Source organism: Mesorhizobium shonense (genome assembly GCF_040545255.1).
In the GTDB taxonomy this organism is placed as follows: domain Bacteria; phylum Pseudomonadota; class Alphaproteobacteria; order Rhizobiales; family Rhizobiaceae; genus Mesorhizobium; species Mesorhizobium shonense.
On the sequence record NZ_JBEPLM010000002.1, the window covers coordinates 1 to 115,343 of the forward strand.

A 115,343-nucleotide genomic window follows, 5' to 3' on the forward strand; every position below is an offset into this window, starting at 1 on the left:
ATCGCGTCCCCCCATCGAAAGCTTGACCCAAGCACGGCGGTGCTCAGGTGCTCACGGCCGGATACGCACTCCTGCGGTCTTCACCGGATGGGTACTGTCCTTCAAGGTTGTCAGCTGCTGCTGTTGACAATGCTAGCGCCGTTCTCAATGCATTGTGGCTAGCCGATGATCCGGTTTTCAGCATCGAACATCTGCATCAGGTAGATGCAGGGGGATTTTCATAGTCAGCCGGCCGAGTGTACGAATATGCTCGAAGGCGCATCCTGACCGAATAGTTTTTTCACGCGTTCTTTGCCGAGTTTTTCATGCCGCCGGTTCATAGGGTTGTTGAGGCTCGTGCCGAAAGCCGCGATTGGTGCGCCAGGCTGCGCAAAATCGTCTCTCCAAACAGAAAACCGGCCATCAACGCATTGTGCGAATAGAACGCCGGCTTGCCAGAACGTGGTGGGATCGTTGGTGTCGCACATGATCTTGTACCAGTGACGCGCCCAGCTATCGCTCCGATAGGCAGCGCTCGCCGCCGCGTATGCTTTACCGGGCAGACCCGCTGTATGCTTATAATTCTCCAGTATCCGGTCGTTGCGATGGCTCTGGTTGCAGAATCCGGCAACCATAATCCCGCGCGCTATTTCGGCTGGCTCGGGCCGCGTGAGCTTTTCATCGACGTAAGATTCAAGCAATGACACCTGACCGCATTGCAGAGCGGAGAATACTTCCACCGCCATGGCCTGATCGGTAGCGGCGCCGTCAAGCCGCTTCATACGCAATGCGTCGAGCACCGGCGAGTTGCCACCCGTCCAAGCACTCATTGACCCAAGATCGATGCCGCTCTTGCCGAACGTGAAACGAACCAACGGGCGGCTATGAGCTGTTCGCTCAAAGAGCGCCGCACTCTTCTTCGCGTCAGTATCGGCAATCGCGCCAGCGAGAAGCAGAATGAGATTGTGCACGGCAGGGAGCTTGGCGTCACTAAGGTCCATGAAGAGGTTATACCATCGGACTGCAACTGCAGGATCGGCAGCGACGATCGCCGCAAATTGCTCTTGAGTCAGGTGGTCGAGAATGATGTGCGCCTTTGCTGCTGTGAGATCTCCCCTGAAAGCCAGGAACGCATCGTAATTGCGGTTTTGCCGCTCGCGGAATTCGTCGTTACTCTCCGAAAACCGCCTGAAAAAATCTTTTGGAGATGCCGGAGTCAATTCCCGCTCCGAAACAGAAAAGCGTACCGGCTCCTCGGAAGTTGCATCCTCTGCTTCCACTTCGATTTCGGGGGCAATCAATTCGTCCGGCAGGCCGGCGGCAAAGCTGATTGAAGCATCAATGCGGCGTGCGATTTCCAGCAGCGCGGGACCCTTGAGCATCGACGCTGCGCGCCCATAAAGACGCGGGGAGATCCGGTTCAGAACTTTGCTTCCATCGGCCAAATTCGCTTCCGCAGCTTCCAGCAATGCAAAGGAGCCGTACCAGCTCTCGAAACTATCTTTGCCCTCCACGCGGCTGCTTTCCCAGTCGCTCTCTGCGACAGCTTTTAGGAGATCTGGATGCTTGGAACGGGCAGCCAGGCCGAGCGCGCTGCCACGAAGCTGCTCCGACTTCGATGAAATCAATGCTGAGGCGAAGTTGCATGCCTTGTCCGAGAGGTCAGCGCCGGTTGCAGCCGCAATCTCAAGCAGGAGATGCTGCTCATGTTCCGCACCACGGGACAAAACGTCATCTACGAAACGGTCGAAGGTCTGCGCATCCGCCGCCTTAGTCTCATTGATCAGCTCAACAAGAAGTGGCTCGTCGTTCGTCGTTGCCAATAGAATTGCGATCTGCTCCACGACGTCAAGGAAGGGAAAGGCGACGATCAGTTCGTACTGCAGCATGATGCCTTCTTCCTTTGGCAGCCCTTGTGCATCGCCTGTCGCCCGTGCGGTTCTCCATTTTTCGACCAGCGCGCGCGCCAGTTCTTCCGTGACGAGTGCGCCGTGTTCGCGCAGCTCCAGCAGCCCTTGCCGAAGTGGCATGCCCGTTCGTTTCGCAACATCCTCTGCAAACTCACGATGCTTCTCGGTGGCATTGTCCGATGCAAACCGCGCCATGACTGGCCGATCCTTGACAAACGCGTGATCCTGCGGCGTTTGGCCCATACCCTGCCGAAGGGCGGTCGCATCAAGACTCCGATAGCGCTGGATGGTTTCGCCCAGGTCAGCCGGGACGGTTGCCAACGGATCGCAGGGTTCGATTATTTCTCCCGCACGACGAAATTCTGGCGGCAGTGGGTGGTCTTTGGTCAGTTCCTCATAGAGCGCGCTTGCCGTTCGATCGTCTTCCGGATTGCCCGTTGCACGTAGAACGCGTAGCCGTGCCCACTTGCCTGTTTTTGATACGGTATCAGCGGAAAGATCCTTGCAGGCCTGCAGCAATGCGGTACGCGTCTTCGACCAATCCCGGCGATTCAGGCCGATAAGGGCGAGGAAGTCCTTGGTTGGCACCTGGTAGCCACCGTTGAGAGCGTTGGCGAAACTCCAGTCGGTCAGGGCATCCGCGAAAGGCTCAAGGTCCTTGCCTGCCAGTAGTACAAACGCGAGCCGTGATAGCGCATCCAGTTCACCGTCTGTCTCAATCAGGCGACTCCGACGGCTTTTTTCCGCAGGAGAGAGAGCGGAGAGATTGTCGTCAATTTCCCGCTGCCGCTTTGCACGCTCTTGTGCAACTTTATCCTTAGAGTCGTGACGTGCACTGGTGTACATCCGGCGTTCCGGCAAAAGCGAGTATGCGCGCAGCCATCGCCGCACTTCATCTTTGACCTTTGCCCAGACTGCGCTCGATTTCGCGGCCTCAACTAGCGCGGCCTGTATCCAGTCAAAGTTTGGCTGATGCCCGCCCTGCAAGCTGAGTTCGCGGGCCGTCGCGGCGAGCGCCAGCGGTCTTGCCCTGGCGAAGCTGACCAGCGCAGAAAGGGCATCTGACGGCGGATTCTGAAGCTCGGAAAATCCCTTGATGAGCGCGCGCGCAATCTCCGGCGAATACTCATCGTCGTCAGCCGCGCATACCGTGATTGCCGCTATGACGGCGCTGGCCGTTTTGTCCAGCGCTTCGATTGGCTCAAGAACTTCCTTCAGAGCGTCGTCGAGGCTGCGATCGTTGCGCTCGGCTTTGCGCAGATTTTCGAGAATGGATAGCCCAAGGGCCAATGTCAGCCCTTCATCTCTAAGTTCGTATTTTTTTGGCTCTCCAGGGACAGCGCGATAGAAACGGCCTTCGCTTACGGCTGAAACTTCAGAATCGAAGATACGCAGATCGTCTCTAACCTGAGCGGTGGCCCGCTCCGATAGCGTTTTTGCTTGTCCGCGCAGATGCGCAATGAAATCGACGGAATGTTCGCCAAAGTCATCTTTGACGCCTGCCATGATGTGCTCGAACAGCAGGCGGTCGACATTGAGCTCTTCGAAGGCAGCGATGTCATCGCCGAAAACCTCAAGCGCAATTGAAAGAAGGCGCGGATTCCGCAGGAACTCCGCAACAGACGGATTAAGCTTGTTCACCGGGACATTGCGCCGTTTGAGTATCTGATCCCGTTCGGCCGTGCTCCATTTGGAAACTGTGACCTCTTTGGCTGGAAAAGTCAGAGCTTTCTTGACGCGAGTGCCGAAGTAGTGCGAACGCACCGTGAATATGACGAGCCCGCCACGCCGGTTCAGATAGGTGGCGAAATTGCTGATGATCCTGCCCCATGCCCGACCCGGGCGCTGATTGATCCCGTCAATGACAAGAACTAGACGCGGCCGTGACGGCTTGTCGTCGGTCTTCCAAGCCTTCAGTCGGCGCCGCCAGCGGATTGCGCTCTCTTCGCTTTTTACATCGCCTGTCTGGGCGATGAGCTTTGCGATCAGCAGCGCCTCTATATCGTCCTGTGTAGCCGCGTCGGAAAAATCGTCCGGCGTTGCAAACACTAGAAGCGGTTTCTCTAGCTGTGCGAGCCACGACTGGATGACGATCCATGACTTTCCGCAGCCTTCCTCGCCATGTACGCAGACAACGTCATCGTTCGGCGCGTCCGAGAAGTATGGGCTGAGAATATTGACCAGATCGTCGCGGCCCAAAACCGTGACCGCCGTATCGTTTGGTGCGAGGGGCTGGCCGAGTTCGCTGCGCGCCGCCGCCTTAGTTGATAGTGTCTCTTCGAACCATTCCGCGTTGGCTGCTTTTGCCATCGCCGTGGCCATCGCCGGCGCATCCAGATTTCTGCGAATCGCTTCTTCGTGGCGCGAGTACTGACCATCGGCCCGAATAGCAGGCAGTGCAGCAGATGCCTTCTTTCGCGCATCGTCCGATTTGAGATTGGCTTTCAGAAAATCATCGACCTTGCCGCCGCCCATTGCGAGCGCCACGGCTAGGCGAGGAAAATCAGAAGGAACCCAGTCCAGGATCTGCACGCTAATGCCTTCTTTGGCGCCGTCGGCACGCAGATCATCTGCAAGCTGGCTCGGGACCGTGCAGGTTGCGCCAAGCACCCAGACAAGATCGGCGTGGTCGTTATGTCGGACGAGATCGGGGATTTTCGAGAGAACGTCTTTTCGCGGCAGGTCGTTCGTGTAGAGCTTCCCCTCAAACGCCACTGCGCCTTCAAAGGCAGACTTGCCGTCTATCCCGCGCTGATAACCGCTACTGGCGAGCCTGAACGGAATGCCGGTAATTGCATTGAGGGTGACGGCGATCAGACCCTCGAAACCATCGTCACCCGTCGCCTTTAGCTCTGCCAGGGCGGCACTCAGATTTTCGATGTGCGTCTCAAGAACTGATGGCATTTTACCTTCTTCTTCTGGCGTTCTTACGGCTTCGCCAGCGGCAGCCTAGCGATGTGCGCATCGATCGATCGGGTGACATTTTCGGCATGCGGCAGGTGATTTAGCTTAACGCATAACGGCGTCTTAATGATAAGTTTTTGCGCATAAAGTTCGAGCGGACCTCGGTTTGAACGGAGATCAAGCGGGGAAAAGGTCAGGCAGCGCTCCACCTAATCGGGCCGATCAAGCTTAGCTGAGGCCAATCAGGCCGAGCAGCCTTTTCCAGAGCCGGGCCCACCAGCGGGATCTACGATTCAGGTCGCGGTAGTAGGCCTCACGTCGACCGTGGTCGGATTTGAGTGCTGCCACGGTTTGTGCGGCACTCATGGCGCGAAGCCATTCCACCCGGCCGTCTGTGATAAAATAGTGCGAGCGGCATGGCAGTTGCCCGCTGCCGATCGAGGGCCGAATGGTAGGCTTGCCGTTTCGCTCCTTGATTGTCCACCCGGCCGGACCGAGCGAGACCGGCACCTTGCTCCCGCAGCCGCATGCGCAGAGGTGCATGGCGATCTTGTACTCCTCGGAGACGTAAAGGACGCCCGGCTCCAGCACCGCGGGAACATAGTGGACCTTTGCCAGCCGGAACTCCGTCACGCTTCAGGCTCCACAAAGAGGCGTGGTAGGGCGGTGTTCATCAGCAGATGGTATGCCGGCAGCGCCTGCGCGTAAAACCCGCAATGCTGCTTGTAAGCGAGCATCGCCATGCTCGCGTTCAGGGCGTTCAGCTCGGCGATCTGGATGTTGGTGCGGTATTCGTTGCCGGGCGGGTCGGTCAGGGGCACCAGGCCTTTGGCTCGGATTTCTGACGCATTCTCCGGCTTCAGCAGGGTAGTGCGGATCATCCCGGCGAGTGCGCCGTTCTGGCGAACGAGCCCCATACCGACATCAACGAAGGGAATGCCGAGACGAATGAGAAGGTCGAAGATCTCTGCACGCGCCGTTCCGCTGTCAACGCACACGAACGCGAAGGTCACGCCCGCGAAATCGACCTCGCAACCGCTGTCGATGGCTTTCGTTTCTAGGCGTAGCCCCTTGCGGAAGTTCTCGTAGCGGGCTTGGTAGACCTCGGCCTTCGATTTGCCGAGCTCCTCCGCCAGAAGGCGACCGGGTGAGCGGAATGCATTGTGAACGTGGAAGGGCTTCGGGTCATATCCCCTGATTTCGAGGACGTTAGTCTTCACGAGGTAGTCTAAGACATAGGCGCCGGTCCCCCCTAAGCCGATGATGGCGGTGATCTCCGTGGCGAACTTGGCGGCGAGGTCGCCTATCAGGGCCCGGCTCGTCAGCGTGTCACGAAAATGGAAGACGCTTTCAGGGCCGGCGTCCTCGTCGACGTTGAACGTGAAGGGGTTGGCGTCGGGGTATTTGTGGATGGCGGGCCCCGAAAGGATCGACAGGTAGTGCTCGAACTTAACGAAAAAGTCCGGGAGGCCGCCGGGAGGCTTGTTGGAGAACGACCGCTGCACCACAACGTCGTTCTTTGCGAGCGTCACGGTGGCAGCACCGCCGCCAAGCATCGGAATAGGTTTTCCGTCAAGGCCATGGGGCACGCCGCCCGCAAAAAAGACCTGATGGTCCTCGGGTCGAACCCGCGTTCCGTCGATATCTTTGATGATGCTAACAATCGCACCCCAACATAGACCGCCCTCGGCGTCGAGGTACGCGATGTCCCTGGCGACAAGGTAATTGCTGTCGAGCCGGAGCGCGTAGCCCCGGTCGATCAGCTTTTGGATGTCGGGATTATGACTCGCTAGTTGGAAGAACATGGAAGTCCATTCCGTCCTTTGCTTTGACCGAGCCGCCCGGCGACAGCGTACCCTCCTTGGGCTTGTCGCCGCGGGTGTAGGTCACCGAGTAGACCGTCTGCGGATGCTGCGGGTAGGTCGGGTCGAAGTAGGTCACCACCTCCGCGTACGTCAGATCATCATTCTTCGGCACGGTATGAGGGGTGCCGTTCACCACAATGGTGATGGTCTTGTCGTGACCATCCTTCTTGTCGTCGTTCGTCATCTTAGGGTTCCTTCTGTTAGCCCTTGGGAGGGTAGGGGTCGTTGCCGTAGGAGTTGGAATCGCGGATCTGCCCGTTGGGCCGATGGATCACCACCTCGCTCTGCTGGTTGATGGCGATGTCGCGGGCGGCATCGATAGCGCTGGCCTGGGTAGGATGCAGCGACGTGGCCCGCTCATTGCCGGCACCCAGAACGGCCCATTGGCCATTACGCGGTACCACATGTTGATTTTTGCCCATTTCGATCTCCATTTAGTTGAGCGAATTTACAACATCGTAAAGATAAATCTTACGGACGCTTGCGTCAACTCCCCCATTATGGTTTTGTGGTGTATTATCGGACGGCGCGTCACAAACGGGGCGCGCCGCCATGATTCATGGAGAATGGTTGATGGTAGAATTGGCGGTAAAGCTTAAGCAGCTCAGGATGCGGAGCGGAAAGTCCCTCCAGGACGTTGCCGACGCAGTCGGCGCCTCCAAGGCGCACATCTGGGATCTTGAACGGGGTGCGAGCAAAAACCCGTCCCTGACGCTGCTGAAGAGCCTTGCCGACTACTACAAGATCGGCATCGCCGACCTCGTTGGCGAAAATCCGTCGGCCGAGCAGGAAGAGCCGGAGCTGGTGGCACTCTATCGCAATCTTAGAGAGCTTTCGCCGGCCGACCGTGAGACCATCCAGATCCTAATGGAGCGGCTGAAGGCGAGCCGCAACAAGCCATGAATATAAACCGCATCGACCTCGCCGACGCGGCCAGTCCTGAACGCCTTGTCCTCGAGATTCTAAAGCACGAGCCGACGCTGGCAATCCCCATACCGATCAAAGAGCTTTGCCTGCGCCTCGATATTCTTGAAATTGTGCCGCTTACGACAGATGGCTACGAGGGTGGCCTGCTCACCTCCTCGGACAAGTTCAACGGCACAATTCTCTTTAATGAGGCAAGCCCCAGGCCGCGGCGTCGGTTCACCATCGCCCACGAACTTGGGCACTTCCTCATGCCGTCGCACCTCCCGTCTTCAGACGGCCGGTTTCTCTGCAAGCTCCAGGACATGATGGCGCTCAAGGGCGGGGAAACCGACAAGCGCCTCAAAATGGAGGTGGAGGCCAATCGGTTTGCGTCGCAGATACTGATGCCACCGCCGAAATTCCGGGTAGATGCAGCTGCCAGCAAAGATCCGGAGCTCGGGCATCTGTGTTCGATCGCCAAGAAGTACGACGTCAGCAGAGAGGCGGCAGGCCGTGCTTACGTGCGGTTTCGCGACGAGCCCGTCGCTCTGGTGGTGACGCAGAACGGGAAAGTGCTGCGCGATTATCGGGATCCACTGAAGTTCCCCAATCTCTCTGCGGCACGTGGAAGAATGGTCTCCGACCATTCGCTGCTGCGCCGTCGCAAGCACGAAATGGGCGTTCCCAGTGCTATTGACGAAACTGACGCCGGCGTTTGGACCACAGTCGAGAGAGGCCGCAAGCCGGCTCCCCTTTACGAGCAGGTCCTGCTCCAGCGAGACGGCTTTGCGCTCATCATGCTGTCACGGGACGCAGTCTCCGGCGATGACGAGGAGGCGGACGACGAAGCGGAAATGACCTCGGCAGAGCGGCTCAAGCGCCGCCTGCATTCCGATCGATAAGTCACGACTTAGAAGAGGCATGCCACATGCAATCGAGAGCATCCCCGAAGGGGAGCAGGCGACTTGGCGAGCGCCTGAGACCGAGACTTTCTTACACAAATCCTTGCACATGAACCAGAAAAATGCCAAATAGCGCTTTGTAACAAGATGATTCAAAATTCGGTTTCCAAAACCGCACGTCGTAGGTTCGATAACAGTAGTAGATGAGAAACTTAAGAATCTAGTTAGACGCGCAGACCGATCAGCCCTATTCTATGGCCTGTTCCGTCCGCGCCGACAGATCGTGCTGCAGTTTGCGGATCTGATTGGGACTGTAACCACGGTGGAGCAAGAGCGCGGTCAGATAAAGTTCGATCGCATGGATCGCGCCGACAACCTGAACGGCGCGGGTAAGGGGCTTGCGGGTCGGCCTTGCTGAAGCAGTAGGTTTGCCGCTTTGCGGTACTCTTCCGGCAGTTCGTCAATCTGCTGCGGGGATGCCAACTCCCCCGGATATTTGCGTTCTTCGATCGCCACTTCCGTCGCCCCTTACCGTCTGCGGTAGTAACAGTCCCATCTCGCGGTAACGATATGTTCAGCCAATACCTGGGTACAGCCGTGGGAACCAGCGCTCTACGACGGTGATGGGCAACCCCAGGCGCACGGGTCCCTTTTCAGTATCCGACACCAGCACGCCGGCAGCGAGCAACTTGGAAAGGACCGTCCGCGCTTGGCGGTCTTGATAGCCGGTGAGGGCAGCAGCCTGTCCGCGGGGGTATTCGCCTGCCATCACGGCCTCGCGCAGCAACGGCCAGCTGCCTTTTAAGAGACGGCCAGCCCGAATCTCCTCGTTGACCCAGACCTCGATTCTGCCGAGGAGTTCGGCAGGTTCGAACAGGCCTTCCATAAACGTCACCTGATCAATGCAGGTGCGGAGGAAAAACGCGCAGAATTCCTCAAGCCCGCTGAGGGTAAGCGAGCCGCGGCCGTCCAAATCGCCACGACGCGGTTCGTCGGCGGCCTGCAGTCTGGCTTTGTATTCGCCGACTTGGCGGGCGAGCCCCCGGGCTACTGACCAGAGACTGGAGCCGACGTTGAGTTCGCACAGCCATGCGTAGGAAAACAACCTGGCGACACGGCCGTTGCCATCAAGGAAGGGGTGTATCCATACCAGCCGGTGGTGTGCTGCAGCGCAGCCGATGATCCTGCGCAGCCGTGTCAGATGCTTGGATTGATAGGCTTCAACAAAGCGCTTCAGGAAGTTCTCGATATCGTCAGGGTCGGGCGGTATGTGGAGACCGACTTGGACGTGATTTTTCCGCAGTTCGCCCGGAACGACCGGCAGTTTTGCGCCAGTGGCGGGGTTTGTTACCCACAGGAGTTCTTCAGGAAGTCTGCTGCAGAACTCCCGGTGAACCCAAAGCAGGAATTCGATGGAGACAACGGGTGCTGGTCCGGCACCTTCGTCGACGAGGCGCTGCACGTCGATATGGGCCTGAGCTTCAATTTGCAGGTTGCGGCGTTTGGCATCGTTCGCATAATCACCCTTGAGAGCGCGGTCGATGTCGATTGGGTGGGTATCGTGGCCTTCGATGAGGTTCGAGTAGTAGCAGTTCATTGCCCGGACGAGATTGCCGAGGCTGTCCCGTAGGACGGGATGGATACGACCACCGAGGCGGCTTGCCCTGTCCACCAATTCGGTGGCCAGTTCCTCGAGAACATGCTTATAATCCTCAGGAAGCAGCGGTTCCATAAGTGCTGTAGATGCCATTTTTTGCCGATCCTTTTGCCGGTCGAATCGTAGTCGGAACATAGAGATAAGGCAAACGGATAGATCGAACATTGCCGATATTTTTGCCGATTTGGGAAGCAGATCTATGCAGCTCCGTCGTATCCACCTTGGCCTAGTGCGGCGCTCCCCCTCCAGGAGATATCGATAAAGGTCGTTTCGTGTGGGGCTAACGTCCGACAATCGACAGCCATGATCACGGTTTAGTAACCGGCAAAAAAAGAGATCGGCTGGTATACAACAAGCTCGTTCGCAGGATGACCAGCGCCGGGTCTGTTCACCAGGTATCAGATTCCACGAGGTGGACCTGGTCCCCGGGCACAGTGGCCTGGCACGAAGATGCAGGCCGTAGGATGAATGCAAGAGACTTTCATGACGAAATCGTCGAGCCGACCCTCAAGGAATTTGACGCCGATTTCGGTAGCAGGCGGCGCGCCTTTCTTGCCGTTGCTGTCGTTGATTCTCTGGTTGCGCATATCTATGCGGAAGCGACGCAGAACAACATCGACCCATTCGACTTCCTCGGGGGGCGCTACGTTAGACGAAGCCAGAACTCGAATGGCAAAGTCGTCGAAAAAGATATCGACATCACAGACTTCGATGAAACAAACGGTCAAGGCGTCGTGTTCACGACAGCAGTGTCATCCGATCAGCGAAATGACAGCTACTTCCGCCAGCGGATTGCAGATGGTTGCGACGCATTTCGGCTCATCCGAGACCTAGCGAAGGCGAACAAGCATGCCGAACTTGTCAAGCACAAGCCGCTGGTTTCATCGTCGGATCAGGCGATTTCAAAGCCGATGGGTTATGGACTGGGCAGGTACGGAAAGGGGCGTTTTGGCGGTGTCCCACAGATGATGATCCGGCTCAATGCCCCCAGCAAAAACCCGACGACCGGAAAGGAAGAACCCGAGGAGGTCTATTTTGAACACGTGCTGCACGAAGCCTATTGCGTGGTAACTGATCTTCTAGGCGTGTTGGACCGGCGGCGAGGGCGTGAGCCGCGCGAATACGCTTGGCAGCCGCCAACGAACAGGAACTTTAACACCCCCATGCCAATCAAGATTGTTCCTCCACACCGTAGTGGGGCCGACATGAATGCCTTGGCGGATCGCCTGCTACCGTTGGCGGTAGTATGCATTCCATGCAAGCCCGATGTCAGCAAATGACCATTCCCGCCGTTTGCCGTAGGCAGGACTTTGGCGGGTAGGGCATCCGGACAGTCCGGTTTCCCGCTGGAACTTCATGAACCACGCCGTGGAGTTCGGCTTGCCGCGTGCCGTGGGTTGGATCTGGCGGACGATGCCGCTGTGCGCCCAATAGCCTTGTGGTTGGCAAGCGATGCCGGGTCAGCCAGGTAGGCGCGGAGCTTTTGCAGCGATGCGTCCTCTGGGGTCTGGTGCACGTCGGCGCGGAGCTCCCTGACGGCGAGGGCGGCGCCTTGTTTGGCGGCTTCGGTAAACAGTTCGCGCAACTGCGCGTTCGTCAATACCAGCGCTTGCAGGGCTTCCATGAATCTAGCTTTCATTGATGGATTGTCGCGGCTGGAACTCGCCGCCGGTCGATTGCCTCACGGTCCTCAAATGACGTCAAGCCCTATATGCTAAGCAGGGCACCCAGCCTTTCAGTGACCGGTCGCAAGGGATGACGAGGCCAAGGTCGTAGATCATGGTCGTTTCAAGGTTGCCCTTGTGGTCGACGTAGTGGGAGATCGCTTCATTCGACACCCTTGGTCGGTCAGCATCAGCGAAATCGCAATCCGCTTCAGGTCGTAGAGCTGGAAGTACGCCGGCACACCGGGAGGGCCTTGAACCGGTCGAGCCCCTTGCGGAAGTTACCGCGGCTGGGTCTGGTCGGTATGAGACGGGAATAGCAGCTTGCCCTCGGGCCAGCGGAGGCGTTGGGCCTGCACCACGGCGCGGAGACGTCCGGCGCCTGGCTCAGATGACTCTTGGATTGAACGAATCCCGATAACGCACCTCAAAACTGGAGAGAGCTGATTGCATCGAGTGATACCACTTTGGGATTTGCGAGATTTGCGTGCTCGAGCGCAGACAGTATTCGCGTGCGGTTCTGGCCATCTCCTCGAAATCACTGTAACCGACCGCAAGGTGATGCATCATTTCTGCAGCTTTGTCCTCGATGTCCGGCTCGTCGAGGACAACGCCATTAAGCCCATTTACGATCTGCCTCTTCAGACCAAAGGCGGACGATACTACGACGGGTTTGCCTCGGAACAGAGCCTCTGTTGCTGTAAGGCCGAAGCCCTCTTCGCGAGATAGCGCAAATACTCCATGGGCGTTCTGTTGCAGCCGGCCGACGATTTCCGCATTTGCGTCGTGGTCCTTCATCGAGATACAGACCAGATACACGCGCCGCCGCACTTCCTTCGACAATTGAGTGCATAATAGGACGCATTTCTCGAAATACTCCCGTCCTTCAGGATCGTCGGCAACATCCAAAGGATCCGGTCCCGCGATCACCAGACGTGTATCGTAGGCTTCCGCGAGCGCCGTTTTCACAAAGCGATCGTAAGCGGCGATAATCCGGTCAATACCTTTCAGTCCATCCCATCGCGATACATGAAGGAAATACCGTGAGCCGAGAATGTCCTGAAGGGAGGGGGTGGGCTCGAATTCTTGGCTGTTGAACGAAACCGAATGCTCTAGCGTCTGGCCCGCTGGCCCTTCATAATTACGGTTCTTGCTTGAAAATGGGCTGATGGATGGCGGGATGATATCTATGGGCAGATCAGTATCAAAGGCATATTCCTTGGCGCTTAGGACAATGCGTTGGAATTGATGGAGGTATTCGCCCAAGAATTCCCAGATTTTGTCGACTGTCGGGGTGCGCTTCGGATATCCGATGTGGCATCGCCAGATAGCCGGGTGCGGGTGAGATTCAAGGAACTTCGCAGCTGCAACAAGAGGCTGCGGATCATGAATTACCAGAAAGCCATCAGGCCTGATGATCCTTTCCAGCTCCGCAGCGCCTTTCTGCGATGCCTCAAGATAATGCGGGAGCAGATCATTCAAGCCTGCCACGTTGACGTCGTGAAGAGAATTATGAAGCGCTTTGGTGAATTGAAAAAATTGTTCTTCCTTCGGTTTAAAGATGAGCCAACGCACATTAAAACCAAGCTCCCGAAGTAGGCAAATGTGGTGTGGAAGCATTTCGGCCACCCCGCCGCCGAATGCGGTGGAATTTATGTGCCAAATACACCGGCTGCCGATCATGTTACGAGCTTCTCCGGACGAACGAAATAGTTCGTCGAGGAGTTCCTCATAATGGTTTCGCTCCGCCACGTAATGGGCAAGTACCGAGCCTTCTACCAGCACCTCATCAAAAAGTGAGGTGCGGGGTTTCGTTGATACTTTCATTCGTGGCCCCTCCCTTAGGTCTGTGGAGCAGGTTCAACTCAGCTGGTTTGAAAGGAAGCCTCGCCAAAGTTCTCTATCCAGTCCCTTGTGTCAGGATGACCTCTGGCATTGGGGCCGACGCCGACGCAGTCGCAGCCTGCCGCGATCGCCGCTTCAATTCCGGTGGGGGAATCCTCAAAAACCAAGCATCTTTTGCCGGCGATGCCCAGCATTCTCAACAGCGTTTGATAGGGTTGCGGATACGGCTTTCCCTGACTGACGTCCTCGGCTGCAATCATGATCCGCGGCCAGGAGAGTCCAGCCGCCTCAAGGCGGGCAAGGGCCGAAACCCGTGCCGAAGAGGTGACAATAGATCGCCTTTCTGCTGGGATAGAGCTATAGAACTCTACGGCGCCCTCGATCGGTTGCAACAGTCCCATCGCTTGAACTTCGTAATCCGCAATGCGATTTGCCTCGCGTTCTGGCGAGAGACCGGGCGCGATCGCCGCCACCAAATCGACGTCGCGGCGGGCGGCCGACATTCGCACCGCGTTATCCGGAGAGATCCGTTCCTCCCGTGCCCATCGACGGAGTGCGCTTTCGACCACAGCCTCCGAATCTACAAGGGTTCCGTCCAGATCGAAGGCTACGTGATCATAGTCGTCGAGGTGAACATTAACGGTTGCGGTTTTCCTGCGATTTTTCAAGGCTTTCCACCCCATATCAGCCCCAATGATGCTTATTGGAAAGGCCGGCTCTCTCTGTGGTGTGAAATGCCTCCGCGCACTATTCGACCATGGGCTGCGTCAGTGACCTGTGCAGTCATGTCTTCGTCCCAACGGTGTGCCGGCCGCATAGCGGCAAAAAATGCACCGTCCATGGAGCCAGAACCGAGCATCTAAATTGCGCCTTCACCGAGTGACATCGCCATTCGCCTGGCGTTGGCCATGATTGTGTGGGTCGGATTGCTGTTCCCGGCGAAGTTCATAACGGAGCCATCCATCACATGGATGTTGGTCAACCCATGGACCCTGCCGCAGCTGTCCACGACCGAGTTCCTCGGATCACTACCGGCGCGCATCGTGCCGTGCAGGTGGGAGCTGCCTTTTCCCGGGAAATATGGCTCTCGCTCGATGCGGAATGCGCGAAGGTGGCGCAGAATGTCATCCGCGCGGTCGGCGAGAAAATTCCTTCGTGCACGGTCATTTTCCGAGCTTCGGTATTCGAAACGGATATAAGGGGTACCATACTGGTCAGCGGCCTCGTCAAGCGCGACGCGGTTATGCGACCATGGCTCTTCTCCGGCTATGTAGTGTAGGCGCACAACGCCTACGTTCTCATTCGGCAAAGGGAAATTCGCTTCATAAATGAGCCCGCCAAATTTGCATGGCGCGCCGTTATGTTCGTAGAACTCATCGGTATAAACGGTCGAATGCGGTCCCCAGTGCGGAGCAAATGCATCGGAGCCCCCATCGGCTCGCTCCATGTAGCCGACGGAGTAGCCGCCAATCTTGAACGAGAGGCCGCGTCCAACGAGGCCGGATTCGTTTCCTATTCCCTTCGGTGCATGGTCACTCTTCGACCGGAGCATCAATGCCGCTGTTTGTATCGCGTTTGCGCAGACGATGACCCTTTCAATTGGGATCCTGATCAGTTCCGATGAGAGCGGCACATAGCACTCAAGGGCTCCTGCCCGACCGTCGTTCTGCATTTGGATCCGGTTGACGAAACAGCCGTATAGAACCGAGATTGTCCCTGGCAGGGCGGAGTCATCCAAAATGTTTCTTGCAAGCACTGATGCTCTCGCATCCGTAGGGCACGCCAGTTCATCGCAAGCCGAACAATTGATGCATCCCTTATTGGTCCCTGGCGGCCTGATTGCCAGTGGGATGGTTTTTGATCTTATGCCGAGTTCCTGCATTGCATTGGATAACATCAGCCCACGCGGACTGGCTGGATACGATGGAAACCCATTCGCGCCACTGATCTCCAAGAGGTGCTCGATCTCCAAATAGTAGGGCTCGAGCTCCTCGACGGTAATCGGCCAGTCAATCGCCATGTCAGTCGTAAGATATTGGGAAGCTGACAGATCTGCTTGTCGGTATCTGAACGTTATCGCGTTGTAGAACCCCATCCCCCCGCCGACGCAGCACGCTGTCCAGGGGTTGCCATCGGCGTGGCCATTGGAAGTGAGTGCCTTGCTGTAGGCCGCTTGATGAGGCCCGAGCATGGCGCCAGGACAAGCCGGGCCTCCATATTCCAGGACGGCCACATGGCATCCCTTTTCCGCAAGTGTCCGGGCGACGATCGATCCAGATGGCCCGGAGCCGATAACAACCGCATCGAAGTTTGTGTAATTACACACGTGCGCTGCAATGTGTCTGATGTCCGTCACGGGTAATAGTCTCCTGTGAGGTTTGTGGTAGCGGGCCAGCGGGCGGTGTTCGCGATTGACATCAGGAGGTGCTTTATACGGGCCGCGTAGTGGGGGGCGGCGATGGCTGCCGGGCCATTGGCTGGGTGGCGGCAGTTGACGAAGAGGCCGTCGTAGGTGGATGCATCCGGAAGAGTAGCGGCGGCGGCATTGGCGGGGTGACCATGAAACGTCTTCTCCGTTTCAGTGACGTGGTGCGGATGACAGCGCATTTACTGTGCCAACGAGAAACCGTTTTAACTCAATCCGATGCTTGTACTCTGGTAGTCGCATTTCCAACATTGTCGGACATTGGACTGTGCCAAACGTCAAGCGCTTGCGGGCTCGACCCGCCGTCAGGAATCATGGACACCGCAGTCTCAGCCTTCGTTCCGATACTCGTGTTTCTCCCCTTTTAGCGTAACGTCTGCTGGATGGTGATCCGGCGGTCGCTGGCGCCCACCGAAGTACCAAAGGATCGCTTGATAATATTAGATTACGCTAATCGTTGCGTAGCTACCGGAACGCACAGAGAACAAAAACCCTGTGGGACCGCCAGCCCTGCCGGGCCTCAGTTTCAGTTCATTGGAGGGTGCTCGCGGCTTTTTCCAAGGCTTTCGGCGGCCAGATCATCATGATCGACTCCTGTGTCAGCGTTCGCCAACATGCGGCCAGGGCAAAAAGGGGATGACGACGATGTTGCATGTTGCCGCGGCGGGCTCACGACCAAGGTCACGCGCTCGTCGAGGCCAAAGGCCGACCAGTCGATCTCGTCTTGACTGCCTGGCAGGCACATGACAGGAAGCCTGCCATGTGCAGCGCGCTCATCCGTCAGCTTGTCGAAAGCCAAGCCGCTAGAATTCAGCCGCCAGGCCAGCTCTAGCGGCAACGCGCCGGAGATCGCGCGGTCGGAATAGCTGTCGACGACCGTCCAGCTTTGCTTCTCGGCATGGAGGCGGCAGAGCCCCAATTGATCCTCGATCGAGGCGTCTCGCTGATTGTCCGATGAGTAGCGGGCGTAGAACGCGACCTTCTTGCGGCCGCCAGGGTTCAAGAAAGCCGCCGTCGTTTGAGCGGCGGTGCCGGCGGCCGGGACTCCGGCCTCTGGCAGTTCACGCGTGAGTCGCGAAGCAGGGCCTGGACGTCGGTTTGAGAAGGGCTCGATTTGTGGCCTTTGGGTTTATAAATGCGGTAAGGTATGAACTTGACTATGGTTTAGAAAATTCTTATAGTGTAAACCATGAGTGAAGAATTCCCAGGAAAGCTAAACCGCCTGCAACGCGAACTTCCCGAAGGACTGGTCGTGGATTCAGCATGGTTGAAGGAGCGCGGCTACTCCGCCCAGCTTTGCCGAAAATACGTCACTAACGGCTGGCTGGAGCGCCTGGCTCACGGCGTCTATCGCAAGCCCGGCGGAAAACTCCTATGGGAGCATGTCGTCATATCGCTGCAGACCCTGCTGATGAAACCGCTCCTTGTTGGCGGGGGCACGGCGCTGTCACTCCACGGATTTTCCCACTATCTCAGGCGGGAAGAGAAGGAGGTTCACCTCTATAGCCCCGACGAGGCGCCAACTTGGCTGAAAAAGCTCCCGCTGCAAATCACGTTCGTTTATCACAACAGCGAGGCCCTGTTTCGCAATGAGCCTATACACTTCGGGCTTACCAGTCTGGCGTGGAACCTCAAAGACGGCAGCCATATCAGCGACGACAATATCCACGGCGGCTCTTTCCGGGTCATGCCATGGGGCCAGTGGGAATGGCCGCTGACGCTTTCAACGCCTGAGCGCGCCGTCCTCGAAATGCTGGACGGGCTGCCCGGCCATGAGAGTTTCGACCAGGCCGACAAAATCATAGAAGGGCTCACCACCCTCAGCCCCCGGCGGCTGCAGAAGCTGCTCCTTGATTGCAAGAGCATCAAGGTTAAACGCCTGTTCTTCTTCTTCGCCGACCGCCACAATCACCCGTGGCGCAAGCACCTCAACAAAGAGGCCGTCGATCTCGGAACCGGCAAGCGGATGCTCGTGCCGGGCGGTCGCCTTGACCCCACCTACCTGATCACCGTGCCGGAGGAATTATATGCCGGTCAGTGAACAGTACCGCCAGCAGGTCGCCTTGCTAATCCAGACGCTCCCGGCTGTGGCCCAGGAGAAGGATTTCGCCCTCAAGGGCGGTACCGCCATCAATCTGTTCGTCCGCGATATGCCGCGCCTGTCGGTCGATATCGACCTGACCTTCCTGCCGGTTATGCCGCGGGATGAATCGCTGGCCGCCATTGAGGCTGCGCTTCTGCGGATCAAGATACGGATTGAGGACTCAGTCGCAGGCTCGCGCGTCTTTGAAAGCCGCCAGAACGACGGTAGCCTGACCCGCCTCGTCGTTCAGGACAGGAACCGTACGCAGATCAAAATCGAAGTCACGCCCGTTCTGCGCGGCTGTGTTTTTGCCCCGGAAATAAGGTCGGTGTCGGCAACCGTGGAAGATGAGTTCGGCTTCGCGGAGATTCAGGTGGTCTCGTTCGCGGACTTATATGCGGGTAAGACCATGGCGGCCCTCGACCGGCAGCACCCCCGCGACCTTTTCGATATCAGGGATTTGCTGGCCAACGAGGGGATCACCGACGATTTGCGCCAAGGGTTTATCGTCTATCTCATCAGCCATGGCCGCCCCATCGCTGAAGTCATCGCCTCCGGTCAGAAAGACATTGCGGCCGAGTATGAGAAGAACTTTGCCGGGATGACCGAGGAGGATGTACCGCTCGCCGAACTTCACGCCACGCGGGCGCAGCTTGTTGAAATCTTGATCGGCAGTATGCCCCAGGCGCATCGTGAATTTCTGGTCGGTTTCAAGAAGGGCAAGCCTGACTGGGAAAAGCTCGGATTGGCCGGCGCTGCGGAGCTGCCGGCGGTGAGATTCAAGCAGCAGAACCTTGATAGGTTGAGCGCGGAGGCGAGGGCGGTCTTAACTGAACGTCTGGCAACAGTATTGGGAATCGGTGATAAGTAATCACGTGGTCGCACTGGCCTGCGCCGCCGTCTGATGTGAAGCGAGCCCGAAATGCGGGCTCGGACTACGGCTGGGATGCCGGGCTGCCTGCGTTTGAGCGCTTCACGTTTTAACCTAATTTGGCCTTCGAAAAGGGGGGCAGTATGGATGTTCGCCTTCGTTTCCCCCTCGGAAACCCTATTGTGCTGGCCGATAGCTGGCCGCTTGAAGGCTATGGTGCCGTCATCGAGTTCGACCGCACGGGAGAACAGGCAACGGCTATTATCGTGACCTTCCGGGATCAGCCAGTGTCCCTGGCTCCCAAATTACGGCGACGCCTGAAAAGACGGAGAAGGCGCACATTCATATCCGTGGAGATTTCGAGACCCGCGCGTCTGCCATTGTGCGACGCCTCAGCGAATACATCAGGCTCGACGTACCCCGACATTCCACCGCGTTTGATCTCTGCTCGGTTGCAATGGTCGCAGCAGGCCCGAAAGCGTCGAGCCTTACCCCGGCTGCTGAACGCCCAATCCAGCGACCGAAAGGCTTGGGCGCCGGGCGATCTTCGGCCCCTGAAAATATTCCGAGATCGCGGTGCGCATGCAGGACCGGGTCCTCATTAGCTCGCTGACCTGATCAATCTGATGGCGCTGCTCCAGCATCTGCTCCCCGTCGAGCGCGAGTACCTGTGCTGTCTCCACCGTTTTCTCCGCCATGAAACGCAGCCTTGAGATATCGCGGCCGAGGCTCGAACCACTATGGAACATAACCGCCACGGAAGGCTTCCCGTCCCTTCCGGCGCGGCCGAATTCCTGCAGCTGTTCTTCGACCGATGCCGACTGCTGCCAATGGATCACGAGGCGGACGTTCGGGACGTCGAGGCCCATGCCAAAGGCCTTGGTGTAGATGATCTGGTCGACGACCGGCCTGCTTTGCCCATCATAGATCTCCTCCAGCTCTGGCCCCACGATCATATCGCTGGGCGGAAGGAGAGCCGTCCACCGCATCAATTGCCGACCGACAGCTTACTGCGCTTCCGTTATCGTTAGCGGACATTCAGGAATGTAACTCTGATCGGCTTCTCGGGAAAATTGGAAGAGACAGCCTTCAATGTTCTGACTCAGATCTGATAACGGTTCGTATCCTCTCGGGCGCCGTTACACGAGATAAGAATGGGGCCAACATCCCGCACTCAACAAGCCATTTCTCAATCCACTGGATTTGGGCAGCGGCATCCGTCCCTTCCTACGACGTCCCGCGCCAAACGTCCCGATTTAGCCGGTGGCGGCGCCATCTGAACTCAGGTAGTGCGAGCGAAAAAGCTCTTTGCCAGACTTAGCATCGACCGCTACAGCCGAGATAGATTTTTGTCGCTCATTTCAACCTCCGCCCATTCCAGGAATTGCGCATGCACTGCCATCGCCATTGAATTCGTCGCGCGCGTGCCTGGCGTATTTATTCTCATGGTTCGGTTCTGCTCGAAGCCTGCCTCGTCTTTGAATTTCATCTCAACGTTGATCGTCATTATTGCTCCTTGCTTCCTTGCATTCTCGAAATAGCGAGAGGCAATTTCAGGTTTGAACATTTGGTCGGCAAAGCTGTGGGCTATCCCGCCGGCCAGACCGACGGCGATTTCAGCGAGTTCCTTTGCCTTGTTCTGATGGTCCGGGTGCCAGGCGTCCTTTCGCTCCAGATTGCCATGAAAATAGAACCCCCTTTGCGCTACGAGGTATTCGATCATGGTCAGAGCGGTGGGATGCTGGGCGATCAATTGTTTGGCATTCGACCGCCGATGGATGGGGTCGGTATTGAAGTCATTCATTGCGGCCTCGACGATGGCCCGGAATTGATCGTTGCTGTGCATCGCCTGAACAAGCTGAACAGTCTTGAACTTTCCGCCCCCATAGAGCGCTTCGCAAAGCAAGAACGCATAGCGGAAGGCATCAATATACTCTTCAGCGATAAGCGCCTCGCGGGCGAGGCCCGCCATATGGGATACGAAAGAGGGGTCGTCGCCGCTCTCTCCTGCAAAAAAACGCCTAGGCAAGCATGCTGAAGGCGAAGCGCCGTTTGCGTGCTGCTTTGGAGACGTTGAACTTGCTGAGCTTGATCTCGTCGCGTTCCTGCTCGGTCTTACCGAGGAAAGTAACCTCGACGTTGTCGAGGCGAATGTCGAGTCCCTGATAGCCCGCCTCATTGCTGGCTAGGTTTACGGAGCCGATGCGGGATCTGCAATTTTCGTGGGGCGAGGCGCTCTGCGGCCGAACAATTCAGAAAGGAAAAGAGATTCGCCATGGTGAGCTCGCCGCACACTTGGTCATAGATGTACCTTCACTCCGGAGAAAGTCACGTCCCCTCTGAGGATAGGAGTCTGGCGTTCCAAGCAGCTGGATTCCGTGTGCCTTACGCGCCGCCGGTCTAACGTACTCGCGTCGGTCATACCGTTCGCACGTCAGTTCAGCCGGCCTTTGTCCCTAGGCCAAAAGCAACAGTTTGCTCCGGCGGCTCTCAGATTCTGCTCAGCTCTCATAGCACGTCAGTTTGTCGTCAGGTCAGCCAAGCTACGTTCCGCTCAAGGGAGCAATGGTTGTTAGGTGATGCTGAAGGTGATTGCGACCTCCCGACTGCGAGCGAAAGGTATTCGAGCGTCGGCCCGGCCAAGGGCCTGCTCGATTTACCGATCGGACAAGGTGCTTGCTTCAGAGCTCCCGGGTTCGGTGCCCTAGGCGCGCTTTGGGGTGAGCGGCGACCATGTTGGCTCGCCTGTCGTTGCTCCACACACTTTAGGCGATGCGTTGTTGCCTGGATCGGAGACGAAACATGACCAACATCGGCCGGACGGGAAGATCGCGCAGCGGAGACACTCCAGCCGGTGGCGCCCCGGACGGCAGGTCCCGCGCCGCATCAGGTCACGCCGCGGCAGAAGGCGGAAACGCGTTCAACTCGATTGTCGAGGGGATGCACCGCGAGCCGCAGGCTAGCGAAGCTTCCTCCAGCCGCGTCGCAGGCCGCGGTGATGATACCCCGCAGGACCGGTCCGCGCGCCCCGTTGGTCAACCACGACTTTTCGCTTCCGCATTGCGCGGAACGGGCATGACGCGGCGCCGTTTTCTTTTGGCGCGAGAAGGTGAAGCAAGTCAGGAAGAAAGCGCTTTGCGTTCTGACGGTGAGCCGGAACGCGGTGATCATGCAAGCGAAAGTTCTTACGCTCCGGTCCTGTCGCATCGACAGACCACGTCCGATAGGAACGCCGGGCCAGGAGAGCGACGTGCCGACGATGGCGTAGAAACCAACATCCGTCTTGGAAGCGAGCAGCGGTCTCATGGGCAAGGACGGCAAGCGGGTCCTTCGCGTTCGGATGCCGGATCGCGGCGCAGAGATGGCGTCACCGAAAGCTCACACACCTCCGCCCCGTCGCATGGTCGAAACCCATCCGGCATGGAGGCCGGGCCGCCACGCCGTGACGATGTAGGCGCGCGCGATAGCCGCCGCATGAAGTCCCAACGACTTGAAGAGTCGCAGCAGCAATCAGGCGCTTTGCGGGCCGAGGGCGGGCCCTCGCGCCAGGCGCAGCGGTCCGGACGCGCGAACACAGCCGGATTGCCACCGCATAGACAACCTGCCGATTTGCAAGTGGGACGGCATTCCGAAGCAGCCCCGCAGCGCGCGTCTCGCGCAATGTCGAGCAATCTGTTCAACAAGGCTCTCGATGACATCGGCCGAGCTCGGGACATCGTTCAATTCTCCTGTGCGGTGGTGCGCCATAGCGGCTTGCTGCGGGACCAGGAAGAGCAGGCAGCATTCCTGCAAGGAGCCGCTGTTCAATTCACTCGCCAGTTTCTGCCAAACTGGGAGCGGGATATCCGTGAAGGAGAATCGTTTGGATATGCGACCGTGTCCAACGCAGTCAGCCGCGAGCCTGGAGGCGAGGCGGGCATGCAGGCCTGCAGGGCCATGGCAGCCAAGGTATCGAGGTCTACCAGCGCCTTAAGCGACCTGGATCCCAGCGCGTTGCCACTGTTTTCCTTGTCGTTCGGTCGATATCCCCAACTGGCGGAATGCCGCGACGGCACAATCAGGATCGCCAAGTTCTGCAGCAACAACCGCGCAATGCTTCGCAAGCTGGACGCTCGCAACATCGCGCTGCTGGTGAACGGCTTCAGCAAGTGGCCTGACCAGCCAGGGTGTGGCGACGGCACTTTCGCAGTTGCTGGTGAGGTTCTTCGCCGCGCTGAGACGGAGGGATTTTCCCAATTCAGTCCGCAGAACCTGACCAATCTGGTCAATGGCTTCAGCAAATGGCCGAAACAAGCGGAGTGTCGGGACGCCACCAGCGCTATCGGCACCGAGGTGACGTACCTCGCGGACCGGGCCAATCGGCTTTCCGATTTCGAACCGCAGGGCCTGGCGAACTTGGTGAACGGTTTCAGCAAATGGCCGAGCCAGGCGAAGTGTCGGAAAGCCACTAGCGCTATCGGCACCGAAGTGACGCGCCTTGCAGGCCGAGCCAAGCGGCTCTCCGATTTTAGCCCGCAGGGCCTGTCGAACCTGGTCAATGGCTTCGGCAAGTACCCGGAAGAACAGGATTTGCGCCAAGCTGTGGCGGACATCGCCGCCGAGATCGTTGGCCGCGCCGGCAAGCTCAATAGATTTCCACATCAAGAGTTGGCCAATCTGGTGAACGGGTTCGGCAAATGGCCCGAAGAAATCGACATGCGCCATGCTACTGTTGCCATCGCCGGCGAGATCGTTGCGCGTGCCAAAGAGCTCGGCGGATTCACTGATCAACATCTGGCGAACCTGGCGAACGGTTTCAGCAAGTGGCCCGAACAGACGCGCGAGGCGACGGTTTCCATTGCGGGCGAGATCGTTACCCGAGCCGGCTCGCTCAACAGATTTGGGTATCAAGAGTTGGCCAACCTGGTGAACGGTTTCAGCAAGTGGCCTGACCAGCAGAAGACGAGCGAGGCGACCATTGCCATCGCAAGCGAGGTCGTTGCCCGAGCCGGAAAGCTCAAGGGATTTGCGAATCAAGAGTTGGCCGATCTGGTGAACGGTTTCAGCAAATGGCCGGAACAGGCAAGCACGCGCGAGGCGATGATTGCCATCGCCTCTGAGCTCAGTCGCGCCGCCAACCGATTGCGCGGTTTTCCTGGTCAGGAGCTGGCCTATCTGATCAATGGCTTCAGCAAGTGGCCGCAAGAGCCAGGCATGCGCCAGGCGGCGGTCGCCGTCGCCGGGGAGATCGCCTCCCATGCCGACAAAATCAAGGGATTTACCCATCAGCAGCTGGCCATACTGGTGAACGGTTTCAGCAAGTGGCCGCAGGAGGAGCGAAATCGGCAGGCCACGGCCGCCATCGGCGGCGAGGTCCTTCGCCGCGCCTATCACACAAATGTCGGGCTCTCCGACTTTGCTCCGCTGAGCCTGGCCAATTTGGTGAATGGCTTCAGCAAATGGCCGCAAGAGCCAGGCATGCGCCAGGCTGCAGTCGCCATGGCTGGGGAGATCGCTTCCCGCGTCGGCAAAATCAAGGAATTTAGTCATCAGCATCTGGCGGTCCTGGTGAACGGTTTCAGCAAGTGGCCGCAAGAGGAGCGCAATCGGCAGGCCACGGTCGCCATTGGCGAGGAGGTCCTTGGCCGCGCCGATCGCCCGGATGTCGGGCTCTCCGAATTTACGGCGCAGGATTTGGCGCTCCTGGTGAACGGCTTCGCCAAGTGGACCCAAGAGCCGGTGTGTTATCAGGCTCTGGTGGAGATCGCCCGCGGTCTCGGCCCCAAGGGCCGTCGCTTCGGCGCGTTCGCGACGCCACGGCTTGCGATGGTCGCGAATGGTCTGGCGCGCGGTATCCTGCAGGGCGAGGAAGCCGGGGAGGTGGCCGAACCCGCTATGCTGAAGGAGCGGGTGCATCAGCTGGCGCATTATCTTCACTATGCCGAGGACCGGCTGCAGCAGGCCGATGTCCTGGCCATCGCCAACATCTTCAAGGCCCTGAGCAAGGCGCAGTTGTCCGACGATCTGGGTGTGCTGGCAAAGCCGGGGCTGGACCGGCTAGAGGCGCTGCGCGCAACGCCCGCCTTCGAGCGCGACAACAATCTGGAGACCATGGGCAATCTGTGCGCCGCCCTGCTGCCGCTGGCGCGCAGCCCGCGGCCGGCGTTGCGCTGGTACCGCAGGCCGGCGCTGAACCTTCTCAACGCCATCCAGCCGGTGGTGGAGCGCAAGATCGAGGCGCATCTCGAGGCAGGCCAGGCCGAGCGCGACAGCGGCGCCAATGCAAGCCGCTGCCCGGCGCTATCGATCTATCAGGTGCTCAAGACCCGCGCCGTGCTGGAGAAGCTCTACCGGCGGCCCTATGTCGAGGGCGACAAGCTCGCCTTGCGGCGCCGCCAGGAAGAGCTGCACGCCAAGACCAGCCAGATCCTGGACAGCGCCCGCGCCCTCATCGAGGCCGACCTTTCCAACATGAGCTGGAACCTGATCGCCGAGATCGAGGCGGAGGGGCCGCTCGACGCGCTCGACACCTTCATGGCCCAGAACGCGCCGAGCGTCCAGGCCCAGCATGCCGCCGCCGTCTTCGATGTCCATGGCGTGCTTGAGGCCATGGACCACGAGCCGCGGCCGCCGCAAGGCGATGCCGGACTGATGCGGCTGCCGGTGGTCGACATGCAGGGGCGGCCGCTGGCCGGCGAAGCGGAGCTGCGCTATTCCATCTTCCACCGCCTGACCTCGGGGGCTGTCAGGGTGGTTGCGGTGCAGCTGCCGGGCAAGCCGAGCGCCTTCATGCTGGCGCGCACGCTCAGCGTCGAGGGCGTGCCCTACCGCATGGACCTGTTCGGCGGCAGCAAGCTGAAGGCGCCGCAAAAGTCCCTGGCCCAGCTTGCCGCCCGCCTGCCCGGCGCGGCCGACGAGGCCACCGGCGGCAAGCTTTTGGCGATCCCCTATGCCGACACGGCGCCGGGGACGGCCTTCGAGCAGCTGGCGCGGGCCTGGGCGCCGTTCAAGGAAGCCTATTACTACACCCAGCGCCGCGGCTTTGCCGCGCCGCCGGACATCCCCGGGCTTGGTCCGCACGACTATGCGCTCGAAGGCGCCTTCAGGCTGTCGCTCCTGCCCGACCGCCCGGCAGGGGCGGCGCATCCCTTCAGGCTCGCCGGGCCGGACGGCCCGATCGCCCTGCGGCCGCATGACGGCTGCGGCTTCATCAGGGCCTCGCTGGCCGAGCGCATGCCGGCCATCGCCCGGGCCGTCCGCCCGGACGGCGCCGCGCCGGTGCGTGTCTTTGGCCAGGGCAAGCGAGCCTCGGTGCCGGCCTCGGCCCTGCAGCATTATCCGCGCAACGCAGCGGTGGCCGAGGAGACGCGCGAGAAGGCCGAGGCCTGGCTCGGCAGCCGTGAGCAGCCGAGGCTGACGGCCGAGGAGCTGTTTCGGACCGTTACCTCTGGCCACATCGATGGCCCGGGCGCCGTCGCCGTGCCGTCCGGCGACGGACGCCTTTATGTGCCGACGCTCAAGAGCGAGACCTTGACCGCCGATGGCGGCGTGCTTGTCGGGCGCTCGCCCTACGACAAGCCGAACCTGCGCCCGTTCGCCGCCGGCCAGGTCAGGTCGGCGCGCGACGGCGACGCGACCGCGGCGTTCCTGGACCGGTGCGTGGCCTTCCAGTACAGCTTCAACGTCGCGCATAAGTCGGGGGAAAGGCTTGCCGTCGACGATCCGACCTTGTTTGCCAAGGGCATCCTGATCGTGGTGCCCGACCGGATGTGGCCGGCCGCCTTCGCCGAGCGTTCGGTGGTGATGTCGGCCGAGGACGTCAAGTGCCATTCGCACTGGCTCGAGGGCAAGGACCGGGTCAAGGCCGACACCGGGCTCGACTGCGTCGGCATCCTGCAGGCGACGGAGGTGTTCGCGCCCGGCTCGCTGGTTGCGGTGCCGAGCGCCGAACAAAAGAAGCTCGACGGCGATTTCGACGGCGATACCGTTGTCATCGTCGGCGACCGGCCCAGGCTCTACGAGCATGTGCGCCAGTTCGATCAGAAGGAGCAGGCGCGCGGCCTGGCCTCGCTGAAGCCGCCGAAGTCGCACACGCCGGCCATCGAGAACGGCAGCTACCAGTTCAGCCGCTCCCGGCAGATCCTGTCGGCCACCCAGCAGGTGCTGGAGACCTACAGCTGCCTGCAGCGCAACGTCCTGGCGCAGCCGCTTGAAGCGCAACGCTGGTTTGCCGAGCGTGCCGTCTTCGGCACCTACGAGGGCATTCACCATGAGCTCAGGGCCGACATCCGCGTCCAACTGCACGCAGACCGGCCGGACGGCCAGACCATGCTGGGGCTCCTCGAGAGGGCCAGGCAGGACGGCGAGGCGGCCCGGCATCCGGTGGCCCGCGAACTGGCCGCCTTGCTGGTCAGCGAGCTCGAGACCTGGGCCCACCAGGGCAATGAGGAGCAGCCCAACGGGGAGCAGCCCAAGGGCGAGCCGTTGGCGCGAGCCACGGCCTCGACCAGCGCAACTGCTGGCGTCAGCGCCGCCGCCGGCGCGCTGTTTCCCGAGCTCGCCGAATCCTATCCAGCGGCCGCCGACGCCAGGGAGCGCGTCGAGCTCCTGCTCAACCACTGCCGGGCGCGCATCGATCCGCGGCCCGACGGCTACAACCCGCACGATCTGCATGAAAGCGCCATCAACCTGTTGAGCGTCGGCATTAAGGTCGGCACCGACGCCTACAAGTCCGACACCGGGGCGCGGCTGTTCATGAAGAAGAGCGCCGATCTGCAGCGGCTCCTGCAACAGGTCCCGGGCCTGAAGCCGGCGCCCTATGTCAAGGCGCTGGCGGCAACGCTGCACCAGGGCCGCTTCGACGTCGACGCCAGCCTGGCGGATCTGAAGGACAATCCGACACTGGCGGCCTCGGTCATGGAGGCCTCGATCAAGCTTGCCGCCGCGAACGGCATCCTGCCCAGCCCCTTGGGCGTCGCGGCCGCCGACGACCCCGCCGCCACGATCACGCTGAGCCGCGAGCAGGCCCTGGAGCGCGCCAGCCGCGCAGCCCAGTGCGCCGCGGCGGAGGAAGGCGCCATCACCGAGACCGCGCAGGCGGTCGCCGCGCTTTTGCGGCAGGCCGGCATCGAGGTGACCCTGCCGCATCTCGAGCAGCGCCTGCGCGGGCGCGATTCGATGGCCGACGAGCTTACCGGCCAGAGCGTGAGCGCCGCGCCCGAGGCCCAGCTGCTCACCAATGCGGTGCGTCATGTCTTCGAGATCCCGGACGCGGCCCTGACGCGCGCCTTCAAGACGGCCGTGCTGGCCTTCGAGGAGCGCGGCTGCAGCGAGGTCGAGACCACCAACTGGTTCAGGATGCGCACGCCGCGCTTCCTCGCCATCCGCGCCGTGTTTAGCACCCCGCAGGCCTATCGCTTCGAGGTCGAGTTCCATACGCCGGCCAGCTACCGGGCCAAGCTCGCCAACCACGACCTCTACAAGCAGATCGACTGGCTGCGGCGCCACCCCGGGCCGGACGCCGAGCAAAAGGCCTACGAGCTCGTGCAGCGCGTGCAGGACAGATGCCTCGAGGTCGCCATTCCCCCCGACGCCTCCAGCATCCCCCACTGGGGCTCGGCGGGCCACAGCCGGTCGCGGACGGCTGGGGCCTCCAGGTTGGCCACCGCCGACCGGGCAAGCCAGCCCGCGGCCGCCCGCTCGCCGCAGGCCGGCGCGATCATAGCCGCCCTCGGCATGCGCCCGGTCGTGCTGGTCGGCATGCCGAGCAGCGGCAAGTCGACCATCGGCCGCGAGCTTGCCGGCAAGCTGGGGGTGAAGTTTGTCGACACCGACAAGGAAATCGTGCGCAAGCACGGCAATCTGAGCGATCTGTTCGCGCGCCGGGGCGAGGCCCACTTCAGACAGCTGGAGGCCGAAGAGCTCGCCAAGCAGCTGGAGAAGGGGCCGATCGTCATCGCAACCGGCGGCGGCGGCTTCATCGAGCCCAACAATCGAGCCCTGATCCGCGAGAAGGCGGTATCGATCTGGCTCGACACCAACCCGCAAGTGATCCGCAGGCGCCTCAGGAACGACACCAGCCGGCCGCTGCTGCAAGGCCCCGACGGCGAGCAGAAGGTAAGCCGCATGTTCGACGAGCGCCGGCCGCTCTACCAACTGGCTGATATCACGGTGGTCCCGCCTTCCGCAAAGGACAAGGAGAACGCCGAGCCTTGCGTGAAGGCGCTCCACGCCTACCTGTGCGGCGGCGAGGACGCAGCCGCACAGACCCTTGCCAACGAGACCCCTGCTAACGAGACACATGCCAACGAGGCGCCTGCTCCTGAGCCGCCTGCCGCTGCCGAGACGCTCGCCGCTGCCGAGACCCTCCCCACTGCCGGGACATCAGCCATCTCCGACGCTCCCGGCATCGCAGTCGACGTGCCACCTGGCGTTCGGCCGACCGAGCGCCAGGCAGCCGGGCTTCCCCCGGCAGCCGCTGCAGCGCATCGGCTGGCGCTTGGCGCCACCCAATGGCTCCTGGACGACCATATCACGGCCGATTACGCCCTGCTTGGCGAGGCCTTGCACGGGGCCAGTCCCGACATCGCCGCCCGGATCCGATTGGTCGAGCCTTCGGTGACCCATCTGTTGCGCATGACCGAAGACGAGGCCGAAGCGGCCGCCATCTTCCACGGCATCGCCGGCGGCGGGGGCAATTTGGCGGACGCCAGGACCAACTTCGTGTTCCTTCCCCTCAACAATGCCGCGCTTGGCGAGCAGGGCACCCATTGGTCGCTGCTGTTTGTCGATCTGCGCGGCTCCCAGCCGCTCGCCTATCATTACGACTCCTCAGCCAGCCAAAACAGCGCGCTGGCACAAGAGCTCGCCGCAAAGCTGGGCGCCCGCTTGAAGCCGGTGCTGATGGCTCAGCAGGACAACAACTATGATTGCGGCGTCTTCGTCCTCGACGCCACCCGGGCGTTGACCGCACGCCTGGCTGAAGCCGAACCGCCCACCGGCCGGCCGCTCCACCTCGACACCCTCGTCGCCGACCGCCAGGCCTTGCTGGGCCGCCTCAGGCCGCTTATCGGCTCCGGTCCATGAAGCTTGCTGCAACGGTCGTGGCACCGCTTCAATCGCCATCATCCGCTGGTCAACCAGGCCGGAGTGTCGGCGAGACGGTTCGGTGTGGAAATCATGTCCGTTCTTGTTGCTCGCCGGCAACTCCCCGGTGAACACAAGATGACGACGTTGGCTGAACTGGCGACTCTAAACATTACAGCGCTGCGCTCCAGTCTGGAGCTCAATACCCCTGATACCGCAAGCGCTATGCCACCTTGGGATTTTGTCCCGGTCTCAGGCTCCCCGAGCTAAGGGGGTTGAACGAGAAAGCATCGTGCCCTGCTCGCAGAGTCGCCTCGACAGGCTGTGGATCTTGTAATCGAGCGCAGCGGTTTCCACCGACTTGCCGTGCTCTACTCTTTGCCGAAGGCCGGCACGCGGCCGAGCGATCTCATACGCATCGCATGTCCGCCCCACATGCTGGTTTCTGATGCCACACTGCCTTGCGATTTCGGTCATCGGTTTCGGCGGGACCAGATCGTAGAACTCGGCCCGCGTCATTCTCAGTACGTATCTTCCTCTCGTATAATCGCCAGCAACGTGAGCCAGCCTCTCGGCAAATTTAGACGCGCCTTGCCTTACCCACCTAAATGAAGATTTCGCGGATGCGCTCGGGTCGCGCCATCCATCAAAATGGAACGACACGGCGTAGAGGAATATCCGCCCTAATTTTTCTTACCCCAGGTAGCCTGGAAAGGACTTCCCGGTGGATCTCTTCGTAGCCCCGGATGTCCTTTACGCAGACGTATAGAAGGTAATCCGTCTTGCCGCTCACCGCATAGCATTCTTCGATTTCAGGATGCTTTCGCAGAGAATTTTCGAAGCGCTCGACCGTGTGTGAGCTAATGGCCTCCAACTCGATCCGGACCGGGATTTTGCTACCGGTTGTCAAATTTCTCTCTCCGGTTTTTCCAACTTAAACACCTCATGGAGTCAGCCGCGGTTTCAGTGGGATCGAGCCGCGGTGAGAAAACCGCCGTGCGGGGTTGACCCACGCTTTCTGTTCGAACCCAAACTGCCGACGACAGAATGTTCGCGCTTTCCAGCCGACCATCTCCCTTTGAAGTTGCGCGAAGACCCCCGTATAGCCAGGCCTACACCTGGCTTGCAAGTCGCCCGACGATTGCCCGCGCAAACACGTCGTACCTAGCACAAGTCACAATCCGCGAATTCACGTCGAATGAGGACGTTGTCGCGGGGGCGAATATTCCCTTTGGCCATCGGGGCGCACAGATGACGGCCCGGATTGCGGGAATGGGGGCGCAATTTCATCTCGCGCCTGGCTGCAACCTCCTCGGATCATGAATACAATCGCCCTATTGAGAACGAGGGGCCAAAAGCGTAGCGATGGATGACCAGCCAGGGGCAATTCCAAGAAAACTGAGCAAGGTTTTCCGTCCGCGGCGTTCCGCTGAAGGGGTGACGTGGTCATGAAATGACCTGCTGACCACCTCGACATCAGCGTGCCGCGGCTCCAGCGAGCCGATCGCCGATATCGCCAGAGGCGACCAGCGGTCCCGTCTGATCCGAGCTGCTCGCAGCGTCGGCGACGAAGGCCTTGGCACAGATTGCCAAAATGTTTGATTTGGCCAGCACTGTTGCCGCGTGTCTTGATGTCGCCATTGGCCGGGCTTCGGGGCGGTCGCGCTTCGCCAATCCTGTCGACGTCGGTAAGCCATCGCCCACATTCGCAGATCCTACTCGCGTTATCAGATCGCCCGCGATTGCCACCACGCCGCAGCGGCCCGGGCGGCGGCCTTGTTTCGTAAGCGGGCTTCGCCGCGCCGCGGTTCCTCCTTCAATCGCTCCACTCACACCGAACTCGATGCTGCCAGAGGCAAAATCCTGCGGCTCTGACGATGCCTGTTCATGATCGGGACCGGCTGCCGTCATCCTGCTGACCGACCTGGAACCGGCGCAGATCGTCCGCTGACGCCGTGTCCGGCGACCGGCCCAAGGAAGGTCGCGAACCCGGGCGTCTCCTGACGGGGCTGGCGCGGGGTCATCTCGTCGATCAACCGCTGCTGAAGCGGACCGGCCGCAAGGGGTCGGGCCTGCTACCTGTAAGCACCAGAGCAGCCCCGGTAGGAGGCAGCACCCGCTTGGTGATGCTCGCGCTTAGATCGAGGCTAACACGCCGATTTAGTCTAGCCAGCCGATGCGCGCAAAGGGTAGGGGACCTATCCGCCACCGCCGCCCAGATAATAGGCGATACCGCACCAGCTATGCTGGCCCCGGTTCGGGAGCGTGAACGGCAACGTGCCGAACCACCGCTCCCTTACAATCGCATCGGCCAACGCTGGGGATGAAACCCGACAATGTCCGACAACCGACATGGTCCGTTTGGGTGCTGATGCGTTGCCGGGAAGTCATTTCTGCTTGGCACGTTCCATGCTTACCCGATCTATCGAACGCGTGGCGTACCAAGGAGCAAAACAGATTCATGACGATGTTCGCTGCAAACCCCGGCGGCTGGGTTTCCAAGACCCTGTTGGTAACCATCCTAGCCTTCACCGGGATCAGGTCGCCAATGGCCGGCGAAAAGTCTCCATCCGATTTCCTGCTCCGCAATGGCATGGAAGTGGTGGTCATTCCTGACCATCGCGCGCCGATCGTCACCCACATGGTCTGGTACAAGGTCGGCAGTGCCGACGAGCCGCCCGGCAAATCCGGCATCGCCCATTTCTTCGAGCATCTGATGTTCAAGGCAACCGCCCATCACGCCGCCGGCGAGCTCGATCGCACGGTGTCCGAGATCGGCGGCTCCAAGAATGCCTTTACCTACTATGACTACACCGCTTTCCACGAGACGGTGCCGCCCTCGGCGCTCGAGCAGATGATGGGTTTTGAGGCCGACCGTATGCGCAACCTCATCCTCACCGATGACGTCGTCAAAACCGAGCGCGACGTGATCCTGGAGGAGCGCCGCTCGCGCATCGACAGTAATCCGCAGGCGGTGCTCGAAGAGGAGATCGATGCCACGCTCTGGCAGAATCAGCCCTACCGAATTTCGGTAATCGGCTGGATGCAGGAAATGGAACAGCTCAACCGAGAGGACGCTAAGGCGTTTTACGACGTCTACTACCACCCAAACAACGCGGTTCTGGTGGTGGCGGGCGACGTCGAACCGAATGCGGTGAAGGCGATGGCCGAACGCACCTTCGGCAAGATCGCGCGCGGGCCGGATCTGCCGCCGCGCATCCGCCCGGCGGAGCCCGAGCAGAATACCAGGCGCACGGTGACGCTCACCGACGCGCGCGTCTCGGTGCCGAGCTTTTCGACGCAATGGGTCGTGCCGTCCTATCGCACGGCCAAGGAAGGCGAAGCCGAGGCGCTCGACCTGCTGGCGGAGATCCTGGGCGGCGACAACCGCAGCCGCCTTTACCAGCAGCTTGTGGTCGAGCAGGGTATCGCTTCCACTGCCGGCGCCTATTTCCAGAGCACCATGCTCGACAACACCAACTTCACCGTCTATGGCGCGCCGCGCGGCGATGCCAAGCTCGCCGATGTCGAAGCGGCCGTCGACGCCGAGATCGCCCGCATCGTCAAGGATGGCGTGACCGGCGACGAGTTGGAGCGCGCCAAGACCCGCTATGTGCGCTCGATGATCTTTGCCCGCGACAAGCAGAAAGACATGGCCAATATGTATGGCTCGACGCTCGCCACCGGCGGCAATGTGAAGGACGTCGAGGAAAGGCCCGAGCGCATCCGCAAGGTCACCGCCGAGCAGGTGAAGCAAGTGGCCGCCCGCTACCTAATGCTCGACCATTCGACCACCGGCTATCTCTTGCCGCAGCAACAGGTGGGGAATTGATGATGACCCTTGCCCTTGAACGGATGAGCAGCGTTCCTTCCCCTGAAAAGCGAGAAGGAAAGGTCTGCCGCGCCATCGCCACCGTGTGCTTTGCCCTGTTCTTCCTGCAGCTGCCGGCGCTTGACGCGCGCGCCGAGATGAACATCCAGGAGGTCAAGTCGAAGAAGGGCGTCACCGCCTGGCTGGTTGAGGACCATTCGATCCCGCTGATAGCCATCCGCTTCGTTTTCGATAGCGGCAGCGCCCAGGACCCCGCCGGCAAGGAGGGTCTGGTCAATCTGATGACCGGCCTGTTTGACGAGGGCGCCGGCGGCCTCGACAGCGAAGCCTTCCAGCAGAAGCTCGACGATGCCGGCGCCGAGATGAGCTTCCAGGCGGCGCGCGATGGCACCTACGGCTCGATGCGCATGCTGTCGGAGGAGAAAGACGGGGCCTTCGAGCTGCTGAAGCTGGCGGTCAACAGCCCGCGCTTCGACCAGGCGCCGATCGACCGCATCCGCAGCCAGATTCTCTCCGGCATCCTCGCTAACGAGCGCGATCCCAACACGGTGGCGCAGCAGCGTTGGCTGCGCGCCATCTATGGCAAGCACCCCTATGCGCGGCCGGGCGAGGGCACCAAGGAGAGCTTGGCCACCATCACCGCCTCCGACATCAAGACTTTCCACAAGGCCAGTTTCGCCCGCCGCGGCCTGCATGTGGCTGTTGTCGGCGACATCGACGCCGCGACGCTGAGCGGCAAGCTGGACGAAGTATTCGGCGACCTGCCGCAGGCGGATACGCTCGCCCCCGTGGCCGACGTCACGCCCAGGCTCGGCCAGCAGTTGGAGGTGAATTACGACCTGCCGCAGACCACGCTGCAGCTCGCCTGGCCCGGGGTGAAGCGCAGCTCGCCCGACTTCTACGCCGCCGTGCTGATGAACGAGATCCTCGGCGGCTCGACGTTCACCTCGCGGCTCTTCGAAGAAGTGCGCGAGAAGCGCGGTCTCGCCTACGGCGTCAGCTCCCGTCTGATCGACCATGAGCATTCCAATGCGCTGGTGGTGGCGACCGCGACACGCTCCGACCGCGCCGCCGAGACGCTTGCCATCGTGCGCAAGGTGGTGAAGGAGATGGCCGGGAAGGGGCCGACCGAGGAGGAGCTCGCGGCGACTAAGAAATACCTGATCGGCTCGTTTGCGATTAACCACCTCAAGTCTTCAGATTCGATTGCGGCGACACTGGTCGGGCTGCAGCGCGACAATTTCGCCATGGACTATATCAAAAATCGCGCTGCGCTGATCGAAGCGGTATCTCTGGAGGATGTTAGGACGGAGGCTAGGAAGCTTCTGTCGGCCGATCCGACCGTCATGATCGTCGGGCCGCCGCTCACCGATATTAAAGGATGAGCGGCAGCTTCCATGCTGGTTAGCAAGGCACCCAATCGCTTGAGCTTGCATCGCCTATTTCCTCGCGCTAATGCCGCGTCTTTCTGTCTCGGCGTAGCTTACGAAAAAAATGCGGCGCACGCGACCCTCGAGGCCCGCAAAGATAAGTCAAGTTGTGGCGTCTGGAGTCACATCGTAGATCGGCCACTGATTGACAACGGATTGCTTACAACGGAGGCCATAGCCGTCCCGACGTCGCCTTGCCACGGAGCATTGACTGACTTTGAGCTTCTGAGCGCGCTGATTCCTTCCCAGGGAATTGATGCTTTGCCCGGCCGTTGCAATTGTCCGAAACTTGCCCTAGCACCTGGAGGCTCGGTCGTCTCAGTCATGAGACAGGCGGCCGGCGACGACCCTGCCGCCCATGACTCTGAGCCGTAATGAAGCCTTGGCGCGTGGCAGGCTCGAAGCCCGGCGCGCCGAAAGGGAAGATAGCGCGATCACCGGGGCTCCCCACCAGGTTGCCGAGCTTCTGCGGCAGGCCGGCAATCGAGGCGAAGATGCCGCATCTTGAGCAGCGGTTGCGCGGGCGCGATTCGATGGCCGACGGGCTCACCGGCCAAAGCGTGAGCGCAGCGTCCGGGATCTCGAAGAGATGGCGCACGGCATTGGTGACCAGCTGGGCCTCGCGGGCTCGGCATTGTCAACGGAACCGCCAAGTTCGTCTCCAGCGGCGCCGTCGGCGTGCTGTGGAGTGCCGTATCACCCACGTTTGGCTTTGGCGTCGCAGCCGCCATGATGGTTCTCGGCACGCTTGCCAGGTTTCGACTGTCCATTTCCGCAAGAGTCTCGGCGATGCCACATGGTTCATCATGGCCGGCGGAGTCATCAATTTTCTCGAGGGCCTGCATAACGCGGGGTTTCTGCCTACGCTCCTGCGCATTTATTGACTTTGCCAACACGTTCTTCAAAGCACAGCGCACAACGCTTGCTCGAGTTGAATTCTCCGTCGCCAAGGCCAAATTCTATGAGCGCCATCGGGGTCAGTTCAACGAGCGCCAAGAAAAAGGTCGTCGCTCGAATGTTCCGTAAAGGCATCGCCAGTTTCAAGGGCAGTCTTAGCGCCGAGAACTATATCGCCATCACCCAGGCGTCGCGCGCCACGGCGACAAGGGACCTGTAGGATCTGGTTGGCAAGGGGGCGCTGACAAGAACCGGTGAACTGCGACACACACGTTGCATGCTGAACATTCGTGACAATCGTGCGCAGATCCCATCAGCGAATGACTAAGTCTGTACCAGCGCGCGGCGGTCGAGCGCCAGCGACAGCACTGCTACGGCGACCGCCACGAGCGCCAACGCAGCGCCCACCAGCGGCAGGTTGGCATAGGACATGCCCCAGGAGATGGCCAGGCCGCCGATCCAGGCGCCGCTGGCGTTGCCGACATTGAAGGCGCCCTGGTTGAGCGTCGCGGCCAGGTTCGGTCCTTCGGACGCCGCTTCGACCACCCGGATCTGCAGCGGCGGCACGACGATAAAGATTAGCACACCCCACAGGAAGACGCTGGCGACGGCGACCGCGGCAATCGCACCGAGCTTGGCGAAAACGACGAACAGCAGAGCCATGGCGAGCAGCGTGGCGATCACTGTCGGCATCAGCTTCCAATCGGCCAGCCTGCCGCCGATGATGTTGCCGATGGTCATGCCGGCGCCGAACAGCAAAAGCACCCATGTGACGGTCGCCCTCGACAGGCCGGAGACGTCGGTGAGATATGGCTTGATGTAGGTGAAAAAGGCGAACAGGCTGGCGGAGGCGAGCGAGGCGATCAGCATCGCCAGCCAGACCTGCAGCTTGCCAAGGACACGGAGTTCGCCGAGCAGACCGCCGCCGCTCGGCTCCGCGACATCCGACGGCACCAGCCAGGCGATGGCCGCGACCGAGATCAGGCCAATGCCGACGACGGCGAGGAAGGTGGCGCGCCAGCCGAAGGCTTCGCCCAGCGCCGTGCCCGCGGGAACCCCCAGGATGTTGGCGAGCGTCAGGCCGGCGAACATCAGGGCGATGGCGCTCGCCCGCTTGTTGCGCGGTACGAGGCTCGCCGCAACCACGGATCCGATGCCGAAGAAGGCGCCGTGGCCGAAAGCGGTGAAGACCCGCGCCGCCATCAGCAGCCAGTAGTTCGGCGCGACGGCGCAGAAGAGATTGCCGATGACGAACAGCGTGGCGAGGCCGACCAGCACCGGCTTGCGCGGCAGGCGCGCGGTTGCCATGGCGACGATCGGCGCGCCGAGGACGACGCCCAGCGCATAGCCGGTGACCAGCAGGCCGGCCGACGGGATCGACACCCCGAGATCGGCGGCGACCTCCGGCAGCAGGCCCATGATGACGAATTCTGTGGTGCCGATGCAGAAGGATGCAATGGCAAGCGCTAGGATCGGCAGCGGCATGGGATGTCCCTGCTGAAACGGTCCAAGACCGAGATTGTCTGGACGGCCGCGATGCACGAACTCCACCATAACAACACTGGAATCAGAAGAAGGAGAGCGGCCCTTTTTCGAAGAGAGGCCGGGCTGTTGAGGCGGGCGGCGTCTGAGCGATGATCGTCAACAGGACTGTTCTGGCTCGGGCGACCTGACGTTTCTCTCTCATGGGCAACTGTGGAGGAGACGAAAACATGGTGAGCTGGCGATGCCAATTGCCTCTGCGCAAGCTGAGGAAATCTTGGCGAGAACTCCGGCGGCTTTTTTCCGATACCAGTTGGCCACGGCGTCACATGCCTGCGGCCGCGAGCACGGTTCGGTATGGAAATCATGTCTGTTCTTGCTGCTCGCCGGGAACCCGCCGGTGAACACAGGATGACGAGGTTGGCTGAACTGGCGACTTTAAACATAGCGCTGCGCTCCAGTCTGGAGCTCAATGCCCCTGATGCTGCGAGCAAGCGCTATGCCACTTTGGGATTTTGTCCGCGTCTCAGGCTCTCCGAGCCATAGGCGTTGAACGAGAAAAGTTCGTGCCCTGCTCGCCCAGTCGCCTCGACAGGCTTCGGTCAGGTCACGCTCGCTTTCCTTAACAAGGGAGCTGTTTGCCACGTCTATTGAGAGACTCTGTGCACCAGGGTATGAGGGTATGGGGCAATTCTAGTTTCGTAGAGACTGGGGGGCGCGTCTGGACCTCAAGGAACGAGATGGCGCCGTTGCACCGCTATGGTGTCACGAAGCAGCGGAATAATTGGCTGTCCCTTTGACGCGGCCACGCCGGCAAGGCATCAGCCATATTTTGCAGACCCCGCGCGTCATCACATTGCAATCGCCACCACGCCCCACCTGCCCACAGACGGCGAAGCCAGGCCTTCGCGTGCTGCGTTTCCTCGTTCAATCGCCACCTTCTGCCCCCGTCTGAAGCAAAATCGTGCGGCTCTGACATGGATCAGGGCAAACAGGCCGCGACTGCGTGATTAATGCGCTGCGGATTGACGTCCGCCGGAATTTCCAGATCGGGTTTTGCGATGAAATTTGGCACAGAGATCGTCCTTCTAGGCCTTTTTGCTTTTGGCGCCCTCGTAGCCGCCGGCTTCGGGGTGGATGAACCATTTCGCCAGCACATGTGGGTTTTGTTCTTCGCCGTGGCTGGCTTCAACGCGATGCTGATGCGCAACACCGACTTCAAGCCGGCAGTTCCAATCGACCCCGCAGCTTACATGGATGGACCAATCCGCTATGGGGCCATCGCCACGGTTTTCTGGGGTGTCATCGGCATGCTGGTCGGCGTAGTCATCGCGCTTCAGCTTGCATTCCCTCACCTCAACATCGAGCCCTGGTTCAATTTCGGCCGGCTGAGGCCGCTTCATACCTCCGGTGTGATCTTCGCTTTTGGCGGCAATGCGCTTCTGTGCACATCCATGTATGTCGTGCAGCGCACGTCCCGCGCCAGGCTGTTTGGCGGCAATCTCGCCTGGTTCGTTTTCTGGGGCTACCAACTGTTCATCGTCATGGCCGCGACCGGCTATCTGCTGGGCATCACCGAAGGCCGCGAATACGCCGAGCCTGAGTGGTACGTCGACATCTGGCTGACAATCGTGTGGGTCGCGTACCTGGTCCTTTTCCTCGGCACCATCCTGAAGCGCAAGGAACCGCATATCTACGTCGCCAACTGGTTCTACCTGTCCTTCATCATCACCATTGCGATGCTGCATGTGGTGAACAACCTGTCGATGCCCGTTTCTTTCCTGGGGTCCAAGAGCTACTCCGCCTTCTCGGGCGTTCAGGATGCTCTGACGCAATGGTGGTACGGCCACAATGCGGTCGGCTTCTTTCTAACGGCCGGCTTCCTCGGCATGATGTATTACTTCGTGCCCAAGCAGGCGAACCGGCCGGTCTACTCCTACCGCCTGTCGATCATCCATTTCTGGGCGCTGATCTTCCTCTATATTTGGGCCGGGCCGCACCATCTCCACTACACCGCCCTGCCAGACTGGGCACAGACGCTCGGCATGGTGTTCTCGATCATGCTGTGGATGCCTTCCTGGGGCGGCATGATCAACGGCCTGATGACGCTCTCCGGCGCTTGGGACAAGCTCCGCACCGATCCCATTATCCGCATGATGGTCGCGGCCGTCGCGTTCTACGGCATGTCGACCTTTGAAGGACCTATTATGTCGATCAAGACTGTCAATTCGCTCTCGCATTATACGGATTGGACAATCGGCCACGTGCACTCCGGCGCGCTCGGCTGGGTCGGCATGATCTCGTTCGGCGCGATCTACTACATGGTGCCGAAACTCTGGAATCGAGAGCGTCTCTACTCGCTGCGCCTCGTCACCTGGCACTTCTGGTTGGCGACCCTTGGCATCGTCGTCTACGCCGCCGCGATGTGGGTTTCCGGCATCATGCAGGGCCTGATGTGGCGCGAGTACGACGAGCAAGGGTTCCTCGTCTACACCTTCGCCGAAACGGTCGCCGCCATGCATCCTTACTACATCATGCGCGCCGCCGGCGGCGCCATGTACCTCTCCGGTGCACTGATCATGGCTTGGAACATCGCAATGACCATCTTTGGCTACCAACGTGAAGAGGACCCGATGCCGCGCTCTATCGCCGCCCTTCAGCCTGCGCGATCAGGAGCCAGAAAATGGGCTTGATGGACAAGCACGCGCTGATCGAGAAGAACGCCACGCTGCTTCTCGTCGGCTCCCTGCTGGTCGTGACAGTCGGCGGCATCGTCGAGATCGCGCCGCTGTTCTATCTCGACAACACGATCGAGAAGGTGGAGGGCATGCGCCCGTACTCGCCGCTCGAGCTCGCCGGCCGCAACATCTATGTGCGCGAGGGATGCTACCTCTGCCACAGCCAGATGATCAGGCCGTTCCGAGACGAGGTGGAGCGCTACGGGCATTACAGCCTGGCGGCCGAGTCGATGTACGACCATCCGTTCCAGTGGGGATCCAAGCGCACCGGGCCGGACCTCGCACGCGTCGGCGACCGCTACTCCAACAGCTGGCATGTCCAGCATCTCACGGACCCGCGTTCCGTGGTGCCGGAATCCATCATGCCGAGCTACGCTTTTCTGAAGGATAGGCCGATCGAGGTGAAGGACTTCTCCATGCACCTCGCCGCCAATCGGCGCGTCGGTGTCCCCTACACCCACGACCTGGTCGTGCAAGCCAACGCCGACCTGCTGGCGCAGGCCGACCCCAATGCCGACACGTCCGGCCTGGAGAAGCGCTATCCGAGGGCCAAAGTCGGCGACTTCGACGGTGATCCACAACAAGTCACCGAAATGGATGCTCTGGTCGCCTATCTACAGATGCTCGGCACCCTCGTCGATTTCAAGAACTACGACGAAGCCGTTGGCTACCGCTGAGGAGAGCAAACCGATGGAATACAACATGATGCGCGAGTTTGCCGACAGCTGTGGCCTGCTTGCCATGGTGCTCTTCTTTGCTGGATGCGTTGCCTTCGCGCTCCGACCGAACGGTCGCAGTCAGGCTCATGAAGCCGCACACATCCCCTTCAAAGACGACTGATCATGAGCACGCAGTATATCGATGATATGTCGGGCATCTCAACCACCGGTCATGAGTGGGACGGCATCAGGGAACTCAACAACCCCCTTCCGCGGTGGTGGGTGATCACCTTCTACGTCACCATCGCCTGGGCAATCGGCTACACCATAGCTTATCCGGCTTGGCCGATGCTGAGCTCCGCCACCAGGGGCGTTCTGGGCTTCTCCAGCCGCAACGATGTCAAGAACGAGATGGCTGCGGCCGAAGCCGCCAAGGCCAAATATGTCGCGGCCGTGGGATCGAAAACCATCTCCGAGATCGCTGCCGACGAGGCGTTGCGCGAGTTTGCTGTCGCCGCAGGCGGTGCTGCATTCAAGGTCAACTGCGTGCAATGCCACGGATCCGGCGCGCAAGGTTCGAAAGGATTTCCGAACCTCAACGATGACGATTGGCTGTGGGGAGGCAAGACGGAGCAGATCCAGCAGACGATCACGCATGGCATTCGTTTCACCGCGGATGGTGACACCCGCCAATCGGAGATGCCTGCCTTCGTCGATGTGCTCAAGCCCGTACAGATCGCCCAGGTTAGCGCTTTCGTTGCCAGCCTTTCGGGGGCCGTCAAGGACAAGAGCCTGATTGAGCCCGGCGCCAAGGTCTTCGCGGAAAACTGCGCTGTCTGCCATGGTGAGAACGCAAAGGGCAACCGGGACCTCGGAGCACCTAATCTGACGGATGCGATCTGGCTCTATGAACCAGGCGAGGCCGCGATTGCCGCCCAGGTGCGAGCTCCGAAACAAGGCGTGATGCCAGCGTGGATCGAGCGCCTCGGCGAGATCAAGGTCAAGGAACTTGCAGTCTATGTCCATTCGCTTGGCGGCGGAGAATAGGCGGCGGCCTATTCTCGGCCCTCCCCCCGCCAAGCGACGAGGCCCGGCGCGAGCCGGGCCTCGACCGCGTTGCGGCAGTCCGCGATTGAACTTCCTCAACGCGACGCTGCCCGCCATGCGGCAAGGGTCGCCCGACCATCGGCCAAAGCCCGTGGTCGAGTGTCGGCCGCGAATATCGTCGCTGGTCACCGGAGCTTCTCGTGCTTGATAACAAGCAGATAAAATGGCTTGAAGCCGAAGCGGTCAACTCCGCCACGACACGCCAGCCGCTCTACGCGGCGCGCAAGAAGATTTTCCCGAAACGCGCATCCGGCCGTTTCCGCCAGTTCAAATGGCTGGTGATGGCGATCACGCTCGGCATCTACTACCTGACGCCCTGGCTGCGCTGGGACCGCGGCCCCTTCGCTCCCGACCAGGCCGTTCTCCTCGATCTGGCGAACCGTCGTTTCTATTTCTTCTTCATCGAGATCTGGCCGCAGGAATTCTACTACGTCGCCGGCCTTCTCATGATGGCAGGCGTCGGTCTTTTCCTGATCACGTCGACCGTCGGGCGAGCCTGGTGCGGCTATACCTGCCCGCAGACCGTCTGGGTCGACTTGTTCCTTGTCGTGGAGCGCGCGATCGAAGGCGATCGCAATGCCCGCATGAAGCTGGATGCCGCTCCCTGGAGCGCGCGGAAGCTCTTCCTGCGCATATCCAAGCATGCCATATGGCTCGTCATCGCAGTTGCCACGGGCGGCGCCTGGATCTTCTACTTCGCCGACGCGCCGACGCTGCTCAGTGAAGTGGCCACCGGCACGGCCGCGCCCGTCGCCTATGTCACGATCGCCGTCCTGACCGGCACCACCTATGTGTTCGGCGGACTGATGCGCGAGCAGGTCTGCACCTACATGTGCCCGTGGCCGCGCATCCAGGCCGCCATGCTCGACGAGAATTCGTTGACCGTGACGTACAACGACTGGCGCGGCGAGCCGCGTTCGCGCCATGCCAAGAAGGCGTTAGCCGCCGGCCAGCCGGTCGGCGACTGCGTCGACTGCAAGGCCTGTGTCGCGGTCTGCCCGATGGGGGTCGACATTCGCGATGGCCAGCAGCTCGAATGCATCACCTGCGCGCTGTGCATAGACGCCTGCGACAACATCATGGACAAGCTCGGCCGCGAACACGGGCTGATCTCCTACGCGACGCTTTCCGACTACAACACTAACATAGCCATAGCGACGGCAGGGGGCACCCGCCCGATCGATCCCACTCTCATTCGGACCGCCGGCGGCGCTTTCTCCGAGAAACTGACGCATTTCCACCTTCGCAAGCTCTCTCGTCCGCGCACCTATGTCTACATGGGCTTGTTGTCACTGGTCGGCATCGGACTGCTCTTTTCACTGATGACCCGCAGCCGGCTCGGGGTGAACGTGCTTCACGACCGCAACCCACAATTCGTGACGCTGTCCGATGGATCAATCCGCAACGGTTACACTGTGAAGCTGCTAAACATGATCCCTGAGCCGCGAACCATAGTCGTCACGATGAAGGGACTGGAAGGCGCGCAAATGATCCTCGTTGGCTCTGACCAGCCCGCAGGCCGTTCATTCGCTATCCCGGTCGAACCCGACCGCCTCAAAACTTTGAAAATCTTCGTGCGCCAGCCCGCCAATCAGCTCCGGGGCCAGACACAGACCTTCACGTTCGTCGCAAACGACCAGGCCGGTTTGGAGTCGGACCGATACACCGCCACCTTCAACGCGCCGGAGACGACCAGGTGAGAACCAAAACAGAGCAACCTCGCGAATTCACCGGCCGGCACATGCTTCTCATCATCTCGGCCTTTTTCAGCGTGGTTGTCAGCGTTAATGCATTGATGGCGACGCTTGCCAGTACAAGCTGGACCGGGCTCATCGTCGAAAACGCCTATGTGGCGAGCCAGCAATTCAACAAGAACGCGGATGAAGGCCGCGCTCAAGCGGCACTTGGCTGGAAGAGCCAGTTGACGATTGTCGGTGGCGAGGTTCGCTACAGCCTCGCGGATGCGGCTGGCAAGCCTGTCGCATTGCATGGCGTCAAGGTGCTGTTTCGTCATCCCGCCTACGAAGCCGAGGACTACTCCATCACTTTAGCCCTTGCCTCCGGTCACGAATACGCGGCCCGGCATACGCCCCGCAATGGCGTCTGGATCGCTGAGGTGGACGCGGACGCAGGTCTTGCGAAGCCCTATCGGGAAGTCCGCCGAGTCATCGTTTCCAATGGGGCGTTGCAATGAGTTGCTGTGCACCTGGCGCCGAGATGGTTCCGGACCCAGGCAGGGTGACGCCGGACCTGCCCTCAAACCAGGAAATCAGGCTGGCAAGCCGCCGTCTTGGCGACGGCATCGTTCAGTCGGACTTGTCGGTCCCGACGGTCCACTGCGGAGCCTGCATCCAGGCGATCGAGGCAGCACTCGCAAAACTCGACCGCGTCGAGGGCGCGCGCGTCAACCTATCGACGAAACGGGTGTCGGTGCAATGGCGCGAAGGTGAGGTGCCGCCGATCATAGCCACGCTCGAAGGACTGGGTCATCCGGCGCACCTCTTCGAAACCGACGACGACGAGAAGGACGGGATACTTTCGGAGTTGGTCCGGGCAGTCGCCGTCGCAGGCTTCGCGGCGGGCAATATCATGCTGCTTTCAGTCTCTGTCTGGTCGGGCGCTGAAGGGCCGACCCGCGATCTGTTCCACTGGGTCTCGGCGCTGATCGCCATTCCCGCGCTTGCATTCGGCGGCGGCATCTTCTTCCGGTCGGCCTGGAATGCGCTGCGACATGGCCGCATGAACATGGACGTCCCGATCGCTGTCGGAGTTTCGCTCGGCTATGCGATGAGCCTCTACGAGACAGTCATTCATGGCGAGCATGCCTATTTCGACGCGTCGGTATCGCTGCTGTTCTTTCTGCTGATCGGCCGGACGCTGGACCACCTGCTACGCGAGCAGGCCCGAACCGCCGTCAAGGGCCTGTCCCGGCTGGCTGCCCGCGGTGCCATGGTCTTGCGCGGCAACGGCGCACGCGACTATCTGCCGGTCGGCGAGATCGAACCGGGCATGCGTGTGTTGATCGCCGCTGGCGAACGGATACCCGTCGACGGCAGGATCGTTCAAGGCGCGTCGGACATTGATTGCTCACTGGTCTCGGGCGAGAGCACGCCGCTAGCTGCCGAGGCGGGAGAACTGGTCCAGGCCGGCATGCTCAACCTGACCGGCCCGCTGACTGTCGAGGCGATCGCAGCCGCCAAGGATTCCTTCCTGGCGGAAACGGTCCGTCTGCTGGAGGCGGCCGAGGGCGGCCGCGCCCACTATCGCCGGATCGCAGACCGCGTTGCCGTGCTTTATGCGCCGGTGGTACACCTGACGGCGTTCGCGACGTTTCTTGGCTGGATGGCCGCCAGTGGAGACTGGCACAGGGCGATGACGATCGCCATCGCCGTCCTGATCATAACCTGCCCCTGCGCACTCGGCCTTGCCGTGCCCATCGTCCAGGTTGTCGCCGCGCGACGACTGTTCGACAACGGCATCATGGTCAAGGAGGGGTCGGCCTTGGAACGCCTGGCGGCGATCGACACGGCGGTCTTCGATAAGACGGGCACTCTGACGCTGGGAAAACCCCGGCTCGTCAACAGGTCGTCTATCGATCCGGCCATACTGGCCATCGCCGCCGCGATGGGCGCGCATTCCCGCCATCCGCTTTCGCAGGCGCTCGCCGGCCTCGCGAGCCCGGCCGGGCAGCCGACGTTCAATGAAATGAGAGAGCATCCGGGTTTTGGCATCGAAGCGACTGCCGCGGGCAGCACCTGGCGCTTGGGCAGGCGGGGATGGGCTGGCGGCAAGTGTCGGATCGGTGCCGAAAGAAAAACCGGTGTGACGGTGCTGACCCGAAACGGAAGGCTCGTCGCATCCTTCGAATTCGAGGACGCCTTGCGGGCGGATTCGGACACGGCGATTGCGCAGTTGAAACATGCCGGACTTACGGTGGAAATGTTGTCCGGCGATACGGTCGCCGCATGCGCCGTAGTCGCCGACGCGCTAAAGCTCGACCGTTTTACCCCCGCTCTCGTGCCCTCGGGAAAGGTCCAGCGGATCAGGCAGCTGACCAATGATGGTCACCGGGTCTTGATGGTCGGCGATGGCCTGAACGACACGCCCGCGCTGGGCGCGGCGCATGTCTCGATCGCTCCGGCCACCGCCGCCGACATTGGCCGCAACGCTGCGGATTTCGTATTCCTTCGCGAGAGCCTATGGGCAGTACCCCTTGCCTTGGACGTCTCGCGGAGGGCGGGTCGATTGGTCCGCCAGAACATCGCCATCGCGATCGTCTATAATGCGATTGCCGTGCCAATCGCTATTCTTGGACACGTCACTCCGCTGATCGCCGCCATCGCCATGTCCGCCTCGTCGCTGCTTGTCATTGGAAACGCGCTGCGCCTGCAAGGCTTTGCGCCTACCACGGTTGCTTCGGCAACGCGCGCGGGCATCCGCGCATGGGTGCAGCCCTCATGACGGCGCTCGTCTACCTCGTACCAGCAGCGCTGTTCCTTGGCGCGCTTGGGCTATCCGGCTTTCTATGGGCCTTGAGGAGTGGTCAATACGAGGATCTCCACGGGGCCGCTGAGCGCATCCTCATCGACTGGGACGACAAGCTGGAACGCTGACCAGATCACTGTGCCGGCAATTGTACGGATCGCGGTGGTCAGCCGGGTCGACTTGGTCGGGGCAAGACTACCAAGGCTCCCACAGCGAGCTCGCCAAGCGACGTTCGATTAGTCCTACCGCTCGAAAGCCTTGTCACACGTTCCTTCGTGCAGGCGGCTGACGTGACAAAGTACCTGGCATGGCAGACAGGAGCGTCCGATGTTTGGTTAGAAATGCTGCCGAGCCGATGCGACTGGCGCGAAAAACGGATCAGCCAAGATTAATTTTGCCGGACATACGCCGGAGGGGCGCCCGTCATTCCAGGATGACGTGACCACATGGCCGACATTTTCTTGGGCCGTTGACCAGTCGAGCATAAAACCCGCCGCTGTCGGCTTTGCCGCGTCTGGCTGATCCAGATCAAGGTTATCTTCTGACCGGCGTGGTTACGTCGACCAATCCTTCAAGGGAGAATGCATGTCTAACGGACAGTGTGGTCGTTACCTTCAACGAACCGCGGTGGTGAGAATCCCCCTTGCTGGCTGGCAATCTGCCTGGCTCGGCCCGCGGTCCCATCGGCTGCGTTTCTGGCTGCATCCTTCGTTGCAGATTTATGCGCATTCTTGTGTCCAGTGGCTTGAGGCAATGCGGCGCACACTCGCAGCCAGGGCAACCGGTTCACGGATTGCGGCTCAACGCAACCAGCATCCCACCCAGATAGCCGACGCGATGGCAGCGCGCTGATGGCCGGCTGCGACAACAGTTTCGACATCATCGTCGCCGGAGCCGGGCCGGTCGGACTTTCCTTCGCCGCATCGCTTGCAAAGAGCGATCTCAAAGTGGCGGTGGTTGAGCAGCAGGCCCTCGAAAGTTTGGCGAAGCCGCCTTTCGATGGTCGCGAGATCGCTTTGACCTTCGCCTCGATCAGCATCCTTCGCGAGCTCGGCGCCTGGGACGCCATCTCCGCTGGTCACAAGTCACCAGTGCAAGGCGCGCGCGTGCTCAACGGATCGAGCCCTTTCGCTCTGTGTTTCAATCCTCCAAGAGGATCTGCAGAACCACTCGGTTTTCTTGTCCCAAATTGTCGGATCCGCGATGCCCTGTTCAAGATCATCCGCTCGCCCCACCGTGTCCAGCTGCTATGCGGCCACTCGGTCGTTGGTGTAACCAACAGCCGCAAAGGGGCGGTCGTAAAGCTTTCCGACGGCAGGCGGTTAACCGCTCGGCTTTTCGTTGCAGCAGATTCGCGTCTGTCGCGAACGCGCGACCTGCTCGGCATCGCCGCCGACATCAATCGGCTTGGCAGCTCGATGGTGATTTGTCGGGTCAGGCACGAGCGCGCCCACCATCAGCTCGCAATCGAATGGTTCGATCACCATCAGACGATAGCGATCTTGCCGCTGATGGAGGGCGAGTCGTCATTGCTTCTCACATTGCGCGCAAACGAGGCCAATAAACTTCTTGCTTTAGACGACGATCTGTTCCTGATCGAATTGACGGACCGGTGTCGAGGGCGCCTCGGAAAAATGACCCTCGCAAGCAAACGCCATATCTATCCGCTGGTCACGACCTGGGCGCACAGCTTCTGGGCTCCCAGCGCCGCACTGGTCGGCGACGCTGCCGTCGGCATGCACCCGGTAACCGCCCATGGCTTCAACATCGGCCTGGGCGGCCAAAAGCGACTCGCCCACGGAATACTGACGGCTATTCGCAATGGTCACGACATTGCCGACCCCGACATGTTGCGCAGATACGAGAGCCGGCTGCGCTTGACGGCGGCACCTCTGTATCACGCTACCAATCTACTCGTCGGGATCTACTCAAACGAGCACCCGGCGGCCCGATTTGCAAGACATGCGGGGCTTCGCTTGGGTCAATATCTTCCGTTCGTCCGGCACGGCATTGCGAACGTGCTTGGGCGATGAAGAAGCTGCCAGTGGATTTCGGCTATCGCGGCAGATGGATTGCCAGGTGCGCTGCGACGTTCCCCCCGAGAAAGTTCCTGTCCCTGGCGCGCGATTCGGCGGGGATTTCCGGCTGGAGTCTTCGTTCCCGAGTTCGTGGGTGACATTTTCGTCGGCCCCGAGGTCGCGCTGGCTGAAGGAAACGGGGCCTCCGCCGGATCTTGCCCCAGCCTGCATCGCCGTATGCTGGCACAAATGCTCCCGTCCGCAGGATAGGCGAAGCGCTCTGGTCCACATCTCACCACTGGCACCGCCCCCATTGTCGGACTGCCGTGTCTTTTTTCTTGTCGGAACGCCAGTCAGCCCGCGAACAATTCCCTGTAGCCTGTCGTCACCATCCAGTTCGCCCGATCGAGATGGCTGCGGGCCGCATTGCGGGCGCGTTCCGGTTCGCGTTCGGGATCGATGCCGAGGATCAGCTGCGCCATTTCCTCGTAACTGGCACCGTCGGCGGCGGCGTCCAGGAACCGCATATAGGTCGTAAAATGCTCTTTGTCGTAAGCCGTGAGGCTATCTGACCAGGGAACTTCGTCTTGCATTTCGATGTCCAAGTGGCTTTGTGCGAGTTCGGCTTCCGGGCGCGTCTTCCACGATCCCAGATGTGTTTTGAGCGGCTCACTATAACGAATAGGAACGATCGTTCCTAGAACGATAGTTCCGGGTCTGGTCCGTATATCGCCATGGACCTCAAAGAGGTGATGGCGATCAACATGCGTCGCGTGCGCCATCATCAGGACCTGACGCAGGAGGAATTGGCGGCTCTCGCGCAGCTCAGCATGCGTTATGTGGGCTCAATCGAGCGCGGCCGCGTCTCCGCGAGCGTAAGTGTCCTGGGTCGGCTCGCAAAAGCTCTTAATGTTGATCCTTGCGAATTGATCAAGCCGCCCCGGTGATCAAGGAATCCATATTTCCCGTCGGCATGACTCGTTAGATGGCGGCGCTCAACCCCTTGAACTGAACGGCGCCTGCGCGCAGACGGCGCTCACCGGACGCTCGGGAAATCGAGCCTGCTCGGCGATGCGGTCGGCCCGATGGCCGCGTCAGGCGTTTTCCGGCGTGACAGCAAAAGGCCAATATCGTTGAGGGGTTCGACAGCCAGGAATGATCGTGGCCGATTGTTTATTGTCGCTTCGAAGTTCCGAAATCGTTAAACAATGATGTAACGAAAGTTTCACAAGACTAGCTTTTATTGTTAGTTCTATCGTGTAATGTGTTTGTGATCTGGAGGAAGATTGTAAAACATATTTGGCCGGCTACGTTATTGATCCCGGGTCGGCAACCGGATTCATAACTATGATAAGAGATGTGACCGTAACCGCGAACTCTAACAATGGAACTCGCCAAGCATCGACCGCATCGGCGTTGCGGACTCTGGTATGTTCGAATGAAATCGCTTTCCTTATGGAAGCCCACGACGCCCTGTCGGCGTCGGTCGCGGAGGCCGCCGGCTTTCGAGGTCTGTGGGCCTCAGGACTGTCGATCTCGTCCTGCCTGGGCTATCGCGATGCGAACGAAGCGTCGTGGACTGAGATCGTCGATGCTGTTCACAGAATCGTTGAGGCCACGCAAATACCTGTTCTTGTCGACGGCGACAGCGGATTCGGGAATTTCAACAACGCGCGCCTGTTCGCGCGCAAGCTGCACCAACGCGGGGCGGCCGGTGTCTGCGTCGAGGATAAGAGCTTCCCAAAAAAGAACTCGTTTGTCGCAGACCGGCACTCACTCGCTGAGATCGGTGAGTTCTGCGGACGTCTGCAGGCTATTCGGGACCACGTGCCGGATCCGGAATTTGTTGTGGTCGCGCGGATCGAGGCACTCATCGCGGGGCATGGTCAGGATGAGGCGCTGACGCGGGCACATGCTTATGCTGACGCGGGTGCCGACGCGATCTTGATCCATTCGCGCAAACCAGACGCAGCGGAAATTCTCGCCTTCAGCCGCGCCTGGAGGAACCGTCTTCCGGTAGTGATCGTCCCGACGAAATATTACCGCGCGCCGGTCGCGCAATACAGAGCGGCACAAATCTCAACCGTGATTTGGGCGAACCATAATATGCGTGCCGCGATCTCGGCCATGCGCCAGGTTTGCGACCGCATCATCCGCGAAGAGAGCACCGCCGGGATCGAGCGCGACGTTGCGACGCTCGAAGACCTCTTTGATCTGCTGAAATATCAAGAGCTGTCCGCGGCCGAACAAAAATATCTGCCGCAAATTGCGAGCGGTGCCCGATAAACGGGCCTGACTTCCCAAATCAAGGCAAGGAGGCGCCGATGCTTGCTCGACGCACAGGCTCGTTCGGTTCATCTGGAACCGCCGCGGCGCGGGCCGCCGCAAGACAGGCAGCCCACAGCCGCCAAGAGGTGATCGACCTGACCGCTGGCGAGATCTGGAGCGAGCTCGCTCCGACCATTCGCGAAGGCGCGATCAATGCTATCGACAACGGCGTCAATCGTTACACCGATACGATCGGCATGATGGAATTGCGCGAGGCGCTGGCGCGCAAGGTCTCCTTCGATACGGGTCAAACCTGGAAAGCCGACGAGATCGCGGTAACGACAGGCGCCAAGCAAGCGCTCTTCAATACGACCATGGTGCTACTGAATCCAGGTGACGAGGTCATTATCCCTTGTCCCTACTGGACGACGTTCTCGGCCCAGGTCCTAATTGCAGGTGGCAAGCCGGTTTTCGTCGACACGCGTTCCAACGCCTACGTCCCGCGGATCCAGGATATCGCTGCGGCATTGACCGAAAAGACCCGTGCCATCGTCGTCAATACGCCCGCCAACCCGTCGGGTGCGGTCTACGATTTCGATACGCTGACGGCGATCGCCCGACTGGCGATCAACCGTGACCTGTGGGTCATTTTCGATGAATGCTATGCCAACTTCGTCTACGGCCATCATGCCCATTACCCGATTGTCTCGGTTGTGCCCGAAGTCAGGTCTCGAACAATTGTCGTCAACGGATTCAGCAAGTCGCTGGCCCTGACGGGTTGGCGGATCGGCTATCTGGCGGCTCCCAAGGAAGTGGTTGATGCCGTCAGGGCCTTGCAGTCCCATACCACCTCAAATCCCAATGTGATCGCCCAACATGCGGTGCTGGCTCACCTCGAGCGGGGAGACGGCCGCCACGAGAGCAAGCTGGCCTTGCAGCTGGCAAGTTCCAGACAGATCGGTCTCAGCATCCTCTCCTCATTGAGGCGGATCCCCGCGCCTCGGGCGCAGGGCGGCATTTATTTTTATCTTGATCTTTCCAAGTTGCGACCCGCATCCAAGAATGGTCGGGCGAGCGCCGATGACGTTGTGACCTCGCTCCTTGCCGACGCCGGCGTCGCAGCTGTATCCGGCACCGCCTTCGGCGACCCCCTCGGTCTGCGCCTGTCCTATGGAATTCCTCCCGAAGAACTCGAAACCGGGCTAACCCGGCTGGTTGATGTCCTCAACAGCTGGAAATGACACCACGAAGAAAGGGGGATCGACATGCCTGTCGCCGCGCCCAAGAAAGCCGTCATTCTCGCCGCCGGAATGGGCTCACGTCTGCGCCCGCTGACCGATCTGCGGCCGAAGCCCCTGATCGAAGTCAACGGCACATCGATCCTGCACAATGCGCTGCGAAACCTCGCAGCAATCGGCGTGGAAGAGGTCATAGTCGTCGTCGGCTACCGCAAAGACGCTATTCAATACGCATGCGGCAACCGCTTCCACGGCGTCGAGATCACGTATGTGGAGTCAACGGTTTTCGACCGCACCGGCAGCGCCTATTCGCTTTGGCTAGCCCGCGATATACTGCTTTCGGGGGATTGCTATCTTCTCGAAGGCGACGTCTTCTTCGAAGAGGATGCACTCCATCGTCTTAATATTGTCGATGCCGCCGACGTTGCCGCCGTTGTAACGTTCGACGCTACGATGCAAGGGTCTGCGGCGGTGCTTTCGGCGAGCGGATTGATCTCGACTTTCCGCACAAAGCAGACCGCGGCAGATCTTGCCGAAAGCGGGCCCAAGCTCTTCAAGACAATGAATCTTCTGCGTTTGGCCGCGTCTACCCTCACGGACCTCATCGTTCCCGCGCTCGACGAGGTCATAGGCTCAGGTGCTACGCAGGCTCACATAGAGGAACTTCTTGCCTATCTCGTGGAAAGGCGCGGGCTCCAACTGGCCGCGGCCCGTTGCGATGGCGTGAAATGGTGCGAGATCGACAGTGCCGAGGATCTTAACAGCGCGCACAGCATCTTTGCTGATGCCGCGCAGCCGCTCCACCCCGCCTGGGCGTAGCACCTGCGATAATCAGCGAGGGAGGTCTCGATGATCCGCCTGCTTGTCGATCCAGCAAATGCAATGACCGCCATGGGCCTCGCACTCTCCTGGATCGGCATCGATCTCTCGATCGCCGGGTTTCCGGAGATCGGCGTGGCAATCGTTTTGTGGGCGCTCTTGGCTGATCATTTCGACGGCGTCGTCGCGCGGCGAATGCGCGGCAGCCGTTCGGCGGAAACGGCAGAGGTCGGCAAGAATTTGGACTCACTCGCCGATCTCGTCAGCGCTGGAATTTTTCCAGCCGTGACCCTGATCGTCGTCGGGCACGGATCGCCACTGTGCGTTGTTTCTGGAGCCGTTCTCGTCGTCGCCAGCGCCTTGCGGCTGAGTTTCTTCAACGTGGTCGGGTCTCCGGCAGGGCGGTTCGTCGGAGTGCCGACCAGCTGGGTCATGCCGGTGACGGCGATTGTGTTCTTGCTTCGTCCCACTCTCCCCGAAAGTATTTTCGCGAAGCTGTTCGCATTCCTCCTCATCCTGCTCGCCATTCTCCACGTCTCGCCGGTCCGTGTGCCTAAAACCGCGGGCTCCATGTATTTGGTCGTGACGGCGTTTTGCGTCGTTGCATCCGCGACGCTCGCATTTCGGGGCGCGTCTTGAGGCCGGCGGGAAGTGCCGCGAGCACGGCAGGCCGACATACCCTTTGTGTCCGGGCGACCGTGCTCAGCCGTTGCGGCAGGCCGACGAACGGCTGAACAATCGATAAGCCATGTCACATCGCGCTTTGTTTCTTCGTTCGTCCATCGCCAATGTTGCATGATGCAACTTCGCGTTTGGCGCTGTCGTTCCCGAGGTCGCTCGCCGGTACGTTCGCAAACCACGACAGCCACGACTTCAAGCTTCTTGCCCCTTGTCGGCACCCACGAAAACCAGGGAGCGCCTCATGAGCCGTCCGCGAACCAGCGCAATCGATCTTTCCACCGCGCTGCCGCCGTGCCCATCTTTTCTGGGAGAGGCTTTGTCTCGATCCCTCGTCGAACTGGCCTCGCAATCGCAGCTCCACTGGCGGATCCGGAAAAATCGGCCCGGTGGAGAGGAACGGGATCGCGAGATCGGCTCCATATGGATAAAGCCGCGCGTCGGTGAGATCCTCCCCGCGGATCGCATCCTGGTGACCAACGGCACCCAAAACGCGCTCGTCGTCATACTGCGGCACTTGTGCAAACCGGGTGACGTCATTGTGGCCGAAAAGCTGGCCTATCTCCTGATACGTCCGATAGCCTTGTCGCTCGGCCTTATCGTAATCGGTGTCGAAATGGACGAGGAAGGGGTCGAGCCGGCCGCGCTCGAGGCTCTATGTCGGCGAGCCAGCCCCAAACTTCTCTACTGCACCCCGACAGTCCAGAATCCCACCACGGCAGTCATGTCACAAAGTCGGCGAACCGAAATTGTCCGCGTGGCACGAGCGCACAACATTGCGATCATAGAAGACGATGTGCTCGGCCGTCTCCATCCAGAAGCACCGCCATCACTGTACGCCCACGCCCCGGATACCACCTGGTACATTATGAGCGTTTCCAAGTGCTTCGCGATGGGCCTCAGATTGGCCTATCTGGCGATACCCGAGGGCCGAGCGGCGGCAGATGTATTGAGGCCGCATCTAAGGTCGTCGTCGATGTTTGCCAACTCTTTGTCCTGCGAGCTCGTTGCGCATTGGGTCGAATGGGGCGACGCTGGGCAAATCGTCGACACCGCGCGTGTCGAAGTCACGGCAAGGCAACAATTGGCCCTGCAGCATCTTGGCCGATCCGGCGCCAAAACCGTGCCGGGGGCTTTGCACTTGTGGATAGAACTGCCTGCCAATGCGAGCTGTGACGCAGTCGTCGAAGCCGCTCTGGCGGCTGGCGTCCAGATTAGATCCGCCAGGGTCTTTTCGGTGGACGATCAGCCACCTCCCAATGCGATCCGCGTGGCGATTACAGGTCCCCAGGATCACGCGCAGCTTCATGCCGGTTTGTCGATCGTTGCGGAAATCCTTTCCGCCCATCTCTCACACGACCCACCATGAAGACGGATGCAGTGATCCATCAAGAAAAGGAATACCGGAAATGAGCACAACAGACCGTCAAATAATGAGCACCGCGCCTGCGGATCTGTTTGCGGGAGCCGCTTACTATTTTGCCCGCTACCAAGCAGAATATCCGGCCGCGATGTTCGATTTCTTGACACAAAATTACCTTTCTGGCCGAGAGCCGGCGATCTTGCTCGATCTTGGCTGTGGAACGGGCCAGATCAGCGTTCCGCTTGCTCGATTTGCCGATGAAGTCATCGCCGTGGACCCCGATCAAGGTATGATCGATGAGGCACGCCAATACGCCGCCAGGTCCGGCGCTCGGAACGTCTGCTTCGTGACCGCAAAATCCGAGGAGCTTGGCTTGGACATCGGCCCGTTTTCACTGGTCACGATAGCGGGCGCGTTCCATTGGATGGATCGGGAGCGGGTCCTGAAGCACCTTGAGAAGGTGGCGGCGCACGACTGTGCTATCGCTGTCATTTCGAGGCACCGTTCGAACTGCTCACCCGATGATTGGTGGTTGGAACAACTCGCCTATACCGAGGCTTTCTGGGGCGGCTTCTTTCCGGCGGGGAGGGAAGGTATCCGACCTGCCTTGAAGGAATCGAATGGTGTCATCCTTGCCCGTTCTGCCTTCAGCGACATTCAGGACAAAAGCTTTCCTTACGAGCATCATTGGGATCTGGATTCGCTCGTCGGCTATATCTTGTCCACATCCAAGGCTTGCCCTGGGGTACTCGGCGACCGACGGCCGGTATTCGAGGACGGCTTGCGGTCCCGACTCTCGGCGGTGTCGCCCACCGGGACGTTCATCGAGCGCGGCGTCGCTTCTTTGCTCTTCGCAGCGCGGCCATAACGAGCAGTGTCTCGCCGTATATGGCGCGCATCATCTCAACCTCGTTCAGCATGTCGCGCCGAGGCTTGGCGGGACATGCTGAAAGGCTGACATCATGCAGAAACCGCTTCCAGCTTATATGGCGACTGCTTCAAACGACCAAGGAACTCACGAGCGCCATAGCTCAACATATGGTTCGCATGATCATAAACGAGCCGAACGCCTTTATCCACGAAGGACCCCACGTCGCTGTGGTTGACGAGCGTGCCGCAGACCTTGCCTGCGTCCACTATCGTTTTGATCGCACGGTCGACGACTTCGGCAACGACTTGCGGCTTGTTGCCTTGCTGCCATTCGTAGGTGATGGGCTGAGCGCCGATCGTGAGGGCTAGGTCCCCAGGAGCAACCAGATAGGCGTCGACGCCTTCGACGGCCATGATTTGCGGCAAGTTGTTGACTGCCTCGATGGTCTCAATCATCAGGATAAGCAACCGGTCCTGGTGATCGAATGGCGCGGAGAACTTGAACCGGTCCACGATGCTCTGCGCTACTTTCGCGTCCGACACCAGCGGGATCATCAGACCATCGACGCCGCATTCGAGATACTTGGTCACCATCCATGGCGAGGGATCTTCCGGCCGCAGGATCGAAACGATTCCCGACAGACTCGAAGCGCGCGCCATCTCTTCCACCCGTTCCGGGCCGGCCGAACCGTGTTCACAGTCGATGAGGACGGCATCGAACCCGCATTCAGCCAATTTTTCAACTAGGCTGGGCGACGGATGACTGGAGTGTACCAGGGTGCCGAAGCCCCCGGAGCGGAGTTTTTCTTTTAGCGCGCGAGAGGCCGACAAGTCACGCTTTAGGAATGATGCCATTGGATATCACCTTTGATCGAGGAGTGGTTGGGGTCAGGGTCGGTCAATGCAGCGGCAGCAAATCGGAGACGTCACGTCCCATCTGCTCCAGTGCCTGCTTGGGCGCGGCTTTCAGCAAAACCACCGACGCCAAGTGGTTCTTTATCACGGTGGTGATCTTGACGGAGTTCTCGCCTGGGAACGCTTCCCAGGGTCCCATCACCGACAACGCCGGGATCAGCGCCTGGATGTTGGGACGCGATGCATAATATTGCCGGAGCGCTTCGGTGCTGAGCGCGAGATCGTTGGCCGGGAGATAAGCCGTGCGCGTCGCCACGATCGTCTGCCCCGCGACACCTGAAGCGAATTTCATGAACTCCCATGCCTTTTGTCGCTGCTCCGGATCCTTGGAGAACATGATGCTGATGGGTCCGGCGGCGGGCAGGTGACCGGCTTCATTCGCAACCGGGAACGGCCGCATCGCAATTTGAAACTGTCCTTCGGCGCGTTTGGCGATAGCCGCGTAACTGCTGCTTGACGTACACAGGATGCCGATCTGGCCCGCGGAAAATGCCTGTCGTGCCTGATCGCGTGACATGTCCGCTCGCGCTTGTCCGCATGCGCCGAAATCCCGCAAGATTCCAAGAGCGGCGAGCCCTTCGGGCCCGACAAATCCGACGTTGTGTTCGTCATCGGCCAAGATGCGGCCGCCAAACCCATTCAAGAGGCAATGGAACGTCCAGTTGCCGCCGTTGTCGTACTCCATAAACGCGCCCACGACCTGGCCTTTGCCCATGGCATCGAGTTTGCGGCCCAGCGCCGTGATTGCTTCCCAGGAGTCCGGCGGCTCGCTGACGCCAATTCGCTTCAAGAGGTCGAGATTATAGAGGATCACCGGCATCGAGACCGCAAAGCCAAGGCCATGCATGCTTGCTCCAAAGCGGCCGATTCGTGTCACGGCCGGTGAGAAACTTTGTCCCCAACCGGCTTCGTTGCGCTGGTAATCATCCAGGCTCTGCGCAAGCTTTCTGTCGGCGAATACACGAAGACAGTTCGGGCTGATGAACAGGACGTCCGGCAGTTCCCCAACCATTGCCGAGCGCAGCACGGTGGTGATGGCGGTCTCATCCTCTCGAATCGAGGTGTCTATGTTCAACGCAACGTCATGTCCCGCCTGATAGGCAGCTCCCAGCGCGGAATACATGTCGGCGAATATGGAGGGGAGCGCGACTACGCGCAGCGCATCCGAGGGCGCCGCGCGCGCGACAGACCCCGTGGTAAGGAAGATGGATGATGAACCGGCGAGAAAATGGCGCCGCGTGATTTCGAACATTGGTTGATCCTCATTGTATTTGTGAGCTGCGTTCATTTCACCGACCCACCAGTCATTCCCTCCACGAACCACTTCTGCGCGGCCAGGAATGCGATGAGCAAAGGGGCGACGACCAGTGTCGATGCGGCCATCAATGGGCCGTAGTCATTCCCGGCCTCTTCGTTCTTGAAGGCCATGATCCCGAGCGGCGCAGGCATCAGGTTGCCGTCGCGCACTGCAATCAGCGGCCAGAAAAGATCGTTCCAGTGAGCGACAACCGAGAAGATGGAAAACGCGATGACGGCAGGCAGCGCCATCGGCACCATGATTTTCCAGACGATGGCAAGTTCGCTCAGGCCATCAAGCCGAGCCGCGTGAACAATGTCGTTCGGGATCTTCTTGAAGAATTGGCGGAAGAGAAAAATACCGAACGGCGAGACGACGTATGGAATAACCAGGGCCAAGTACGTGTTCAGGATGTCGAGTTTGTAGCAGAGGATGAACAAGGGAAGCGACAGCACCTGGTGCGGCAGAAGCAGCCCGACCAGAACCATGGCGAAAATGAAATCGCGACCCCAGAACTTGAGCTTGGCCAGAGCGTAAGCCGCCGGCGCGCACACGAGAATTTGTGCTGCCAGGATCAGAGCGCAGACAAGGAGGCCGTTGCCCATGTACCGCGGCAGAGGCACCGAAGTGATCGCCTTGGCGTAATTGTCGACACCATAAAAATGTGCCGGAAGGACCGAGAAGGTCGCCCGAAAAATCTCATTAGGCGATTTGAGCGACAGGCTGACCATCCAAACGAAGGGTACGAGAATGAATGCGGACGTGAGAACCAGCACGCCGTGGCGCAGGATGGCGGCCGCAGGAGGAAGGCGGATCGCGCTCATTGATAGTGTACCCGTTTGTCCATGCGACCCGCCTGGAGCAGGGTCAGCGCCATGACGATTGCGAGAAAGACGATGGCGACCGCGGCGCCATAGCCCGCACGCAAATATTCAAAACTTTCCCGGTAGATCGTGTAGAGCAGCATTTCGGAGGAGTGGCCCGGGCCGCCTTGGGTCAGGATCTGGACCGTGTCGAAGGTTTCGAAAGCTCTAAGCGCCACAACGATGACGACGAACATTGACACCGGTCCAAGCATTGGAATGGTGACGGTCCGCAGGCGATCGAGCCAGTGATCGGCCCCGTCAACATCAGCGGCGTCGTATAAATCGAGCGGGATCGATTTCAGCCCCGCCATGAAGAGCACCATGGCGTAACCGAGATTCTGCCAGATGCCGATAACGGCGAGAACAGGCAGGGCCGTCGTTTCGTCGCGCAGCCAGTTGGCGACAGGTAAACCAAGGGCCGCGAAGCTGTGGTTAACCAGGCCAATGGTGGGATGGAGCAAGGCCTCCCACGAGATCGCCATTGCAGTTGCCGTGGCCATGAAGGGCAAAAAATGAACTGCTCGATAAAGAGCGCGGCACGAATGGCTGCTCTCTATGAGCAGCGCGATCAAAAGTCCTGCAAGGACGGTTCCCGGAACAACCATCACTGCATAGACGACAGTATTGATCAGCGACGCTCGAAAACCCTCGTCAAAGATGACTTCGCGGAAGTTTGCGAGGCCGACGAAGGAAAGCGAGCTGGCGCCGAACTGCCAGTCGCTGAACGCTATGACAAAGACGCCGATAACCGGCAGGAAGAACAGAACGACCAGAAAGACGAGAGCGGGCGCAATCAGTGCCCAACCCCACATTGCCTCATGCAACGAGTGTCTTCGTGGCAGCGAGACGCGCGACGATAGCTTCCGCGCGACCCCTTCCGCAGGCTGGGCAAGCCGACTGACAACAGGCAGGCTTGCGCTCATCAGGCCCATTCCCTGACTGGCGTGGACGAGTGAGCGCGCGAGACGTCTCGCGCACGAACCCGACGACCGTCGCGGTCGAAGACGAGCAGCTGGTCCGATCTGACTGAGACATGCAGCGTCTGTCCGGCGACAATATGGGGTGCGCGCTCGGCGGAGAGCCTGGCTATCAACGGTTGCCGGAGGCCGGACGGGTCGAAATAAACGAACAAATCGGAGCCCATATGCTCGACCATGCGTACCGAGCCGGTGATCACCCCCGGGCCGGAATGTTCAGCAAACTGGAAAGCCTCTGGGCGGATGCCGACAGTGAATTTGGACCCCGGCGCTATCTCGCAAGCAACCGGAAGGGCGCAGCCCGCAAGATCGACCAAGCCAGGTTCGCGCATTGTTGCGCCCACCATGTTGATCTTTGGCGATCCGAGGAACTCAGCCACGCGTATGTCGTTCGGGTTGGCATAGATCTCCTGGGGCGGAGCAACTTGCAACATCTCGCCGTCGCGCATCACAACGACACGATCGGACAGCGTCATCGCTTCCGCCTGGTCGTGCGTCACATAGACAAATGTCACCCCAAGGCGCCTGTGCAGGTCCTTGATCTCGGCACGCATTTGGACCCTCAGCTTGGCGTCGAGATTGCTGAGCGGCTCGTCCATCAAAAACACGGCAGGATGGCGCACCATGGCGCGACCGACCGCCACCCGCTGACGTTGTCCGCCGGACAGTTGTCCCGGTTTGCGATTGAGCAGATGCGCAATTCCCAGCGCTTCGGCGGTGCGAGAAACCTCCATCTCGATCCCGCTTATCACCGGCCCGGAGCCTGGTAGCCATCGGCCGATGAGTGGCAGGCGCTGCGCGCGGCTCAGTCGTCGCATTCGCAACGGCAGGGCGATGTTCGCGGCGACACTCATATGCGGGTAAAGCGCATAGGATTGGAACACCATCGCCACGTCGCGACGCTTCGGGCGTACTCCATCCACCACACGACCGCCAATCTCGATGCTGCCCATGTCCTGGACCTCGAGCCCGGCCAGTATGCGCAACAATGTCGATTTTCCGCATCCCGACGGGCCGAGCAGGGTCAGGAACTCGCCATCCGCAATCGAGAGCGAAACGTCATGCAGCACCCTTGTGGCCCCGAACGACTTGTGAATATTTCTTATGGTAATCCCACTCACGCGGCGGCCTCCTCATTCCTCACGGAAGCGACGACACGGCCAACTGACCTCGTCGCCGCGCACCTCGGATGGCAAAGGACGCAGCGCTCAAGCGGTCTGATAGACCAGCTGTCAAACGTGCCCAACGCAAGACGATTGGGTAACCTGCGCCAGATTTGATGGCGATATGCAATGCGAGCTGTTCGCTCACGTTGCACAAAGCAATAAGTAAGAAAGCCAAACTATTGAGCGGAAATGTCATGCACCCATCCTGGGCCGGAACTCATGGCGACGCGGTACCGCTGTGACACGACAGTCCGGTGACAAATATCGAATAATGTGATGGATGGTCCCAGTTTGGAGATGAATTGCCGTAACGGGATCTGCCCTCCAACTATTTTTCCGGAGCTACCGATGACGAGCGAAGACGAAGCAGTGCCTTTGAACGCAATCCGTGCTTTCGTAACGATCGTGCGCGAAGGAAGCCTGACGCGGGCAGCTAACGCATTAGGCACGACGCAGAGCTCGGTCAGCCGCTACCTAGCCGTTCTGGAAGGATATCTCGGGACAGACTTGATGGAACGGCGGGGCAGGCGAAGCGAACTAACCGAGTTTGGAAGATTATTCGCCAACACTGTCTCGGAGCCGCTCGATACAGTGTGCTTCACCGCTCAAAGAATGCGGCGGCGGACTCGGCCGAACGCCAACCGGATTGTCGTGCGCACATCGCTTTCGACTTTTGCCTATTCATTCTTGATCCCAAATCTTCAGGCATTCTCCACCGAAATGGGCGGCGTGATGGTTGACGTGATCAGTTCGCTTTCGCTGCCGACATCCACCGACGATTTCGACATCTTGATCACACGCGACCTTTCGGTCGTCGAACCTGCCGATCATTGGGAAATCTATAATGAGCAACTCGTGTGCGTGGGCTCTCCAAATCACATAGCAGGCAAGAGTCTTTCGGTCGTTCGCTCAATGCCGATGATCAACGTCACATCTCGTCCCGACATACTCCCCACCTGGCTGAGAGGGATGAATCTGACGTCAAGGGATATCAAGTCGGGCGCGCGATACGATCACAATTACCTTGCGCTGCCTGCCGTCATGACAGGAAAAAGCCTTCTGGTAGCGCCCGAGATCATCGTCAGTGACCTGGTGCGCACTGGCGCTTTGAATGTGGTGCCGGGATCGCTTACGCCAAGCGGAATGCAATACCGGGCCTATGCGGTCGACCGCTCCGACAATCCCGAACTCGCTCGCGCCTTTTGCCGGTGGTTGGCTCGACTGTGTAAGAAGGCGGCGATTTCGGAGGCTCGTTAACATCGCATTCGGCTATGGAAAGGTCTCAAAAATCGATCAATGCGTTTGATTGCGAATGACGTCGCCGAATAGAGGAGGCAGTCATTCGATCATTCGTCGATTCCAGAGGCGCGCAAGATGCTGCAAACTGGTCAAAGCCCCAAGCACATCTGCGGAGCCTCCATGCTGACGAGCAGGGCATCTCTGCGAGCCCATATCTGCGCCGGCCGTCTAGCCCACGTCATGGCGGCGCACAGTCCCTTGTCGGCAATCCTGGCCGAGGAAGCAGGCTTTGACGGCATCTGGGCCTCCGGTTTCGAACTTTCCGCTCTTTATGGACTGCCCGATGCAAGCCTTGTCTCCATGACGCGGCACCTCGACATGGTCCGTTCGATGGCCGAGCAGTCATCGCTGCCGATCATAGCTGATATCGACACCGGCTTCGGCAACGCCATCAACGTGATCTACGCCATCCAGCAATACGAGCGTGCGGGCGCCGCCGCGGTCGTCATTGAAGACAAGGCCTTTCCAAAGGTCACGAGCCTGCTGGCAGATGGTCGCCAGGAACTCATCCGGACCGAGGAATTCGCGGGAAAAATTCGGGCGGCCGTTGCCACGCGCGCAGACGCGGACTTCCTCGTCATTGCGCGCACCGAAGCGCTGATTGCCGAACTGGGTGAAGCCGAGGCCTTGAAGCGGGCCAAGTCGTATGAAGAAGCTGGCGCCGACATGATCTTGATCCACTCCAAGCGCAAGATGCCCGACGAGGTGGAAAGTTTTGTACGAGCATGGCGCGGCGAAGCTCCGATAGTCATCGTGCCGACGGCCTATCCGGAAATGAACGAGTCGCGCATCCGCGCGCTCGGCAAGATTGCGATGGTGATCTATGGCAATCATGCCATTCGGGCAGCGGTCACCGCCATGAAGGACGTCTTTGCCCGCATCCGCGCCGACGGCGGTATTCACCGCATCGACCCCGAAATCGTGCCCGTGGAGGAAATCTTCCGACTGCAGAAAATGGACGCTGTCAAAGCGAACGAGAATCGGTTTCTGTGGTGACCTCACCAGGGCTACCTTCAAAACGCGGACCATCGAAAACAGGTCTGAGGATGACCTCCTGATGCAGCCAGGTTCGTCCGTTTCTGCATCTTCGGTGTCGGGTTCGAGGTGCCGAGCTCATTTCGGTTTTCAGTTCGCAATGCGGGCGCTGGGCCTTAGGCGCCCGCGTGTCTCTCGCGGCAACGATTTTTCGATACCATGGCGTGCGGCCGAGTTTTGTTGTCTTTCCATCCATGGAGCTCAGGCTGCTGCATGGTTCGGGCGCCACCATCGTGCGAGCAGGCGCCGCTTGGCCAGCTGCTTTTCGCGCAAGGTATGCGTCGCAAGGCGCCCTATGGCAAATGAGGAAATGGAGGTTTCGCCGAATTGGAAATTTTCGAAAGGCTTGAAACGTTGATCGATGCGCCGGGCGCGGAAACGGTCAATGAGGCACGCTCAATGCTGCGTCAGTTCGAGTCGGTCGTGACTGCCGACGCGATCCACCAATTCTTGCTGGATCTGATGACCTTGGTGTTTGTGGTGGACGCTGCTCCTCAAAATTATCACGCGTCGGTGCGCAAGCTCGTCAAGGTCCGGCTGGCAATGCTCAAAATGCTTGGCGAAGCCTCGGCGTGAGCATCGGCCAAGCAAGCCTGTCTTGTGGCGCAAGCGCTGTCAGCCGGATGGCGAAACGGCTGAAAATCTGTCGCGGTTGCACGTTGAATGGCGCGTGCCGCGGATCCGGTGCTCATCGCCTGTCGGTTCGAATTGGATGCTGAAGAGACTCGAATCGCTGTTCTCGTTGGAATGCCAGCCGGAAGGTGACGGACTGGCGATCGCGTAACGCTCCGTGCCGGCGAACTTGGCCACGTCACCTTGGCAAGCTGCCCGCCGGCTTCCGCGACTCCGAATGCCGCGCGGCGGAAGGGTCTGGGGACGATTAGGCATGCAATTTGTCTTCGAGACCTTCCTGGAGCAGCTTTCGGAAAGCGTCGATGAGACGGATTTCCGCAACGCGATGGCGCGTGCTGCCGCGGCATTCGATCTCGTCAAATTCGCCTATCTGTGCCTGCCGCCACAGGCGCCGGGAAAGCCAAGGCTGATCTCGAACTATCCACCACGCTGGACCGCTCATTACCTGAGCAACCATTATCACGCCATCGATCCGGTGATCGCGCGGGCGCAGGGCGGCCAATGCCCGTTTCTGTGGGGACTTCACTACAGCCGAACCGGCCTGTCGGATTTCGAGCAGAAGCTCTTCGACGAGGCGGCCGCGTTCGGCATCCGCTGCGGTTTGACCATCCCGATCCTCGACAAGCGGGGCAACGTCGCCGCCATGAGCTTTGCCGCCGACGGGCTCAGTCCGGCCCTCCTGCGGGTGACCGAGCGCTACCAAGAGGCATTTCGCTTCATGGCGACTTGCTTTCATATCTGCGTCCGCCGCAAGCTCTCGGCCGATCGGGTGGTCAACGGCGTGCAGCTGACGCCGCGCGAATATGAATGCCTGGAATGGGCCGCGCAGGGCAAATCCGCACGCGACATCGCCTCGATTGTTGGCATCAGGCGCCGCACCGCCTCCTTTCACCTGGAGAACGCCAGGAAGAAGCTTGGGCTGCGCACCCGCGTGCAGGCCGTGGCACAATTCTCAGCCGCCAGAACGGGTCTCGGCTGACCAGGCACCTGTACTGCTGTACAGGCTGCTTCGGCCTGACGCTTGGCCTCCAATGGCAGGGTCAATCCTGCCAGGAGGCCGATAATCATGCTGCAGCTCATTGCTCCCGAATGGTACGGCGACTTCGCCGACGAGCTCCACGAAATGCACCGTCTGCGCCACCGTGTCTTCAAGGAGCGGCTGGACTGGGACGTCGACACCAGCGGCGGCTACGAGATCGATCGCTTCGACGAGCTGAAACCCCACTATCTGCTGCTGCGCGGCTCAATTGGCAGCGTCGACGGCTGCGTGCGCCTGCTTGCCTCGACCGGACCGACCATGCTTGGCGATATCTTTCCGGCCCTACTGGAGGGGCAGCCGACGCCGCAGGATCCAAGAATCTGGGAAAGCAGCCGTTTCGCGCTCGACCTGCCGCCCTCGGCCGCCAAGGGGGCAGGCGGCATCGCCGCCGGTACCTACGCGCTATTCGCAGGCATGATCGAGTTCGGCATGTGGCGAGGTCTGAGCCGCATCGTCACCGTCACCGACCTGCGCATGGAGCGCATCCTGCGCCGGGCCGATTGGCCGCTCGAGCGGCTCGGCGAGCCGCGCGCGATCGGCCCCACCAAAGCCCTGGCCGGCTACCTCGAGGTCTCAAGCGAGCGCCTCGATGCCGTTCGCCGCAATGGCGGTCTTGCCGGTCCGGTGCTGTGGGCGCCGGTCAACCCACGAGGCCGCATGACGGCTTCGCTTCATGCTTCGGGCGGAGATGCCTGATGAGCCTGCCAGAACCTGAAGCCGACCGGCCGGACTGGCGCGATGAGCGGTCCTATGACTACACCCTTGAGCTGACGCGGCGCGGCTGGGCCTGGGAATTCCTGCGGCGCAATCCGGCCTTCCGGCATGCTCTGTCCCACGCATTGGAACGGGCGAGGTCCGTCGATCAGCGGCCGTCGCTCGACGTCATTGCCTTCTCCGCCGACCTGTCGCGCTGGGGGCTTTTGTTTCGCGTCTTCGATGCACCGTGACGCAGCCACGTTCTGGTGTCCGAGCCGATGCGCTCAGGTGTTGCCGGTCGTCGCCGAACCGGTGTCGCCGGCGATGCCGGCGTTCGAACCGGCGCGTCTGCCCTGCCGTGCGAGTGTGCTCAGGCTGGTTGACGGCTCTGAGCATCTCCTGCTGCACAGCGCCGGCCGGCAGCTTCAGCTCGCCGTTTCGGGGCAGAGTATCCTCGGCCCCGTTCGGCTGCGCACCGATGCGGTCTGGCCGGCCGGTGAGTGGCGGCAACGCCTCTGGGCGCTTAAATGCCTCAATAGTCTCGTTGCAGGGGGACGGTTGCCGAAAAGACTGTTTCCGCCGGAAGCGCGCGGTCGTCGCCTGCGCTTTGTTCTGCGGGCTCTTGACGGCTCAGTTGCGGGCGCCTCGTACCGAGACATCGCCGAAGCGCTGATTGGTCAGACACGTGTCCGGGCCGACTGGACGGATCCTCGCGACCATTTGCGCGATCGCATCCGACGCGCCGTGACACGGGCTCGCGTGCTCATGAATGGCGGCTATCTCGACTTTCTTGCCTGACGTGTCTCGCGCCGTACAAATGCGTCAGCTGGTGAACAGCTCCCTGTAGCCCGTCGTCACCATCCAGTTCGCCCGGTCGAGATGGCTGTGGGCCGCATTGCGGGCGCGTTCTGGTTCGCGCTCCGGATCGATGCCGAGGATCAGAACGGCCATCTCCTCGTAGCTGGCGTCATCGTTGGCGGCATCCAGGAAGCGCATATAGATGGTGAAGTGCTCCTTGTCGTAAGCCGTGAGGCTGTCCGACCATGGCGCTTCGTCCGCTACCGAGCCTGATCCGCTGACTTCTCACGCATGGACATGCGTCAGTTGGTCGGTCGGAATGTGATAAGGATCAGGCTGAAGAAAGGTCTGACGCAGGAACAGCTCGCCGAAGTTTCCGGCTTCAGCAGCAGTATATCAGCGGTCTGGAGAGGGCCGCCGCAATCCGTCGATCGTCACCATCTATGAACTGGCGTTGGCGCTTGGCGTCAGCCACATGGATCTGGTTCGTCCCGACAAATAATCGGTCTCTGCGCGCCAATTGCTGGGCACCTGCGCGCCTGAAGGCGCGCATCGGGTGCTCGTGAACCGAGCCCGCTTGTCTTCGCGTCGCTCAGGCGGTCTCGGCCATTCGGCTTCGCCCCCTGGCGCGGGCAGCCCTTGCGGGCTGTGCCGGTCGCCGCCCCAGGGGCGGCGTTGTTTTTTGATTTGGCCTTCCCGGCGGCGCGGTGTGGGCGGCTCTCCCTTCTAGGCCCGCCGCGGCGGCCCGCAACCCTTCGCTCGCGCTCCGGGTCCTCCACTTGCGTTCCGGTCCTTCGGATGCAGGCCACCTCTGACGGCGGGCCTTTCCGGTCGTTTTTCGCCGCCCACCCCGCTTTGCGGGGAAGGGCGCGGCGAGATTGGCGAGCGGAGATTTGATCATGCGCAAGACCGGCAAACATAGCGCTAGCGGAGAAGTTGGCGGCAAGAGCAGCGAGCCGCTTAAGCGCAGCCTCTATTCCGAGATCACAGACCGCATCATCGCCGATCTGGAGCGGGGTTGCGTGCCGTGGGTGAAGCCTTGGGGCTGCGCCAAGGCCAGCCTTGGCCTGCCGAAGAATGCCGCCACCGGGCGCGGCTATTCCGGCATCAACATCCTGATCCTGTGGGGCGCGGTCATCGAACACGGCTATGCCGGCCAGAACTGGCTCACCTTCCGGCAGGCGCTTTCCCTTGGCGGCAATGTCCGCAAAGGCGAGCACGGCACGACCATCGTGCATGCCGATCGCTTCATCCCGAAAAACGAGAAGGAACGCGCCAAGGCGGAAGATACCGAGCCGCAGGCGGTGCCGTTTCTCAAGCGCTTCACCGTCTTCAATGTCGCGCAGTGCGAAGGCCTGCCCGACGAGCTTTACAGCCAGCCCGAGCCGCTGCCCGAACGCCACATCATCCCGCATGCCGAGGCGCTTGTTCGCAAAACCGGTGCCGATATCCGCATCGGCGGCGACCGCGCCTTTTACATGCCGTCAGCTGACTTTGTTCAACTGCCGCCGCAACCGGCCTTCTTCGAGCAGATCAACTATTACCGAACCTGCTTCCACGAGCTTGGCCACTGGACCGGGCACCCAACGCGGCTTGCGCGTGACTTTTCCGGCTCGTTCGGCACCAAGGCCTATGCGCGCGAGGAACTGGTCGCCGAGCTTACGGCTGCCTTTACCTGCTCGAGCCTCGGCATCGAGCCGACCGTGCGTCACGCCGACTATATCGCCTCATGGCTCGAGGTGCTGCGCGAGGACAACCGCGCAATTTTCCGCGCTGCCAGCCTTGCCTCGAAAGCCGCCGATTTCCTGCTGGCTTTCCAGACGGATGCCGAAACCAAGATGCGGGAAGGGATCGCGGCATGAGCGCTCCTGATCCCGTTGCGCCGCAGAGCGAGCCGACGCCGAAAGGCGAGCAGATGCTCGATTTCGGCCTCTTCGATGAAGCCAAACGAAACCAGCTCGACCTGTTCCGAGCCAGTTCGACCTGTTCTGACAAGGAAGCTCTGCCATGATCCTGATCACCGACGAATTGCGCGCCCGCCTGCTCACCAATGGTGCCGCCGAAATCGAAACCGACCATGTCCCGGTCGTCAAACTGTTCAATCCGGTCGGCGCCGCGACTTGGCTTCTGAGCGAACTCGACGCCGACGGCGACACGCTGTTCGGGCTTTGCGATCTCGGCTTCGGCTTGCCCGAACTGGGCAGCGTCAGCCTCGCCGAACTGAAAGCCGTCAAGGGACCGCTTGGCCTCGGCATCGAGCGCGATCTCTATTTTCGTGCGCGGTTTCCCCTCTCGGTCTATGCCGAAGCCGCCCGTATTGCCGGCCACATTACCGAGGCCGAGCCGCTTTTGCGGCAGGCCGCCGCCGCCCGCGAAATCCCCACTCCCGAGCTTCCGCCAGACCGGGCGGAATGATCGCGCCGCCAGGCGCAAACATCCCGCCGCTCGGCCTGCGGCCTCGCGGTGGGCTTTTAAAAGCCCAGACAAAGGAGAAAGACCCATGCAGCTTGCCCATGTTTCCATCGACCAGTTGAGCGTTTCCGCCATTAACATGCGTCATTCAAAGCGCGCGCCAGACATATCCGACATCCTGCCGTCGGTCAGGGCGCGCGGCGTGCTCGTGCCGCTTCTGATCCGGCCCAATGGCACGCCGGACAGCTTCGAAATCGTCGCCGGGCGGCGGCGCTATTTCGCAGCCAAGACGGTCGCTGACGAGCGCGGCGAGGCCGAACCGCTGCCCTGCGCCATCATGGAAGAAGGGGACGACGCCGATGCGCTGGAGGCTTCGCTCATCGAGAACATCGCCCGCCTCGACCCTGATGAAGTGGCGCAGTGGGAGACCTTTACGCGCCTGATCAAGGAGGGGAGGGGGATCGCCGACATTGCCGCCACCTTCGGCCTCACCGAGCCTCAGGTGAAGCGCATCCTGGCGCTCGGCGACCTGTTGCCGAAGATACGCGAAGCCTATCGCCGCGAGGAGATCGACACCGAAACCGTGCGGCATCTTACCATGGCTTCCAAGGCGCAGCAGAAGGACTGGCTCGCACTCTTTTGCGATCCCGACAGCCGAGCCCCGCGCGGCTGGCAATTGAAGCAATGGCTGTTCGGCGGCCAGTCGATTTCGACCAAGGTGGCGCTGTTTCCAATCGAGGACTATCCCGGCCTGATCGTCTCCGACCTGTTCGGCGAGGACAGCTATTTCGCCGATGCCGACCTGTTCTGGCAAAAGCAGAACGAGGCCATCGCAGCCAAGCGCGACGCCTATATCGAAGCCGGCTGGCCCGAGGTGGTCGCGCTCGAACCGGGCCAGTATTTCCATTCGTGGGACTACGAAAAGACGCCCAAGAAGAAGGGCGGCAAGGTGATCATCACCGTCTCGCAGCGCGGCGAGGTGGAATGTCATGAGGGCTACCTGTCGCGCAAGGAAGCCCGCCGCGCCCGCGCACAAGGCGAGGCTGATGAGGAAGTCGAACCGCCTGCCAACCCGTCGCGTCCCGAGTTGAGCGGCCCGATGCAGAACTATGTCGATCTGCACCGTCACGCCGCGGTGCGCACCGCCTTGCTCGATCATACGGGCGTCGCGCTGCGCCTGATGGTGGCGCATGCGATTGTCGGCTCCAGCCTGTGGACGGTACGTCCCGAGCCGCAGCGCGCGGCCAACGAAACGGTGGCCGCCAGCATCGCCGCTTGTAAGGCCGAAGCCGTCTTCGGTGAGAAGCAACGCGAGGTTCTGACCCTGCTCGGTTCTGTCGATGAGGATGGTCCGGTGACCGGTGGCAACGGCGACGACTTTGCGCTGGCCAGCGTCTTCGCCCGTCTGCTGGCACTCCCAGACGACGATGTCCTGCGCGTTCTGGCGCTGGTCATGGCCGAGACGCTTTGCACGGGCAGCGCGATTGTCGAAGCGCTCGGCAATCATCTTGGCCTCGACATGCGCGGCCATTGGCAGGCCGACGATGCCTTCTTCGAGCTGTTGCGCGACAGGCAAGTCGCCACCGAAATCCTCGCCGATGTCGGCGGCAGGCTCGTCGCCGATGGCAATGCTTCGCAGAAGGTGAAGACGCAAAAGAAGATCATTCGCGACTTCCTTTGCGGCGAGAACGGCAGGCAAAAAGTCGACGGCTGGCTGCCGCGCTGGATGGCATTCCCGGTGTCGAGCTATACGAACCGTGGCGGTTTGCGCACCGCCGATCAGTGGGCGAAGGTCCAGACGCTGTTCGTGTCACGATGATTCTCGCATGGCGGGCGGCGACGTTTTCTGGCGTCGCCGCTCGCGCCAACCGGGCAGCATCTATCGCTCGGCAAAGTCTCCTGTAGACCGCAGCGCCGGTCCGGTTTCAGCCGCGCGCACCGGCCGACACAATTTCGAAGACACCCGGCCCGGTGGTGGCAATCTGGCGCTTTCTGCCTGGCACGGTAGCGCTGGCACGGTGCTGGAGCGTCCGCAAACCTGTCCTCGGCTAACTCCTGCCTGGCTACCGCGACCGCGTCTTCGCGACATCTCCAATGCTTGGCACCCAGGACCATTCCCCTGCCGCTGGCTTGATGACCTATGGGCGGATCCGGCCCGCCCGAAACCCTCGGCCAGCAGCTTTTTTCCCCGCCGCCTGCGGCGGCTCCTCGCGCCCGCTTCGCTTCAAAAAAGCTGCCCGCTCGGGTCCTGCGCTGCCGCTGCGGCCCTGCGGGTTCAGCCGGCCCAGACGCGCCCATCACGGTCCGCCATCGCAGGGGAATGGTCCCAGGCGACAAGCAAAAGGAGACTTTCAAATGACCGCGATCGGATACGTTACCAAGCAGGACAATGGCAGCTACAAGGGCCAGCTCAAGACGCTCAGCGTCCGCGCCGAGATCGCCATCGTGCCCAACCAGTCAAAGAGCGTCGATACCCATCCCGACTTTAGGGTGCTCACGCAAGGCGTCGAGGTCGGTGCCGGCTGGATCAGGATCGGCGAGGCATCCGGCAAGGATTATGTGAGTCTGTCGATCGCAGCACCGGAGTTCGGCCCGAGAAAACTCTACGCCAATCTCGGCCGCGCCGCCGGCCAGGATGACGACGACACCTTCGCCATCATCTGGAACCCGGCCGACTGACGCAACAGGCCCCCCGCGCCACCGGCGCGGGGGCTCTTTCAGCCGAACTGAGCCAGCCCGCAGGGGCGGCGAAAACTCCCGACCGACTCTTCGCCCGTCCCGCAAGCGCTCTCGCTCGCCGATCCTCGCCGCAGTCTCCAATCGGCAAACGAGGATCATCATGGACGACGAAAACGAACGCGCCGCCCGCGCCAAGAAGGGCAGTCCGTTCCTCAACACCGCGCAGGCCGCCTTCTATATCGGGCTGTCGCAACGCACCTTGGAAAAGATGCGGCTCAAGGGCCACGGCCCAAAGTTCCGCAAGCACGGCCGCTTCGTCCGCTACCACATAGACGAGCTCGACGATTGGTCGAAAGGCCAGCCGAAGGCCTCCGACGCCGATGACAATCGCCGAGGCCGGCCATGAACGCGCGGCCTTCTCTTCATCTGATCGGCAGCCGTTTGCGGCGAGTTCGCGCGCGCAAGACGCTTGCCGCGGCAATCATCGGCCTTGGCCTGATCGGCTTCACCGCTTTCGTCAAGCCGACGCCCGTACTGGTCTGGAATGCATCGGCCAGCGCGCCAATCGGACTCTATGGCCTTGGCCTTGGTGCCGCTCGCGCCGGCGATTTCGTGCTTGTCCGCTTGCCCAAAATGGCCGCTCACCTCGCCGACCAGCGCGGCTATCTGCCTCGCAACGTGCCGCTGGTGAAGCGTATCGCCGCACTGCCGCACGAGCATGTCTGCGCCTTCAATGACGCCATCATCATTGGCGGCAAGATCGTGACACGCCGCGTTCCGGTCGACACGCAAGGCCGAACCTTGCCTTGGTGGAACGGATGCCGCGCGCTCTCGAGCAACGAGGTTTTCCTGATCAATGGCGAGGCTCCCGGCTCCTTCGACAGCCGGTATTTCGGGCCGGTACCGGCCGCCAATATCGTTGGGAGGCTCGTGCCGCTATGGACCGAGTGACCCTCCTGATCTTGGGCATGGTGTCGATTGCACCATGCGCCTGTTCCGCCGCGACCGGCGCACAGCCGGCCGTCATCTCCCAAGGTCCGCAGCTGACAAGATGGCAAGAGTTCGTTGCCGAGGCAAGCCAGCGCTTCAGTGTTCCACAGTCCTGGATCTATGCCGTCATGAATGCCGAAAGCCGTGGGCAGACCATGCTCAACGGTCGGCCGATCACTTCACGAGCCGGTGCGATTGGGCTGATGCAGGTGATGCCCGACACCTATGAGGAACTGCACGTCGAGCATGATCTCGGAGCCGATCCGCACGATCCGCGCGACAATATTCTGGCCGGTACAGCCTATCTGCGCGCCATGTATGATCGCTTCGGCTTCCCTGGGCTGTTCGCAGCCTACAACGGCGGACCGGTTCGATATGAGGCGCATCTGGAACGCGGGAAGCCGCTGCCGAGAGAGACAGTTTTGTATCTCGAACAGCTTAAGGCGGCGGGCGTTTCGGCGGCCGACATGGATCAGTTCAAGGGCAAATCTCGGCCGCCAAAAGCGCCGAAAATCTCGTTGGGGCGCGAATTGTTTTTCCTGAGGGATGGCGTTTCGGCGGGCGGTTCGAGGGGCGGAATTCTGGTGCCGCTCGGGTCTCAGCCAGGTGGGCCAGCGCGGCCGGACGGCAGATGAGGGCAAAGTGCCGCGGCGGGGCGGGGTTAGGGGCTGGGTTGAGGGAAGGCAAGATAAAGGTACCGCCTCCGAGAGGCGGTCAAGTCTTTGTCTGCACATCGTTTTCACCGGAGGCTGCCAGCGGCACCAAGAGGCTATGACGCGCAAGCCGCTGATTTTGTTGCAGTGTTTCGGGAGGCTTGTATGACGGATGAGGAGTTCAGGCCAAAGCTCGGAAAAATCGGATCGCGCGGCTCGAAGGCAGGAAAACGCTTCGCCGGGCAGGTCCGAGCTGCGATCAACAGAGCCGGGGGCCAGCATCGGCACGGCGGTCGCTTCACGGGAAGCCGAGCTGGGCGAGGCGGAGCGGCCGCCGCGCTGCTGAAATCACGCGATCGCTACGCGGCCTTTCGGCAGCGACGGATTGTGGTCAAGGCGCGAGTGGTCAAGCTGGCCGGCAAGGGTTCGGACGGAGCGCGTGCGCACCTGCGCTACCTCCAGCGCGACGGCGTCACGCGCGAAGGCGAGCCTGGCGAGCTTTACGGTGCCGACAATGATCGCGTCGACGGCAAGGAGTTTATCGATCGTGCCGATGGTGACCGGCATCAGTTTCGTTTCATTGTCGCAGCCGAAGACGGCATTGAGTACAGCGATCTCAAACCACTCACGCGGCGTCTGATGGCGCAGATGGAAGAAGACCTGGGCACGAAGCTCGACTGGGTTGCCGTCGACCATTTCAACACTGGCCATCCCCATACACACATCATTGTCCGCGGCAAGGATGATCGCGACGAGAATCTCGTCATCGCGCGCGACTACATCTCCTCTGGTTTGCGAGAGCGGGCGGCTGAGCTGGTTAGCCTCGATCTCGGCCCGCGCACCGATCTCGAGATCGAGCAGCGCCTGCGCCGGGAGATGGAGCAGGAACGCTTCACCAGCATTGACCGGCAGCTGCTGCGCATGCGCGATAGCGAAGGACTTGTTGCGCCGCACGGACGGGATGCTTTTCGCCAGACACTGTATCAGGGCAGGCTGCGCAAGCTTGAACGAATGGGTCTTGCAGCGGAGGTCGGCTACGGCCACTGGCTACTGGACGATGCGGTCGAAGCGACACTGCGTCGGCTGGCCGAGCGCGGCGATATCATCAAGACCATGCACTGCGAACTGACCGGCAAGGGACTCGCGCGCAGTGCCGCCGATTGTTTGGTCTACGATGCGGGACAGAATACCGAAGCTGTGGTCGGCCGCGTTGTCGCACGAGGGCTGAGCGACGAGATCAATGACAGGCACTATCTCATCGTCGACGGCGTGGACGGCAAAAGCCACTACATCGACGTCGGCAGAGGCGAGGCCACCGAGCCGACGCCTGACGGCTGCATCGTTCGTGTCACGCCGCGGAGCACGGAACCCAGACAAGTTGACCGGAGCATTGTCGGGATCGCTGCCGCCCATGACGGACGATACACGGTCGACATTCACTTGAAGCATGATCCATCGGCCACAGAGCGATTTGCGGAAGCGCATGTGCGGCGACTGGAGGCGATCCGACGAGCCACCGCCGGCGTTGAGCGCGAACCGGACGGCACCTGGATTATTGCACCCGATCATCTCCAGCGTGTCTCCGATTACGAGCGCCAGCGGGCGAGAGCGGAGCCCGTTGTTCTCGACAAGCTCTCGTCGCTTCCTCTGGAGAACCAAGTCGGTTTCGATGGCGCCACCTGGCTGGACAGCGAGGTGGTTTCCGAAACGCCGAAGACCTTGCGCAACGCCGGATTTGGCCGCGAGTTACGAGAGGCGCAGGCCCGCCGGCGGCAGTGGCTGATTGCGCAGGGGCTCGCGAACGAAGAGCAGGGCCGGATGGTCTACCGCGCTGGCATGATTTCGATTCTGCGACAACGTGAGCTGAACCGGATCGCCAGTCAGCTGTCGAGTGAACTGGGGCTCTCCTATTTCGAAGCGAAACCTGGAGATCGGTTGGAAGGTAAGATGCTCCGATCGGTCGAGCTCGCCAGCGGGAAATATGCAGTCATCGAGAAATCGCGTGAGTTCACGCTTGCGCCATGGCGACCGGTGCTGGATCGCCACATTGGGAAGGAGGTCTCCGGAGTCGTGGGTGGGGAGGGGATTTCTTGGTCCATCGGCCGGCAAAGGAGCGGGCCAAGCGTATCCTAGCACTGTGGCGACTGGGGCACATTGCGCTGAGCCGTTGCAAGGTTTTGGATCGCGTCGGGTGGACAGCCATGCCCCGATGCGCCCGGCCTTGTTTGCGTGACTTCGAGCCTCCCAGTCAGTAGCCTGTATTATCGTGTGAAGTCTCGGTCGTTGATGCTTGTTTTACATCTGCCGGGTGACATATCTCTGAGTGCAAACAGACCCATACGGCCGATTCGCCTTCTAAAACCATGGGAAGGCGTATCGGGGTTTTTCGTGGAAACATCTTGCCCGAATATGGGCGTGGTTGAAACGACAATGCGGCAGATCGACAAATCGCGGCCCAGAATAGAACTTGACTGAAACGTTGAACCTAGTGCATTGGGCATCGGAATTGCTCGGGGGGGCAAATGAGCGTAAGTTTTCACAATCCGGATCAGTACATGGCGTCCCTGCGTACCATCATTGCGCAAGGACGCAAACGCGTGGGACTACTCGTGGGAGCCGGCGCACCCGCGGGCATGGCGCGCGAAGACGGATCTAGGCCCTTGATCCCAGCCGTGGCTGGACTAACCGACAAAGTCCTGACAGCGATTGGACCCGTCTACGGCCAGCAGATTGCTGGACTGAAAAGCGGGTTGTTGAAGCACGACATTGAGACGATCCTATCGCGTGTCCGGGCGCTTGGCGATGTGATCGGCACCACCAAGGTCTATGATCTTGACGGTGATGGATATCGCCAGATGGCACAGGCCATCTGCATCGAAATTGGCAAGATCGTGCAAGTACGCCTGCCGAATACGACCACTCCCTATTCAGAATTGGTAAGCTGGATAACCGGCGCTCCTCGCAGTCACCCGGTGGAGATTTTTACCACAAACTATGACCTGCTGTTCGAGGAGGCGTTTGAAAGGGCGCGCGCGCCCTATTTCGACGGCTTCACTGGTGCACGTGAAGCCTTCTTCGATCCGGCCTCAGTCTCAGGCGATCAGCTTTCGAACCGGTGGACCAGGCTTTGGAAGATCCATGGTTCTCTGGGTTGGAAGGCCAACGCCCAAGGGGAAGTCGTGCGCACCGGCCAGACGGATGCTACCCACCTGATCTACCCCGAGCATTTGAAATACGACCAGACTCAGAAAGCTCCCTACTCATCTTTGCTCGACCGGTTGCGGGCTTTTCTCGCAACAGAGGATACTTTGCTCGTATCCATCGGTTTTTCCTACGCCGACGCACACATCTCGGCCCGCGTTGATGAGGCTTTGGCCGCCAATCCTTCCGCAAGCGTGTTCGCATTCCAATTTCAGACTCTGGACAAAGAAATCAACGCTGTTGAGCTTGCGTCGAGGCGATCCAATTTCAGCGTTTATGCTCGCGACAAAGCGGTAATAAGCGGGATTGCCGCCGAATGGCAGGCACCTGGCGAACTGCCAACAAAGGATTGGGGCCCAATCCGCGCCAGTTACTGGTCTGCTCCGGCAGCTGGTGGGTCCTCTGAATTTAGGCTAGGCGCTATCGAGGATTTCGCCCGCTTTTTTGCGAACTCGCGTTCACCGCAGGCTTTTGCCGCAGCCGCGATCCCAACTGCGCCGGTACTGGCACCATGACGGCTCCAACCTTCCTTGGGCGAGTCGGCAGCATTGCTGGTTCGACGGTAAGTGTTCGACAATCCGAATCTGTCGCCTCCGGAATAGCGATTATTGCGGGTCGCAGCTACCGCGTGGCCCAAGTCGGCAGCTTTGTTCGGATTCCACAAGGTTATCACGACCTTTACGGCGTGATTTCCGAGGTTGGCGCCCAGGCGACACCGGAAGCGTTTGCGGACGCTCGTCAGCGCGGGGAAAGTTGGATGACGGTCCAGCTCGTCGGCGAGATTGTTGAGACCAGTTTCGAGCGCGGCATCAGCCAATACCCAGGTGTGAACGACGAGGTGCACCTGGTCACCGAAGATGATCTCGGCCGCATCTATGGTGCTTTGGACGCAGGACAGATCACGATTGGTCGGTTGGCTGGGGCGGAAAGCATTCCGGTGCGCATCGATCTCGACCGGCTGGTGACGCGACACAGTGCGGTACTCGGTTCGACCGGCTCGGGCAAGTCGACAACCGTTTCGAGTTTGCTGCGCTCGATCTGCAAAGCTGCTGACGGAAAACTCAGCTTGAGCGCACGCATTCTTCTGCTCGACATACACGGCGAATACGGTGATGCGCTGAAATCCGTTGCGAGAGTGTTTCGTGTCAATCCCTCCAAGGACGAGCAGCCGCTGCACATTCCTTATTGGGCTTTGGACCCCGAAACGCTGCTCGACTTTTTGATGGGCCCGATGAGCGAGGCTGCTTACACCGGTGTCCTGGAAAAGATCCAAGCTGCTAAGCTCTCGGTTGCCTCCGGCGTGCCGGGCGTGGACGTCAACGCGTTGACAATCAATACGCCACTACCCTTCAGTCTGAAGCAGTTGTGGTACGAGCTTGTCGATCCAGAATATAAGACCTGGGCGGACAAGGAGCGCACGAAGCCCGCACTTGACGAAGCCGGCGACCCAACAACGCTTAAGCCTCCGAAATATCAAGTTCCAGGTGTCGGTAGTGCGGCGCCATTTATCAATCAGACAAATGTACTGGGGATTCGAAGGCAACTGACGCAACTGCGATCGCGTCTTCTCGATCGCCAGTACGACTTCATGTTGCATCCAGGTTCCTGGGAGCCTGGGCTGGATGGCAAGTCCGAGAAGGATCTGCCCGAACTTCTTGAGGCTTGGTTTGGCCACGACAAACCCATTACCGTTCTTGACCTGTCCGGCGTTCCGAGCCAAGTCCTGCTGAGGCTCATAGGGGGTATCCTCAATATTACCTACGAGGCTCTTTTTTGGGGTCGAAACCTCCCTGAGGGCGGGCGTAGTCGACCAGAGCTTGTCGTCATGGAGGAAGCCCATCGCTACCTCGGGAAAGATCTCGACAACCCCGCGCGCGCTATGGTTCAGCGCATTGTCAAGGAAGGCCGCAAGTTTGGGGTGGGGGCAATGATCGTGAGCCAGAGACCATCAGAGATCGACGAGACAATTCTTTCGCAGTGTGGGACGCTGATAGCGCTTCGTCTCTCCAACAGCGCCGATCAGACGAGAGTACGTGCAGCGCTGCCCGATAGCTTGGGCGGACTTGTGGAAACGCTGCCCGTACTTCGAACCGGAGAAGCAATAATCATGGGCGAAGCAGCACGCCTTCCAATACGATGCCGCATCAACTTGCCCCCAGATGGCGAACGGCCAAACAGCGAGGATCCCAAGGTGACCGAAGTTTGGGCGGCCACGCGCGTCGGCGAAGACTATGGACGGCTAGCGGCGGCATGGCGATCTCAAGACCCAAAATGGGGTCAAGTCAAAAAGCCGGAGAAAGTCTAGTGGATCGCCAGGCAGCAAATTCAACCACGATTGCCTCGTTCGGGTACGATCCGATAATCGAAGTGCTTGAAGTCGAATTCCATAAGAGTGGCGTGTATCAGTATTTCAATGTTCCAGCGTCCGTCTTTGAGCAATTCCTTGCAGCTCCTTCGCATGGCGTATTTCTAAATACATACATAAAAGGGCAATATCCGTTCGAGAAAGCCTAGCCTTGTAGATTTATTTTAGAAGTCGACGCGAACGGCGATACAGCAGCGAGATCCTCCCAGGACGTGACCTTCTTATGGTACTGACGTGGCATCGATTCCGCGGCAGGATTAAATAAAGTCTTCCGCTATGTCACGACGCCCGAGAAAGACGTGATGCATGAACGATCCCATCCTTCATTGCCCAAACTGCAATTGCGAAATCAAACTGACTGAGTCTCTCGCGGCACCGATTGTGGCGGCCACAAGAGCCCAATATGAAAAGCGTCTTTCCGACAAGGAAGCCGAGGTCGCTGCTCGTGAAAGGGCAGCAAGGGAGCAGCTGACGAAGGCCGAGCGCGCGAAGGCCGGACTGGAGGAGCAAGTAACCGCCAGGTTGGCGGCTGAACGCGAACGTATTGCAGCGGCCGAAGCCCACAGGGCACGACAATTGCTTGGTGTCGAACTCGCGGTCAAGGACAAGGAGCTGTCTGATGCACGAGAGGTTCTGAGGGAACGCGAAGCCAAGCTGGCAGTGGCGCAGGCTGCCCAAGCCGATGTGCTTAAAAAGCAGCGTGAACTCGACGACGCCCAGCGCGAGCTTGAGCTTACGGTCGAAAGGAAGGTGCAGGCCTCGCTTGCCGACGTGCGCTCGAAGGCCAAGCAGGATGCCGAAGAAGGCCTTAGACTAACGCTGATCGAGAAGGAGGAGCAGATCGCCGGCATGATGCGGCAGATCGAAGATCTGAAACGCAGGGGACAACAGGGATCTCAACAGCTGCAAGGCGAGGCCCTAGAGCTCGAGCTGGAGGCGTTGCTGCGGGCGCGCTTCCCGGCTGACAGCATCGAGCCCGTCGCCAAGGGGGAGTCCGGCGGCGACGTGATGCAAAGGGTTGCCGGACCTGGTGGGCTGGTTTCAGGTTCCATTTTGTGGGAGTCGAAACGTACCAAAAACTGGAGCGACGGCTGGTTGCCCAAGCTTCGGGAGGACCAGCGACGGGCCAAAGCAGAAATAGCGGTCCTGGTCTCCGACGTTCTGCCGAAACCTGTGGAAGCTTTCGATCAGCTCGACGGGGTTTGGGTCGTGGAACGTCGCTGCGCGGTTCCCATCGCCATTGCACTTCGACAGATGCTGATTGAGCTGCAGACTTCGAAACAGGTCCAGGAAGGTCAGCAAACCAAGATGGAGCTGCTTTACAGCTACCTGACGGGATCGCGCTTCAGGCACCGTATCGAGGCAATTGTCGAGAAGTTTGGCGACATGCAGGCGGATCTGTCTCGCGAGAAGAAAGCCACGATTCGCCTTTGGGCAAAGCGCGAAGCTCAAATCCAAAGCGTTATTGAAGCTACGGTCGGAATGTATGGCGATATGCAAGGGATTGCCGGGCGCGCAATGGCGGAAATTCCTACAATCGAGATTCCGTTGATAGACACGGCGCCTGCAGATCAGGGTGACTTAGGGGTCTAGCCCGGCGCTCTTCATGGCCTTGAACAACTTTGTGCCTCTGGCGTTAGGGGCGGATTAGCCGCGTATGTCCTGCCGCAAAGGCCAGCGACTTTCGGGCGATCTCATTTAGGGCCACGACATCGGGCCACGAGACGGCTGTGCCATCGTGCACAAGCCTGCTGCGCTTGTCGTAAAGAGCGACAGCATCGCGTCCCCGGGACTGCGGGTCGGCGTCTTCGAAGGCCTCGAATACGTTGAAAACAAAACGTCGGATCGAACTGCGAAACGATTCTTTGCGCCAATGCTGAGACGACTTACGCAAGTCTGCCAGCGCCTCGACTACGTCAGTTGTCGCTGTTGCGGCGTTCACTTGCAGGTTGATCTGTCTCACTACCATATCGATGATTGCAGTGCATTCTGCGCGCAACGAGGCCGGGTCCGCCAACATTTCGAGGATGGTGGTGAGCCCTATAAAACGGGCATTGGCGCTACTTTCGAAATTGATAGACGCGAAAATCTCCAGTGCACTCTGTAGGCGTCTTTCGAGATCCGGCTGCATCAATCTCTCGATTCGACTTCCCTCGTTGAGCGCTTGAACCAACAGCGTTTCGCTTTCTTGATGCTGAAAGCCAGCGGTTGCGCGGGTGAGATTCAAATTACTACCAGCAGGATAGAGGGTAGGAAACCGACCATCGACCAGCATTTCACCGCCATGCCGGAACCGTTTGTTCTCGCACATCACGCTGATGTTCATCTGGAGTGCCGCCCACAGGAGACATCTGGTCACCTTGTCGAAGATGACTTGGGCGCAGTGCTCTTCCAACGCCTTGACTACCAAATATGTCCCGGTGCCATCGATCCTGATCTCAATCGCATGGCCATCAAAGAGCTGCTGGCGGGGGGCGTCTTTGAAGAGCCCTTGTGCCGAGGGAAACGTGATTGGTATGAGAAGATCGTAAAGGGGCATCCGAAAAGCGCGGCGAAGTGCGACAGCAACGAAGATACTGACGTTACGCAACGTTTATCATCTGTCGAATATCCATGCCATAACGGTCGCTCGGCGGCAGCGTTGACGTGGTTGCAGGTTAAGCCATGGCGTTGAAGAGCAATTTTTCCACCGTCGAGCCTAGTGGGGTTCGATTGCATGCATGTAGTACATTTCGTGAACTTTCAAAATGATTAGAATTGGCGCCGAAATACAGTTGAGTGCATCCGATTTGGTCGGACATCTGAACTGCGGCCACCTCACCGCGCTCGATCGTCTCGTCGCCGATGGCGCGCTCAAGAAGCCTTATGTCGAGGACCCGTTTCTGGAAATTCTCCAACAGCGCGGCGCCCAGCACGAAGCGGCCTTCATCGATCATCTGCGCGCCTCCGGGTTCGCGGTGACCGTCATCGACGGAAAAGGGGTTGATGGGCATGCCGTTGCAGCAACGCTGGATGCCATGCGGGCCGGCGCCCCTTTCATTGTCCAGGCTGCCCTGCGGGCTGCGCCATTCGCGGGGCGCGCCGACATCCTGCGCCGCATCAAAGTGCCGAGCAAGCTCGGCGCCTGGTCCTACGAAGTGATCGACACCAAGCTCGCCCGCGAAACGAAAGGCGGAACGGTCCTGCAGCTATGCCTCTATTCCGATCTTCTCGCCGAGGCGCAGGGCCAGGCGCCGGAGTTCGCATATGTCGTGCCGCCAGTGACCGACTTTGCGCCGGAACGCTTTCGCCTCAGCGACTACGCGGCCTATTTCCGCTATGTCAGAGGCCGGCTCCAGGGCGCAGTCGGCGCCGATGACGATACCTATCCGGAGCCGGTGCCATATTGCGATATCTGCCGCTGGCGCGGGGACTGCGACAAGCGCCGGCGCGAGGATGATCATCTTTCGCTCGTCGCCGGCATCAGCGCGATCCAGCGAAGCGAACTAGAGCGCCGCGGCATCGCCACGATGGCGGCGCTCGGCGAGCTACCGTTGCCTTTGCCGTGGAAGCCGGACCGGGGCGCGGCATCCTCCTATGTACGGATCCGTGAGCAGGCACGAATTCAGGTCATGGGTCGCACAGCCCAGACCTTGTTGCATGAGAGGCTCCCGGTAGAGTCCGGGTTCGGCCTGTGCCGGCTGCCAGAGCCGGACGACGCGGACGTCTTCTTCGATCTGGAAGGTGACCCCTTTGTCGGCAAAAGCGGGCGGGAATATCTGTTCGGCTATGCCTTCAAGGCCGCTTCGGGCGAGATGAGCTATGTCGGTGACTGGTGTTTCACGCCGGCAGAAGAGAAGGCGGCGTTCGAACGTTTCGTCGACTTCGTGACCGAGCGCCGCAAACGTCATCCCAATCTGCACGTCTATCACTATGCGCCCTATGAACCGGGCGCTCTCAAGCGGCTCATGGGACGCTATGCCACCCGCGAAGAACAAGTCGATGGCTTGTTGCGCGGCCAGATCCTGGTCGATCTTTACGGGATAGTTCGCCATGCTGTGCGTGCAAGTGTCGAGAGCTATTCGATCAAGAAGCTGGAGCCCCTCTTCGGCTTTGTCCGGGCGGTCGCGCTCCAGGATGCAAATCGCGCGCTCAACAAGGTGCAGGCCTGCCTCGAGCTCGGCGATCCGGCCGGCATCGCGCAAGCCGATCGCGAGCTGGTGACTGGTTACAACAAGGACGATTGCCTCTCGACGGCCAGCCTCCGTGACTGGCTCGAGGCGCTTCGCGCGGACGCTGAAGGCGGGGGCGAGATCATTGCGCGTCCGATCCCCGTGCCCGAGGAGGCCACGCCTGAGATCACCGCGTGGCAGGCCCGAATTGAAGCCCTGGTGGCGCGTCTGATGAATGGCATCCCGGTCGATCCGGCTCAACGAACGGCGGTCGAGCACGCGCAATCTCTCCTTGCCAATATTCTCGATTGGCACCGTCGGGAGAAGAAAGCCACCTGGTGGGAGTATTTCCGGCTGGCCGGCCTTTCGGTCGAGGAGCTGTTCGACGAGCGGGTGGCAATCTCTGGCCTGACCTTCAGGCAGGCCGTCGGTGGGACCGCCAAGGCGCCGGTTCACCGCTATCACTTTCCCGCGCAGGAAGCAGAATTCCGGGGCGGAGAGGATTTGCGCAGCGTTGGCGGCGAAAAATTCGGCAAGGTGATGGCGGTCGATCTCGAGAACCGGCTGATCGACATCAAGAAGCGCGGCGACACCGCTGATGTTCATCCCGATGCGGTGTTCGAGCACGCCGATGTCGACAGCAAGGTGCTGGCGGAATCGCTGGTCAGGATCGGTGGGCATGTCGCAGAGCATGGCATGGCAGGCCCCGGACCATTCAAGGCGGCACGCGATCTTCTGCAACGCCTGCCGCCGGATGTCGGCGGCGCTCCGTTGCGGAGGCCCAATGAGACGATTGCGGCGGCCGCATGCCGCCTGGTGAAGGTGCTTGGCGGCGTATTGCCCATCCAGGGGCCGCCCGGCGCCGGCAAGACCTATACCGGCGCGCGGATGATCCTCGAGCTGGTCCGGGCAGGGCTGCGCGTGGGAGTCACCGCCAACAGCCACAAGGTCATTCGCAACCTGCTCGACGCTGCGATCGAAGAGGCACGGCAGCAAGGATTTGACCTTCGGTGCATGTACAAAGTGGCCGAGAAAACGGAAGATACCGCCCATATCTCGTTTTCGACCGACAATGCCGAAGTGCTGGGCGCCGTGGGGAAAGGTGCGCATGTCATCGCTGGGACCGGTTGGATGTGGTCGCGCCCGGATGCTATCGGCGCCGTCGACGTCCTGTTCATCGATGAGGCCGCGCAGATGTCGCTCGCCAATGTGCTTGCGATCTCGCCCGCCGCGACAAGTCTCGTCCTGCTTGGCGACCCACAACAGCTCGAGCAGCCGATGCAGGGCTCGCATCCGGAAGGCGCCGACGTCTCGGCCCTCGAGCATCTGTTGGCTGGACGCCAGACGATAGGCGAGGGGGAGGGGTTGTTCCTTGACCAGACCTGGCGTCTGCATCCTTCGGTCTGCGCCTATACCTCGGAGCTCTTCTACGAAGGCAGGCTGCATCCACGCCCCGGCCTGGAGAACCAGTCCATCCTGGTAGATGGTCCGTTCGGCGGTGCCGGCCTGCGCTACATTCCCGTGCCTCATGCCGGCAACCAGAGCGTAAGCCCCCAGGAAGCGGACCGCGTCGCCAAAGTCGTTGAGGAAATCCTGGACGCGGGCGCGCGCTGGAGGGACCGTGAAGGGGTGGAAGCTCCGCTCAAGCTGGAAGATATCCTCATCATCGCCCCCTACAACGCCCAGGTGTTCGAGATCCAGGACCGGCTGCCGGGCACCCGCGTCGGGACCGTGGATAAGTTCCAGGGGCAGGAAGCGCCCATCGTCATCTATTCGGTAACCACCTCGAGCTACGCCGATGCGCCACGGGGCATGGAATTCCTCTACAGCGCGAACAGGCTCAACGTGGCGACGTCGCGGGCGAAATGCCTTTGCATCGTCGTTGCAAGCCCGGACGTCTTCGAGCCCGACTGCCGGACGCCACGGCAGATGCAACTGGCCAACGCGTTCTGCCGGTACGTGGAAATGGCCACGGTGGTACAGAGCTAACTTGCACGAACCTCCATGCTGAGGGTTCAGAATTCGCGCAATATAGCCGGGTCCCTGCGGGCGTGCGAAGCGATTGCAGCAGTGAAGAGGTCGACAGGTTGGACCAGGGCGCCCCGCGGCCGAACGACAGCTTACCTGTGCCTGAACACGGAAGGCTGACCGCCCTGTTAGACATTCAGTCGGGACGGTTGACGCATGATAATCGTGGGAGCCTACGAATAGTCCTACACATTGGTACCCAAGCCTATGGGTCGGTTAAAACACGTCGTTCCATTCCTTACCTAATCCGTGCCGGTGCAGACCTATCTGCGGAGTTTATCTGGACCTGCGAGCCACTTTCCGACGAGTCTAGTGTCCTCATGGCTGAACCTCCCGAATGACGATTGTCCACTCGCAGGTATGGTGCTGGCGCTACTTTTGGATGGTGCCTGGTGAGATACGGAACTTAGAAGCACTTGCGTAAAAAGAACTTTTGCACGATCCTTCGCACGGATCAAAGGGAGGGGCTTATGGGCGTTGAAGAAAAATTGCGAGTGCTCGCAGATCGCATTAAGACGCATTCCAGTGCAATGCTTACCGAAGAAGCCTTAAAAACGGCCATAGTGCTGCCCTTTCTTGCGGCTTTGGATTATGACGTTTTCAATCCTGACGAGGTCATTCCAGAATTTTGTGCCGACGCCGTAGGCAAGAAGGGCGAGAAAGTGGACTATGCGATCAAGATTGACGGCGAAATCCGTATACTTGTTGAATGTAAACCTATCACCACGGTGCTTGATCGCGTTCATCTCGCTCAATTGTACAGGTATTTTTCAGTCACCAACGCAAAGTTCGCTATCCTAACAAATGGTCGTTCTTTTCATTTCCACACCGATTTGGTTGCGCCAAACAAGCTTGATGACCTCCCTTTTCTGACTTTTGATCTTTCCGATTTGCAAGGTCAGCTAACGTCGGAGTTGAAGAAATTCGCCAAAGCTGAGTTCAACGTTGATGGGATCCTTCAATCGGCACATCGATTGAAGTACACATCAGCGATTAAGAAGGAAATCGGAGGCATTATGGAGAACCCACCTGAGGACTTTGTGCGGATGGTGACCGGGGGACTCTATCAGGGACGGTTTACGGCCCAGGTGAAAGAACAGTTCACGCCGATGGTCAAGGCTGCTTTTCGTGAAATCGTGCGGGAATCGGTTCAGTCGCGCCTTTCTACAGCTTTGGCTGAGACGGCCGATTCGGAGATCGGCGACGGACCGAATGATGAAGATGAGGTTGTGACGACTGAGGAAGAGCGCGAAGGCTTTATGATCGTACGCGCGATTGTTCGTGATGTCTTGAAACCCGCTAGGATCGTTATGCGGGATCAGAAAAGTTATTGTGGCATCTTAGTCGATAACAATAACCGAAAGCCTCTCGCTAGGCTATGGTTCAACAGGTCAGTCAAATACCTTGGCCTTTTCGACGGCGAGAAGGAAGAGAAAGCCAAAATCGACACGCTCGACGAAATCTATGAATATGCCGATCGTTTGCGAAATACCGCCAAAGAATATCTTGACGGTGCGATCGCGTCGCCATCAACTTAGCGATGCGCGTCGAATGCGTCTAACCCAAAATCTGGACGAACTTGAGCGGCTCGTTTGCGAATTTTTTGACTTGCCGCGTGAAAACGGCACCGCTAGCAAAGGCCCTCGCAGGGGACTCCATCTTTATCGCGGTCGAGGTTGCTGCCCCACGAGCAATTGTCGAGGTACCATCGAGCCTCGTCGCAAGAGCTAATTTGGGAACAGTACTGCCGTGGCTCGCATGAATAGCCGTTTTGTGCGACTTGGCGAGGCAGTAGCATCAGCATGATCTGCCACATTCCCAAGGCCCCTGAAAGGCTCCGACCCACATGCCGATTTTTGCCGCCTCGCGCTCCGTCTGCTGCGCAGAAAATGTGCCTTTGCTGTAGCGCGGCCAATCCAGAGCCTGACCGTGCTCGACTATCCTGACGCTATCGGCGCGCCGGCAATCCTCGACAAATCGGTGATATCGATCCCACGTCACGAAGGTGCATTGCGCCGGCCTGGAGGCTGCCAGGAAGCCATCCAGAGCCTCCGCTGAGGGCCCGCCGCATGGATAGTCATAGTCATATCCTTTGGCGTCGCTGCAATATTGCTTGCTCTCCGGGGCGTCTATGCCATCGAAGCGAATCGGCTGGGCATGAATCTCGATTGTATCGCCATCTATAACTGAGGCGACACCAGTGATCGGACTCTGGCTTTGACCCGAACCAGTTCGAAGCTCAGACATCCGGAATTCGGTCGCTGTACTGCAATTGCCGATTGAGTGACTAAGGCGACAGCAGCAGCCACCGTCACGACCGCGGGCCGCAGCGGCACGCTTGCCCGACATCGAGCGCGCGTTCGCCCGGCAGCACTGAGCTTGCGCCACTGATGCGAGCGATTGTTGTGTCGAGATTTTTCCAAACCTTCCCCCATTAGGAGAATGCCACAAAATTTCGTCAGGGTCTAGTTTAGGCAATCCAAAGGTGTGCTGAGCCAGCGAGTCTGGTCCCAAATGCACTCATAAACAGAGACCAAAGACCGCGCCATTTTTTTCCCGCCGGCATAACGTCCCCCGCAATCTCACTTCGCATTGGACGCAGCAACGGAATAGAGAATGTTCGCTAGCCCGTATAGAGGTCATTAACAAACGGTGCCGAAATAACATTTGCGATATCCCCCTTCAAGCATTTACGTTTGTAGCGCATGAGCGCACGGGCAAGGCAGTTGGATCCCGCTTTTCCCAGCCCGGGTCCTCATGCCGATCCAGGTTTGGCCCGTCCAACTGGAAGTCGAATTTAGGGTGGCATTTTTTTACTTGGGGGCGTCGTTCGAAGACGCCAGCCTCGGGGGAGCGCGTGAATAATTCTTCCTATTCTAAGCCTCGTTGGCTTAGAGACCTGACACGGTTTCTGTCGCTAAAAAGCCAGTTCGTTCTTACTGGCAATATTAGGGACTTGCAGGCATCGGAGGTCGAGGCCGGCGTTGTCGCCGCCGTCCCTCTTTTGCATTGCCTAGAGCGCGAGCTGAAGGGCTGCGGCTATGAGGACGTCATCTCATTCCGGCCGTTCTCTGGGTTTAGCCTGCCAAACGGAGGAACCGGAGATGAGCTGCAGGCTGCAATGGCAAGGTCCGGACTAGGTTCGGAGAATCCGCCGGGCGCTGGAGTTGAGGTGCTTGCGGCGGCGCTTGACGGGTTTGTTAAGTCCAGGGAAAAGCCAAGCGCGCTGGTAATTGATTTTGCGTCGCGATTGGTGAACCGCAGTGATGTGCTGGCGCCAGCAGAGCATATGTTATTCTCACGCGCGCAGGTGGCGTCCCACACGGCCTCAACACGGCCTGCAGGCGACGAGCGAAAGCCATTTTTCAACACAGTCATCTGGATGGCAGATCGTGAATCGGATCTCCCTGACTTTCTGACGGTAGACAATCCGAGAATCCGGCATATCGTAGTCTCGCCGCCCGACAGCATGACCCGCAAGACTCTGGCCGGCACTCTTCTCCACAGCCTGCCCGGGGCCCGAGAGACGCCATCAAGCGAACTCGAAACAGCTGTCGATACATTCGTTGGTCTTACGGACGGCCTGCTGCTGATGGACATGAGCGCCATCGCGCAACTAAGCAGGATTGAAGGCTTGCGGGTATCTGAGATCGGTGACGCCGTTAGACGATATAAAGTCGGCGTGACTGAGGATCCGTGGCGCCGTCTCGACCGAAAGAAAATCGCGAGTGGCGACGAATTTATTGCTTCTCGCCTCAAAGGCCAGAACCACGCGGTCGTCCACATGCTCGATATCATCAAGCGAGCTGTCACCGGTATTGGGCGCACAGGATCCGGCAACCGACCACGCGGAGTGGCCTTCCTTGCTGGCCCCACTGGCGTGGGCAAGACGGAACTTGCGAAGACGGTGACCAGTCTGCTCTTTGGAGACGAATCCGCGTACATCCGCTTCGACATGTCAGAATTTAGTGCCGAGCACGCCGACCAGCGGCTGATCGGTGCGCCGCCCGGCTACGTCGGCTACGACGTCGGCGGAGAGCTAACGAATGCTATCCGCGAAAAGCCATTTAGTGTCGTGCTTTTCGACGAGATCGAGAAAGCTCATCCGCGAATCCTCGACAAGTTCCTCCAGGTTCTGGACGATGGTGTTCTGACTTCGGGCAGAGGCGATCGTGTCTACTTTTCAGAGTCAGTCATTCTCTTCACGTCAAATCTCGGCATTTACAAAACTGACGCGACCGGACAAAGGGTCGCCAGCGTATCGCTGGACGAACCTTACGAGACCGTTGCAGCGAAGGTTCGCGAAGAAATCGAACGACATTTCAAGCTGGTTCTAAATCGGCCAGAAATTCTAAACCGCATCGGCCGAAACATCATCGTTTTCGACTTCATCCGGCGTCCCGTTGCCGAGCAGATCTTTGATCAGATTGTTTCAGGGCTACTCGAGCATACCAAGTCATTGGGGTGCGCCGTCACCGTAAGCGAAGACGCCTATTCTGCGCTACGCGAGCTGTGTTTGCAGGACCTTACAAATGGCGGCCGTGGCATCAGAAACATGGTTGAAGCCCACTTGGCGAATCCTTTGTCACGGGCTCTTTTCGATGCCGATGTCGTAGGCGGCTCGTTTGAGATCACTGAAATAGAGCATGGCGCCGTCACATCGGTGAAGCTTAGTGAAAGCGGTAGCCAAGCATGACAACGCCCCTTGCTCTGTCACGGCTTCATTTCCCAGTCACAACGCTGGGGCCCGGATCTCGCATCGGCATCTGGTTTCAGGGCTGTTCGATCCGCTGTGCCGGCTGCATCTCTGCCGACACCTGGGCTCAAAAAAGGGGCATGACGACTGTCGAGGAGGTTGTGGAGACAGTCGCGCGATGGATTCCGCACGCAAACGGCATCACAATTTCGGGCGGGGAACCCTTCGAGCAGCCCGGCGCGTTGGAGACTCTGCTGCGGGCGATCCGAAAGGCCTCGCAATTGGATGTCCTGGTCTATTCAGGATTCCCCGTCGAGAATCTCGAACATCATCTCCGCAACATGGATGGGCTGATAGATGCCCTCATCTCCGACCCTTATGAGATCGGTTCAACCCAGACCCTTGCCCTGAGGGGGAGCGATAATCAGCGTCTTCATCTTTTGACAGAATTGGGGAAGGCACGCCTTGCCTCATATGAACGACCAGTCCGCCGAGACGAAAGAAGGCTCGATATGATGGTCGATCTATCCGGGGAGATCTGGATGGCAGGCATTCCCGGAAACGAAGATCTCAATCGCCTGGCCCGTCTAATGGCCAGCCAAGGGCACCATATCCAGACGAGCCAAGACCGTTCGAATAGAGCAAGCCATGATTAGATTTTGCCCCAACTGCAACACTGAGCGCCCGTTGAGCGAAATCTTCTGCCAGGGGCAGCTATCAGATGGCTCTACCTGCAACTGGGATCTTTCGTTGACACCGATCCGCGAACGCGGACACGGGCACGATGCTGCGCCGACCTTACCAACTGAGAAGTCCGTTTCGAGACGCTGCCCGAACGGGCACGAAGTGTCGGAGGGCGATCTAATTTGCGTAGTTTGCGGCGCCGAAGTCAGAGAGGCCGAAGCGGAGCAAAGGTCCTTGGAGGACACCGCGACCTCAGAAGCGGGGCCCGTTTCGATTCATGTCCCTACCGAGATCGCAGGCTGGACCATCGAGCGAAGGCTGCCGTCGCCTATGGCGGTGTGCGAACGGTTCTTCGTGTCACAAGCCCACAAAGGGCGATCAGGCATCTTGTCGTTATTTGTTGATGGCTCAGAGCCCGATGTTTCGGTGTACGACGCAATCAGGAGTATGCCGCACGATCACCTTCCCGAGATTTATGAGGTGGGCCGCTGGGAAGACAGGACCTATGAGATCAGCGAGGACATCAAAGGCGGAACACTGGAGGACACGAAGCCTGATCGGCGAGACCTTGAGGCTGTTCGGAGCGTCGTCTTTGAAATCGGCAAGGCGCTCGGGTCATTTTCACAATCTGGATTGCGACATCGCGACATAAGGCCAGCCAATATACTTGTGAGGAGTGCCGATCCGCTAGACCTGGTTGTGATAGGCTTCGGCTCGGCGAGGCTCTCCGATTACGATCTCGATGTGGTCGCGCCTCTAGAAACCACTCGCTATATGGCTCCGGAAACTATCGCCGGCGGCGTAGCTGCTGCGTCCGATTGGTGGAGCCTCGGGATTGTCGTGCTCGAGATTGTCACGGGCGGCGAATGCTTCCAAGGTGTCAACGAACAAGCGTTCCTGATCCATGTACTAACAAACGGTGTTGAGATACCCGACGACGTCGATTTAGCCATCGGCCAGCTACTCAGGGGGCTGCTCGCTCGGGACCACCGGACCAGATGGCAATGGCAAGAAGTTAGAGCCTGGCTTGACGGCAATCATGTCGAACTACCTCCTGAGGCTGTGCGTAGCATCGATACGGACGGCGATGCAGGGATCAACCTTGGCGGCAAGAGTTTTAGAAAAGCCTTCGCTTATGCCCTTGCCGCGGCGCAACCGACCAATTGGGACGAAGCACGGAACCAGGCGGCGCGAGGCATGATCGCCGCGTGGGCTGAAGACGCCGGCTTCGATCCGTCGATGCAGTCTGCGATCCGACGCCTCAGTCATGTCGAGGGACTTTCCGAGGACCTCAGGCTGTCTTTGGCGCTCAAGGTGCTCCACCCCGCGATGCCGCTCGTTGTCAAAGGTAACATCGTCACGCCCGGGTGGCTTCTCGATCACCCGCAGGAGGGAACGGAGCTCATATTTGGACCGGCTACCGACTTTCTCGGACGCCTTGGTGCAGAAGAATGGCTTCGGCGTCTAAGACTGAGAGGTGAATCGGTTCGGTCAAAGGCACAGCAGTTCGGGATCGCGCTCGATGAGGAAGAGCTGCAGATTCATCTGCTGTCCACGTCTAAAGCGCGGCTGGGTGCCCTGTTGGAGGACCGACGGCGAATCCTACCTGACACGGAACATCCAGGCCTCGTTTCTCTGATTGAGCGGCGCCAGACCACGGAAGAGGATCTCATCCTGCTCCTGTCCGCGGAAGTTTCCCAATTCAGGTCGGTCGACGAGATTGTGGGTCGGGCTCAGGAAGAAGCGCGTCGAGTAGGCGTGGCAGCGCTTGATGAAGGCGAACTGCGTCAACTGTTAGGCAATACCCGGCGCGATCTCCACAGGATGATAGACGAACGTCTCGAAGGCTTCGCAAGATGCGGCATTGAGCGTGTCGACGAATGGGCAGACCGCTTCCGACTCGACCGCCGAATAGCAATTGAGAGGGCGATAGTGCTGCTCTCGATTCCCACGCAAAACTGGAGAGAACCGCCAAAGCAGGCGTACGTGGCGACGTTGCTGGATTATTTCTCGAAGAAAGTGACGGGCAGCATTCTTCGAGGGCCACTAACGCGTATGGTCATCGGGAAGACGACTCCACGTGTGGACCTCGTCGAGCTCGGGACCGAGAGAAGGTCGGCGGCAGCGCTTCTCGACCATCTCCTGGCCAGAACCGAGAGAACTGAGGAGCTAGATCCGGCTGCCTTCGCGGCATCAGAGACTCTGGAGCGCAGACTGCGCGCTCTGCATGCGCATGCGACGCTATACAAGCGAGACACGGGCATAGATGGGCTTTACCTTGGCTTCCCCTTCCTGCTTCACCGAGATGACCGAACCAGGACGAAGATAGCGCCAATCCTTTTGTGGCCTGTCAAAGTCATTCCGGAGGTCGGTAATCGCGGGCATGCATCGGTCGTCTTCGACCGGGACCGTGAGGAGGTTCGCCTGAACCCTGCCTTCGAAGGAATGATTGGCATCGAGGCTGCGCGCCGTTGGCAAGACGCCGCCAAGGATCTCCTCGGTCGCGCCACTCTCACCGCGGCCGACGTTGTTGATGGCTTTGGCAGCCTGGCTGAACCCATAGGCCGAACGCTAGATCGCCTGCCCGGTAAGGACGCCCAAGCCGATTTCGGCAGACCACTTATCTCTTGCTCTGCCGTTTTTTTCCATCTCGCCTACATGGGCCAAGCCATTGCCGAAGACCTGCGGCAGTTGAAGAGCAAAGAGTTGACAGGTTGTGGACTGGAAACAGCTCTGAAGGTCACTGAAACGGAACTCAATCTGGCATCCAGAGCCAATGTTCCAGAAGCGGACCGGTACTTCACTGTTGACAGTGATCCCTCGCAGGAGGCTGCAGTTCTTGAAGCCCGCAATGCTCCTGGCCTCCTTATCGAGGGTCCGCCAGGAACGGGGAAAAGTCAGACCATCGTTAACATGGTCGCAGACGCCATTGGCAGGAAGAAGAGCTTGTTGGTGATCTGCCAGAAGCAGGCTGCTCTTGAGGTCGTCAAGAAAAGACTCGTGGCTGAGGGGCTTGATGACCGCCTCGTTATGGTTACCGACATGAACGGCGATCGAGAGCCAATGCTTAGGGCAATTCGAGACCAGCTAGAAAGCCGGCGGGGCACATTTTCCACCCAGGCGTGGCGTCGCGATCGTCAGATCTTGGCCCAGCGGATTGAGTCCATTGAAGGTGAGCTCGACAAGCATCACGTTGCGTTGCATGCGGAAGATGCACAAACCGGACTGACCTACCGCACTATCCTCGGGGAGCTGATAAAAATAGAGAGAGGACACCCTCCGTTGAATGTCCCTGCGCTGCGTAGGTCTCTCGCAGCGCTGGTGCCGGCGGAGACCTCTGCGATCGAAGAGACGTGTGGCCCGCATGTGCGTTACTGGCTTCCCAGTGACTTCGAAGACAGTCCCCTCGGGGTGCTGAAGATCTTCAACCCAGATCCCGCCAATGTTGAGGCGTTTAGAGAAGATCTGGTTGCGTTCGTGAGGAGTGAGGCAGAGCGGATCAATGTTCTAGGTCGGACTGGTAAGGCGTGCCCCCTGATCGATCCGGAGCCATACCGCAGTTGGCACGCGGGGCACGACGCCGACTTTCTCGGGCTCACAGAAGAGCGACGCAGTGAACTCGTTCGTTGGTATAAGCTTTTCAACCGGGATCCCGATGCGTCGAGCCCAGCTTCACAACTGGTCAAGCGGCTCGAGCAGCTGGCTAGAAAGCTCCATGCGATTGCAGGGCCGCCCCCACCTCTTGGATATGTCAAACGGGCAATCGCTCTTTCCGACGCAGAACTTTCTGATTCGATCGACCTAGCCACCGCCGTTACCGCGGAGCCGTCTTCCCTCGGCCGGATAAATCCTTTCCGCTGGATGCGAGCTAGAAAGCTGCGAGCGCTTCTCACGACGCTCGGCGTCAACCCCGACGAACCGCGGATATTCCTCGAAGCGGTTCTTTGGGAGCGCAACCTGCGACCAGTTAGGCGAGAACTTGCTTCCGCGCTTACCGAGATTCAAGAACAAAGCTCCGTGCAACCGGAGCTGGATCCTGCTCATCTCGGTCGACTTGCGAGCGATCGGGCGTTGTCCGTTTCCAATGCACAGAAACTTGCTGATGTTGCCCGGACGTATCCCGAACCGACCAGGATGGAAGCCACTCTCAAGGCCGGAACTTTGTCAGCCTTCGAGAGCCTCAGGGATAGCATCGAGCAGGCATTCGAACGGTACGAGGCAAAGCAGTTCAGCCGGGCGGCCGTTGGCAATCTGGCGCAGTGGTTTGAGGAGAAATGGATTGCAGATAGGGGCCACGCAATCGATATCGATCAAACAAATGCATCTGCAATCGAGCCAATAATCCGGACATTGGCGAAATTGGAGCCCTACCAACGCTTCAGGCTGCGCCTGAGTGCATTGTCCTCGGAGGCGCTCGAAATCTTCCGGCTGCTGCGACCGAAGTCGCAAGAGCTAGCAGCGCTGGCTCCCGAGCAGCTTGAGGAACAGGTGCGTAGGATCATAAGGCGCGAGGCACTGTTAGCCTGGAAGTCACGCCTCGAGGCTGACCATCCGGTGCTTCTATACGAAGCGGCAGAATTGAAGAGCAAGGTTCGCTCTCTCGCTGATGCTGAACAGTCAATGCGTCGCGCCAACCGACAGATGTTGATCAACGGCATAGACTTCGCGCGGGTTGCGCCTGACCGGGAATGGGAGCCGATTACAAGGTTGCGAGGCCAGCGAGCTCAGCGGCTGCGAGAGTTCCTGGAGAAAGGGGCGGATCTCGGCCTCATGGAACTGCGGCCCGTGTGGCTCATGAATCCGGACGTCGCGAGTAGGGTCTTGCCGCTTCGTAGGGGCATGTTCGATATCGTCATTTATGACGAAGCCTCGCAGATGCCTGTTGAATATGCACTCCCGACGCTGTTCCGGGGGCAAGTGGTTATCGTCAGCGGTGACGAGAAGCAGATGCCGCCGACAGCGTTCTTCTCTAGTAAGGTCGAGAATGATGAGGCTGACGTGTTCGACGGCGAGGAGCCGGAGGAGAACGCCACTGAAGCCGAACGCGAGACCTACGAAGAGACATGGAACCGCCGAGAGATTAAAGATTGTCCTGACCTGCTGCAGCTCGCTAAGGCAGTGCTACCCACTACCACCCTGCAGATCCACTACCGATCCGAGTACCGTGAACTAATAGGCTTCTCGAATGCGTCTTTCTACGCAAACCGGCTCAACGTACCAGTAAGGCATCCAGATGAAGAAATACGCAGAGCCCGTCCGATCGAAGTAATAAGAGTCGATGGCCAGTATCACGAGCAGACGAATAGAACTGAGGCGCAGAAAGTCGTCGAAGTTCTTGCGGCGGTCTGGAAGACCGGCGAACGCCTTCCGACGACGGGCGTTGTCACCTTCAATCGAAAACAGGCCGACCTAATCGAGGAGGTGCTCGACGATGCGGCCGAGAATGATGAATGGTTCCGTGGCATCCTCGCCAAGGAGAGAGATCGCGTTGAGAAGGGTGAGGACGTCGGATTCTTCGTGAAGAACGTGGAAAATGTTCAGGGCGATGAACGTGACTACATAATCTTCTCGTCAACCTTCGGGCGAAACGCCCAGGGCAGCTTCCGTAGAAATTTTGGCGTGCTTGGGCAGAAGGGTGGGGAGCGGCGTCTCAATGTGGCCGTTACCCGCGCAAAATCCAAGGTGATGATGATAACTTCGATGCCTATTCCCGAGGTATCGGATATGTTGGCGAGCCGGAGGCGCCCCTCTATTCCGCGTGACTATCTCCAAGGTTACATGGAATATGCGCGGGTGGTCTCGAGCGGCGAGTTCGAAGCTGGGCGGACACTTCTCGGACGTATGGTTTCAGAACGAAGTGGGTTTCAAGATAGAAGCGAAGGTGATCTCGATGGTTTTGCAGAGTCTGTCTTTGAATACGTTTCCAGTCTCGGTGTCACCGCTCACGCCGTAGGCGATGGAAGCGCCTTCGGCATAGACATTGCAATCGAGAACCCGCGAACTGGGCTCTATGGCATCGGAATTGAGTGCGATGCCCCTCGACACCGAATTCTTGCAAGCGCCCGTGCAAGGGAGATTTGGCGCCCAGCCGTCTTGCGGCGGGCAATCCCTCAGATCCATCGCGTGTCTTCCCATGGCTGGTATCACACAGGGGAAGAAGAGCGGTTACGGCTCAAGGCGGCAATTGAAGGTGCGTTGTATAGGGAGGCGGCGGAATGAGCGGCCCGAAGGTGGTACGAATTGTCACTCGCGAGGAACTGGTTGCCATCTGCGAAGGTCAGATCGCAGCTCTAGAGGCGATGGTTGGCTACTGGGAAAGTTTCGGCGAGAGAAACAACTGCCTCGACAACCCGGAGGTCGAGCTCACTCGCGATCGCGTGAGGGCGATGCGAATGCTGCTCGCTGGCGACAACTTTGGGGAGGTCCAGAAGCGCGTTCCGGCTGAGATGTCCTTCCTGAAGTCTGACATGGACCGGCGCATGCAGGCAGCCGCCGACGCGGCCGCAGCCGCTCGGAAAAGAGCGGTCCAATTAAGGCGCTCAGCAGAGACACTCGCGAGAGTACTACGGGACAAAGGGTTGCCGGTCCCTGACGAGCTTTCAACTCCGTCTCGGCACTCGGACGAGGTCCTTCATAGAGCGATAAGCGCTGCCTTTGCCGAATTGGCCCCCGCTAATGCAGATGCCGGCATATCCGATCGACAGCGCGCGCTCGCCGGTTCACTTGGAGTTGGGGAAGAACGCACGACCCTCTCCGCCTGGCTCGAAGCGCAAAGCGGGGATTTTATGGACGACCCCCTCCTTGCCGCACTCGATCGGAAGCTAGACGAGTTGCGCATTTTCGATCCGGAAGCTGTTACCAGCTTCGCTGCACGCTTAGACGCGGTCGCTGCAGAAAGTGGCACTCGCCGCGGCCTGTTGGCTGACAGCCTCATGATAGATCTCGCGGCAGCGCGGCGCGAAGCCGTGCAGAAGATTGAGATCAGGAGCGAGCTGGAGGGAGTTCGTGCCGAATTCGCTGCAATTGGAGGTCAGGTCGCGAGGGACCAAATTCATGCGATTGAGCAAGCGCTAGTTCCAGGGAAAGCGACAGATGAGCTAATGACCGCATTGGACGAAGCGACGTCAACCCTTGAAGCTCTCAGGACTGAACAAGCCATCGCTCTTCGCAGGCAAGCGATGCTGGAGGGATTGGCGGAGCTGGGCTATGAAGTGAAGCAAGGAATGGAGACTGCTTGGGTGGAGCACGGTCGGGTGGTGCTGCGAAACTCGAAGTCGCCAGCCTACGGCGTCGAACTCGGGGGAAATCCTGAAAGCCTTCTGCAGATCAGGACCGTAGCGTTCGACGAACCTCATCGAGTGAGTGATAGAAAGGGCGACGCTGACGCCGAGACGGCGTTTTGCGCGGACTTCGAAAGTCTTCAAAAACGCTTAGCCACGAGCGGTGGAAAGCTGTCATTAATTAAGGCCCTGGGAATTGGCGCGACGCCTGTGAAGACGGTAGCAGCTATGGACTCTGCGTCTCAACCGGCATCCATAGGTATCCTCCACAGTTCGGGACTCGCAAGAAGGTGACTGCCCTTGAAAGGAGCGTACCTCCAGGGATGCTTTCACTTGCACCTCGATAAACGGGCGGTGTTGTAGAGGCCTAATTGCGCCCTCAGCGTAGTTCGTCGTAGCTCCCGTGTCTTCGAGTTTGCATCGCTTGGCGCGATGATTGATCCGTCTGTTGGAACAGCGGAGCAGCGGAGCAAACCAATGACTCCTACAAAACTACTCATTGGACAGATCGCCATCGTGTTTGCAATCGCGATTCTTGGGGTCTGGGCGGCAACGCAATGGTGCGCCCATATGCTCGGCTATCAGCCGCGTCTTGGCGTGCCATGGTTCGTCGTGGCCGACTGGCCGATCTACAAGCCGTGGAAACTGTTTGAATGGTGGTTCCATTTCGATGCCTACGCGCCCGAGATATTTGATCAGGCAGGCGCGCTGGCCGGCGCCAGCGGGTTCGTGGGCTGCGCAGCCGCGATCGCTGGCTCGCTTTGGCGCGCGCGGCAAATAGGGCTGGTCACCACCTACGGCTCCTCGCGATGGGCCACGACGCTAGAGATCGAGAAGGCAAGTATGTTTCTGCCGGCCGGCGTTTTCCTCGGCAAGTTGAAGGATCGCTATCTTCGTCACGACGGACCGGAGCATGTGATGGCGTTTGCGCCGACACGTTCGGGCAAAGGCGTCGGGCTGGTCGTTCCAACGCTCCTTTCCTGGACCGGCTCGGCCGTCATTCACGACATCAAGGGCGAGAACTGGCAGCTGACCTCTGGCTGGCGATCGAAATTTTCGCATTGTCTTCTGTTCAATCCGACCGAAGGGCGATCGGCGCGCTACAATCCGCTGCTGGAAGTGCGCAAGGGCCCGAATGAGGTCCGCGATGTCCAGAACATCGCCGACATTCTTGTCGACCCGGAAGGTGCACTGGAGCGACGAAGCCATTGGGAGAAGACGAGTCATTCTCTGTTAGTCGGCGCCATCTTGCATGTGCTTTACGCCGAAGAGGAAAAGACGCTCGCTCGCGTCGCCACCTTCCTGTCGGACCCGCAACGCTCATTTGCCGCGACACTGCAGCGCATGATGGCGACGAACCACCTCGGCACAGCGGACATGCCTTACGTCCATCCCGTCGTGGCCTCGGCTGCCCGTGAGGTGCTGAATAAGTCCGAGAACGAGCGTTCAGGCGTTCTGTCGACTGCCATGTCGTTTCTCGGTCTCTATCGCGATCCGACGGTGGCTGCGGCAACATCGGCGTGCGACTGGCGCATTGCCGACCTTATGGATGGCGAGCGGCCAATGTCGCTTTATTTGGTCGTGCCGCCATCCGACATTTCTCGCACCAAGCCGCTGGTTAGGCTGGTGCTCAATCAGATCGGCCGCCGGTTGACCGAGCGCCTCGAGGGCGATCCAAAGAAGAGCCGCAAACATCAGCTGCTGATGATGCTGGACGAGTTTCCGGCCCTTGGCCGCCTCGACTTCTTCGAGACCGCACTCGCCTTCATGGCCGGTTACGGCATTCGCGCCTATCTGATCGCACAATCCTTGAACCAGATTTCCAAGGCTTATGGCGAGAACAACGCCATTCTCGACAATTGCCATGTTCGCATTGCTTTTTCCTCCAACGACGAGCGTACCGCTAAGCGCATCTCGGACGCGCTCGGCACTGCGACAGAATTGAGGTCCATGCGCAACTATGCCGGTCATCGGCTGGCGCCCTGGCTTTCGCACGTCATGGTCAGCCGACAGGAGACCGCCAGACCGCTGTTGACTCCCGGTGAAGTGATGCAGTTGCCCCAAACCGATGAGTTGGTACTGGTTTCGGGGTTGCCTCCGATCCGCGCCAAGAAACTACGCTATTATCAGGATCAGAATTTCACCGAACGGGTGCTGCCTGCGCCGGTGTTGTGCGACGGTCCTTACGCTGACTGTCCTGCGCCACGCCCGGACGATTGGACTGGACAGGTACGTGCTGTCGATCGCCGTCTTGCTGCCGACGACGAAAGCGCCGGCGTGACAATCGAAGACGAAGGAGGCGTCGAGCAGCAGCGCCATCCCGGTTTGCCCGAAGAACAAACCGTCGTCGCCACCGAGCCGGATCAGAGCGATCTGTTCGACTCCACTGACGATGATAGCGGGGCGGTCGCCGACAAGCGCGTCATGGACCGTATTTCTACCGCGGCGCGTGCCTACGGCATCAACGAGGGCAGGGGCAACGATAAGGACATCGTGCCCGGCTTCTGAATGCCCCCTAAAGCCAAAGCGTATCTCAGCGTAGATAACGACCATAAGCGATTTCGAGCGTCTGGCCGATGCTTGTTCCCGTCGCCGGCGCAACGCCGGCCTGTCGAGAACAAGCCGCATGAAGCCCCACCGCATTCGTCATCAGTTTCTGCTCGAGCCCGAGTTGAGCGAGAAGCTGGACAACCTCAGTCGCGATCCCTCGACCACCAAATCGGCGGTCGTTGCGAAGGCCGTCGAAGCCTTCATCGAGCGGCGTGGCGAGAACGAGCTCGACCGGCGCTATGGTGTGAGGCTTGACCGTCTTTCCCGTGACCTCGGTCATGTCAGGCGCGATGCAGAGATGATCCTTGAGAGCCTGGCGCTCTTCATCCGCTTTTCGATCACGCTCCATGCTCATACGCCGGTCCCGGACAAGGCAACGCAGGCGATTGCCCAGGAGCGTTTCGACAAATTCGTCGAGCAGGTCGGCCGGCAGATCGCTTCTGGGAAAAGCTCGCTTGGCAAAGATCATGGCGTGGGAGGCGAAGGATGAGCTCTCATCCCGAGGCCGACCATCGCCGTCGCGCGATGCTGCGCACCGCCATGGGCCCAGCGATCACCGAGGCGCTCGCCGATCCTTTGGTCATCGAGGTGATGGTCAATCCCGATGGCGCGCTGCGTCTCGACCGGCTGGGAGAAGGCCGCGTCGATACCGGCCTGCATATGCATCCATCAGAGGCGGAACGCATCATCCGTCTGGTCGCCTCCTATGTGCGCGCAGAGGCGCATGCCGATAATCCGATTGTCAGCGCCGAACTGCCATCGGGCGAACGCTTCGAGGGTTTGCTACCGCCGGTCGTTTTGGCGCCGTGCTTTGCGATCCGCAAGCCGGCGGCAAAGCTCTACACGCTGACCAACTATGTCGCCGACCGGATCATGCAGCCGCTGCAAGCCGATGCGCTCAGGAAAGCGGTGCGCGAGCGGCGCAACATTCTAGTCGCCGGCGGCACCTCGTCGGGCAAGACGACGCTTGCCAATGCGCTGCTGGCGGAAGTCGCCGAATGCGACGAGCGGGTGATCCTGATTGAGGACACGCGCGAACTGCAATGCGCGGCGAAGGACTGCGTTGCCTTGCGGACGAGGCGAGGCTCGGTCACGCTTGCCGATCTAGTGCGTTCGACCCTGCGTCTCAGGCCCGACCGGATCATTGTCGGAGAGGTGAGGGGCTCGGAAGCACTCGACATGCTGAAGGCCTGGAACACCGGGCACCCCGGCGGCATCGCCACGGTTCACGCCAACTCGGCACGCTCTGCCCTCTATCGGATTGAGCAACTCGCTCAGGAAGCGGTCGTCACTGTTCCGCGCCGGCTCATCGCCGATGCAGTCGACCTGATCGTCTTCATCGTCGGGCGCGGATCATCGCGCCGCATCGACGCGATCGCCGAGGTCACCGGCCTCGACGGCACCGGCGATTACGCCGTCACCCCGCTCACGCTCCCAAAACTCCAGCAGCTCTGAAAGGTCACTTCATGCGCAAGAAGCTTCGCTTTCTTTCGTCTACCGCGCTCGCGTTTCTTCTCACGGCCCCGGCTTACGCGGCGGGCTCCGGCATGCCCTGGGAACAGCCGCTGCAGCAGATTCTGGAGTCGGTGCAGGGACCGGTCGCCAAGATCGTCGCGGTGATCATCATCATCACGACCGGGTTGACCCTTGCCTTTGGTGACACGGCAGGCGGCTTCCGCCGGCTGATCCAGATCGTCTTTGGCCTCTCGATCGCCTTCGCGGCGTCGAGCTTCTTCCTGTCCTTCTTCTCCTTCGGCGGCGGGGCGCTCGTCTGATGGCCACCGGAGAACAGCATATCGAAGGCTTCGAGGTGCCGGTCCACCGGGCATTGACGGAGCCGATCCTGCTGGGCGGCGCGCCGCGAGCGGTGGCGATCCTCAATGGCACGGTCGCCGCGGCGATAGGCCTTGGCCTGCAGCAGTGGATTGCAGGGCTGGTGCTCTGGATCGCAGGTCACACGCTCGCGGTCTTTGCCGCCCGCCGCGATCCGGACTTCGCCAGCGTGCTTGTCCGCCACCTTCGGCTGAGGGGGTGGCTTGCATGCTGAACCTTTCGGAATACCGAAGCAAAACCGACCGGCTTGCCGACCATCTGCCTTGGGCTGCACTCGTCGCGCCGGGCATCGTGCTCAACAAGGACGGCAGCTTTCAGCGGACGCTGCGGTTCCGTGGCCCCGATCTCGAAAGCGCGACGGAAGCCGAGCTCATCGGCATTTGCGCACGAGCCAATAATGCGCTCAGACGCATTGGCTCCGGCTGGGCATTGTTCTTCGAGGCTGAGCGCATTGAAGCGTTAGGCTATCCGAACTCGCATTTTCCCGACGCAGCCTCATGGCTGGTCGATGAAGAACGGCGCGCGGCTTTCGAGGGCAAGGTAGCGCACTATGAGAGCCGCTATCATCTGACCTTGCTCTTCATGCCGCCGCCTGACAGCCAGGCGAGGGCGGAAAGCGCGCTCGTCGACTCCCTCCCTTCAGAAGGCGAAAGAGACTGGAACTCCGAACTGGCGCGGTTTCGCAACGAGACCGACCGCGTTCTAGATCTCCTGTCGGGCTTCATGCCCGAAGTGCGTGGGCTCGACGATGCCGAAACGCTGACCTACCTGCATGGCACAATCTCGACCAGTCGCCATCCGGTCGCCGTGCCGGAAACGCCGATCTATCTCGACGGCGTCTTGGTCGACGCGCCGCTCACCGGCGGGCTGGAGCCGATGCTGGGCGACCAGCATCTGCGAACCCTCACCATCCTCGGATTCCCGAACCTCACCCGGCCCGGAATGCTAGACGCGCTCAACCATCAGGATTTCGCCTATCGCTGGATGACGCGCTTCATTCCGCTCGACAAGACGGAAGCGACGAAGACGCTGACGCGACTGCGCCGGCAGTGGTTTGCCAAGCGCAAGTCGATCGTGGCCATCCTGCGCGAGGTTATCACCAACGAACCCGTTCCGCTCGTCGACAGCGATGCCGACAACAAGGCGCTCGATGCCGACGAAGCCCTTCAGGCGTTGGGCTGCGATCATGTCGGCTTCGGCTATCTCACCACGACCGTGACGATATGGGACGGTGATCGCCAAGCCGCCGGAGAGAAACTTCGCGCGCTCGAGCGCATCGTCAACGGGCTCGGCTTCATCACGATTCGTGAAAGCGTCAACGCGGTCGAGGCTTGGCTAGGCTCGTTGCCTGGTCATGTCTATGCCAATGTTCGCCAGCCGCTCGTTCACACACTGAACCTTGCACACCTCATGCCGCTTTCGTCGGCGTGGGCCGGTCCGGCGTCGAACCAGCATCTCGCAAAGATCACCCTCACAGAGGCCCCACCGCTTCTCTTCGCCGAGACCAGCGGGTCGACTCCGTTCCGACTTTCCACCCATGTCGACGATGTCGGCCACATGCTGATCGTCGGTCCGACCGGCGCCGGCAAGTCGGTTCTGCTTGCCCTGATTGCTCTGCAGTTTCGACGCTACGCCGGCGCGCAGATCTATGTCTTCGACAAAGGCAATTCGGCTCGCGCAGCAACCCTTGCCATGGGTGGCGAACACCATGCGCTGGGGGCTGCAGGCGCGCTTGCCTTTCAGCCGCTGCGCAGTATCGGCGATGAGACCACCCGCAGCTGGGCGGCCAAATGGATCGCCGGCCTCATTGCTCATGAGAACGTCACCGTCACGCCTGAGGTGAAGGAGGCGATCTGGTCGGCGCTTACCAGCCTGGCAACCGCGCCGGCACAGGAACGCACGCTGACAGGTCTGTCGGTCCTGCTTCAGTCCAATGCGCTGAAGTCTGCCTTGATGCCCTACACGCTCGACGGCCCATTCGGCCGGCTGCTCGATGCCGATGACGATCGCCTGGCCTTGTCGGATGTCCAGTGTTTCGAGACTGAGGAGCTGATGCATCAGGGCAGCGCCGTGCTGCCGGTGCTCACCTATCTCTTCCATCGTCTCGAGGAGCGGTTCGACGGACGGCCGACGCTGCTCATTCTCGACGAGGCTTGGGTCTACCTCGACAACGCGCTTTTTGCTGCCCGAATAAGGGAATGGTTGAAGGTGCTCCGAAAGCGGAATGTCTCGGTGATCTTTGCCACGCAATCGCTTGCCGACATCGCAGGCTCAACAATTGCGCCCGCAATCATCGAGAGCTGCCCGCAGCGCATCCTTCTTCCCAATGATCGTGCCGTGGAGCCGCAGGCGCGGGCAGCGTATGAGCGCTTTGGCCTGAACGAGCGGCAGATCGAACTGGTCGCCCGCGCCACACCGAAGCGGCAGTACTATCTGCAATCGCGCCGCGGCAATCGCCTCTTCGAGCTGGGCTTGGGCCCCATCACACTCGCGCTTTGCGGCGCCTCCGATCCAGCCAGCCAGACCCTGATCGACAGGATCCTGTCCGAGCACGGGCAGCACGGCTTTGCTTCTCACTTTCTGAATGCGCGCGGCCTCGATTGGGCCGCCGAGCTTCTCCGCCAATTCCCCCAACCAGACATGGAGCAATCGTCATGATGCGGCGCCGTCTTCTCTCCGGCCTGATCACTCTTTCCCTGATCGCCAAGCCGCTGGCCGACTATGTGCAGCCAGCCTACGCCCTGATCGTCTTCGATCCCTCGAACTATGCGCAGAACGTTCTGACTGCAGCGCGGTCGCTGGAGCAGATCAACAACCAGATCCAGTCGCTTCAGAACCAGGCGACCATGCTGCAAAACATGGCGCGCAACCTTCAGAGCCTGGATTTTTCCTCGGTCGGCCAACTCACCGGTGCGCTCCATCGCATCGATGGGCTGATGGACCAGGCGAGCGGCCTGAGTCTTGATCTCGATAAGCTTCAAGACCAGTGGCGCCAGCAATATCCGGAAAGCTACGACGCCACGATCAAGGTCAGCGATGTGGCGGGCGCCGCTCGCGAGCGGTGGCAGAGCGCCATGCAAGCATTCCGCCAGACCATGGGTGTCCAGTCTCAAATCGTCGCGAATGTCCGCGGTGACGGCGACCTGCTTGCCGATCTCGTCACCCGCAGCCAAGGCGCGGCCGGTGCGCTTCAGGCAAGCCAGGCCACCAATCAGCTGATCGCGCTTTCGACTAAGCAGCAGATGCAAATCCAGACGCTGCTCGCGACGCAGTTTCGGGCTGAGGCCGAGGATGCAGCCCGCAAGGCGCAGTCCGAGGAAGCCGCCCGCCAGACGACGAAGCGCTTCCTGGGTAGCGCCATGGCCTATCCCGGCAACTGATCACTAGCTCTTCAACATGAGGGAGGTGGCGGCGTGAACGACCTGGGGGTCATCGACCGTTTTATGGAGACCTTCATCCGCTATATCGACAGCGGGTTTGGTCTGCTCTCCGGCGACGTCGCCTTCCTCACCACCACCCTGATCGGCATCGACATCACGCTTGCCGGCCTGGCGTGGGCGCTAGGCGGCGAAGCCAACATTTTCGGTCGGCTCATCCGCAAGGTGCTCTATGTCGGCGTCTTCGCCTTCATCCTGAACAATTTCAAGAACCTCGCCGACATCATCTATCGGTCGTTTGCCGGCCTTGGCATCAACGCGTCTTCCGGCAATCTCTCCGCCGACAATCTCCTACATCCAGGCCGCATTGCCTCCACGGGTTTCGAGGGCGCCTGGCCGCTGCTCGATCAGGCGAGCCAGCTGCTCGGCTTCCCCGAAATCTTCGGAAATGCGCTCACCATCTTCGTGCTGCTCGTGGCCTGGTTCCTGGTCATCATCGCCTTCTTCATTCTCTCCATCCAGCTCTTCATCACCATCCTCGAGTTTAAGCTTACCACGTTGGCGGGCTTCGTTCTGGTTCCCTTCGCGCTCTGGAATCGCTCGTCGTTTCTGGCCGAGCGCGTGCTCGGCAATGTGATCTCCTCCGGTATCAAGGTGATGGTGCTCGCCGTCATCGTGGGCATCGGTTCCACACTCTTCGGCGAGTTCGCATCCGCGCTGCAAGGCAAGGAGCCGGATCTGGCCGCCGCCATGTCTCAGGTGCTCGGCGCGCTGGCGCTGCTTGGTCTCGGCATCTTCGGACCAGGGATCGCTTCGGGCCTGGTTTCTGGCGCGCCGCAGCTTGGCGCCGGCGCGGCGCTAGGAACGACCGTAGCAGCGGCCGGCGCATCGCTTGTCGCCGGGGGCGCGGCGTTTGCTGGCGCGCGCATGGCAAGGGGCGGCGGGCTCGCCGCCATCAGAGCCGGCACGACCATGGGGTCGGCAGCTTCCTCGGCGTGGCAGTTGGGACGTGCAACGTCGCCTGACTCCGGTCTGTCCGGTGTGGCTGCTGGAATGCAGGGTGTGGCGGGCGCCGCCGGCGGCGCTGCGATGCGAGCAGCACGATCGGCCGCGGGAAACTTCAGGCGCAGCGTCGATGCCGGGCGCGAAGCTGCATGGACAGCGACCGGCGGTGCGCCGACCGCGTCAATGACCGGAACTCCAGCCGGTACGGTCCCTAATACCGCGCCCAATTGGGCAAGGCGGTTGCGTTCCGAACAGACCGCTCGTGCTCATCGCCACGCCGCGGTGCAGGCAGTCCGTGACGGTGACAGGCCGGGCGGCAGCGCCAATCCATCTCTGACCGACAAGGAAGACTAGATGCTCTTCAAACGACCCGTTCAACGCTACGGAAAAATACCCGAGCCAATCACGCCGTATCAGAGGGCCGGCCAGCTCTGGGACGAGCGCATCGGTTCATCTCGAGTGCAGGCCAGGAACTGGCGGCTCATGGCTATCGGCTGCCTGGTTTTAGCGACCGGGCTGTCCGGCGCACTCGTATGGCAGTCGATGCAAAGTCGCGTCGTGCCTTACGTTGTGGAGGTCGATCGCTTCGGTGAGGCGCGCGCCGTAGCCCCGGCGACCCAGGACTACGAGCCCTCGGATGCCCAGATCGCCTGGCATCTCGGCCGTTTCGTCCAAAATGTCCGTTCTGTCTCAACCGATCCGGTGTTGGTGCGGCAGAACTGGCTGGCGGCATACGACTTTGCCACCGACCGCGCGGCGCTGTTCCTCAATGAGTTCGCAAAGGCCAACGACCCTTTCGGCCAGATCGGCACGCGCAGTGTGTCGGTGCAGGTAACCAGCGTGGTCAGGGCTTCCGAGAGTTCGTTCCAGATCAAATGGACCGAGCAGGTTTTTGAGCGCGGCAGCCTGGCCAGCACGACGCGCTGGACGGCGATCCTAACCATCGTGATCCGCCCGCCAAGCAATACAGACCAACTGCGCAACAACCCGCTCGGCGTCTTCGTCAACGCCATCGACTGGTCGCGTGAGCTCGATAGCGCCGCGCCAACATCCCTTTCCCCGAAGGAGCCCGATAATGACAAATAGAGCCCCATCGTACCGTGCCATCCTGGTCTTGTCCGCGTCAGCAGCCGTCCTTCCCGCTTGTGCGTCTAAGCCGGTGCCGGCGCCGGATATTTCCTATGACGCCGCCGAATTCGAACCGGCTGTGATCGAGAAGGCGCCGGAGAAGCCGGTCAAGATCGTCGAGGTGCCAAAGCCGTTGCCGCTCCCGGGCCAGTTGCAGGCTGAGCCTGGCAAGGCCGCCGAAGACAAGCGCTCTCCCGAAGACCGTGTCGCCGATGCCAATAAGGCAGCGACGCAGCAACCCACCAGGTATGGCTATGTCAACGCGGTTCAGGTTTACCCCTTCAGCGATGGCGCGCTTTATCAGCTCTATGCCGCGCCAGAGCGCGTCACCGATATCGCTCTACAGCCGGGCGAGAAACTGACAGCCGTGTCGGCCGGCGACACGGTGCGCTGGGTCATTGGCGATACCGTGAGCGGCACCGGTGACAATCAGCGCACCCATGTGCTGGTCAAACCCTTCGCGCCGGGGCTTACCACCAACCTGGTGATCACTACGGAACGACGGACCTATCATCTACAGCTTCAAAGCACCGAGAAGACCGCCATGGCGGCGATCTCCTGGACATACAGCGAAGACCAGATCATCGCGCTGCGCCAGCGTAACATTCGGGCCGAGGCTACCATGCCGGTGGCATCGAACGTCGCACTCGAGAATATTCGCTTCCGCTATTCGATCACCGGCGACACACCGCCCTGGAGGCCGACGCGTGCCTTCGACGACGGCAGCAAAGTCTATATCGAATTCCCGCGCCGCATCGATCAGGGCGAGGCGCCCCCACTCTTCATCGTCGGTCCCGACGGCGACAGTCAGCTCGTCAACTATCGGATGCGCGGCAACTACTACATCGTCGACCGTCTCTTCGCCGCTGCCGAATTGCGCCTGGGCAGCAAACAGCAGCAGGTTGTGCGCATCACCAGGACCGACGGCCGGCAACCGCCGCGGCGGATCTCGCTGTTTTCTCGTTTCGGCAGGTGAGGGCAGCGCTCATGACTGACACGTCCCATTCCACCGCTCCGCCTAAGCTCGATCCCGAGCAGCTGCAACTGCGAGCCTCGCCGCGCCGCGCTGTGCGATTCAGGCGCGGCGTGATCGTCGCGATCGCGGCGCTCGGTTCCGGCGCCATATTCGGCGTCAGCATGATGGCACTTCAAGGACCGGCATGGCGCATTAAAGGCCAGGTGGAAGACCGTTATAATACCGAGCGCAAGCCAGCCGCCGACGGGCTCGATAGCCTGCCCAAGGACTATTCTAGAATCAAGCCGAAGGCTCCCGTGCTTGGGCCACCACTGCCGGGCGATCTCGGCCGCCCAATCCTCGAGCGGCAGCGCCAGCTCGGCATTGCGTCGGGGCAGGAGGTTTCCGCCGAGGAGCAACGGCTCGCCCAACAGGCAATTTCGGCACGCGAATCGCAAGTCTTCTTCCGCATCGACAACCGACCCAAACAAAAGGAGTTGGCCGACGCTGGACAAGGTGCACAGCAGCCATTCGAGGCACTTCCACAATCCGATGCCAGACATGCGCTGGCTTCAATTGCGCCAGCCGAGGGAGACCAGAACAACCAACAGCGCAAGCTCGATTTTGTCAGCCAGCGTGACACAAACGGGATCTACAATCCGCATACGTTGCAGACGCCGGTTTCGCCCTATCAGCTGATGGCCGGCAGCGTAATCGCGGCAAGCCTCATCACCGGCATCAATTCCGATTTGCCTGGTCTAGTCGTCGCGCAGATCACCGAGAATGTGCACGACACAGTCACCGGCAGCACCTTGCTGATACCGCAGGGCTCACGGTTGATCGGAACCTATGACAGCGTCGTCGCCTTTGGGCAAAAGCGTGCGCTGCTGGTCTGGCAGCGCATTATGTTGCCCGACGGCTCGTCAGTCGAAATCGACAATCTGCCGGCGACCGACGCTGCTGGCTATGCGGGCCTTGAGGATAAGGTGGATTTCCACACCTGGCAGTTGATCAAGGGTGTTGCGTTAGCCACGCTGCTGGGTGTCGGCACCGAGCTGAGCTTCGGGGAAAACGAAAGCGACCTGGTAAAAGCGATTCGGCAATCCACTCAGCAGAACGTCAGCCAAGCCGGCCAACGCATCACCGAAAAGAACCTTAACATTCAACCGACCATCACCGTGCGCCCCGGCTGGCCGCTGCGTGTCATTGTGCACAAGGATCTCGTGCTCCGGCCGTACGCGAATTGAATTGGGGGCTCATGGCAAACCTGAAATTAGGAAAGCTTCCGGACCGGACGCCTTCCAAGATCACCATCACCGTTAGCGCTGACTTGAGCCAAGCGCTCAACGACTATGCCGCGCTTTACCGTCAGACCTATGGCGAGTCGGAAACGGTGGCTGAACTCATCCCATTCATACTGTCGGAGTTCCTAGAAAGTGACCGAGCATTTGCCAAGGCCAGAAAGGAAGGCCTGCCGCGCGTCGGCGCATCGGAGAAGCCGCGACGGCAATCAGCTTCAACGCTGGACGACACATAGCGCGGGGTACTCGGGCTAGTCCGGCTAAAGATACAGCAGAGGATTGCAGCACTAGGAACTCTGCTGAAGATAACGACGCCGATAGCGAGCCGCTCTAATGGCCCCTCGCGGAGTGACTCAGCGGAGACGCGTGTTTGAGTTGCGAGAAAACCGCAAACCAAAAGCGATAGTCGCGGTCGCGCCCATCAAAATGAGCCGTCAATGCGCAATGAGCTGCGGCAGTCGTCGCGTCCGGCCCATAGACATCGAGAGCTGCTTTGGCCGCCTCATCCGGGTCCGAAAAATCCCAAAGCGACAGACTGCCACGATCTGCTGGATCGGCGCTGTCACGATCACGCTGATTCCCTGGCACACCAAGACCTCCGGTTGGCCACCACTCAGGCTTTCGCCTTGCGTTTCGCAGCAGGTTTTTTGGCAGGAGCAGACTTTCTTCCCAAACCTAACGATTTCGCCAGCGCTGATCGGGTGGCCGAATAGTTTGGAGCGACCATGGGGTAGTCCTTCGCCAGTCCCCACTTCGCCCGGTATTCATCGGGCGTCATTCCATGCCGAGTTGCTAGATGGCGCTTAAGCGACTTATATTTCTGACCGTCTTCGAGGCTGATGATGTAGTCCGGGTACACGGACCTCTTGGGATTAACTGCTGGCTTTGGGGAAGGTGCTTCTACTGGAGTTGCCTGGCCAATATTAGACAATGCCGAATTAACGCTGGCGATCAAATCCGGAAGTCCAGACACGGGGACTGCATTCTTTTGGACATAAGCGGAAACGATATCTGCGGTAAGTTCGATCAGATTATTGCCGGCTTCTTCGGGCATGTCAGGCTCCAGAGTCACAATCTATACTCTCATAGCCCTCAATCCAGCGACGTGCAACGCACCGGCAGGCTAGATCTGTGTCTGATCAAATAGAGCTAGGCGGCAGCCGATAAAAGCGCATCGTAATAGCGTCGGCTCTCGTTTCAACCATGACGTCATGCACAAACTTCCGTTTTGCAACACGCCGGACGCACGGCAGGCCCGACTCGTCGTAGGTCTCCAGCTTGATCAGGAAGTCTTCCCCGAAGTCAACATAGACAGGGCACGCGGCATCAAGCCAAGTTCGTGTGGGCCTCACCCAGCCGGACTGATGATGGCCGCGATACGTGCGGTGCACCTCGTCCTCAATCTCCATAATGGAATGAATCCAACCGGATTTAACTTCGGCCTTCCGTCGCGCCTGGACAGTCTACCAGATATTCGCTCCACCGGAAGAACATGCCAGCGTTCGCCCCGTTTATGTGGCGCTGGGCCTTGGACCATATGACGTCCTGTGCGACGTCTGAGGTGGGTTCCGGGCGGAAGAACAAGCAGGACGATCGCTAAAAGGGCCTGCGGAACTCCCTTGGTAAGGGAGTATGCTACCACTGCATGGCGCCGATTTTCTCCGCAGCGCCAACGGATTGCTCATTTGCCACTATTGTGATTGGTGTAAGCTTCTAGGTGTTTAGTCTCCTGTCGGAACCCACGATGCGACGTCACGATCATATCGCCAGGTCGGCATCGGGCCGCCCGGAGCTGCAGGATAGCCATCGATGCAAATCTCAGCATGGGAGCGCTCCGCCGCGATCCCTTCCGCATGGCGCTTCGCATCAGAAAAATCGGCGAAGAAGCCGCCCGTTAGATCCGGCTGGCTATCGATGGTTACGACGTAGCGCATCTCCGACCCCTTTCACTCCTGACGCCGCGGGGTCCAGCCCCGGATGTGGCCAAGCAGCTTCTGAACCTCGGCTGTAGTCATGCCAGCACGGGACCAATTGTCGGAATCCTTCCATCTGGCGTACGAAACCGGCCGATGCGTTTTGCCGCTGTAGGCCTCCATTGGCACGGGCTGCCCCGGATCTGGATCCTCATGGTCTTTGAAGAATTCGTCCAGGATATAATCGGGCCGCTCGATGCATGACCGTACGCCAATCCGCACCTGGTCGAACTTGCCATTGCGCATGCGTTCGAAAATGCGCCGGACATATTCTTCCGCGTCGACTAGGCCGGACAGCACTGTGGCGACAGTAGCGTCACGAGGCAATGTAAGGGGATTGTTTGCCATCATGCCGATAACGATGTCCGCTGCACAATGACGGGCAAGAGCAGTCTATCTCTGCTTTATGAGCATGCCGCCGGCGGCTTTGATGCCTGCCTCGATGCCCTGCAGGAATGGAGTAGTGTTGCCAGGGTTGCCCGGTTCTCCGGGTGTTCCTGGCATGCCAACGTGAATGCCTTTGACCAGTCGATATCCGACTTCGAAACCTTGGCTAAACGTACCGTTGATCGCCGACATGCTGCCCTTCCATTTGCAAAGAGATGACTGAGGCTTAGCCCTCGAAATGCACGCATCCGCCGCCGAACGAAGCGATCCTGATGAGGTCGTTTGTCGGCCTGCCGTTCATACCTCGCAAGACAATCCTGCACCCCTTATCTTTGGCAAATGACGCCATCTTCACGAGATCGTCAGTGCTCCGGCCTGCCGCGTCCAGCGTGAAGCCACCCCCAAACGAAGCGATCTGGACCAAGTCATTGGTAGGGCGCCCTGTGAAATTCGACATGAAAATTCTCTCCCTTTGGCCGACTCACATGTATCGTCGCAGGATGGATATGCAGGGCGAATGGTTCGCGCCAGCCGCGCGATTAGTCGCTCCACCGAATCTTACTGCCGCTCAGGTGCCTTGTGTCGGGGGCGAACTGCAGTTTTGCTAGGATAAACGTCATGCAGCCAAAGAGCGACATTCATCTCCGAAATTTCATTCAGCAATTGAAGCATGACGGACGCTATCTTCTGGCACCGGCGCACTTGCCCTCACTGGATGCGGAACCCAAGCCCCTGCTGGAGCTGGGAATCGGAAAATATGACGTTGAGATAAAGGAAGCTTGGCAGATCGGAGCATCCCGATGTCGTCGTTCTTGATCTCGACGATCCGCCGATCATTCCTCTTGAACAACCTGACGCTCCGGTAATCGAGACGTTGCAAAAAAAGGCTGAGCAGCAAAACAGCAGGGATAGAAAGGCTTAGACCTTCGGATAATTTCCAAGAGCAGGAGAGTTGGGCAGTTGCCCTAAACGACTTTCTAGCGATGCGACGTATCTTCCCGTTTCTACCGACCAGTTGAAAAACACCGCTGTGTCGGGCGTGATGTCATCGCCGAAAGCACCCTCCGGAATTTGCAGAGGTACGGGTGAGAATCCCTGACAGGGTGAAGCGGTGACGGCTGGGCCGTCGGTTTGTCTGCCGCGCGCGAAGGTCGCGCGCTTGAACCCTTCTAGTCCAGCTTACACCGACACCGGGGCCGTTTCCCAATAGCCTCAGTTCCTCCGGCGCGCTCCATTTGGGCTGACGCCTCCGAGCGCTGCCCCGCAACGGTGAGGCTTTGGCGGCCCCACCGTTCGGTCGATTATGACTTGAAAGATTCCATGCGGCGAATCTGATAAAAGAAAAAATCAGGGGGCTATAAAATGAAGATCGATACAACCGACACGTTGCGTATGGTTCAGAACAAAGAACGCCGAAAGTGAAGCCTACAGACGGCAGCTTCACATATGGCTCGGAGCCGGTTCAGCAGGTGGCGCAATATCCATGGCTTCGCTAGCCGCCAGCTTACGTGACCCGGCCTATGTGTTTCACTTTCTCACGCCCTCCTTTTGGTCATTTCTGATTGGTGTCGTCGCGGCGGGCTCCAGCCTATTCTTCCTTGCTCTTCGCGCGGATGAACAGGGCGAGCATTTCGCTACATCGCACAACCGAGATCAGATTAACGAAGCGATCAGAGCGATGCCCGAAGTGGTCGCCTCTCCCAAGCGGCTCGCCGATGAAGCAAACCAAGGGCGCAATGAGCTGATTAGACAGTCGCACGAAAAGCATGCAAGAGCGCAACGCGCTTGGGCGCGGAGCCAGCGGTACAAGGTCGGTTGGGCGGCAAGCCTTACAATATCCGCCCTTGCTTTCGTTCTGGGGTACGCCTGGCCACTTGCTCAACTCAGCTTTTTTGGAGCAAAGCTTTTGCCTTAAAGGCTGGCTGAGGCCGAAAAAAGATAGCTTTTATATACGCTTAGTGTGAAGGGCGCAGCCGAGCAATGTCCTAGGCTGCGTGCAACAAGCGGCGCTTAAGGCGTGTCCCCGCAACCAACCTACTTGCAACCTTATACCCTCCGCGTCGTTCTGCGGCGGACGTAGTAGCGGCTTTTGGCTAAGGCGGTAATCTCCGTTAGAAGAATTGCTCATTTACGCTTGGCTGCGCCAACACCGACTAGCGCCAACATTTTCAAGCCGTTTCTACGATGCTGCCGAACCTCGTCACTCGGGCCATTTTATTCTCTTCAATCCAGTCGATCCTATCTCCAAGTGAGCTCGAGAGGATCGCGATATGGTCAACACTCAGAGCGAGATTGAGAGCCGCCGGCCTTTGCACTGTCCGAGCTTGGTGATCCCTGCAGGGCATGGATCAGGTATAGGCTCTGGGCAGACGGTGCTGCGCGCTGACCGATCGCATGGTTCGCCTACGGGAGAGGGACCTTGCGCACCTCGCGAGGGCGTAGCTGCTTTCTTCCATCCATCGGTTGCGGAACTCGAACGCTGTCTAGCCGTGGCCGCCTATTTGGTTGTCCGCCATGGGGATGTCTACGTCCCAACGTTCGAGCGTCTCGAGTACGAGGTCGAACAAGCGCGGCGGCAGTTCGGAAACCGGGAACGGGCGCAGCGCGTGCTAGCCAAGCTGATGAAAGATGGGGTTAGACACGCCGGGGGCGCTAAGACAGCCTTCGAGATAGCCGAAAAATGACAGAGTCGAGCTCGCAACGTCCATCAGATAAGTGCGGGTGGGGTAAACGCGATCTTCTGCAGCCATTCGCGCTTCTGCGCCAGGGACGGTCCGGCTCCGTATTTCGGCCGCATCCATTTGTGGCCCATCAAGGTGGCGACTACTTTCTCGGGCGCCTCAACTGCCGTTAGCCGATCTTCGAAGGTGTGCCGCAGGCTATAAAGACTATGCTCCGATGTAGGCAGGAGTTTCTTGTTGGTGAGCATCTTATTGACGAGCGCGGAAAGCGAGGCTGCCTTGTCGCGATATCGAGGGAAACCCTCTGGATGGAGCTTCATCGCCTCCAGCGCGC

At 60.0% G+C, this 115,343-nt stretch carries 94 protein-coding genes and 4 pseudogenes (1 of these 98 running past the window's edge); 65 read left to right on the forward strand and 33 right to left on the reverse strand.

Features of this window, described 5'->3' with window-relative positions; translation table 11 throughout:
- Positions 1-224: 224 nt before the first annotated feature.
- The 5 genes from ABID26_RS05505 to ABID26_RS05525 form a co-directional block, all read right to left on the reverse strand.
- On the reverse strand, positions 225-4,793 hold the full coding sequence (locus ABID26_RS05505; RefSeq protein WP_354414263.1) for an NACHT domain-containing protein: 4,569 nt from the start codon (positions 4,791-4,793) through the stop codon (positions 225-227).
- Positions 4,794-5,021: 228 nt separating this feature from the next.
- A complete protein-coding gene (locus ABID26_RS05510) occupies positions 5,022-5,426 on the reverse strand; it encodes a DUF6527 family protein (RefSeq protein WP_354414265.1) in 405 nt (134 codons plus the stop codon).
- Positions 5,423-6,598, reverse strand: coding sequence for a ThiF family adenylyltransferase (locus tag ABID26_RS05515; RefSeq protein ID WP_354414268.1), 1,176 nt, complete (start codon positions 6,596-6,598; stop codon positions 5,423-5,425). Before ABID26_RS05515 ends, ABID26_RS05510 begins: the two co-directional genes overlap by 4 nt.
- Entirely contained in the window at positions 6,573-6,842 is a 270-nt protein-coding gene (locus ABID26_RS05520) for a multiubiquitin domain-containing protein (protein WP_354414270.1), read from the reverse strand. Before ABID26_RS05520 ends, ABID26_RS05515 begins: the two co-directional genes overlap by 26 nt.
- A gap of 16 nt (positions 6,843-6,858) precedes the next feature.
- Positions 6,859-7,080, reverse strand: a complete 222-nt coding sequence (locus ABID26_RS05525) for a DUF2188 domain-containing protein (protein WP_041010649.1) — start codon at positions 7,078-7,080, stop codon at positions 6,859-6,861.
- A gap of 151 nt (positions 7,081-7,231) precedes the next feature.
- On the opposite strand from ABID26_RS05525, the gene ABID26_RS05530 reads away from it, so the two are divergent.
- Both ABID26_RS05530 and ABID26_RS05535 read left to right on the forward strand, forming a co-directional pair.
- A complete protein-coding gene (locus tag ABID26_RS05530; protein ID WP_354414274.1) occupies positions 7,232-7,561 on the forward strand; it encodes a helix-turn-helix domain-containing protein in 330 nt (109 codons plus the stop codon).
- The gene (locus ABID26_RS05535; protein WP_354414276.1) at positions 7,558-8,466 is read left to right on the forward strand and encodes an ImmA/IrrE family metallo-endopeptidase; all 909 of its coding nucleotides are present in this window, start codon (positions 7,558-7,560) and stop codon (positions 8,464-8,466) included. Before ABID26_RS05530 ends, ABID26_RS05535 begins: the two co-directional genes overlap by 4 nt.
- A 574-nt stretch (positions 8,467-9,040) precedes the next feature.
- On the opposite strand, the gene ABID26_RS05540 is transcribed toward ABID26_RS05535, so the two are convergent.
- Positions 9,041-10,216: a Fic family protein gene (locus ABID26_RS05540; RefSeq protein WP_354414278.1), complete on the reverse strand. Its 1,176-nt coding sequence runs from the start codon at positions 10,214-10,216 to the stop codon at positions 9,041-9,043.
- Positions 10,217-10,587: 371 nt separating this feature from the next.
- Here ABID26_RS05540 and ABID26_RS05545 point away from each other — a divergent pair, with 371 nt between their 5' ends.
- Positions 10,588-11,403 carry a hypothetical protein gene (locus ABID26_RS05545; RefSeq protein ID WP_354414280.1) on the forward strand — a complete coding sequence of 272 codons (816 nt, stop codon included), beginning with the start codon at positions 10,588-10,590 and terminating at the stop codon, positions 11,401-11,403.
- Positions 11,404-11,477: 74 nt separating this feature from the next.
- On the opposite strand, the gene ABID26_RS05550 is transcribed toward ABID26_RS05545, so the two are convergent.
- The 5 genes and pseudogenes from ABID26_RS05550 to ABID26_RS05570 all read right to left on the reverse strand — a co-directional run.
- Entirely contained in the window at positions 11,478-11,747 is a 270-nt protein-coding gene (locus ABID26_RS05550) for a hypothetical protein (RefSeq protein WP_354414283.1), read from the reverse strand.
- A 427-nt stretch (positions 11,748-12,174) separates the two neighbouring features.
- Positions 12,175-13,614 carry a glycosyltransferase gene (locus tag ABID26_RS05555; RefSeq protein WP_354414286.1) on the reverse strand — a complete coding sequence of 480 codons (1,440 nt, stop codon included), beginning with the start codon at positions 13,612-13,614 and terminating at the stop codon, positions 12,175-12,177.
- Positions 13,615-13,652: 38 nt separating this feature from the next.
- Positions 13,653-14,300 carry an HAD-IA family hydrolase gene (locus ABID26_RS05560; RefSeq protein WP_354414288.1) on the reverse strand — a complete coding sequence of 216 codons (648 nt, stop codon included), beginning with the start codon at positions 14,298-14,300 and terminating at the stop codon, positions 13,653-13,655.
- Between the two features lie 191 nt (positions 14,301-14,491).
- Complete coding sequence (locus ABID26_RS05565) at positions 14,492-15,988, reverse strand: GMC family oxidoreductase (protein ID WP_354414289.1); 1,497 nt, start codon at positions 15,986-15,988, stop codon at positions 14,492-14,494.
- Positions 15,989-16,895: 907 nt separating this feature from the next.
- Positions 16,896-17,060, reverse strand: a pseudogene (locus tag ABID26_RS05570) (recombinase family protein); the annotation flags it as partial.
- Between the two features lie 186 nt (positions 17,061-17,246).
- On the opposite strand from ABID26_RS05570, the gene ABID26_RS05575 reads away from it, so the two are divergent.
- Positions 17,247-18,098, forward strand: coding sequence for a type IV toxin-antitoxin system AbiEi family antitoxin domain-containing protein (locus ABID26_RS05575; protein ID WP_354414292.1), 852 nt, complete (start codon positions 17,247-17,249; stop codon positions 18,096-18,098).
- On the forward strand, positions 18,085-19,011 hold the full coding sequence (locus ABID26_RS05580; protein ID WP_354414295.1) for a nucleotidyl transferase AbiEii/AbiGii toxin family protein: 927 nt from the start codon (positions 18,085-18,087) through the stop codon (positions 19,009-19,011). The genes ABID26_RS05575 and ABID26_RS05580 overlap by 14 nt, the downstream gene beginning before the upstream one ends.
- 488 nt (positions 19,012-19,499) lie before the next feature.
- On the opposite strand, the gene ABID26_RS05585 is transcribed toward ABID26_RS05580, so the two are convergent.
- From ABID26_RS05585 to ABID26_RS05595, 3 genes are all read right to left on the reverse strand, one after another.
- Positions 19,500-19,961 carry a helicase-related protein gene (locus tag ABID26_RS05585; protein WP_354414298.1) on the reverse strand — a complete coding sequence of 154 codons (462 nt, stop codon included), beginning with the start codon at positions 19,959-19,961 and terminating at the stop codon, positions 19,500-19,502.
- A 380-nt stretch (positions 19,962-20,341) separates the two neighbouring features.
- Positions 20,342-20,983, reverse strand: a complete 642-nt coding sequence (locus tag ABID26_RS05590) for a hypothetical protein (protein WP_354414300.1) — start codon at positions 20,981-20,983, stop codon at positions 20,342-20,344.
- 914 nt (positions 20,984-21,897) lie between these two features.
- Positions 21,898-22,317 (reverse strand): hypothetical protein, encoded by a 420-nt coding sequence (locus ABID26_RS05595; RefSeq protein ID WP_354414303.1) that lies wholly within the window; start codon positions 22,315-22,317, stop codon positions 21,898-21,900.
- Positions 22,318-22,671: 354 nt separating this feature from the next.
- On the opposite strand from ABID26_RS05595, the gene xopAD reads away from it, so the two are divergent.
- Positions 22,672-30,075: a XopAD/skwp family type III secretion system effector gene (xopAD, locus tag ABID26_RS05600; RefSeq protein WP_435528546.1), complete on the forward strand. Its 7,404-nt coding sequence runs from the start codon at positions 22,672-22,674 to the stop codon at positions 30,073-30,075.
- A gap of 646 nt (positions 30,076-30,721) precedes the next feature.
- On the opposite strand, the gene ABID26_RS05605 is transcribed toward xopAD, so the two are convergent.
- Positions 30,722-30,985, reverse strand: coding sequence for an Lrp/AsnC ligand binding domain-containing protein (locus tag ABID26_RS05605; RefSeq protein ID WP_082044423.1), 264 nt, complete (start codon positions 30,983-30,985; stop codon positions 30,722-30,724).
- Positions 30,986-32,536: 1,551 nt separating this feature from the next.
- Here ABID26_RS05605 and ABID26_RS05610 point away from each other — a divergent pair.
- The 3 genes and pseudogenes from ABID26_RS05610 to ABID26_RS05620 all read left to right on the forward strand — a co-directional run.
- A complete protein-coding gene (locus ABID26_RS05610) occupies positions 32,537-33,907 on the forward strand; it encodes a M16 family metallopeptidase (protein WP_435528547.1) in 1,371 nt (456 codons plus the stop codon).
- Entirely contained in the window at positions 33,907-35,292 is a 1,386-nt protein-coding gene (locus tag ABID26_RS05615) for a M16 family metallopeptidase (RefSeq protein WP_435528548.1), read from the forward strand. Before ABID26_RS05610 ends, ABID26_RS05615 begins: the two co-directional genes overlap by 1 nt.
- A 930-nt stretch (positions 35,293-36,222) precedes the next feature.
- A pseudogene (locus tag ABID26_RS05620) lies at positions 36,223-36,562 on the forward strand (DUF4172 domain-containing protein); the annotation flags it as partial.
- Here the strand turns inward: ABID26_RS05620 and ABID26_RS05625 are convergent.
- Positions 36,559-37,719 (reverse strand): MFS transporter, encoded by a 1,161-nt coding sequence (locus tag ABID26_RS05625; RefSeq protein WP_354414309.1) that lies wholly within the window; start codon positions 37,717-37,719, stop codon positions 36,559-36,561. The pseudogene ABID26_RS05620 and the gene ABID26_RS05625 overlap by 4 nt on opposite strands.
- 1,058 nt (positions 37,720-38,777) lie before the next feature.
- On the opposite strand from ABID26_RS05625, the gene ccoN reads away from it, so the two are divergent.
- The 9 genes from ccoN to ubiM all read left to right on the forward strand — a co-directional run bounded on the left by ccoN (position 38,778) and on the right by ubiM (position 48,738).
- On the forward strand, positions 38,778-40,409 hold the full coding sequence (ccoN, locus tag ABID26_RS05630; protein ID WP_354414312.1) for a cytochrome-c oxidase, cbb3-type subunit I: 1,632 nt from the start codon (positions 38,778-38,780) through the stop codon (positions 40,407-40,409).
- Positions 40,400-41,131 carry a cytochrome-c oxidase, cbb3-type subunit II gene (gene ccoO / locus ABID26_RS05635; RefSeq protein WP_354414315.1) on the forward strand — a complete coding sequence of 244 codons (732 nt, stop codon included), beginning with the start codon at positions 40,400-40,402 and terminating at the stop codon, positions 41,129-41,131. The genes ccoN and ccoO overlap by 10 nt, the downstream gene beginning before the upstream one ends.
- A 13-nt stretch (positions 41,132-41,144) precedes the next feature.
- Positions 41,145-41,294, forward strand: a complete 150-nt coding sequence (locus tag ABID26_RS05640) for a cbb3-type cytochrome oxidase subunit 3 (protein WP_354414318.1) — start codon at positions 41,145-41,147, stop codon at positions 41,292-41,294.
- A gap of 2 nt (positions 41,295-41,296) precedes the next feature.
- Positions 41,297-42,160 carry a cytochrome-c oxidase, cbb3-type subunit III gene (gene ccoP, locus ABID26_RS05645; protein WP_354414320.1) on the forward strand — a complete coding sequence of 288 codons (864 nt, stop codon included), beginning with the start codon at positions 41,297-41,299 and terminating at the stop codon, positions 42,158-42,160.
- Positions 42,161-42,360: 200 nt separating this feature from the next.
- A complete protein-coding gene (gene ccoG / locus ABID26_RS05650) occupies positions 42,361-43,920 on the forward strand; it encodes a cytochrome c oxidase accessory protein CcoG (protein WP_354414322.1) in 1,560 nt (519 codons plus the stop codon).
- Complete coding sequence (locus tag ABID26_RS05655; RefSeq protein ID WP_354414325.1) at positions 43,917-44,414, forward strand: FixH family protein; 498 nt, start codon at positions 43,917-43,919, stop codon at positions 44,412-44,414. Before ccoG ends, ABID26_RS05655 begins: the two co-directional genes overlap by 4 nt.
- Positions 44,411-46,681, forward strand: a complete 2,271-nt coding sequence (locus ABID26_RS05660; RefSeq protein WP_354414327.1) for a heavy metal translocating P-type ATPase — start codon at positions 44,411-44,413, stop codon at positions 46,679-46,681. The genes ABID26_RS05655 and ABID26_RS05660 overlap by 4 nt, the downstream gene beginning before the upstream one ends.
- Entirely contained in the window at positions 46,678-46,833 is a 156-nt protein-coding gene (ccoS, locus tag ABID26_RS05665) for a cbb3-type cytochrome oxidase assembly protein CcoS (protein ID WP_354415021.1), read from the forward strand. The genes ABID26_RS05660 and ccoS overlap by 4 nt, the downstream gene beginning before the upstream one ends.
- 723 nt (positions 46,834-47,556) lie before the next feature.
- Positions 47,557-48,738 carry a 5-demethoxyubiquinol-8 5-hydroxylase UbiM gene (gene ubiM, locus ABID26_RS05670; protein ID WP_354414329.1) on the forward strand — a complete coding sequence of 394 codons (1,182 nt, stop codon included), beginning with the start codon at positions 47,557-47,559 and terminating at the stop codon, positions 48,736-48,738.
- A gap of 338 nt (positions 48,739-49,076) precedes the next feature.
- Here the strand turns inward: ubiM and ABID26_RS05675 are convergent, their stop codons facing one another.
- On the reverse strand, positions 49,077-49,316 hold the full coding sequence (locus ABID26_RS05675; protein ID WP_354415023.1) for a DNA -binding domain-containing protein: 240 nt from the start codon (positions 49,314-49,316) through the stop codon (positions 49,077-49,079).
- Between the two features lie 141 nt (positions 49,317-49,457).
- Here ABID26_RS05675 and ABID26_RS05680 point away from each other — a divergent pair, with 141 nt between their 5' ends.
- The 7 genes from ABID26_RS05680 to ABID26_RS05710 all read left to right on the forward strand — a co-directional run bounded on the left by ABID26_RS05680 (position 49,458) and on the right by ABID26_RS05710 (position 55,957).
- A complete protein-coding gene (locus ABID26_RS05680) occupies positions 49,458-49,670 on the forward strand; it encodes a helix-turn-helix domain-containing protein (protein ID WP_040972957.1) in 213 nt (70 codons plus the stop codon).
- Between the two features lie 400 nt (positions 49,671-50,070).
- Complete coding sequence (aepX, locus tag ABID26_RS05685; RefSeq protein WP_354414333.1) at positions 50,071-51,009, forward strand: phosphoenolpyruvate mutase; 939 nt, start codon at positions 50,071-50,073, stop codon at positions 51,007-51,009.
- A gap of 38 nt (positions 51,010-51,047) precedes the next feature.
- A complete protein-coding gene (locus tag ABID26_RS05690; protein WP_354414336.1) occupies positions 51,048-52,232 on the forward strand; it encodes an aminotransferase class I/II-fold pyridoxal phosphate-dependent enzyme in 1,185 nt (394 codons plus the stop codon).
- 24 nt (positions 52,233-52,256) lie between these two features.
- Complete coding sequence (locus ABID26_RS05695) at positions 52,257-53,048, forward strand: phosphocholine cytidylyltransferase family protein (protein ID WP_354414339.1); 792 nt, start codon at positions 52,257-52,259, stop codon at positions 53,046-53,048.
- Between the two features lie 30 nt (positions 53,049-53,078).
- Positions 53,079-53,687: a CDP-alcohol phosphatidyltransferase family protein gene (locus ABID26_RS05700; RefSeq protein WP_354414342.1), complete on the forward strand. Its 609-nt coding sequence runs from the start codon at positions 53,079-53,081 to the stop codon at positions 53,685-53,687.
- A 283-nt stretch (positions 53,688-53,970) separates the two neighbouring features.
- Positions 53,971-55,095, forward strand: coding sequence for an aminotransferase-like domain-containing protein (locus ABID26_RS05705; protein ID WP_354414343.1), 1,125 nt, complete (start codon positions 53,971-53,973; stop codon positions 55,093-55,095).
- Between the two features lie 40 nt (positions 55,096-55,135).
- Positions 55,136-55,957 carry a class I SAM-dependent methyltransferase gene (locus tag ABID26_RS05710; RefSeq protein ID WP_354414346.1) on the forward strand — a complete coding sequence of 274 codons (822 nt, stop codon included), beginning with the start codon at positions 55,136-55,138 and terminating at the stop codon, positions 55,955-55,957.
- Between the two features lie 92 nt (positions 55,958-56,049).
- Here the strand turns inward: ABID26_RS05710 and ABID26_RS05715 are convergent, their stop codons facing one another.
- The 5 genes from ABID26_RS05715 to ABID26_RS05735 all read right to left on the reverse strand — a co-directional run bounded on the left by ABID26_RS05715 (position 56,050) and on the right by ABID26_RS05735 (position 61,135).
- Positions 56,050-56,814 (reverse strand): HpcH/HpaI aldolase family protein, encoded by a 765-nt coding sequence (locus tag ABID26_RS05715; protein WP_354414349.1) that lies wholly within the window; start codon positions 56,812-56,814, stop codon positions 56,050-56,052.
- 43 nt (positions 56,815-56,857) lie between these two features.
- Complete coding sequence (locus ABID26_RS05720) at positions 56,858-58,126, reverse strand: extracellular solute-binding protein (RefSeq protein ID WP_354414350.1); 1,269 nt, start codon at positions 58,124-58,126, stop codon at positions 56,858-56,860.
- Between the two features lie 32 nt (positions 58,127-58,158).
- Positions 58,159-58,995, reverse strand: a complete 837-nt coding sequence (locus ABID26_RS05725; protein WP_354414353.1) for a carbohydrate ABC transporter permease — start codon at positions 58,993-58,995, stop codon at positions 58,159-58,161.
- A complete protein-coding gene (locus ABID26_RS05730; protein WP_354415025.1) occupies positions 58,992-59,849 on the reverse strand; it encodes a carbohydrate ABC transporter permease in 858 nt (285 codons plus the stop codon). Before ABID26_RS05730 ends, ABID26_RS05725 begins: the two co-directional genes overlap by 4 nt.
- A 110-nt stretch (positions 59,850-59,959) precedes the next feature.
- A complete protein-coding gene (locus tag ABID26_RS05735; RefSeq protein WP_354414355.1) occupies positions 59,960-61,135 on the reverse strand; it encodes an ABC transporter ATP-binding protein in 1,176 nt (391 codons plus the stop codon).
- A 393-nt stretch (positions 61,136-61,528) separates the two neighbouring features.
- Between ABID26_RS05735 and ABID26_RS05740 the strand changes: the two genes are divergently transcribed.
- From ABID26_RS05740 to ABID26_RS05770, 7 genes are all read left to right on the forward strand, one after another.
- On the forward strand, positions 61,529-62,437 hold the full coding sequence (locus tag ABID26_RS05740; RefSeq protein WP_354414358.1) for a LysR family transcriptional regulator: 909 nt from the start codon (positions 61,529-61,531) through the stop codon (positions 62,435-62,437).
- 162 nt (positions 62,438-62,599) lie between these two features.
- Positions 62,600-63,475, forward strand: a complete 876-nt coding sequence (locus ABID26_RS05745; protein WP_354414360.1) for a phosphonopyruvate hydrolase — start codon at positions 62,600-62,602, stop codon at positions 63,473-63,475.
- Positions 63,476-63,841: 366 nt separating this feature from the next.
- Positions 63,842-64,090: a hypothetical protein gene (locus tag ABID26_RS05750; RefSeq protein WP_354414363.1), complete on the forward strand. Its 249-nt coding sequence runs from the start codon at positions 63,842-63,844 to the stop codon at positions 64,088-64,090.
- Between the two features lie 310 nt (positions 64,091-64,400).
- The gene (locus tag ABID26_RS05755) at positions 64,401-65,126 is read left to right on the forward strand and encodes a LuxR family transcriptional regulator (RefSeq protein WP_354414365.1); all 726 of its coding nucleotides are present in this window, start codon (positions 64,401-64,403) and stop codon (positions 65,124-65,126) included.
- 87 nt (positions 65,127-65,213) lie between these two features.
- Positions 65,214-65,882 (forward strand): acyl-homoserine-lactone synthase, encoded by a 669-nt coding sequence (locus ABID26_RS05760; RefSeq protein ID WP_354414368.1) that lies wholly within the window; start codon positions 65,214-65,216, stop codon positions 65,880-65,882.
- Positions 65,882-66,133 carry a transcriptional regulator domain-containing protein gene (locus ABID26_RS05765; protein ID WP_354414370.1) on the forward strand — a complete coding sequence of 84 codons (252 nt, stop codon included), beginning with the start codon at positions 65,882-65,884 and terminating at the stop codon, positions 66,131-66,133. Before ABID26_RS05760 ends, ABID26_RS05765 begins: the two co-directional genes overlap by 1 nt.
- A 37-nt stretch (positions 66,134-66,170) precedes the next feature.
- The gene (locus ABID26_RS05770; RefSeq protein WP_354414372.1) at positions 66,171-66,680 is read left to right on the forward strand and encodes a DUF2285 domain-containing protein; all 510 of its coding nucleotides are present in this window, start codon (positions 66,171-66,173) and stop codon (positions 66,678-66,680) included.
- A 24-nt stretch (positions 66,681-66,704) separates the two neighbouring features.
- On the opposite strand, the pseudogene ABID26_RS05775 reads toward ABID26_RS05770, so the two are convergent.
- A pseudogene (locus ABID26_RS05775) lies at positions 66,705-66,944 on the reverse strand (DNA -binding domain-containing protein); the annotation flags it as partial.
- Between the two features lie 27 nt (positions 66,945-66,971).
- Between ABID26_RS05775 and ABID26_RS05780 the strand changes: the two are divergent.
- The 14 genes and pseudogenes from ABID26_RS05780 to ABID26_RS05845 all read left to right on the forward strand — a co-directional run bounded on the left by ABID26_RS05780 (position 66,972) and on the right by ABID26_RS05845 (position 80,573).
- Positions 66,972-67,182, forward strand: a pseudogene (locus ABID26_RS05780) (helix-turn-helix transcriptional regulator).
- Positions 67,183-67,579: 397 nt separating this feature from the next.
- Positions 67,580-68,542, forward strand: coding sequence for an ArdC family protein (locus ABID26_RS05785; RefSeq protein ID WP_354414374.1), 963 nt, complete (start codon positions 67,580-67,582; stop codon positions 68,540-68,542).
- Entirely contained in the window at positions 68,539-68,691 is a 153-nt protein-coding gene (locus ABID26_RS05790) for a hypothetical protein (RefSeq protein WP_354414376.1), read from the forward strand. The genes ABID26_RS05785 and ABID26_RS05790 overlap by 4 nt, the downstream gene beginning before the upstream one ends.
- Entirely contained in the window at positions 68,688-69,095 is a 408-nt protein-coding gene (locus ABID26_RS05795; protein WP_354414378.1) for a DUF2958 domain-containing protein, read from the forward strand. The genes ABID26_RS05790 and ABID26_RS05795 overlap by 4 nt, the downstream gene beginning before the upstream one ends.
- A gap of 85 nt (positions 69,096-69,180) precedes the next feature.
- The gene (locus tag ABID26_RS05800) at positions 69,181-70,911 is read left to right on the forward strand and encodes a ParB/RepB/Spo0J family partition protein (protein ID WP_354414380.1); all 1,731 of its coding nucleotides are present in this window, start codon (positions 69,181-69,183) and stop codon (positions 70,909-70,911) included.
- Between the two features lie 536 nt (positions 70,912-71,447).
- Positions 71,448-71,771 carry a DUF736 domain-containing protein gene (locus tag ABID26_RS05805; RefSeq protein WP_041005565.1) on the forward strand — a complete coding sequence of 108 codons (324 nt, stop codon included), beginning with the start codon at positions 71,448-71,450 and terminating at the stop codon, positions 71,769-71,771.
- A 160-nt stretch (positions 71,772-71,931) separates the two neighbouring features.
- The gene (locus ABID26_RS05810) at positions 71,932-72,177 is read left to right on the forward strand and encodes a helix-turn-helix transcriptional regulator (protein WP_354414384.1); all 246 of its coding nucleotides are present in this window, start codon (positions 71,932-71,934) and stop codon (positions 72,175-72,177) included.
- The gene (locus ABID26_RS05815) at positions 72,174-72,722 is read left to right on the forward strand and encodes a S26 family signal peptidase (protein WP_354414387.1); all 549 of its coding nucleotides are present in this window, start codon (positions 72,174-72,176) and stop codon (positions 72,720-72,722) included. The genes ABID26_RS05810 and ABID26_RS05815 overlap by 4 nt, the downstream gene beginning before the upstream one ends.
- Complete coding sequence (locus ABID26_RS05820) at positions 72,710-73,396, forward strand: lytic transglycosylase domain-containing protein (RefSeq protein ID WP_354414389.1); 687 nt, start codon at positions 72,710-72,712, stop codon at positions 73,394-73,396. The genes ABID26_RS05815 and ABID26_RS05820 overlap by 13 nt, the downstream gene beginning before the upstream one ends.
- Positions 73,397-73,579: 183 nt before the next feature.
- Positions 73,580-75,547, forward strand: coding sequence for a relaxase/mobilization nuclease RlxS (rlxS, locus tag ABID26_RS05825; protein ID WP_354414392.1), 1,968 nt, complete (start codon positions 73,580-73,582; stop codon positions 75,545-75,547).
- A 527-nt stretch (positions 75,548-76,074) separates the two neighbouring features.
- Entirely contained in the window at positions 76,075-77,130 is a 1,056-nt protein-coding gene (locus ABID26_RS05830; RefSeq protein WP_354414395.1) for an SIR2 family NAD-dependent protein deacylase, read from the forward strand.
- Entirely contained in the window at positions 77,127-78,920 is a 1,794-nt protein-coding gene (locus ABID26_RS05835; RefSeq protein ID WP_354414397.1) for an ATP-binding protein, read from the forward strand. Before ABID26_RS05830 ends, ABID26_RS05835 begins: the two co-directional genes overlap by 4 nt.
- Complete coding sequence (locus tag ABID26_RS05840) at positions 78,887-79,129, forward strand: KTSC domain-containing protein (protein WP_354414400.1); 243 nt, start codon at positions 78,887-78,889, stop codon at positions 79,127-79,129. The genes ABID26_RS05835 and ABID26_RS05840 overlap by 34 nt, the downstream gene beginning before the upstream one ends.
- A gap of 157 nt (positions 79,130-79,286) precedes the next feature.
- Positions 79,287-80,573 carry a DUF2130 domain-containing protein gene (locus ABID26_RS05845; RefSeq protein ID WP_354414403.1) on the forward strand — a complete coding sequence of 429 codons (1,287 nt, stop codon included), beginning with the start codon at positions 79,287-79,289 and terminating at the stop codon, positions 80,571-80,573.
- Positions 80,574-80,616: 43 nt separating this feature from the next.
- Here ABID26_RS05845 and ABID26_RS05850 read toward each other — a convergent pair whose 3' ends face one another.
- On the reverse strand, positions 80,617-81,570 hold the full coding sequence (locus tag ABID26_RS05850; protein ID WP_354414405.1) for a hypothetical protein: 954 nt from the start codon (positions 81,568-81,570) through the stop codon (positions 80,617-80,619).
- A gap of 184 nt (positions 81,571-81,754) precedes the next feature.
- Here ABID26_RS05850 and ABID26_RS05855 point away from each other — a divergent pair, with 184 nt between their 5' ends.
- Both ABID26_RS05855 and ABID26_RS05860 read left to right on the forward strand, forming a co-directional pair.
- Positions 81,755-85,120: a TM0106 family RecB-like putative nuclease gene (locus ABID26_RS05855; protein WP_354414407.1), complete on the forward strand. Its 3,366-nt coding sequence runs from the start codon at positions 81,755-81,757 to the stop codon at positions 85,118-85,120.
- 509 nt (positions 85,121-85,629) lie between these two features.
- Positions 85,630-86,697 carry a type I restriction enzyme HsdR N-terminal domain-containing protein gene (locus ABID26_RS05860; RefSeq protein WP_354414410.1) on the forward strand — a complete coding sequence of 356 codons (1,068 nt, stop codon included), beginning with the start codon at positions 85,630-85,632 and terminating at the stop codon, positions 86,695-86,697.
- A gap of 92 nt (positions 86,698-86,789) precedes the next feature.
- Here the strand turns inward: ABID26_RS05860 and ABID26_RS05865 are convergent, their stop codons facing one another.
- Positions 86,790-86,975 (reverse strand): excalibur calcium-binding domain-containing protein, encoded by a 186-nt coding sequence (locus ABID26_RS05865; protein WP_354414412.1) that lies wholly within the window; start codon positions 86,973-86,975, stop codon positions 86,790-86,792.
- A 1,041-nt stretch (positions 86,976-88,016) separates the two neighbouring features.
- Here ABID26_RS05865 and ABID26_RS05870 point away from each other — a divergent pair.
- From ABID26_RS05870 to ABID26_RS05890, 5 genes are all read left to right on the forward strand, one after another.
- Positions 88,017-89,855: an AAA family ATPase gene (locus tag ABID26_RS05870; protein ID WP_354414415.1), complete on the forward strand. Its 1,839-nt coding sequence runs from the start codon at positions 88,017-88,019 to the stop codon at positions 89,853-89,855.
- Positions 89,852-90,511 carry a 4Fe-4S cluster-binding domain-containing protein gene (locus ABID26_RS05875; protein ID WP_354414418.1) on the forward strand — a complete coding sequence of 220 codons (660 nt, stop codon included), beginning with the start codon at positions 89,852-89,854 and terminating at the stop codon, positions 90,509-90,511. The genes ABID26_RS05870 and ABID26_RS05875 overlap by 4 nt, the downstream gene beginning before the upstream one ends.
- A gap of 454 nt (positions 90,512-90,965) precedes the next feature.
- Positions 90,966-96,758 (forward strand): protein kinase domain-containing protein, encoded by a 5,793-nt coding sequence (locus tag ABID26_RS05880; protein WP_354414421.1) that lies wholly within the window; start codon positions 90,966-90,968, stop codon positions 96,756-96,758.
- On the forward strand, positions 96,755-98,113 hold the full coding sequence (locus ABID26_RS05885; RefSeq protein WP_354414424.1) for a hypothetical protein: 1,359 nt from the start codon (positions 96,755-96,757) through the stop codon (positions 98,111-98,113). The genes ABID26_RS05880 and ABID26_RS05885 overlap by 4 nt, the downstream gene beginning before the upstream one ends.
- Positions 98,114-98,296: 183 nt before the next feature.
- The gene (locus ABID26_RS05890) at positions 98,297-100,327 is read left to right on the forward strand and encodes a conjugal transfer protein TraG (RefSeq protein WP_354414426.1); all 2,031 of its coding nucleotides are present in this window, start codon (positions 98,297-98,299) and stop codon (positions 100,325-100,327) included.
- Between the two features lie 25 nt (positions 100,328-100,352).
- Here ABID26_RS05890 and ABID26_RS05895 read toward each other — a convergent pair whose 3' ends face one another.
- Entirely contained in the window at positions 100,353-100,838 is a 486-nt protein-coding gene (locus ABID26_RS05895; RefSeq protein ID WP_354414429.1) for a hypothetical protein, read from the reverse strand.
- 17 nt (positions 100,839-100,855) lie between these two features.
- Between ABID26_RS05895 and trbB the strand changes: the two genes are divergently transcribed.
- The 10 genes from trbB to ABID26_RS05945 are packed head-to-tail and all read left to right on the forward strand — an operon-like array spanning position 100,856 to position 110,204.
- Positions 100,856-101,824, forward strand: a complete 969-nt coding sequence (trbB, locus tag ABID26_RS05900) for a P-type conjugative transfer ATPase TrbB (protein WP_354414432.1) — start codon at positions 100,856-100,858, stop codon at positions 101,822-101,824.
- 11 nt (positions 101,825-101,835) lie between these two features.
- Positions 101,836-102,144: a TrbC/VirB2 family type IV secretion system protein gene (locus tag ABID26_RS05905; RefSeq protein WP_354414435.1), complete on the forward strand. Its 309-nt coding sequence runs from the start codon at positions 101,836-101,838 to the stop codon at positions 102,142-102,144.
- Positions 102,144-102,416, forward strand: a complete 273-nt coding sequence (locus ABID26_RS05910; protein WP_354414438.1) for a VirB3 family type IV secretion system protein — start codon at positions 102,144-102,146, stop codon at positions 102,414-102,416. Before ABID26_RS05905 ends, ABID26_RS05910 begins: the two co-directional genes overlap by 1 nt.
- Positions 102,410-104,860 carry a conjugal transfer protein TrbE gene (trbE, locus tag ABID26_RS05915; protein ID WP_354414441.1) on the forward strand — a complete coding sequence of 817 codons (2,451 nt, stop codon included), beginning with the start codon at positions 102,410-102,412 and terminating at the stop codon, positions 104,858-104,860. The genes ABID26_RS05910 and trbE overlap by 7 nt, the downstream gene beginning before the upstream one ends.
- Positions 104,857-105,582: a P-type conjugative transfer protein TrbJ gene (gene trbJ, locus ABID26_RS05920; protein WP_354414444.1), complete on the forward strand. Its 726-nt coding sequence runs from the start codon at positions 104,857-104,859 to the stop codon at positions 105,580-105,582. Before trbE ends, trbJ begins: the two co-directional genes overlap by 4 nt.
- A 33-nt stretch (positions 105,583-105,615) precedes the next feature.
- Positions 105,616-106,938: a P-type conjugative transfer protein TrbL gene (gene trbL, locus ABID26_RS05925; RefSeq protein WP_354414447.1), complete on the forward strand. Its 1,323-nt coding sequence runs from the start codon at positions 105,616-105,618 to the stop codon at positions 106,936-106,938.
- Positions 106,939-107,670: a conjugal transfer protein TrbF gene (gene trbF / locus ABID26_RS05930; protein WP_354414450.1), complete on the forward strand. Its 732-nt coding sequence runs from the start codon at positions 106,939-106,941 to the stop codon at positions 107,668-107,670.
- Positions 107,660-108,688, forward strand: a complete 1,029-nt coding sequence (gene trbG / locus ABID26_RS05935) for a P-type conjugative transfer protein TrbG (RefSeq protein ID WP_354415027.1) — start codon at positions 107,660-107,662, stop codon at positions 108,686-108,688. Before trbF ends, trbG begins: the two co-directional genes overlap by 11 nt.
- Before the next feature lie 11 nt (positions 108,689-108,699).
- Positions 108,700-109,914: a TraB/TrbI/VirB10 family type IV secretion system protein gene (locus tag ABID26_RS05940; RefSeq protein ID WP_354414453.1), complete on the forward strand. Its 1,215-nt coding sequence runs from the start codon at positions 108,700-108,702 to the stop codon at positions 109,912-109,914.
- A gap of 11 nt (positions 109,915-109,925) precedes the next feature.
- The gene (locus ABID26_RS05945; protein WP_354414456.1) at positions 109,926-110,204 is read left to right on the forward strand and encodes a DUF2274 domain-containing protein; all 279 of its coding nucleotides are present in this window, start codon (positions 109,926-109,928) and stop codon (positions 110,202-110,204) included.
- Positions 110,205-110,581: 377 nt separating this feature from the next.
- Here ABID26_RS05945 and ABID26_RS05950 read toward each other — a convergent pair whose 3' ends face one another.
- The 6 genes from ABID26_RS05950 to ABID26_RS05975 all read right to left on the reverse strand — a co-directional run bounded on the left by ABID26_RS05950 (position 110,582) and on the right by ABID26_RS05975 (position 112,785).
- A complete protein-coding gene (locus ABID26_RS05950; RefSeq protein WP_354414458.1) occupies positions 110,582-111,022 on the reverse strand; it encodes a Ros/MucR family transcriptional regulator in 441 nt (146 codons plus the stop codon).
- Positions 111,023-111,107: 85 nt separating this feature from the next.
- On the reverse strand, positions 111,108-111,377 hold the full coding sequence (locus tag ABID26_RS05955; RefSeq protein WP_354414461.1) for a hypothetical protein: 270 nt from the start codon (positions 111,375-111,377) through the stop codon (positions 111,108-111,110).
- Between the two features lie 312 nt (positions 111,378-111,689).
- A complete protein-coding gene (locus ABID26_RS05960; protein WP_354414464.1) occupies positions 111,690-111,902 on the reverse strand; it encodes a hypothetical protein in 213 nt (70 codons plus the stop codon).
- A gap of 12 nt (positions 111,903-111,914) precedes the next feature.
- Positions 111,915-112,292, reverse strand: coding sequence for a hypothetical protein (locus tag ABID26_RS05965; RefSeq protein WP_354414466.1), 378 nt, complete (start codon positions 112,290-112,292; stop codon positions 111,915-111,917).
- A 42-nt stretch (positions 112,293-112,334) separates the two neighbouring features.
- A complete protein-coding gene (locus tag ABID26_RS05970; RefSeq protein WP_354414469.1) occupies positions 112,335-112,520 on the reverse strand; it encodes a hypothetical protein in 186 nt (61 codons plus the stop codon).
- Positions 112,521-112,554: 34 nt separating this feature from the next.
- The gene (locus tag ABID26_RS05975) at positions 112,555-112,785 is read right to left on the reverse strand and encodes a hypothetical protein (protein WP_354414471.1); all 231 of its coding nucleotides are present in this window, start codon (positions 112,783-112,785) and stop codon (positions 112,555-112,557) included.
- A 161-nt stretch (positions 112,786-112,946) separates the two neighbouring features.
- Between ABID26_RS05975 and ABID26_RS05980 the strand changes: the two genes are divergently transcribed.
- Both ABID26_RS05980 and ABID26_RS05985 read left to right on the forward strand, forming a co-directional pair.
- Complete coding sequence (locus ABID26_RS05980; protein ID WP_354414473.1) at positions 112,947-113,144, forward strand: hypothetical protein; 198 nt, start codon at positions 112,947-112,949, stop codon at positions 113,142-113,144.
- Between the two features lie 667 nt (positions 113,145-113,811).
- Positions 113,812-114,243, forward strand: a complete 432-nt coding sequence (locus ABID26_RS05985; protein WP_354414475.1) for a hypothetical protein — start codon at positions 113,812-113,814, stop codon at positions 114,241-114,243.
- 792 nt (positions 114,244-115,035) lie between these two features.
- Here the strand turns inward: ABID26_RS05985 and ABID26_RS05990 are convergent.
- Positions 115,036-115,343, reverse strand: partial view of a tyrosine-type recombinase/integrase gene (locus tag ABID26_RS05990; protein WP_354414476.1) — the end only. It continues 952 nt past the right edge of the window; only the last 308 of its 1,260 coding nucleotides appear in the window; its start codon lies off the right edge, out of view — the gene reads right to left on this strand; the stop codon is at positions 115,036-115,038.

What these genes read in the sequence shown, in the direction of transcription:
- ABID26_RS05505 (WP_354414263.1), bottom strand. Translation starts at nt 4,793, where the DNA reads ATGCCATCAGTTCTTGAGACGCACATCGAAAATCTGAGTGCCGCCCTG.
- ABID26_RS05515 (WP_354414268.1), bottom strand. Translation starts at nt 6,598, where the DNA reads ATGTTCTTCCAACTAGCGAGTCATAATCCCGACATCCAAAAGCTGATC.
- ABID26_RS05520 (WP_354414270.1), bottom strand. Translation starts at nt 6,842, where the DNA reads ATGACGAACGACGACAAGAAGGATGGTCACGACAAGACCATCACCATT.
- ABID26_RS05525 (WP_041010649.1), bottom strand. Translation starts at nt 7,080, where the DNA reads ATGGGCAAAAATCAACATGTGGTACCGCGTAATGGCCAATGGGCCGTT.
- ABID26_RS05530 (WP_354414274.1), top strand. Translation starts at nt 7,232, where the DNA reads ATGGTAGAATTGGCGGTAAAGCTTAAGCAGCTCAGGATGCGGAGCGGA.
- ABID26_RS05535 (WP_354414276.1), top strand. Translation starts at nt 7,558, where the DNA reads ATGAATATAAACCGCATCGACCTCGCCGACGCGGCCAGTCCTGAACGC.
- ABID26_RS05540 (WP_354414278.1), bottom strand. Translation starts at nt 10,216, where the DNA reads ATGGCATCTACAGCACTTATGGAACCGCTGCTTCCTGAGGATTATAAG.
- ABID26_RS05545 (WP_354414280.1), top strand. Translation starts at nt 10,588, where the DNA reads ATGAATGCAAGAGACTTTCATGACGAAATCGTCGAGCCGACCCTCAAG.
- ABID26_RS05550 (WP_354414283.1), bottom strand. Translation starts at nt 11,747, where the DNA reads ATGGAAGCCCTGCAAGCGCTGGTATTGACGAACGCGCAGTTGCGCGAA.
- ABID26_RS05555 (WP_354414286.1), bottom strand. Translation starts at nt 13,614, where the DNA reads ATGAAAGTATCAACGAAACCCCGCACCTCACTTTTTGATGAGGTGCTG.
- ABID26_RS05575 (WP_354414292.1), top strand. Translation starts at nt 17,247, where the DNA reads ATGAGTGAAGAATTCCCAGGAAAGCTAAACCGCCTGCAACGCGAACTT.
- ABID26_RS05580 (WP_354414295.1), top strand. Translation starts at nt 18,085, where the DNA reads ATGCCGGTCAGTGAACAGTACCGCCAGCAGGTCGCCTTGCTAATCCAG.
- ABID26_RS05590 (WP_354414300.1), bottom strand. Translation starts at nt 20,983, where the DNA reads ATGGCGGGCCTCGCCCGCGAGGCGCTTATCGCTGAAGAGTATATTGAT.
- ABID26_RS05595 (WP_354414303.1), bottom strand. Translation starts at nt 22,317, where the DNA reads ATGAGACCGCTGCTCGCTTCCAAGACGGATGTTGGTTTCTACGCCATC.
- xopAD (WP_435528546.1), top strand. Translation starts at nt 22,672, where the DNA reads ATGTCGAGCAATCTGTTCAACAAGGCTCTCGATGACATCGGCCGAGCT.
- ABID26_RS05610 (WP_435528547.1), top strand. Translation starts at nt 32,537, where the DNA reads ATGACGATGTTCGCTGCAAACCCCGGCGGCTGGGTTTCCAAGACCCTG.
- ABID26_RS05615 (WP_435528548.1), top strand. Translation starts at nt 33,907, where the DNA reads ATGATGACCCTTGCCCTTGAACGGATGAGCAGCGTTCCTTCCCCTGAA.
- ABID26_RS05625 (WP_354414309.1), bottom strand. Translation starts at nt 37,719, where the DNA reads ATGCCGCTGCCGATCCTAGCGCTTGCCATTGCATCCTTCTGCATCGGC.
- ccoN (WP_354414312.1), top strand. Translation starts at nt 38,778, where the DNA reads ATGAAATTTGGCACAGAGATCGTCCTTCTAGGCCTTTTTGCTTTTGGC.
- ccoO (WP_354414315.1), top strand. Translation starts at nt 40,400, where the DNA reads ATGGGCTTGATGGACAAGCACGCGCTGATCGAGAAGAACGCCACGCTG.
- ABID26_RS05640 (WP_354414318.1), top strand. Translation starts at nt 41,145, where the DNA reads ATGGAATACAACATGATGCGCGAGTTTGCCGACAGCTGTGGCCTGCTT.
- ccoP (WP_354414320.1), top strand. Translation starts at nt 41,297, where the DNA reads ATGAGCACGCAGTATATCGATGATATGTCGGGCATCTCAACCACCGGT.
- ABID26_RS05660 (WP_354414327.1), top strand. Translation starts at nt 44,411, where the DNA reads ATGAGTTGCTGTGCACCTGGCGCCGAGATGGTTCCGGACCCAGGCAGG.
- ccoS (WP_354415021.1), top strand. Translation starts at nt 46,678, where the DNA reads ATGACGGCGCTCGTCTACCTCGTACCAGCAGCGCTGTTCCTTGGCGCG.
- ubiM (WP_354414329.1), top strand. Translation starts at nt 47,557, where the DNA reads ATGGCCGGCTGCGACAACAGTTTCGACATCATCGTCGCCGGAGCCGGG.
- ABID26_RS05675 (WP_354415023.1), bottom strand. Translation starts at nt 49,316, where the DNA reads ATGCAAGACGAAGTTCCCTGGTCAGATAGCCTCACGGCTTACGACAAA.
- ABID26_RS05680 (WP_040972957.1), top strand. Translation starts at nt 49,458, where the DNA reads ATGGACCTCAAAGAGGTGATGGCGATCAACATGCGTCGCGTGCGCCAT.
- aepX (WP_354414333.1), top strand. Translation starts at nt 50,071, where the DNA reads ATGATAAGAGATGTGACCGTAACCGCGAACTCTAACAATGGAACTCGC.
- ABID26_RS05690 (WP_354414336.1), top strand. Translation starts at nt 51,048, where the DNA reads ATGCTTGCTCGACGCACAGGCTCGTTCGGTTCATCTGGAACCGCCGCG.
- ABID26_RS05695 (WP_354414339.1), top strand. Translation starts at nt 52,257, where the DNA reads ATGCCTGTCGCCGCGCCCAAGAAAGCCGTCATTCTCGCCGCCGGAATG.
- ABID26_RS05700 (WP_354414342.1), top strand. Translation starts at nt 53,079, where the DNA reads ATGATCCGCCTGCTTGTCGATCCAGCAAATGCAATGACCGCCATGGGC.
- ABID26_RS05705 (WP_354414343.1), top strand. Translation starts at nt 53,971, where the DNA reads ATGAGCCGTCCGCGAACCAGCGCAATCGATCTTTCCACCGCGCTGCCG.
- ABID26_RS05710 (WP_354414346.1), top strand. Translation starts at nt 55,136, where the DNA reads ATGAGCACAACAGACCGTCAAATAATGAGCACCGCGCCTGCGGATCTG.
- ABID26_RS05715 (WP_354414349.1), bottom strand. Translation starts at nt 56,814, where the DNA reads ATGGCATCATTCCTAAAGCGTGACTTGTCGGCCTCTCGCGCGCTAAAA.
- ABID26_RS05720 (WP_354414350.1), bottom strand. Translation starts at nt 58,126, where the DNA reads ATGTTCGAAATCACGCGGCGCCATTTTCTCGCCGGTTCATCATCCATC.
- ABID26_RS05725 (WP_354414353.1), bottom strand. Translation starts at nt 58,995, where the DNA reads ATGAGCGCGATCCGCCTTCCTCCTGCGGCCGCCATCCTGCGCCACGGC.
- ABID26_RS05730 (WP_354415025.1), bottom strand. Translation starts at nt 59,849, where the DNA reads ATGTGGGGTTGGGCACTGATTGCGCCCGCTCTCGTCTTTCTGGTCGTT.
- ABID26_RS05740 (WP_354414358.1), top strand. Translation starts at nt 61,529, where the DNA reads ATGACGAGCGAAGACGAAGCAGTGCCTTTGAACGCAATCCGTGCTTTC.
- ABID26_RS05745 (WP_354414360.1), top strand. Translation starts at nt 62,600, where the DNA reads ATGCTGACGAGCAGGGCATCTCTGCGAGCCCATATCTGCGCCGGCCGT.
- ABID26_RS05755 (WP_354414365.1), top strand. Translation starts at nt 64,401, where the DNA reads ATGCAATTTGTCTTCGAGACCTTCCTGGAGCAGCTTTCGGAAAGCGTC.
- ABID26_RS05760 (WP_354414368.1), top strand. Translation starts at nt 65,214, where the DNA reads ATGCTGCAGCTCATTGCTCCCGAATGGTACGGCGACTTCGCCGACGAG.
- ABID26_RS05765 (WP_354414370.1), top strand. Translation starts at nt 65,882, where the DNA reads ATGAGCCTGCCAGAACCTGAAGCCGACCGGCCGGACTGGCGCGATGAG.
- ABID26_RS05785 (WP_354414374.1), top strand. Translation starts at nt 67,580, where the DNA reads ATGCGCAAGACCGGCAAACATAGCGCTAGCGGAGAAGTTGGCGGCAAG.
- ABID26_RS05790 (WP_354414376.1), top strand. Translation starts at nt 68,539, where the DNA reads ATGAGCGCTCCTGATCCCGTTGCGCCGCAGAGCGAGCCGACGCCGAAA.
- ABID26_RS05795 (WP_354414378.1), top strand. Translation starts at nt 68,688, where the DNA reads ATGATCCTGATCACCGACGAATTGCGCGCCCGCCTGCTCACCAATGGT.
- ABID26_RS05800 (WP_354414380.1), top strand. Translation starts at nt 69,181, where the DNA reads ATGCAGCTTGCCCATGTTTCCATCGACCAGTTGAGCGTTTCCGCCATT.
- ABID26_RS05805 (WP_041005565.1), top strand. Translation starts at nt 71,448, where the DNA reads ATGACCGCGATCGGATACGTTACCAAGCAGGACAATGGCAGCTACAAG.
- ABID26_RS05810 (WP_354414384.1), top strand. Translation starts at nt 71,932, where the DNA reads ATGGACGACGAAAACGAACGCGCCGCCCGCGCCAAGAAGGGCAGTCCG.
- ABID26_RS05815 (WP_354414387.1), top strand. Translation starts at nt 72,174, where the DNA reads ATGAACGCGCGGCCTTCTCTTCATCTGATCGGCAGCCGTTTGCGGCGA.
- ABID26_RS05820 (WP_354414389.1), top strand. Translation starts at nt 72,710, where the DNA reads ATGGACCGAGTGACCCTCCTGATCTTGGGCATGGTGTCGATTGCACCA.
- rlxS (WP_354414392.1), top strand. Translation starts at nt 73,580, where the DNA reads ATGACGGATGAGGAGTTCAGGCCAAAGCTCGGAAAAATCGGATCGCGC.
- ABID26_RS05835 (WP_354414397.1), top strand. Translation starts at nt 77,127, where the DNA reads ATGACGGCTCCAACCTTCCTTGGGCGAGTCGGCAGCATTGCTGGTTCG.
- ABID26_RS05840 (WP_354414400.1), top strand. Translation starts at nt 78,887, where the DNA reads ATGGGGTCAAGTCAAAAAGCCGGAGAAAGTCTAGTGGATCGCCAGGCA.
- ABID26_RS05845 (WP_354414403.1), top strand. Translation starts at nt 79,287, where the DNA reads ATGAACGATCCCATCCTTCATTGCCCAAACTGCAATTGCGAAATCAAA.
- ABID26_RS05860 (WP_354414410.1), top strand. Translation starts at nt 85,630, where the DNA reads ATGGGCGTTGAAGAAAAATTGCGAGTGCTCGCAGATCGCATTAAGACG.
- ABID26_RS05865 (WP_354414412.1), bottom strand. Translation starts at nt 86,975, where the DNA reads ATGTGGCAGATCATGCTGATGCTACTGCCTCGCCAAGTCGCACAAAAC.
- ABID26_RS05875 (WP_354414418.1), top strand. Translation starts at nt 89,852, where the DNA reads ATGACAACGCCCCTTGCTCTGTCACGGCTTCATTTCCCAGTCACAACG.
- ABID26_RS05885 (WP_354414424.1), top strand. Translation starts at nt 96,755, where the DNA reads ATGAGCGGCCCGAAGGTGGTACGAATTGTCACTCGCGAGGAACTGGTT.
- ABID26_RS05890 (WP_354414426.1), top strand. Translation starts at nt 98,297, where the DNA reads ATGACTCCTACAAAACTACTCATTGGACAGATCGCCATCGTGTTTGCA.
- ABID26_RS05895 (WP_354414429.1), bottom strand. Translation starts at nt 100,838, where the DNA reads ATGATCTTTGCCAAGCGAGCTTTTCCCAGAAGCGATCTGCCGGCCGAC.
- trbB (WP_354414432.1), top strand. Translation starts at nt 100,856, where the DNA reads ATGAGCTCTCATCCCGAGGCCGACCATCGCCGTCGCGCGATGCTGCGC.
- ABID26_RS05905 (WP_354414435.1), top strand. Translation starts at nt 101,836, where the DNA reads ATGCGCAAGAAGCTTCGCTTTCTTTCGTCTACCGCGCTCGCGTTTCTT.
- ABID26_RS05910 (WP_354414438.1), top strand. Translation starts at nt 102,144, where the DNA reads ATGGCCACCGGAGAACAGCATATCGAAGGCTTCGAGGTGCCGGTCCAC.
- trbE (WP_354414441.1), top strand. Translation starts at nt 102,410, where the DNA reads ATGCTGAACCTTTCGGAATACCGAAGCAAAACCGACCGGCTTGCCGAC.
- trbJ (WP_354414444.1), top strand. Translation starts at nt 104,857, where the DNA reads ATGATGCGGCGCCGTCTTCTCTCCGGCCTGATCACTCTTTCCCTGATC.
- trbF (WP_354414450.1), top strand. Translation starts at nt 106,939, where the DNA reads ATGCTCTTCAAACGACCCGTTCAACGCTACGGAAAAATACCCGAGCCA.
- trbG (WP_354415027.1), top strand. Translation starts at nt 107,660, where the DNA reads ATGACAAATAGAGCCCCATCGTACCGTGCCATCCTGGTCTTGTCCGCG.
- ABID26_RS05940 (WP_354414453.1), top strand. Translation starts at nt 108,700, where the DNA reads ATGACTGACACGTCCCATTCCACCGCTCCGCCTAAGCTCGATCCCGAG.
- ABID26_RS05945 (WP_354414456.1), top strand. Translation starts at nt 109,926, where the DNA reads ATGGCAAACCTGAAATTAGGAAAGCTTCCGGACCGGACGCCTTCCAAG.
- ABID26_RS05950 (WP_354414458.1), bottom strand. Translation starts at nt 111,022, where the DNA reads ATGCCCGAAGAAGCCGGCAATAATCTGATCGAACTTACCGCAGATATC.
- ABID26_RS05955 (WP_354414461.1), bottom strand. Translation starts at nt 111,377, where the DNA reads ATGGAGATTGAGGACGAGGTGCACCGCACGTATCGCGGCCATCATCAG.
- ABID26_RS05960 (WP_354414464.1), bottom strand. Translation starts at nt 111,902, where the DNA reads ATGCGCTACGTCGTAACCATCGATAGCCAGCCGGATCTAACGGGCGGC.
- ABID26_RS05965 (WP_354414466.1), bottom strand. Translation starts at nt 112,292, where the DNA reads ATGATGGCAAACAATCCCCTTACATTGCCTCGTGACGCTACTGTCGCC.
- ABID26_RS05970 (WP_354414469.1), bottom strand. Translation starts at nt 112,520, where the DNA reads ATGTCGGCGATCAACGGTACGTTTAGCCAAGGTTTCGAAGTCGGATAT.
- ABID26_RS05975 (WP_354414471.1), bottom strand. Translation starts at nt 112,785, where the DNA reads ATGTCGAATTTCACAGGGCGCCCTACCAATGACTTGGTCCAGATCGCT.
- ABID26_RS05980 (WP_354414473.1), top strand. Translation starts at nt 112,947, where the DNA reads ATGCAGCCAAAGAGCGACATTCATCTCCGAAATTTCATTCAGCAATTG.
- ABID26_RS05985 (WP_354414475.1), top strand. Translation starts at nt 113,812, where the DNA reads ATGGCTTCGCTAGCCGCCAGCTTACGTGACCCGGCCTATGTGTTTCAC.